The sequence below is a fragment of the Microbispora corallina genome (assembly GCF_016863035.1).
In the GTDB taxonomy this organism is placed as follows: Bacteria; Actinomycetota; Actinomycetes; order Streptosporangiales; family Streptosporangiaceae; genus Microbispora; species Microbispora corallina.
The window spans coordinates 1-115343 of sequence record NZ_BOOC01000035.1 but is presented as its reverse complement, the minus strand read 5'-3'; the positions used below and the strand labels follow the sequence as shown (position 1 = coordinate 115343).

General features: G+C 69.9%; 103 protein-coding genes and 1 pseudogene (1 of these 104 running past the window's edge). 62 read left to right on the top strand and 42 right to left on the bottom strand.

All coding sequences use genetic code 11. The features are described from left to right. The 4 genes from Mco01_RS30520 to Mco01_RS30505 form a co-directional block, all read right to left on the bottom strand. A protein-coding gene (locus Mco01_RS30520) for a ThuA domain-containing protein (protein WP_204060318.1) crosses the window boundary here: on the bottom strand, positions 1-1917 show its start. 2016 nt of this gene lie to the left of the window's left edge; the window shows 1917 of its 3933 coding nt (coding positions 1-1917); its start codon is at positions 1915-1917; its stop codon lies off the left edge, out of view. Positions 1918-2127: 210 nt separating this feature from the next. Beyond that, positions 2128-2403, bottom strand: coding sequence for an acetate and sugar kinases/Hsc70/actin family protein (locus Mco01_RS30515; RefSeq protein WP_204060317.1), 276 nt, complete (start codon positions 2401-2403; stop codon positions 2128-2130). Between the two features lie 208 nt (positions 2404-2611). Then, positions 2612-3181, bottom strand: coding sequence for a DJ-1/PfpI family protein (locus Mco01_RS30510; RefSeq protein ID WP_041952814.1), 570 nt, complete (start codon positions 3179-3181; stop codon positions 2612-2614). A gap of 87 nt (positions 3182-3268) precedes the next feature. Continuing rightward, entirely contained in the window at positions 3269-4009 is a 741-nt protein-coding gene (locus tag Mco01_RS30505; protein WP_204060316.1) for a GntR family transcriptional regulator, read from the bottom strand. A gap of 441 nt (positions 4010-4450) precedes the next feature. Here Mco01_RS30505 and Mco01_RS30500 point away from each other — a divergent pair, with 441 nt between their 5' ends. From Mco01_RS30500 to Mco01_RS30465, 8 genes are all read left to right on the top strand, one after another. Then, a complete protein-coding gene (locus Mco01_RS30500) occupies positions 4451-5821 on the top strand; it encodes an extracellular solute-binding protein (RefSeq protein ID WP_204060315.1) in 1371 nt (456 codons plus the stop codon). An 80-nt stretch (positions 5822-5901) separates the two neighbouring features. After that, a complete protein-coding gene (locus Mco01_RS30495; protein ID WP_204060314.1) occupies positions 5902-6768 on the top strand; it encodes a carbohydrate ABC transporter permease in 867 nt (288 codons plus the stop codon). Then, on the top strand, positions 6768-7679 hold the full coding sequence (locus tag Mco01_RS30490; RefSeq protein WP_204060313.1) for a carbohydrate ABC transporter permease: 912 nt from the start codon (positions 6768-6770) through the stop codon (positions 7677-7679). The genes Mco01_RS30495 and Mco01_RS30490 overlap by 1 nt, the downstream gene beginning before the upstream one ends. Further along, entirely contained in the window at positions 7679-8746 is a 1068-nt protein-coding gene (locus tag Mco01_RS30485) for an ABC transporter ATP-binding protein (RefSeq protein WP_204060312.1), read from the top strand. Before Mco01_RS30490 ends, Mco01_RS30485 begins: the two co-directional genes overlap by 1 nt. Continuing rightward, positions 8746-9822: an ABC transporter ATP-binding protein gene (locus Mco01_RS30480; protein WP_204060311.1), complete on the top strand. Its 1077-nt coding sequence runs from the start codon at positions 8746-8748 to the stop codon at positions 9820-9822. Before Mco01_RS30485 ends, Mco01_RS30480 begins: the two co-directional genes overlap by 1 nt. A 278-nt stretch (positions 9823-10100) precedes the next feature. Continuing rightward, entirely contained in the window at positions 10101-11549 is a 1449-nt protein-coding gene (locus Mco01_RS30475; protein WP_204060330.1) for an NAD-dependent succinate-semialdehyde dehydrogenase, read from the top strand. Then, a complete protein-coding gene (locus tag Mco01_RS30470; protein ID WP_204060310.1) occupies positions 11546-11857 on the top strand; it encodes a hypothetical protein in 312 nt (103 codons plus the stop codon). Before Mco01_RS30475 ends, Mco01_RS30470 begins: the two co-directional genes overlap by 4 nt. A gap of 1 nt (position 11858) precedes the next feature. Continuing rightward, positions 11859-13094: an iron-containing alcohol dehydrogenase gene (locus tag Mco01_RS30465; RefSeq protein WP_204060309.1), complete on the top strand. Its 1236-nt coding sequence runs from the start codon at positions 11859-11861 to the stop codon at positions 13092-13094. A 133-nt stretch (positions 13095-13227) separates the two neighbouring features. Here Mco01_RS30465 and Mco01_RS30460 read toward each other — a convergent pair whose 3' ends face one another. The 7 genes from Mco01_RS30460 to Mco01_RS30430 all read right to left on the bottom strand — a co-directional run bounded on the left by Mco01_RS30460 (position 13228) and on the right by Mco01_RS30430 (position 23007). Then, positions 13228-15333, bottom strand: a complete 2106-nt coding sequence (locus Mco01_RS30460) for a CBM35 domain-containing protein (RefSeq protein WP_204060308.1) — start codon at positions 15331-15333, stop codon at positions 13228-13230. 1011 nt (positions 15334-16344) lie between these two features. Next, positions 16345-18162, bottom strand: coding sequence for an ABC transporter permease (locus Mco01_RS30455; RefSeq protein WP_204060307.1), 1818 nt, complete (start codon positions 18160-18162; stop codon positions 16345-16347). 5 nt (positions 18163-18167) lie between these two features. Beyond that, positions 18168-18896: an ABC transporter ATP-binding protein gene (locus Mco01_RS30450; protein WP_204060306.1), complete on the bottom strand. Its 729-nt coding sequence runs from the start codon at positions 18894-18896 to the stop codon at positions 18168-18170. Between the two features lie 426 nt (positions 18897-19322). Next, positions 19323-19904 (bottom strand): BlaI/MecI/CopY family transcriptional regulator, encoded by a 582-nt coding sequence (locus Mco01_RS30445; protein ID WP_204060305.1) that lies wholly within the window; start codon positions 19902-19904, stop codon positions 19323-19325. Between the two features lie 185 nt (positions 19905-20089). Then, positions 20090-21328: a COG4705 family protein gene (locus tag Mco01_RS30440; protein ID WP_204060304.1), complete on the bottom strand. Its 1239-nt coding sequence runs from the start codon at positions 21326-21328 to the stop codon at positions 20090-20092. Positions 21329-21668: 340 nt separating this feature from the next. Beyond that, the gene (locus tag Mco01_RS30435; protein ID WP_204060303.1) at positions 21669-22607 is read right to left on the bottom strand and encodes a M56 family metallopeptidase; all 939 of its coding nucleotides are present in this window, start codon (positions 22605-22607) and stop codon (positions 21669-21671) included. 10 nt (positions 22608-22617) lie between these two features. Beyond that, positions 22618-23007 carry a BlaI/MecI/CopY family transcriptional regulator gene (locus Mco01_RS30430; protein ID WP_204060302.1) on the bottom strand — a complete coding sequence of 130 codons (390 nt, stop codon included), beginning with the start codon at positions 23005-23007 and terminating at the stop codon, positions 22618-22620. A 127-nt stretch (positions 23008-23134) separates the two neighbouring features. Between Mco01_RS30430 and Mco01_RS30425 the strand changes: the two genes are divergently transcribed. From Mco01_RS30425 to Mco01_RS30400, 6 genes are all read left to right on the top strand, one after another. After that, positions 23135-23821 carry a DedA family protein gene (locus Mco01_RS30425; protein ID WP_239104011.1) on the top strand — a complete coding sequence of 229 codons (687 nt, stop codon included), beginning with the start codon at positions 23135-23137 and terminating at the stop codon, positions 23819-23821. Continuing rightward, positions 23818-24654, top strand: a complete 837-nt coding sequence (locus Mco01_RS30420; RefSeq protein ID WP_204060301.1) for an undecaprenyl-diphosphate phosphatase — start codon at positions 23818-23820, stop codon at positions 24652-24654. Before Mco01_RS30425 ends, Mco01_RS30420 begins: the two co-directional genes overlap by 4 nt. Further along, the gene (locus Mco01_RS30415) at positions 24651-26126 is read left to right on the top strand and encodes a glycosyltransferase family 39 protein (RefSeq protein ID WP_204060300.1); all 1476 of its coding nucleotides are present in this window, start codon (positions 24651-24653) and stop codon (positions 26124-26126) included. Before Mco01_RS30420 ends, Mco01_RS30415 begins: the two co-directional genes overlap by 4 nt. A gap of 242 nt (positions 26127-26368) precedes the next feature. Next, positions 26369-26812, top strand: coding sequence for a hypothetical protein (locus Mco01_RS30410; protein ID WP_204060299.1), 444 nt, complete (start codon positions 26369-26371; stop codon positions 26810-26812). A gap of 3 nt (positions 26813-26815) precedes the next feature. Then, the gene (locus Mco01_RS30405) at positions 26816-28000 is read left to right on the top strand and encodes a glycosyltransferase family 4 protein (protein ID WP_204060298.1); all 1185 of its coding nucleotides are present in this window, start codon (positions 26816-26818) and stop codon (positions 27998-28000) included. Beyond that, positions 28000-28323 (top strand): class I SAM-dependent methyltransferase, encoded by a 324-nt coding sequence (locus Mco01_RS30400; protein WP_204060297.1) that lies wholly within the window; start codon positions 28000-28002, stop codon positions 28321-28323. Before Mco01_RS30405 ends, Mco01_RS30400 begins: the two co-directional genes overlap by 1 nt. Before the next feature lie 28 nt (positions 28324-28351). On the opposite strand, the gene Mco01_RS30395 is transcribed toward Mco01_RS30400, so the two are convergent. The 6 genes from Mco01_RS30395 to Mco01_RS40300 all read right to left on the bottom strand — a co-directional run bounded on the left by Mco01_RS30395 (position 28352) and on the right by Mco01_RS40300 (position 34645). Then, positions 28352-29731 (bottom strand): cupredoxin domain-containing protein, encoded by a 1380-nt coding sequence (locus Mco01_RS30395; RefSeq protein ID WP_204060296.1) that lies wholly within the window; start codon positions 29729-29731, stop codon positions 28352-28354. 42 nt (positions 29732-29773) lie between these two features. Next, positions 29774-30682, bottom strand: a complete 909-nt coding sequence (locus tag Mco01_RS30390) for a DUF8832 domain-containing protein (RefSeq protein ID WP_204060295.1) — start codon at positions 30680-30682, stop codon at positions 29774-29776. Next, the gene (locus Mco01_RS30385; protein WP_204060294.1) at positions 30679-30888 is read right to left on the bottom strand and encodes a heavy-metal-associated domain-containing protein; all 210 of its coding nucleotides are present in this window, start codon (positions 30886-30888) and stop codon (positions 30679-30681) included. The genes Mco01_RS30390 and Mco01_RS30385 overlap by 4 nt, the downstream gene beginning before the upstream one ends. A gap of 1627 nt (positions 30889-32515) precedes the next feature. Further along, positions 32516-33445 carry a M56 family metallopeptidase gene (locus tag Mco01_RS30380; protein ID WP_204060293.1) on the bottom strand — a complete coding sequence of 310 codons (930 nt, stop codon included), beginning with the start codon at positions 33443-33445 and terminating at the stop codon, positions 32516-32518. An 89-nt stretch (positions 33446-33534) separates the two neighbouring features. Next, positions 33535-34164, bottom strand: coding sequence for a DUF305 domain-containing protein (locus tag Mco01_RS30375; protein ID WP_204060292.1), 630 nt, complete (start codon positions 34162-34164; stop codon positions 33535-33537). A 76-nt stretch (positions 34165-34240) separates the two neighbouring features. Beyond that, entirely contained in the window at positions 34241-34645 is a 405-nt protein-coding gene (locus Mco01_RS40300) for a DUF6153 family protein (protein ID WP_372444998.1), read from the bottom strand. A 154-nt stretch (positions 34646-34799) separates the two neighbouring features. Here Mco01_RS40300 and Mco01_RS30370 point away from each other — a divergent pair, with 154 nt between their 5' ends. Beyond that, a complete protein-coding gene (locus Mco01_RS30370; protein WP_036320985.1) occupies positions 34800-35159 on the top strand; it encodes a BlaI/MecI/CopY family transcriptional regulator in 360 nt (119 codons plus the stop codon). A gap of 578 nt (positions 35160-35737) precedes the next feature. On the opposite strand, the gene Mco01_RS30365 is transcribed toward Mco01_RS30370, so the two are convergent. Then, positions 35738-36346 carry a TetR/AcrR family transcriptional regulator gene (locus tag Mco01_RS30365; RefSeq protein WP_204060291.1) on the bottom strand — a complete coding sequence of 203 codons (609 nt, stop codon included), beginning with the start codon at positions 36344-36346 and terminating at the stop codon, positions 35738-35740. A 390-nt stretch (positions 36347-36736) separates the two neighbouring features. On the opposite strand from Mco01_RS30365, the gene Mco01_RS30360 reads away from it, so the two are divergent. Together Mco01_RS30360 and Mco01_RS40530 are read left to right on the top strand one after the other, a co-directional pair. Continuing rightward, the gene (locus Mco01_RS30360; RefSeq protein WP_204060290.1) at positions 36737-37369 is read left to right on the top strand and encodes a DUF2218 domain-containing protein; all 633 of its coding nucleotides are present in this window, start codon (positions 36737-36739) and stop codon (positions 37367-37369) included. 9 nt (positions 37370-37378) lie between these two features. Next, positions 37379-37504, top strand: coding sequence for a four-helix bundle copper-binding protein (locus Mco01_RS40530; protein WP_486348085.1), 126 nt, complete (start codon positions 37379-37381; stop codon positions 37502-37504). A gap of 278 nt (positions 37505-37782) precedes the next feature. Here the strand turns inward: Mco01_RS40530 and Mco01_RS30355 are convergent, their stop codons facing one another. The 4 genes from Mco01_RS30355 to Mco01_RS30340 form a co-directional block, all read right to left on the bottom strand. Beyond that, positions 37783-40554, bottom strand: coding sequence for a helix-turn-helix transcriptional regulator (locus Mco01_RS30355; protein ID WP_204060289.1), 2772 nt, complete (start codon positions 40552-40554; stop codon positions 37783-37785). 138 nt (positions 40555-40692) lie between these two features. Beyond that, positions 40693-41436, bottom strand: coding sequence for an alpha/beta hydrolase (locus Mco01_RS30350; protein ID WP_239104010.1), 744 nt, complete (start codon positions 41434-41436; stop codon positions 40693-40695). Positions 41437-42167: 731 nt separating this feature from the next. Beyond that, entirely contained in the window at positions 42168-43379 is a 1212-nt protein-coding gene (locus Mco01_RS30345; protein WP_204060287.1) for an amidohydrolase family protein, read from the bottom strand. Between the two features lie 176 nt (positions 43380-43555). Next, on the bottom strand, positions 43556-44167 hold the full coding sequence (locus Mco01_RS30340; RefSeq protein ID WP_204060286.1) for a hypothetical protein: 612 nt from the start codon (positions 44165-44167) through the stop codon (positions 43556-43558). Between the two features lie 370 nt (positions 44168-44537). On the opposite strand from Mco01_RS30340, the gene Mco01_RS30335 reads away from it, so the two are divergent. The 7 genes from Mco01_RS30335 (at position 44538) to Mco01_RS30305 (ending at position 52408) form a co-directional block, all read left to right on the top strand. Then, entirely contained in the window at positions 44538-45206 is a 669-nt protein-coding gene (locus Mco01_RS30335) for a ThuA domain-containing protein (protein ID WP_204060285.1), read from the top strand. Next, complete coding sequence (locus tag Mco01_RS30330; RefSeq protein ID WP_204060284.1) at positions 45191-46093, top strand: nucleoside hydrolase; 903 nt, start codon at positions 45191-45193, stop codon at positions 46091-46093. The genes Mco01_RS30335 and Mco01_RS30330 overlap by 16 nt, the downstream gene beginning before the upstream one ends. Positions 46094-46453: 360 nt before the next feature. Next, positions 46454-47527, top strand: a complete 1074-nt coding sequence (locus tag Mco01_RS30325; protein ID WP_204060283.1) for a Gfo/Idh/MocA family protein — start codon at positions 46454-46456, stop codon at positions 47525-47527. Positions 47528-47671: 144 nt separating this feature from the next. After that, on the top strand, positions 47672-48430 hold the full coding sequence (locus tag Mco01_RS30320) for a phytanoyl-CoA dioxygenase family protein (protein WP_204060282.1): 759 nt from the start codon (positions 47672-47674) through the stop codon (positions 48428-48430). Positions 48431-48440: 10 nt separating this feature from the next. Next, entirely contained in the window at positions 48441-49358 is a 918-nt protein-coding gene (locus Mco01_RS30315; protein ID WP_204060281.1) for a sugar phosphate isomerase/epimerase family protein, read from the top strand. Positions 49359-49463: 105 nt separating this feature from the next. Then, positions 49464-51458 carry a type 1 glutamine amidotransferase family protein gene (locus Mco01_RS30310; RefSeq protein ID WP_204060280.1) on the top strand — a complete coding sequence of 665 codons (1995 nt, stop codon included), beginning with the start codon at positions 49464-49466 and terminating at the stop codon, positions 51456-51458. Beyond that, the gene (locus tag Mco01_RS30305; protein WP_204060279.1) at positions 51455-52408 is read left to right on the top strand and encodes a zinc-binding dehydrogenase; all 954 of its coding nucleotides are present in this window, start codon (positions 51455-51457) and stop codon (positions 52406-52408) included. Before Mco01_RS30310 ends, Mco01_RS30305 begins: the two co-directional genes overlap by 4 nt. 76 nt (positions 52409-52484) lie before the next feature. Here the strand turns inward: Mco01_RS30305 and Mco01_RS30300 are convergent, their stop codons facing one another. After that, the gene (locus tag Mco01_RS30300; RefSeq protein ID WP_204060278.1) at positions 52485-53468 is read right to left on the bottom strand and encodes a LacI family DNA-binding transcriptional regulator; all 984 of its coding nucleotides are present in this window, start codon (positions 53466-53468) and stop codon (positions 52485-52487) included. A gap of 94 nt (positions 53469-53562) precedes the next feature. On the opposite strand from Mco01_RS30300, the gene Mco01_RS30295 reads away from it, so the two are divergent. The 7 genes from Mco01_RS30295 to Mco01_RS30265 all read left to right on the top strand — a co-directional run bounded on the left by Mco01_RS30295 (position 53563) and on the right by Mco01_RS30265 (position 61226). After that, positions 53563-54426 (top strand): AraC family transcriptional regulator, encoded by an 864-nt coding sequence (locus Mco01_RS30295; protein WP_204060277.1) that lies wholly within the window; start codon positions 53563-53565, stop codon positions 54424-54426. 123 nt (positions 54427-54549) lie between these two features. Continuing rightward, the gene (locus tag Mco01_RS30290) at positions 54550-55872 is read left to right on the top strand and encodes an ABC transporter substrate-binding protein (protein WP_204060276.1); all 1323 of its coding nucleotides are present in this window, start codon (positions 54550-54552) and stop codon (positions 55870-55872) included. A gap of 76 nt (positions 55873-55948) precedes the next feature. After that, complete coding sequence (locus Mco01_RS30285; protein WP_204060275.1) at positions 55949-56941, top strand: carbohydrate ABC transporter permease; 993 nt, start codon at positions 55949-55951, stop codon at positions 56939-56941. Continuing rightward, positions 56938-57930 (top strand): carbohydrate ABC transporter permease, encoded by a 993-nt coding sequence (locus Mco01_RS30280; protein ID WP_204060274.1) that lies wholly within the window; start codon positions 56938-56940, stop codon positions 57928-57930. The genes Mco01_RS30285 and Mco01_RS30280 overlap by 4 nt, the downstream gene beginning before the upstream one ends. A gap of 2 nt (positions 57931-57932) precedes the next feature. Further along, the gene (locus Mco01_RS30275; RefSeq protein ID WP_204060273.1) at positions 57933-59144 is read left to right on the top strand and encodes a cupin domain-containing protein; all 1212 of its coding nucleotides are present in this window, start codon (positions 57933-57935) and stop codon (positions 59142-59144) included. Then, positions 59134-60138 carry a Gfo/Idh/MocA family protein gene (locus tag Mco01_RS30270; RefSeq protein ID WP_204060272.1) on the top strand — a complete coding sequence of 335 codons (1005 nt, stop codon included), beginning with the start codon at positions 59134-59136 and terminating at the stop codon, positions 60136-60138. The genes Mco01_RS30275 and Mco01_RS30270 overlap by 11 nt, the downstream gene beginning before the upstream one ends. Further along, positions 60138-61226 carry a Gfo/Idh/MocA family protein gene (locus Mco01_RS30265; protein ID WP_204060271.1) on the top strand — a complete coding sequence of 363 codons (1089 nt, stop codon included), beginning with the start codon at positions 60138-60140 and terminating at the stop codon, positions 61224-61226. Before Mco01_RS30270 ends, Mco01_RS30265 begins: the two co-directional genes overlap by 1 nt. A 57-nt stretch (positions 61227-61283) precedes the next feature. On the opposite strand, the gene Mco01_RS30260 is transcribed toward Mco01_RS30265, so the two are convergent. Beyond that, positions 61284-61634 (bottom strand): Rieske (2Fe-2S) protein, encoded by a 351-nt coding sequence (locus Mco01_RS30260; RefSeq protein WP_204060270.1) that lies wholly within the window; start codon positions 61632-61634, stop codon positions 61284-61286. A 102-nt stretch (positions 61635-61736) separates the two neighbouring features. Here Mco01_RS30260 and Mco01_RS30255 point away from each other — a divergent pair, with 102 nt between their 5' ends. Continuing rightward, positions 61737-62885 carry an amidohydrolase family protein gene (locus Mco01_RS30255; protein WP_204060269.1) on the top strand — a complete coding sequence of 383 codons (1149 nt, stop codon included), beginning with the start codon at positions 61737-61739 and terminating at the stop codon, positions 62883-62885. A gap of 67 nt (positions 62886-62952) precedes the next feature. Here Mco01_RS30255 and Mco01_RS30250 read toward each other — a convergent pair whose 3' ends face one another. Together Mco01_RS30250 and Mco01_RS30245 are read right to left on the bottom strand one after the other, a co-directional pair. Beyond that, complete coding sequence (locus Mco01_RS30250; RefSeq protein ID WP_204060268.1) at positions 62953-64053, bottom strand: endo-1,4-beta-xylanase; 1101 nt, start codon at positions 64051-64053, stop codon at positions 62953-62955. Positions 64054-64630: 577 nt separating this feature from the next. Further along, complete coding sequence (locus Mco01_RS30245) at positions 64631-65620, bottom strand: sensor histidine kinase (RefSeq protein WP_204060267.1); 990 nt, start codon at positions 65618-65620, stop codon at positions 64631-64633. Between the two features lie 635 nt (positions 65621-66255). Here Mco01_RS30245 and Mco01_RS30240 point away from each other — a divergent pair. The 5 genes from Mco01_RS30240 (at position 66256) to Mco01_RS30220 (ending at position 71599) form a co-directional block, all read left to right on the top strand. Beyond that, positions 66256-67512 (top strand): sensor histidine kinase, encoded by a 1257-nt coding sequence (locus Mco01_RS30240; RefSeq protein ID WP_204060266.1) that lies wholly within the window; start codon positions 66256-66258, stop codon positions 67510-67512. Between the two features lie 113 nt (positions 67513-67625). Continuing rightward, the gene (gene sigJ / locus Mco01_RS30235; protein WP_204060265.1) at positions 67626-68516 is read left to right on the top strand and encodes an RNA polymerase sigma factor SigJ; all 891 of its coding nucleotides are present in this window, start codon (positions 67626-67628) and stop codon (positions 68514-68516) included. Positions 68517-68642: 126 nt separating this feature from the next. Beyond that, positions 68643-69560, top strand: coding sequence for an NADP-dependent oxidoreductase (locus Mco01_RS30230; protein ID WP_204060264.1), 918 nt, complete (start codon positions 68643-68645; stop codon positions 69558-69560). Between the two features lie 143 nt (positions 69561-69703). Then, positions 69704-70261 carry a TetR/AcrR family transcriptional regulator gene (locus Mco01_RS30225; protein WP_204060263.1) on the top strand — a complete coding sequence of 186 codons (558 nt, stop codon included), beginning with the start codon at positions 69704-69706 and terminating at the stop codon, positions 70259-70261. Positions 70262-70672: 411 nt separating this feature from the next. Next, positions 70673-71599, top strand: coding sequence for a hypothetical protein (locus Mco01_RS30220; RefSeq protein WP_204060262.1), 927 nt, complete (start codon positions 70673-70675; stop codon positions 71597-71599). Between the two features lie 76 nt (positions 71600-71675). On the opposite strand, the gene Mco01_RS30215 is transcribed toward Mco01_RS30220, so the two are convergent. The 3 genes from Mco01_RS30215 to Mco01_RS30205 all read right to left on the bottom strand — a co-directional run bounded on the left by Mco01_RS30215 (position 71676) and on the right by Mco01_RS30205 (position 74191). Next, positions 71676-72077, bottom strand: a complete 402-nt coding sequence (locus Mco01_RS30215) for an SRPBCC family protein (protein WP_204060261.1) — start codon at positions 72075-72077, stop codon at positions 71676-71678. Between the two features lie 75 nt (positions 72078-72152). Then, on the bottom strand, positions 72153-73349 hold the full coding sequence (locus Mco01_RS30210) for a YbfB/YjiJ family MFS transporter (protein ID WP_239104009.1): 1197 nt from the start codon (positions 73347-73349) through the stop codon (positions 72153-72155). Beyond that, positions 73346-74191, bottom strand: coding sequence for an alpha/beta hydrolase family protein (locus tag Mco01_RS30205; protein WP_204060260.1), 846 nt, complete (start codon positions 74189-74191; stop codon positions 73346-73348). The genes Mco01_RS30210 and Mco01_RS30205 overlap by 4 nt, the downstream gene beginning before the upstream one ends. Before the next feature lie 78 nt (positions 74192-74269). Here Mco01_RS30205 and Mco01_RS30200 point away from each other — a divergent pair, with 78 nt between their 5' ends. From Mco01_RS30200 to Mco01_RS30155, 10 genes are all read left to right on the top strand, one after another. Next, positions 74270-74863: a TetR/AcrR family transcriptional regulator gene (locus Mco01_RS30200; protein ID WP_204060259.1), complete on the top strand. Its 594-nt coding sequence runs from the start codon at positions 74270-74272 to the stop codon at positions 74861-74863. A 195-nt stretch (positions 74864-75058) separates the two neighbouring features. Further along, complete coding sequence (locus tag Mco01_RS30195) at positions 75059-76132, top strand: DNA polymerase III subunit beta family protein (RefSeq protein ID WP_204060258.1); 1074 nt, start codon at positions 75059-75061, stop codon at positions 76130-76132. Then, the gene (locus Mco01_RS30190; protein ID WP_204060257.1) at positions 76116-76616 is read left to right on the top strand and encodes a hypothetical protein; all 501 of its coding nucleotides are present in this window, start codon (positions 76116-76118) and stop codon (positions 76614-76616) included. Before Mco01_RS30195 ends, Mco01_RS30190 begins: the two co-directional genes overlap by 17 nt. A gap of 671 nt (positions 76617-77287) precedes the next feature. Further along, positions 77288-78664, top strand: a complete 1377-nt coding sequence (locus Mco01_RS30185) for a lectin (RefSeq protein ID WP_239104008.1) — start codon at positions 77288-77290, stop codon at positions 78662-78664. A gap of 259 nt (positions 78665-78923) precedes the next feature. Further along, a complete protein-coding gene (locus tag Mco01_RS30180; protein ID WP_204060256.1) occupies positions 78924-79784 on the top strand; it encodes a TIGR03619 family F420-dependent LLM class oxidoreductase in 861 nt (286 codons plus the stop codon). A 71-nt stretch (positions 79785-79855) separates the two neighbouring features. Further along, the gene (locus Mco01_RS30175; protein WP_204060255.1) at positions 79856-80374 is read left to right on the top strand and encodes a PadR family transcriptional regulator; all 519 of its coding nucleotides are present in this window, start codon (positions 79856-79858) and stop codon (positions 80372-80374) included. Further along, positions 80371-81060, top strand: coding sequence for an ABC transporter ATP-binding protein (locus Mco01_RS30170; protein ID WP_204060254.1), 690 nt, complete (start codon positions 80371-80373; stop codon positions 81058-81060). Before Mco01_RS30175 ends, Mco01_RS30170 begins: the two co-directional genes overlap by 4 nt. Further along, a complete protein-coding gene (locus Mco01_RS30165) occupies positions 81060-83564 on the top strand; it encodes an FtsX-like permease family protein (protein ID WP_204060253.1) in 2505 nt (834 codons plus the stop codon). Before Mco01_RS30170 ends, Mco01_RS30165 begins: the two co-directional genes overlap by 1 nt. Before the next feature lie 346 nt (positions 83565-83910). Then, positions 83911-84978 (top strand): glycoside hydrolase family 18 protein, encoded by a 1068-nt coding sequence (locus tag Mco01_RS30160; protein WP_204060252.1) that lies wholly within the window; start codon positions 83911-83913, stop codon positions 84976-84978. Between the two features lie 117 nt (positions 84979-85095). Continuing rightward, positions 85096-85593, top strand: coding sequence for a DinB family protein (locus Mco01_RS30155; protein ID WP_193204411.1), 498 nt, complete (start codon positions 85096-85098; stop codon positions 85591-85593). A gap of 42 nt (positions 85594-85635) precedes the next feature. Here the strand turns inward: Mco01_RS30155 and Mco01_RS30150 are convergent. The 7 genes and pseudogenes from Mco01_RS30150 to Mco01_RS30115 all read right to left on the bottom strand — a co-directional run. Next, a pseudogene (locus Mco01_RS30150) lies at positions 85636-86457 on the bottom strand (transposase); the annotation flags it as partial. 499 nt (positions 86458-86956) lie between these two features. After that, the gene (locus Mco01_RS30140; RefSeq protein WP_204060251.1) at positions 86957-87568 is read right to left on the bottom strand and encodes a CGNR zinc finger domain-containing protein; all 612 of its coding nucleotides are present in this window, start codon (positions 87566-87568) and stop codon (positions 86957-86959) included. Between the two features lie 180 nt (positions 87569-87748). After that, a complete protein-coding gene (locus Mco01_RS30135) occupies positions 87749-88738 on the bottom strand; it encodes a quinone oxidoreductase family protein (protein ID WP_204060250.1) in 990 nt (329 codons plus the stop codon). Positions 88739-89709: 971 nt separating this feature from the next. Next, on the bottom strand, positions 89710-90156 hold the full coding sequence (locus Mco01_RS30130; RefSeq protein WP_204060249.1) for a hypothetical protein: 447 nt from the start codon (positions 90154-90156) through the stop codon (positions 89710-89712). Positions 90157-90321: 165 nt separating this feature from the next. Next, a complete protein-coding gene (locus tag Mco01_RS30125) occupies positions 90322-90822 on the bottom strand; it encodes a hypothetical protein (RefSeq protein WP_204060248.1) in 501 nt (166 codons plus the stop codon). Positions 90823-91000: 178 nt separating this feature from the next. Further along, the gene (locus Mco01_RS30120) at positions 91001-91429 is read right to left on the bottom strand and encodes a hypothetical protein (RefSeq protein ID WP_204060247.1); all 429 of its coding nucleotides are present in this window, start codon (positions 91427-91429) and stop codon (positions 91001-91003) included. Positions 91430-91433: 4 nt separating this feature from the next. Then, positions 91434-91691, bottom strand: coding sequence for a hypothetical protein (locus Mco01_RS30115; protein WP_204060246.1), 258 nt, complete (start codon positions 91689-91691; stop codon positions 91434-91436). Here Mco01_RS30115 and Mco01_RS30110 point away from each other — a divergent pair. Both Mco01_RS30110 and Mco01_RS30105 read left to right on the top strand, forming a co-directional pair. Beyond that, entirely contained in the window at positions 91690-92442 is a 753-nt protein-coding gene (locus tag Mco01_RS30110; RefSeq protein ID WP_204060245.1) for a GNAT family N-acetyltransferase, read from the top strand. The two genes, Mco01_RS30115 and Mco01_RS30110, sit on opposite strands and share 2 nt — an antisense overlap. A 57-nt stretch (positions 92443-92499) precedes the next feature. Next, positions 92500-93228, top strand: coding sequence for a hypothetical protein (locus tag Mco01_RS30105; RefSeq protein WP_204060244.1), 729 nt, complete (start codon positions 92500-92502; stop codon positions 93226-93228). Between the two features lie 139 nt (positions 93229-93367). Here the strand turns inward: Mco01_RS30105 and Mco01_RS30100 are convergent, their stop codons facing one another. Beyond that, positions 93368-96787 (bottom strand): LGFP repeat-containing protein, encoded by a 3420-nt coding sequence (locus tag Mco01_RS30100; protein ID WP_204060243.1) that lies wholly within the window; start codon positions 96785-96787, stop codon positions 93368-93370. Positions 96788-96920: 133 nt separating this feature from the next. Between Mco01_RS30100 and Mco01_RS30095 the strand changes: the two genes are divergently transcribed. Further along, complete coding sequence (locus tag Mco01_RS30095) at positions 96921-98510, top strand: carboxylesterase/lipase family protein (protein ID WP_204060242.1); 1590 nt, start codon at positions 96921-96923, stop codon at positions 98508-98510. Between the two features lie 61 nt (positions 98511-98571). Further along, entirely contained in the window at positions 98572-99399 is an 828-nt protein-coding gene (locus tag Mco01_RS30090) for an LLM class F420-dependent oxidoreductase (RefSeq protein WP_204060241.1), read from the top strand. A gap of 46 nt (positions 99400-99445) precedes the next feature. Here Mco01_RS30090 and Mco01_RS30085 read toward each other — a convergent pair whose 3' ends face one another. Continuing rightward, a complete protein-coding gene (locus Mco01_RS30085) occupies positions 99446-99898 on the bottom strand; it encodes a DUF6884 domain-containing protein (RefSeq protein ID WP_204060240.1) in 453 nt (150 codons plus the stop codon). 614 nt (positions 99899-100512) lie between these two features. Between Mco01_RS30085 and dxs the strand changes: the two genes are divergently transcribed. Further along, complete coding sequence (gene dxs / locus Mco01_RS30080; RefSeq protein ID WP_204060239.1) at positions 100513-102345, top strand: 1-deoxy-D-xylulose-5-phosphate synthase; 1833 nt, start codon at positions 100513-100515, stop codon at positions 102343-102345. A 51-nt stretch (positions 102346-102396) separates the two neighbouring features. On the opposite strand, the gene Mco01_RS30075 is transcribed toward dxs, so the two are convergent. Beyond that, on the bottom strand, positions 102397-103431 hold the full coding sequence (locus tag Mco01_RS30075; RefSeq protein ID WP_204060238.1) for a GlxA family transcriptional regulator: 1035 nt from the start codon (positions 103429-103431) through the stop codon (positions 102397-102399). 81 nt (positions 103432-103512) lie between these two features. Between Mco01_RS30075 and Mco01_RS30070 the strand changes: the two genes are divergently transcribed. The 3 genes from Mco01_RS30070 to Mco01_RS30060 all read left to right on the top strand — a co-directional run bounded on the left by Mco01_RS30070 (position 103513) and on the right by Mco01_RS30060 (position 105467). Continuing rightward, entirely contained in the window at positions 103513-103962 is a 450-nt protein-coding gene (locus Mco01_RS30070; protein ID WP_204060237.1) for a winged helix-turn-helix transcriptional regulator, read from the top strand. Positions 103963-104026: 64 nt separating this feature from the next. Further along, complete coding sequence (locus Mco01_RS30065; protein ID WP_204060236.1) at positions 104027-104620, top strand: TetR/AcrR family transcriptional regulator; 594 nt, start codon at positions 104027-104029, stop codon at positions 104618-104620. Positions 104621-104645: 25 nt separating this feature from the next. Beyond that, positions 104646-105467, top strand: coding sequence for a class I SAM-dependent methyltransferase (locus tag Mco01_RS30060; RefSeq protein WP_204060235.1), 822 nt, complete (start codon positions 104646-104648; stop codon positions 105465-105467). Here the strand turns inward: Mco01_RS30060 and Mco01_RS30055 are convergent. Then, complete coding sequence (locus Mco01_RS30055; RefSeq protein WP_204060234.1) at positions 105455-105928, bottom strand: ester cyclase; 474 nt, start codon at positions 105926-105928, stop codon at positions 105455-105457. The two genes, Mco01_RS30060 and Mco01_RS30055, sit on opposite strands and share 13 nt — an antisense overlap. Positions 105929-106142: 214 nt before the next feature. Continuing rightward, a complete protein-coding gene (locus Mco01_RS30050) occupies positions 106143-106778 on the bottom strand; it encodes a LysE family translocator (protein WP_204060233.1) in 636 nt (211 codons plus the stop codon). Between the two features lie 98 nt (positions 106779-106876). On the opposite strand from Mco01_RS30050, the gene Mco01_RS30045 reads away from it, so the two are divergent. The 3 genes from Mco01_RS30045 (at position 106877) to Mco01_RS30035 (ending at position 109181) form a co-directional block, all read left to right on the top strand. Beyond that, positions 106877-107314, top strand: coding sequence for a hypothetical protein (locus Mco01_RS30045; protein WP_239104007.1), 438 nt, complete (start codon positions 106877-106879; stop codon positions 107312-107314). A gap of 98 nt (positions 107315-107412) precedes the next feature. Beyond that, positions 107413-108576, top strand: coding sequence for a histidine kinase (locus Mco01_RS30040; protein ID WP_204060325.1), 1164 nt, complete (start codon positions 107413-107415; stop codon positions 108574-108576). Then, on the top strand, positions 108573-109181 hold the full coding sequence (locus Mco01_RS30035; RefSeq protein WP_036329593.1) for a response regulator transcription factor: 609 nt from the start codon (positions 108573-108575) through the stop codon (positions 109179-109181). Before Mco01_RS30040 ends, Mco01_RS30035 begins: the two co-directional genes overlap by 4 nt. A gap of 113 nt (positions 109182-109294) precedes the next feature. On the opposite strand, the gene Mco01_RS30030 is transcribed toward Mco01_RS30035, so the two are convergent. Beyond that, positions 109295-110311 carry a LacI family DNA-binding transcriptional regulator gene (locus Mco01_RS30030; protein WP_204060232.1) on the bottom strand — a complete coding sequence of 339 codons (1017 nt, stop codon included), beginning with the start codon at positions 110309-110311 and terminating at the stop codon, positions 109295-109297. Positions 110312-110533: 222 nt separating this feature from the next. Between Mco01_RS30030 and Mco01_RS30025 the strand changes: the two genes are divergently transcribed. From Mco01_RS30025 to Mco01_RS30010, 4 genes are all read left to right on the top strand, one after another. Then, a complete protein-coding gene (locus tag Mco01_RS30025) occupies positions 110534-112525 on the top strand; it encodes a glycoside hydrolase family 127 protein (protein WP_204060231.1) in 1992 nt (663 codons plus the stop codon). Positions 112526-112661: 136 nt separating this feature from the next. Next, the gene (locus tag Mco01_RS30020; protein WP_204060230.1) at positions 112662-112799 is read left to right on the top strand and encodes a hypothetical protein; all 138 of its coding nucleotides are present in this window, start codon (positions 112662-112664) and stop codon (positions 112797-112799) included. A 134-nt stretch (positions 112800-112933) separates the two neighbouring features. Next, positions 112934-114214 (top strand): sugar ABC transporter substrate-binding protein, encoded by a 1281-nt coding sequence (locus Mco01_RS30015; RefSeq protein ID WP_204060229.1) that lies wholly within the window; start codon positions 112934-112936, stop codon positions 114212-114214. Positions 114215-114298: 84 nt separating this feature from the next. Then, positions 114299-115279: a carbohydrate ABC transporter permease gene (locus tag Mco01_RS30010; RefSeq protein WP_204060228.1), complete on the top strand. Its 981-nt coding sequence runs from the start codon at positions 114299-114301 to the stop codon at positions 115277-115279. The last annotated feature ends 64 nt before the right edge of the window (positions 115280-115343 follow it).

Sequence of the window (115343 nt, the reverse complement as noted above, 5' to 3'; positions counted from 1 at the left end):
GATGTCGCCGTCCTTGACCTTGATCCGCAGGATCTTGCCGCGCAGGTCGTTGGTGTTCAGCGCGCTGCGGCGCGAGTCACCGGTGAGCCGCTGATACCAGCCGCCCGGCTGCGCCGTGTTGGTGGCGATCGCCGGCGTGGCGGTGCCGGTCAGGCCGGCGCCGTCGGCGGTGATCTGCGGCTGATCGGACTGCTGCTTGCCGCGGCGGAAGAACACGTTGACGTTCGACGTGTTGACCGGGCCGCCGCTGGTCTGGATCTCATCCGCCTCGATGTTCGAGAGCGCCTCGAGCGCCGCGTCGATCGCATTGCGATCCGCGTTCCACGCGATCGGCTCCGTCGTCTGGCCCTCGAAGGTCAGCGTGAACGTGCCGCCCGTCGCGTTGGTGACGCGCACGGTCTGCTGCTCGTCGGTCTTCTGCGAGTTGTACGGCCCGTAGCCGCCGCCGTTGATGCCGCCCGCGGGCGTGTCATCGCCGGTGACCATCCAGAGGTTGCCGTGCTTGTCGAAGTCGATGTCGCCCGCGACGTGGCAGCACTCCTGGCGGTTGACCGGCACGCGCAGGATCTGCTGCTCGGAGCCCATGTCGAGGTGCGCCGGCGTGCTGTCGGTGGCGTCGACGAACTTGAAGCGGCTGAGCTGGAAATAGCCCACGTACGGATCCCACGCGGTCTTGGACGGCGCCACGTCCGGCGGGGTGGTGTTCGGCGTGATCTGGGTGACGACCGATCCGTCGCTCAGCTTGACGTCGGTGACCTCCTTCGCCGAGTAGTAGAGGTAGACCCACTTGTCGGTCGCGAAGTTGGCGTCGACCGCCGGGCCGTAGAGCCCGTCCTCGCCCGCGGAGTAGATCTGCTGCGTCATCGGCAGGCTCGGATCGGCGAAGTTGGCGACGACCGTGGTGACGCCCGTGGTCGGGTCGTGCATGCGCAGCGAGCCGAGGCGGTCCGTCTGCAGAACGCGGCCGTCCGGCAGCTGGTCGAAGCCGATCGGCTCCTGCAGGTTCGGCGGCGAGCCGATCTTCGTCTGCTGGTAGTTGGCCAGCACGGTCGCGCCGCAATCGCTGTAGACCGGGTCGGCCTGGCCCGCGGCCCAGCCGATCGCGCCCTTGAGGTGCTTGGTGAGGCCGGCGTCGAAGCTCGCGGCCGTGTTGCCCAGGCCGGTGTAGAACGAGCGGCCGCCCTGGTAGTCCTTACACCACGAGACCGGGTGATCGGCGCCCATCGTGCCCCCGGCGATCCCGTCGAGGTCGGCGCCCTGCGGCTGCGGCCCGAACGGGTCCTCGACGACGGTGTCGAGGACGTGTGACACACCGCGGACGTTCTTCGGGAAGTTGTACCAGTTGTCGGTCCGCGACCAGAACTGCGGCAGATCCTTGGTCGCGTCGTGGACGCGGTCGGCGACCTTCACGTCACCCGATTGCACGTCGGTCCTGCTGGACGCACGCGTCCCCAGGATGTCAGTCAGGAACGACCAGGACTCGTCGGTCTCGACCGCCGAGCCGACGCCGACGAAGCCGCCGCCGTCGCGGAAGTAGCTCTCGAAGTTCGCGCGTTGCGCGTCCGTGAGCGGGCTCGCGTGACCCGTGTCCAAGAACACGACCGCGCGGTACTGCGCCAGCTTCTTCTTCGTGAAATGGTCGCCCACGTCAGCGGGCTCGGGCGCCACGACCGTGAAATCACCGGTTCTGGCCGCATCCCGGATCGCGGCCAGGCCGGCCGACGACACCGCGTCCTGGGTGCTGCGCACCACGAGCACCTTGAAGCCGGTGTCTGGTGGTGCGGCCTTGGCGGCAGACGCGGACGGCTGCGGCAGCGCCGGTGCAGCGACGAAAGCGGGCTCAGCCGCCGTGGGGGCCTGGGCGCTCACCGGCGTCGCGGAGAGCGTGATGAAAGGGGCGATGAGGGCTAAGGCCATCGTGGTCGCGGTGCGACGTCTCGGGCGTCGTCCGTTTTCTGGCAGGGCTGTGTCGAGCAGCCTGGCCCACGTTCGATGACGTGGTGACATGGGAAACCCTTTCCTGACCGGGGGGACGTCAGGCAAGGCGCGCGCCGCCGCGCTTGTTGCCGCTTGTTTGCGGACATTGCGGTTGCTGGAGAGGTGCCGTCTCCAGGCCTGTGGGGGCCGTCAGCAGGCTGTCGGCCGGGGTGGTGAATCCATGATCGTGGTCGGGTCGTCGATGATCCGGTTGACCACCATGCTCGCGGCGCCGCGGGAAGCGGCGCCGAAGCCGAGCGTGGAGGCGACGAATCGGCACTGGGCGGCGGGGGCGGCCACCACGAGCCGCTGCAGCTGATCCTGCGCGTGGGGCAGCCACTCGGCCAGTGAGGCGAAGTAGCTCCCGATGACGATCACTCGCGGGTTGAACAGGTTGGCCACGATCGAGCCGACGAGCCCGGCCATTGGCCGGCCTGCGCCACCGCCTGCATCATGCGCCGGTCGCCAGTCAGTGCCTGTGCCGTCGTCGCCCAGGCGCCGGCTCCGGTCGTACCGGATCCCGGAGCCGTGCAGCATCAGCACCGCGGGCCGGTGCCGCTTTCCAGGATGTGGACGGGGGAGCCGTCGACTGTGGCGGTCCGAAGTTCCGTCACAGTCGACACCTCACGTGTGCTCATGCCGATGCGGAGTTGATGGACTTCGAGAAGACCTCCATCATCACCCTGCCGAACTGCGGCATGTCGGGCCAGCCCCGGCAGGAGACGAGGTTGCCGTCCACGACGTCGGGAGCGTCGATGACCGTCGCGCCCGCGTTCTCCATGTCACCGGTGATGGGGGGGAAGCAGGCCGTCTTCCGGCCTTTCAGCAGCCCGTACACGGCCGGTACCTGCGCGCCGTGGCAGACCAGCGCGATCGGGAGGTTGCGCGCGAAGAAGTGCTCGGTGATGCGCCTGACGTCGGCGTCGACCCGGATCCACTCGGGGGCACGTCCCCCAGGGATGATGAGGGCGTCATAGCGTTCGACGTCGACCTCGGCCCAGGGTACGTCGACCGGCAGCTTTCGGCCGTTCTTCTCCACGTAGGCGTCGGAGTTGGGGTCGAACTCGTGGATGACCAGCTGAACGTCACGCATCGTCCGTGAGGAGACGTCGACGTCCCAGCCGCCCTCCTGCACGCGATAGTAGGGATACATGGTGTCGAGCTCCTCGGCGGCGTCGCCGGTGAGGAGCAGCGCTCTGGGCACCTGCTTCTCCTCGCATCTGAGGCGGGTGAGGTGGATCCGATCCGATCCGATCCGGTTGCGTTAGCATTCCTCGGCCCAGCCCGCCCGTCAAGCCTTTACCGCCATCCCGTCCGCGCCCTTGATGTCGAACAATCGCCGGAACCGCTCGCCGGACAGCAGGATGTGCCGACGCATGGCGTAGGCGGCGGCGTCGGGGTCGCGCGCGGCGATCGCGGCCAGAACTTCTTCGTGCTCGGCCATGGCCAAGTGCGTGACCTGGGCGTCGTGGAGAAGCCGGAACAGGTGCACGTGCGTGTGCAGGCGAGCGAGCGCTTCGCGGATGACCTGGTTCTCCGCGCTCAGGGCGACCAGATCGTGAAAAGCGGCGTCGCGTAGCCCGAAGGCGCCATAGGCCATGAGCCCGTTGCCCCCCTCCAGCTCCGCCATCTCCTCCAGCAACCGTCGCAGGCCGGCCACCTGCTTCAAGGATGCGCGTTCGGCGGATCTGCGCGCCGCTGCCGGCTCGAGGAGCAGGCGGAGCTCAAGCATGTCCTCGAATCGCTGACGGGTTATTTGGGGGGGAATGCGATAGCCGGCATGGGGCACACGCACGACCAGGCCCTCAGCCTCCATGCGGTTCAGAGCGTCCCGGATCGGCGTCTGCGAGACCCCCAGCTCTCGGGCCAGGACGTCGATCGTGACGCGGGAGCCAGGCTCGATCCGTAGCGACATCAGCTGTCCGAGCAGTGTGTCGTACACCTCGTCGGCAAGCCGGCCGCGAGATCTTCCCGGCGGCGTTCCGCCCGTCATGGCCCCACGGCCCCGCGCGATCATCGCTTCGTCGTCCATCGTGACGCGAGGTCCTTTCTGACGTTTTCGGGAACCTGTTGATTTCGGTCGCAACGCTGCGAGATGTTGACGCCCTCATTCGGATCGTATAGGAAAGGTGGCGGATGCCGGCCATCCTCCACCCATTGCGGAACCCCCCGCCATCGCTCCGCTTCGGTCAGTTGGAGCTCCTATGAGCATGCTCGACGTCCTACTCAATTCGCCACCGGGCCGATAAGGACCGAAGGACTTCTCGACTGCTTGAAGCCCCATTACGTCGCGGCGTACTCGTGACGCCGGTCTGCGGGTCAGCCCCTGCGACAGCCGGCAACACGCCTGAACAACCCCCCAGCACTGCTCGGCGAAGCACGCAGCAAGGCTCCAGAGGTCCCCACCCAGAAAGCAGGCGAGAAGATGCGGTATCCGAAGCGAATAGGACGACTGTCCGTTCCCCGTCGAAAGGTGCAGCTGGCGACGGCGGCCATGTTGGTGGCCACGTCCATGGCGGCTTGCGGCCAGGGCGACGGCGCGAGCGCCCCCAAGGCGCCGGCGACCATCCCGGAGCTCACCAAGGACCCGCTGACCCTCAGCTTCATCTGGTTCGACTGGCCCCCCGCCCACGCGCTGGAGGCCTTCGCGAACGCGGAGTACACCAAAGAGCGGCCGAACGTGACCATCAAGGTCAAGACCGTGCCGAACGCGAACTGGCACGACGCGATGTTCACCCAGTTCGCAGCGCACAAGACCGACTTCGACATCCCGATCCTGGACTCGCAGCACATCGGCGAGGCCGTGACGAACGGCAACATCCTCGACATCACCGACTTCGTCAAGAAGAACATCGACGTCAAGGCCTACAACCCGTACCTCCTGGCGGCCTACGGCCAGTTCCCCCAGGCGGAGACCGGGAAGCGCGACGAAAACGCCAGCCTGTACGGACTGCCGCTGCTCGGCGACACCTGGACGATGATCTACCGCAAGGACCTGATCGGCGACAAGCCACCGCAGACCTGGGACGAGATGATCTCAGTCGCCGCGAAGTGCCAGGCGGACCACCCTGGCGTCAGCGGGCTGGCTTTCCACCAGGCCAACGGCTCCGACGCCGCGGCCGTAACCTACAACACGGTCAACGGCGTCTACGGCGGCAACCTCTGGAACTCCAAGACGCGCAAGATCGAGGGCGTCCTCAACGACGCCGCGGGCCAGGAGGCGATGGACGTCCTGGTCAACAAGATGAAGCCGCTGACCGCCAAGGGCTCGGGCAACTGGTTCATCGACGAGGTGAACGCGGCGGTCGCCCAGGGCAAGGCATGCATCGCGTTCAACTGGATCGCCGCGAGCGGCGGCCTGCTTGACCCGAAGCAGTCGACGCTCGGCACCACGCGGGAGCAGATTCTCGACAAGCTGGGTTTTGCCCCCCTGCCGAGCCAGAAGACGAACCTGGTGCCTCTCGGTGGCATGGGGATGCACGTGTCGGCCTACTCGCCCAAGGCGAACCAGGCGGAGGCCCTGAACTTCATGAAGTGGTTCGAGCAGGCTGACATCCAGAAGAAGTGGGCCGCGGCTGGTGGCGTGCCATCGCGTACGGACGCCCTGGAGTCGCCCGAGTTCCTCAATGCCCAGCCGTTCAACCAGGTGTACACCGACTCGGTTCCGCGGATGCGGGACATGTGGAACGTGCCCGAGTACGCGCGCCTCGTCGACATCGAGAACACCAACGTGAACGCGGCTCTCAACGGCGCGAAGAAGCCGAAGGACGCGCTCGACGACATCGCCAAGGAGCAGCAGGCCGTGCTCGACTCCAGCAGCCACAAGGGCGGCGGCGGACTGTGAGTGACCCCGTCCCTCTGACGATCGACCACCCCGGGCAGGTGGCGTCCGCGACGCCGCCTGCACCGGGTCGGTCCCGCCACTTGAGCGACCGCTGGCTCGCCGTGGCCTTCATCTCCCCCGCGTTGCTGCTGTTGCTCGCGATGTCGGTGTTCCCGTTGCTGTGGGCGCTGTACCTGTCTTTCACCGACTACTCGGCCACCCGCGGGGGGCCCGCCAATTTCATCTGGTTCGGGAACTACACCGCCATCCTGACTTCGGCGCAGGTCCACCTGAGGGCCCTGACGACGTTGATCTACGTGGTCGGCGCGGTCACCCTGCAGACCGTGCTCGGTTTCGCCATCGCCTACCTGATCTCACGGCGCGTGCACGGACGAGGACTGCTGACCACTCTGTTCCTGGTTCCGATGATGCTGTCGCCGGTCGTGGTCGGGCTGTTCTGGCGATTCATGCTCGACGCGCAGTTCGGCGTGATCAACAGCATGCTCGGCTCGCTCGGCCTGGGACAGGTGGAGTGGCTCACCCGGCAGCGAACGGCGTTGATTTCCCTGATCGTGGTCGACACCTGGCAATGGACGCCGTTCATCATGCTCATCGCACTCGCGGGCCTCACCGCGGTCCCCAAGTACTTGTACGAGGCCGCCTCGATCGACCGGGCGTCCGAGTGGTTCCGGTTCCGCACCATCACTCTTCCGCTGGTGTGGCCGCTGCTCCTCATTGCTGTGTTGTTCAGGGCCATCGAGGCCTTCCGGCTGTTCGACCTCGTCTACATCCTCACCAGCGGAGGTCCGGGGGTCTCCACCGAGACGTTGTCGTTCCACGTCTACAAGGTCGCGTTCCTGGGCTTCAACACCGGAACCGCCTCGGCGTACGGGATCCTCATGGTCCTCGTCGTCATCGTCCTCACGCAGCTCTACCTGCGCTACTTGAACAAGCTCAAGGAGGACTGATGGCCGTCTCCGTCGACGAGGCCGTGGCCACAGGTCCTGCCCGGGATCACACGCCCTCCGCGCGCCGCCTTGGCGGCCGGGGCCGCTCCGTGCTGGAGGTCGCGCTGCTGACCGTGCTGGCCGTCGTGATGCTCTTTCCGGTGCTCTGGATGATCGAGACGTCCATCAAGGAGAACCGGGACGTCTACGCCATCCCGGCCAAGTTCTTCGGCTTCAAGGTCACTATGGACCACTTCAAGGACGTGTTCGTCACCTCCGGCGGCGGTCGCTCGGCCTTGTCCGTCTCGTTCCTCAACTCCGTCCTGGTCGCCGGGGTCTCCACGGTGCTGGCCACCGTGCTGGGGGTCCCGGCGGCCTGGGCCTACTCACGCTTCGGCGTGAAGGCCAAGAAGGACCAACTGTTCTTCATCCTGTCCACGCGCTTCATGCCGCCCGTGGTGGTCGTGATCCCGATCTTCCTCATGTACCGCCAGGTCGGACTCATCGACAGCAAGCTCGGCCTGATCCTCATCTACGCCGCGTTCAACGTCCCGTTCACGATCTGGATGATGAAGGGGTTCGTCGACGAGGTGCCCGCGGAGTACGAGGATGCCGCCATGCTCGACGGCTACACCCGCTTGCAGGCGTTCCGGCGATTCACCCTTCCCCTGCTCCTGCCCGGCATCGCCGCGACGGCGGTCTTCGCACTCATCTTCTCCTGGAACGAGTTCGTGTTCGCCATCTTCCTCACCTCCAGCGACAACGTGCGGACGGCCCCACCCGCCATCGCCGGCCTCATCGGTGGCACCACTGTGGACTGGGGTCTCGTGGCCGCCGCCTCCCTGGTGTTCGCCCTACCGGTGCTCGTCTTCGCCTACCTGGTGCGCAAGCACCTCGTCGCCGGTGTGACGCTCGGGGCGGTGCGACGCTGATGGCGGGCATCGAGGTGACCGCCCTGCACAAGCGCTACCCGGACGGGACGGTCGCAGTTGATCACGTGGACCTGTCCATCGGCGACGGCGAGCTGTTCGTCATGCTCGGCCCTTCGGGCTGCGGCAAGACGACCACGCTGCGGGCCATAGCCGGCCTGGAGAGGCAGACGACGGGCGACATCCGCATCGGCGACACGCTGGTCAACGACCTGCCGCCCGCCGAGCGCGACATCGCCATGGTGTTCCAGTTCTACGCTCTCTACCCGCATCTGAGAACCCGCGACAACCTGGCGTTCCCGCTGCGGGCCGAGGGACTGCCCAAGTCGGAGGTGCACGAGCGGGTCGACGAGGCCGCCCGGCTGATGCGGCTTGGTCCGCTCCTGGACCGGCGACCGCACCGGCTGTCCGGCGGGGAGCAGCAGCGCGTCGCGCTTGCTCGCGCCCTGGTGCGACGACCGCGCGCCTTCCTCATGGACGAACCCCTCACCAATCTGGACGCGGAGCTGAGGGCGGACATGCGCACGGAGATCAAGCACCTGCAGGGGGAGCTGGGGACGACGATGGTCTACGTCACCCACGACCAAGTCGAGGCGATGTCGCTCGGTCACAGAATCGCCATCCTCAACAAGGGCCGCGTCGAGCAGATCGGCACGCCGCTGGAGGTCTACGACCGTCCGGCGAGTCTTTTCTGCGCCGCGTTCATCGGCTCCCCGCCGATGAACCTGATCGAGGTGGAGGTGGCCGACGGGAAGCTGCGCAGTCAGGGCGGACTGGTCCTCACGCCACCGCCAGGCCTGCCGCGCGACCGTCGCCTGGTCGCAGGCGTCCGGCCGGAGGCGCTGGAAGTCACAGAACCAGGGGCGGATCGTTCGGCCCCGGCCCGCGTGGTCTCGGCGGAGTGGCTGGGCGACGAAATCATCTACGTGGTTGACCACGGCGACCAGCGCGACGTACGGGTTCGGATGCCACCGACTGTCCGTTTCGCTGCTGACGCACCGGTCGGGCTGCGGCACACCGGCGGGCCCCCGCCGGTCTACGACGTGAGCACGGAAGAGCTGGTGGCCTGATGGGAACCGTGGCAGTGCACGGGCTGCGCAAGTCCTTCGGCAAAGTCCAAGCCCTGGACGGGGTGACGCTGGACGTGCCGGACGGCTCGTTCTTCGTCGTGCTCGGGCCCTCCGGGGCAGGCAAGACGACGACCCTGCGAGCGATCGCCGGCCTTGAGAAGCTTGACGCCGGGTCGGTGCACCTGGACGGGAGGGACGCGACCGGTGACGCCCCGGCCGCACGCGACCTGGCCATGGTGTTCCAGAGCTACGCCCTCTACCCGCGACTCACCGCGTACGAGAACATCGCTTCGCCGCTGCGGGCACGCCGCTGTTCTTCGAGCGAGATCGCCGCTGCCGTCGAGCAGATGTCGAGCCTGCTGCACATCGAACGTCTGCTGCAGCGTCGTCCCGCGCAGATGTCGGGCGGTGAGATGCAGCGTGTCGCCCTGGCCCGGGCCTTGGTCCGCCGCCCGCGCGCGTTCCTCATGGACGAGCCGCTGACGAACCTCGACCTCAAGCTCCGCGTCGAGATGCGCACCGAGCTCACCCGCATCCACCGGAGCCTCGGGGGAACCTTCGTCTACGTGACCAACGACCAGGTCGAGGCCCTGTCCATGGCCGACCAGGTCGCGGTCCTCAAGGAGGGGAAGGTGCAACAGGTCGGAACGCCGACCGAGGTGTACGAGCGTCCAGCCAACCAGTGGGTCGCAGGCTTCGTCGGGAGCCCGTCGATCAGCCTGCTCGCCTGCCACGCCGAGGGAGATCGTCTGGTCGGGGCGGAAGGCTGGACGCTGCCGCGGCCCCGCTGGACCACGGCTGAGGACGGTCGTCCGCTGCTGCTGGGCCTGCGCGCGGAGGACCTGTCCGTCGAGCAGCGTGGGGACGCGTCGTTGTCGGGTGAGCTCTACGGCCTTGAGCCGCTCGGTGACCGAACGGTGGTCGACGTCCGAGTGGGGACGGAGATCCTCAAGGTCAAGGCACGGCCCACTGTCACCGGTACGCCGGGCGAGCGGCTGCTTGTCACGGTCGACCTGGACCGTGCGCACCTGTTCGATGCGGGCACCGGGCTGGCGCTGTCCGAGGCCGGGAGGTAACCAGGGCGGCGACGTCACCATGCGCCCGCACGTGGCGATCGAGCCTCGGCGCCACGGGTGAGCACAGCCTGACGACGCTGAAGCAGCCATGACCCGAGAAGGCGATCGGTGGCGCGGGGCGTCGCCCTGCGCCAGGGCCACGGCCACGTTCGACCCGCTCGGCGACCTCGACCCAGACGAGGTCGTGTGAACCGTTCGTCAACGCGCGTGACGCGATCGCCGAGGTCACGCCGGACATCACCAAGAACATCACAGGAGGCGACGCTTTGAGTGACCCGATGAACGTCCTGGCCCCCGAGCACCGGCGGCTCCGGATCGGCGACGCCTGGCGCGACGCCGCCGGCGGAGCCACCTTTGCCGTCGAGGACCCGGCCACCGGCACGACCATCGCCGAGGTGGCGGACGCCGGCGTCGTTGACGGGCTCGCCGCTCTGGACGCGGCGAGCAAGGCGATGGCGGAGTGGGCGGCGACCCCGCCGCGGAAACGGTCAGAGTTGTTGACCGCGACGTACCGGGCACTGACCGAGCGATCCGAGGAGGTCGCCCGGCTGATAACGCTCGAGATGGGCAAGCCGCTCGCCGAGGCCCGGGGAGAGGTGGCCTACGGCGCCGAGTTCTTCCGTTGGTTCGCCGAGGAGGCGGTGCGCGTCGAGGGACGCTACAACACCGCTCCCGCTGGTGGATATCGTATCCTCACCGTGCCGAAGCCGGTCGGACCGTGCGTCTTCGTGACGCCCTGGAACTTTCCGTTGGCCATGGGCGCCCGCAAGATCGCTCCTGCGCTGGCGGCGGGCTGCACGACGATCACCAAGCCGGCGGCCCAGACGCCACTCACCATGCTGCTCCTGGCCCGCATCATGGAGGAGGTCGGCGTTCCCCCGGGCGTCGTCAACGTCGTGACGACCAAGCGTGCCGGCGAGGTGGTCTCAGCGCTGCTGGCCGACCGCCGGACCCGCAAGCTTTCGTTCACCGGGTCGACCGAGGTCGGGCGCGTGCTGCTACGACAGGCGGCGGACAACGTGCTGCGCACCTCCATGGAACTGGGCGGCAACGCGGCCTTGATCGTGTGTGCCGACGCGGACCTGGACGTCGCGCTCGACGGTGCCATGGTGGCCAAGATGCGCAACATCGGGGAGTCCTGCATCGCGGCCAACCGAATCTACGTCGAGGAGCCGGTGCTCGAGGAGTTCACGACGCGCTTCGCCAAGCGGATGGGTGCGCTCTCGGTGGGTCATGGTCTCGACGACGGCGTGGACGTCGGGGCGTTGATCGACGAGGCCTCGGTCACCAAGATCGACGAGCTCGTCACCGACGCGGTCGATCGCGGCGCCCGTGTCCTGGTGGGCGGCGAGCGTCCGGATGGGCCGGGCCACTTCTACCCGCCCACGGTCCTCGTCGACGTGCCCGAAGACGCGCCGATCCTGGAGGAGGAGATCTTCGGCCCGGTGGCGCCGATCATCTCGTTCACGTCCGACGACGAGGTGATGGCGAAGGCCAACGACACCGAGCACGGCCTGGTCGGATACGTCTTCACCCGTGACCTCCAGCGGGCGCTCCGGTTCACCGAGGGGCTGGAGACGGGGATGGTCGGCATCAACCGTGGTCTGATCTCGGACCCCTCTGCTCCGTTCGGAGGCGTGAAGCAGTCGGGGATCGGCAAGGAGGGGTCGCACGAGGGCATCCTTGAGTACCTCGACGTCACCTACGCGGCGATCGACCTCCCGTGACCGGCCTGCTGTTCCGGGTGCCCGCCGAGGGTCACCGCGCCCTGTGCACACATGACCTGACCGGCCTCCACCCGTGGGGCGGGACCCTCGGCGACGATGTCCGCGGGACCCTCGACCCGACTGACCCGCCCACCAGGGGCGACGTCTTCATCGCGATGGACCCGAGGGCGCCCGGGCACGACCGAGTCGGGGAGCCCGGCGCGCGCCTGCGCCACCCGGCAGCCAACCTCGCCGATGCCGTCCCGGTCTCGCAGGTGACCTGGACGTCCGCCCCGCACATCACCGCCGACGTTCCAGAGAGGCACTGACATGCTTGAGACCGTCCGCGGACCACGCCAGCTGATAGTGGGCGAAGGGGTCGCGCAGAACATCCCACGAGTGGTGGCCGAGTGTGGCTCGCGAGTCCTCATCGTGACCGACCGGGTTGTTCTGGGGCAGCCGTGCGTGGCCGAGATCGTGGCCGCCGTGCGGGAGAAGGTCGCAGTCGTCGGGGTGTTCGCCGACGCGACCCCGGACGTGCCACTCGCCGATGTCGCCCTGGCCGTCTCGGTCGCCGCAGAGGTGGACGCCGACGTCATCCTCGCCATCGGGGGTGGCACGGTGATCGACCTCGCCAAAATCGTCGGCGTCATCCGGCGCCACGGTGGGACGCCGCGCGACTTCTACGGCGAGTCGAAGGTGCCGGGGCCGACGATTCCTCTCGTCGCGGTCCCGACGACGTCAGGCACCGGCTCCGAGCTCACGCCCGTCTCGGTGTTGACCGACCCGGACCGCGAGCTGAAGGTGGGGGTCTCCAGCGTCCACATCGTGCCCGACTTCGCCATCGTCGACCCCGAACTCACCTACACCTGCCCTGCGACCGTCACCGCCCACTCCGGCATCGACGCGTTTTGTCACGCGGTGGAGAGCTACACCGCGCGACCCCGGGCCCACGGACCGCGCGACCCGGTGGAGCAGGTCTTCCTCGGCCGCAACCCGATCACCGATCACTACGCGCTCCTGGCCGCGGAGCGGATCGCCCGCAGCCTGCCCCATGTCGTCAGGGACGGAGGAGACAAGGACGCGCGCGCGGACATGTCCTATGGGTCCATGCTGGCCGGGCTCGCATTCTCCCACGCAGGCACCGCGGCTCCGCACGCCCTCCAGTACCCCATCGGCGCAGCCACCCACACGCCGCACGGCCTGGGCGTCGGGCTGCTGCTGCCCTACGCGCTGGACGCGGCCAGGGATGCCATCGGCGACCGGTTGGCCATCCTCGCCAGGGTGTGCGGGCTCGACGTGACCGACGCCTCGGATGCCGAGGCCGCAGATACGTTCCTCACCTGGCTCGACGGGCTCCTTGCCGACATCGGCATCCCTAGCACCTTGGCGGACATCGGCGTGGCACGCGCCGACCTCCCGCGCTTCGCGGAGATGGCCGGTGGCGTCACCCGCTTGATCCAGAACCATCCAGGCCCGACCGACACCGCCAGCCTGACCGCGATCCTCGACGCGGCCTGGATCGGGGCCCGGACCCGACACGTCCTGACTCCGGAGCAGAGATAGTGACGGGCCTTTCACCATGACGACGAGTTCCCTGCCCCACCGGAGCGTCGAAGCAGCAGCCCCATCCGCGACCGATGTAACCGGATGCCGGATGGGGCTGCCTGAACGTACGACCGAGAACGCAGTCCTTGCGCTACTTGGCGGCTACCATGTGGTCGAGGTTGAACCACCCGGCGTCACCAGAACCGTAGCTGACGCTGATCGTGTTGATACCCGCCACCAACTGCACCGGAATGGTCGCGTCGGCCCAGGTGTTCCAGCTCCCGGTGAGCGGAAGTGAGATTTGGTGAGGATCTCCGCCGTTTACCGACACCGATGCGCTCCGGGTGCCGGCCGGACCGTCAGGGCCGGCCGCGTAGCGGAGGTCCAGCGAGTACGTGCCCGCATCCTGGGCGACGATTCGCTGAGTCACGCTCGGTCCCCGTGTGGTGAAGCACGCGACGAAGCCCGATCCCGTATACCCGGGATGGTCCGTGGCCAGGCACGCTCCGCCGGACAGAGCTCCATCCTCAGCCTCGCAGACGTCCCCGACCTCACAGTGCAGCAACGCGTCGACAGAGTTCTTCACGGAGATGTCCTGCCCTTCCGACTTCGCCGTACCGACCGCCGTGAATCGGTAGCTGCCTCGGGGCAGATCGGCGGAGGTCGTCATCGTGTACCGCACGACAGTGCTCTGACCGGAGGCCAACTTGGGCACGCCTGGGCACGCCGGCGCGTCACTGTCCGCGCAGGTGATGGTGAATCCGGGGGCCGGCTCGCCGTCCGAGGTGTAGGCGGCGAGACTCGTCCGGACGTCGCGATCCGTCTGCCCGCCGCCGTTGGTGAACGTCACCGGGACCGTGTAGGTGCTCCCGGGCTGCACGGTGGTCGGGGCGTCGAGAGAGATCGCCTGTGGCTCGGTCCAGGACAGATAGACGCCGTAGGCGTCGTGCTTCGACTCGAAGTCGAACGGCACTGTGATGGCGTCGTTCTCGACCTTGACGTCCTGGCTGAAGGCGACCTGGCGCGTGTACAGGGGTGCCTGGTCAGGGATCCTGTAGACAGTGGCGTGCACGAGGCCGTCGCGGACCAGCCACGGCGTCGAGGACAGTCCCTTGAACGTTACGGCCATCGGCCCGACGTATCCGCCCTGAATGTCACCGAGCAGCGCCACAGCGCGCTTCTTCGCGGGGTCCTCGGACGCGGAAATCGCGGTCGACCCGACTTGTTCGGAGGTGGAGACCAGCGTCCCGGTCAGGTCGGCATAGGTTCGCATCGCCCACCAGTTTCCGTTGGGTGCCCATCCGCTCGGGGTCTTGGTGAGCAGCCCGGTCAGGTTGGGGATGATGCAGCAACTCCAGTTTCCGCGCATGGCGTTGGCATAGTTCGACTGAGCAAGTCGGGCGTTGTACCAGGCGGTGTCTCCGGCGGTCTGCCGATCCGCGGGCTGGTACTCGTTAGCCGAGAGGGGCCGTTGGGCGATCCCGTTGGCGTCGAGTGCGTCCGCCAGGGACTGGCCGACGGTGACCGGGTCGTCCACGGTCCCCTCATCGTGGTTGGTGATCTCGTCCGGGACGGTGTTCGCGGCCTTGACATGGGCCAGGAAGGCCTGCCATTCCTCGGGTCGCCGCTCGGGGGTGTAGGCGAACGAAGGACCGGCGATCGTCGCAGCCGGGGCGAGGCGCCGGATCTCGCGGTAGGCGCTGTCCCACATCTGGAAGTACTGTTCCGTGTTGACGCCCGGTCTCCAGAAGATGCTGAGGTCGGGCTCGTTCCAGATCTCGTAGGTGAACTTCTGGCCGGCGGCCTGGAGCTTGGCCACAGTAGCGTCGATGAACGTGATCCAGTTGCTGCAGTCGCCGTCGGTGCACGGCCACAGCGTGTTCGCCGGCGCGCCGCCGGTCGAACCGAACACATCACTGAGCAGGACCTGGTACTCGACCTTGTGACGGGGCGGGCGCTGCAGACGCTTCGCCTCGGCGATGACCGCGTCGATGTTGGCTTGGGTGCCTGGTCCGAAGGTGTACTTGTCCTTGATCCAGCCGCCCGCATACCAGCCGCCGCTGCGGTAGGCGTTGATCGTCAGCGGGTCGAGGTATTCGTCGGACGGTTGTAACCCGTCCTGGGTGACGCCATAGAGAATGCCAAGACCCACCCCTGCGGACCGCTTCGTCTTCGCGGACAGATCGACGGTCAGCGCTTTCACGCTGGCAGAGCTGACGTTCGAGTCCGCCGCGGCGGAATGCTGGCCGCTCACCACCAGGGCAGCGGTAGCGCACAGTGCCCCGAGGACAGCGATCAGCTTTCTGCCGTTAAGGCCTCGGCCCTGGCCGTGTGCCGCAGCTGTACCGCCGGGACGCCTAATTGTGGCTAAGCGTTTTGGATGAGCTGACATTCTTCCTTCTTTCGTGGCGGGCCGACCACATCGCGGCCACGGGGTCGCGGTCAGCGCGAGTGCGGAGGCGAGGACGGCGTGCGGCGCGATCCTGCGTGCCCGCCGAGACAAGGGTGTGACCATGCGCCTTTCCCTTGGGCGTGCGGTGAGGTCGAATCGATTCGGCGAATCGGTTCGACAAGACCATAAGCGCGTGCGACGGGATGGTCAAGAGTGGGAAATGTCCGTGATACGTCCTCGCCATGCAGCCGTCATGCGACGCCGTGGACCCCGAAGCCGCGCAGGGCGGGGACGTCGGTGGTGGTGAGCGGTGGGCCCAGGTTTTCGGCCAAGTGTTGCGCGGCGACGCCGACGATAGAGCATGGCACGGCACTGGATTCCCTGACGAGGATGTGTCGCGGGGCGCACGCCTGGGCCGGCATTTCGGCAACCTGAAGGTGCTTCTCATTGACTCGTGCGACGAAGCAGGCCTATCTTCGGCGGAACCGTTCGCCGAACCGGTTCGACCTCGATCGGAAAACAGCCGCGTAACGCCTGTCAGTGGAGGTCAGGCCAGTGAGATCAGCGGCAGGGAGCCGGCGCGTGCCGGTGTGAGTCTGGCGGTTTTGGCGACCGCGGGCGGTCCGGCAGTGGGAGTTCGTCGAGCGCGAGTCGGGCCGCAGGTCCGCGCTGCTGAACGCCGCCGAACGGCTGTGGGAGTCGGCGATCGCCGCCAAGACCTGCCTGACCGGCGGGCAGGGCTCACGCCGCCGTGACGAGGCATCGTCCATGGGGGAGCATTTTCCAAGGCCCCAGCGACGTCCTCGTCGGGCACACTCGCGCGCGATCGTGCTGAAGATCGATTGGGTCGACCACGCTCACGAGCGCGACGCCTGCTCATGCCCGCTCCGTTCGGAGGATCTCGGTCACCGACTGGCGGGCGCCCAACCGCGTTGTGGCGGCGGTGAGGAGAGCGACCGCGATCGACGTGCCCAGCAGGACGGCGACCAGTTGCCAGGCCGGTGGGATCGTGAGCATCCGCTGTTGCGCCGCGGCTCGATACAGGTAGAGGCCTGCCGGGATGCCGATGATCGCGCCCGGTAGTGCGGGGAGCAACTGCGCGGTCGACATTCCTGCGCTGACCTGCCAGGACGTCGCGCCGAAGGCGCGGGAAAGCGCCGTCATCCGCCTCGCATCGGTGATCGTCGCTCGGGCGATGAACAGGGTGTTGACGGCGGCCACCACGATGAGCATGACGGTGACGATCGCGGTGAGCTGGCCGAGCCGATCGGCGCGCGGGCCGGGCGCGGCAGCGAGGTCCTGGCCGGCGGTGGGGAAAATCGCGACGATACCGGTGACCGCGACCGCGATGCTCAGCGCGTTGAGCGCGCCCCGGGCGGGCCGGCGGGCGATCAGCCGCATGCCGAGCAGCAGCGGGACGGGCAGCCGCGCGGAGATCGCGAGCAGCAGTGCCCGGCGTCGTGGCGGGCGGGCGTGGTCGGCGAGCGCGCGCACCGTACTGACCCGAGCGGCCCGCATGGCCGGAACGAGCGTCGCGGCGACCGCGACAGCGACAGCGATCGCCGCCGGCAGGGCGATTGTGGCCGGTGTGAGCTCCGGCGCCCCGGGTGCGCCGACCAGCCCGGCGCCGGCTGAGGCGATCAACGGCGCGATGAGCCGTCCGGCGACGATCCCGAGCGCGGCGGCGACCAGCGCCATGGCGAGGTGTTCGGCGAGGAGCACGGCCGCGACCACTTCGGGTGTGCCGCCGACGGCCTTGAGCAGCCCGACACGCCTGGTCTGGTCCACCATGCGCCGACCGGCGAGCACGGCCATCCCTGCGATCGCCAGCATCGCGAGGAGGAAGCCGCTGACCTGCATCGCGATTTGCTCGCTCTGGACAAGGCCGGTGTCGGCGTTCTGTATGTCCTGCCACGAGATGAGGAACGTCCCCGGCCACCTTTCGGCGAAGGTGCCCGGCCCGGTTCGCCGCGCGACGAATGCGGGCGCCGCGGACGGGTCAGCCAGCGTGAGGTTCAGGTAGAAGGACAAGGAGCCGGTATCGCCGGCCAGTGCCGTCGCCTCCGGGCTGGTGAGCCATACGAGACCGATGTCCGGAGCGCCGCCAGAAGGCGGACCTGGGAATGGCACATCGCAGGCGATGTGGCAGATGTTGCTGGGGTAGGACGGCAGGCCGGCGGTGACCGCGGTTCCTGCGACCCGGTACGGCCGGCCCGCCAGGGTGACGTCGTCGCCCACGTGGACGCCGAGGTCGTCGGCGAACCCGCGTTCGATCACCACCTCACCGCGGCGTACCCAGCGACCCTCTGTCACCAGTGGCTGGTCGACAGCGGCCGGAGCGGGGTCGCGGCCTTCCACGGCGACGCCCTTCGAACGGCCGTGCGCCTCCATCGTCGTGTACGTCAGGGGGTACGGCCCCGTGTGGCCGATGACACCGGAAGTGTTCACGAGTTCGTCGACGGCGCCGGGGGCGAACGTCTGCTTGCCTGGAAGCATGAAGCCGGCGACGACGTCGGGCCCGGCCGTCGCCTGCCGGGTCTGCCGGTAGGGGCTGTCGGTCATACCGTTGAGAGCGAGCCCGACTGACAGGGCGGTGACGGCGACACCGATCACGAGGACGACCATGACCGCGTCGAACGGACGTCGGCGTAGGTCACGGGCTGCGAGCCGGCCGATGACAACGAAACGGCCCATGTCCGTCAGCCGTCCAGCCCGGCGAGGGCACCACGATTGCCGTGGGTGCCGCCGGTGAGGATGGTCTGGTCCACGAACGCGCCGTCACGCATCGTGATGAGCCGGTCGGCGGTGGCCGCGATACGCGCGTCGTGGGTGACGATCACCAGGGTCTGCCCGGCCTGATGGAGGTCGTCGAACAGCCCCAGCACATCGAGGGTCGCAGCGCTGTCGAGGTTGCCGGTGGGTTCGTCGGCGAGGATCACGCGTGGCTTGTTGCTGAGCGCCCGGGCGATCGCCACCCGTTGGCGCTGGCCGCCTGAGAGCGCGGACGGGAGGAACTCGCGCCGGTCGGCCAGGCCGACGCGGTCGAGCAGTTCTATGGCCTGTGCCCGGGCCGCACGGGCCGGCCTTCCGGCGAGCAGAGCTGGGACCTCCACATTCTCCACCGCAGTCAGCTCGTCCATCAGGTGGAAGCCCTGGAAGACGAAGCCGACGGCGTCGCTTCGCAGCCGCGCCAGGGCGCGTTCGCCCATCCGGTCGATGCGCTGACCCGCGAGATGGATCTCACCGCCGGTGGCCTGGTCGAGGCCGCCGAGGATGTGCAGCAGGGTGGACTTGCCGCAGCCGCTCGGGCCCATGATTGCGACCGTCTCACCGGCCACGACGTCGAGGTCGACGTCGTCTACGGCCCGTACGAGCCCGGCGGCCCTCCCGAAGTCCTTATGTAGGCCACGGGCACGCAGTACGGGCATATCGTCGACCATGAATGGGCCTTTCGTCTCGTCCAGTCGCGTTCGCATGCGTCGAGCCACCGGAGGTCGGCCGGTCCGCCTTGGTGAGTGGTCGGCGACCCGTCGCCGGCCTACGGGAATCAGCGCGTACTCCCAGCCGGCCAGGCCCGACTTCTTCCGATCTCGCCAGCAGGGCCAGCACCGCTTCCTGCATCAGGTCCCCCAGGCAGCTAACGGTTATCTAATAACTAACGGTTAGCCCGGACGACGTCAAGATCTACCGCCTCCGACCCCGCAACGTCCGCGATGAAGACCGCGACGATCGCCATGTACGCCTACGACTCCCGAACTGTTCGCGAGGCCCGTTGGAGCGCGGGGTCACCAGCATCGTTTTGGGCCAAGCAGGAGATCAGTCACCTGTGGTGATCACACCGACGACGCCACCGCTCACTCGCCGGCCTGCAGCGGGCGACCGTCCGGTGAGTCGGCGTCCTCCTCGGTCTGGGTGCCTGCACGTCGACGGGAAGGGTTGTGGCCGGGCGTCCCCGTGCCGGCCGCATGCGCGGCGGTCGCGTTCTCGCCGTCCTGGGGATCGGACGTGCCGTGACGGCCGGCTTCGAGGTCACGCAGCAGTTGGGTGAGTATCTGCTCCTCCTCGGGACCGAGGTCGGCGACGAAATGGGCCAACACCCCGGCAGGGTCGCCACCCTGCACCAGTAGCCGGCGCATTTTCGCGGCCACGGCCATCGACTGCGCCGCCGTCGCATCGGAGGCCAGACAGTAGGCGTAGGCGCGTCCGGATGGCTCCCGCTCCGCCAGCCCCCTCTTGTACAGCCGCGCGAGGGTGGTCATGACGGTCGTATAGGCCAACTCGCCGCCCATCTCGGCCAGAACCTCGCCGGGGGTCAGCGGCCGATCGGCCGCACCGAGGCAGGCGAGAATCTCCTGCTCCAGGGCGCCGGGGGACCGCCTACTCGGCCCCCGGCGCTGAGGTGCTCCCCCCGGCTGCCGCTGTTGCGAATCGGCCATCCATGACTCCCGGGCGTCTACTACAGTCCCTAATCGTAGGATGCCTCACTATCGAGGCCGCCGTCGAGGCAGGAGCGGCTTCCGATGGTGCGCACGACGACGCCGGTGACGTCCGGTTTCGTTGCCGCCGCCCGGCAATGGGGCCGGCGACGTCGGGTTGAGTGCGGAGAGGGGTGGTGAGGGGTTCAGCTCTGCTGGCGGTTCAACGTCTTCTCAAGGATTTGCAGCGCCGTGACGCAGTGTGCCTGGGTCGGGTGGTCGGCGCGCAGCGCGGTCAGCGCCCCGTCGATCGCGTCGTCCAGGGCGTGCCAATCGCGTGGGGAACGGGGCTTCAGGCCTGCCTCCGCCGCGTCCCAGGCCACCTCGAGGTCCTTGATCCGCGTCTTCGCGCCCGCGAGGTCGCCCTTGGCGGTCAGTGCGTTGACGTCGTCGATGATGACCGTGAAGGAGGACAGGTCCCCGAGCGTGGCCGACACCACATGCCGTGCCTTGGTGGCTCCTGCTGTCGTCGGGTCCTGCGCTGCCGCGCCGGAGGAGCCGGCGGATCCGCTCGCCGCCACCGGAGACTGGTCGGGGGTGCCGGCCGACAGCCAGCTGCCGATCCCGACGACGGCGACGATGCCGACGGCGGCCCACATGAGGTCCGACGGCCGACCCAGACTCGCCCGGCCCGATTTGCCCCCGGTATCGGAGTGCGCGCCTGCGCGGCGGGCCCTGGTCGTGGCCACCTGCTCGCGGCCGACGAGCACAACGATGACGGCGAAGAACAGCACACTGGTCCGGGTGGCGCCCAGACCGAAACCACCGAGCGAGTGGTCCTGCGTGAGCAGGTCGCCGACCGCGGCTCCGAGCGGACGAGTAAGGATGTAGGCGGCCCAGAACGCCCCCACCTGCCAGGCCTCGATCCGCCACAGCACCAGTGTGACGAGGAAGGCGCCGCCGAAGATCAGCGCGCCGTTCTGGAACCCGAGACTCAACGCCTCGGTGGCCAGGTCGCCGGCAGCGGTGCCGAGCGCGAAGGTGGTCAAAATTGCGCCCCAGTAGAACGCCTCCCGCCGGGGCGTGTTGATCGCGGTGATCGACAGGGTCATCTCCTGCCGGTACCAGACGGTGAAGACCACGGCGAGGAGCACCGCGAACAGCGCCGTACTGACGTACAGGCTGACCCCGAGCGTGTCGGTGAGGAAGTCGGTGATCTGCGTCCCCGAGATACTCACCAGTACCACGGACAGCCAATAGATCCACGGGGTGTAGCGGCGGGTGGACGCCTGCAGTGCCAGGGCCCCGGCCAGGACGGCGAACACCAGGCCGTCGGTCACCGCCGGGCCGAGCCCGGCGTTGACGGTCAAGTAGTCCGCGAACGTCTCCCCGACCGTCGTCGAAAGGATCTTGATGACCCAGAAGGTCGCGGTGACCAGGGGCACTTGTTCGCCATCTGCTGCAGGCGAGGGGCAGTAGCGGTGGACACCATGCGCACGCTCCAGGAAAGGACAAGGGGACGTCGTCACCCATCGAGGTCGGCAAGCGCCTCTCCACAAGGAGGACCCGCCGGACCAGATACTACTCCCGGGAATAGTAGAAAGTGCTCGAAGCCCGGAACGGACCGCCACGCGTCCGTGAGCCACACGGCCCGACTTACGCCAGGGCGCAGTCCCGCGCTCCCGGCTTTCCACCAGGATTTCCGCCAACCAGACCTGGCGAACTGCTAAGTGGACGCCGAGCTACGACCCCGACCCGACCACGTCGCGTCAAACAGTCGCGGGCTTAGATACCGGCGAGTTCCAGGAACACATGGAGGTCGAGGGTCGCGTCCGCGATGGCACCGGTGGCCATGACGAGGACCGCACCGGCGGCGATGACGAGTGCGGGGTGGTGGCGCAGTGGTGGCGCGAGGAGGGCGGCGACCCGGCGGGGGATGGGCCCCGCTCCGGTGAGGGAGGTGCGGCGGCCGAGAATGCCGAGAGCGGCGCCCGGGAGATGCCTGCGGTTGAGGGTGTAGTGCGTGGCCAGCGCCGCCTTGCCCACGGTGCGCGCCACCCGGGCGCGGTCGCCGACGGCGGCGGCGGCGCGTTCGTCGGCCCAGCGTTCGGTGGTGTAGCCGACGGCGGCGGCGAGCGGGCGCAAGAGGGGGTTGGCGGCGGCGCCCAGCCCTGCGAGGGCGGCGAACAGGTAGTGGTGCGCCTCCAGGTGGGCTCGTTCATGCGCGAGCAGAATCTCGTGTTCGCCGTCGTCCAGGAGGTCGAGCATGCCGGTGGAGACGACGACGCGGCCGGGCAGCCCGGGCAGCGCGAACGCCTCGGGTGTCTCGTCGTCGACGACGACCAGTCCGTCCTGGGCGGGCATGCAGGCCGCCTGCGCGGCGGCCGCGGCCAGTGAGCGGGCGCGGATCCACAGCATGCGGGCGGCGGCGAGGACGGCGCCGCCGAGCAGCAGGCCGGCGACCAGGGCGACCGGCACCTGAGTGGGGTCGTCGCGTTGGGCGGCACCGGCAGACCAGTGGCCGAGGTCGGCGAGCAGCGGGAGGCGGATCAGCCCGGTGACGGCCAGCAGACCCAGCGAGATGGTGCTCGCCGCGCCCAGCATCAGTGCCGAGACGGTGAGCAGCCAGGTGGCCAGGCGGGGTTCGCAGCGCTCGGAGAGGATCCGCGCACCGAACGGGGCGAACAGGGACAGCAGCAGCGGGAGATAGACGGCGATGCGCATCGGGACGCCTTTACCGGCCGTGCCCGGACTCGGGCCCGAGCAGCCGGCGCAGCAGTTCCGCGTCGGACGCCGACAGGCCGTCGGCGAAGCGGGCGAGAACGGCCTGACGGTCGGGCCGTTCCTCCAGGACGGTGCGCATGCGGCGGGCGGCGTACCCGTCTTCGTCGGTCACGGGGCTGTAGGCGTAGGCGCGTCCGCGGGGTTGACGGGTGAGCAACTGCTTGGCGTACAGCCTGGTGAGAATCGTCACCACCGTGCTGTAGGTCAACTCGCTGCTCATGCGTTCGGCGACCTCGCCGGGAGTCAACGGGGCGCCGGCGCGCAGCAGCACGTCGAGGATCTCGGACTCCCGCTCGCCGTTGGCGCGCCTGGGTACCCGCCCCTGTGAAGTGGCGTCCATGGGTTGTCGTTTCCCCTGCTCATCTTCTACAGTCGTGTAAAACTTCTACGGCCGTGTAAAAGCTGCCGTCCTCTGAGTGTGCCAGGTGTTGAGGCCGGAGGACAGGGCGCGGTGAAAGGACTCCCGGTTGTCGCAGCCGCTCAATCCACTGGATGCCACCTCTCTGCTGACCTCGCTCGGCGCCGCGGGTGTGTTCGTGGTGCTGTTCGCCGAGACCGGCCTGTTGATCGGGTTCTTCCTGCCCGGAGACTCGCTGCTGTTCACCGCGGGCCTGCTGTGCACCACCACGACGGCCGGCGTACGTCTGTCACTGCCCCTCGTGCTGGCCGCGGCCGTGGCCGGGGCGATCCTCGGCGCCCAGACCGGCTACCTGATCGGCCGCCGGGCGGGTCGCGCGCTGCTCACGCGAACCCGCAACGCCCACCTTCGCCGCGGCGCGGCCCGGGCCGAGGCGCTGCTCGTCCGCTACGGGCACGGCAAGGCCATCGTCTTGGCCCGGTTCATCCCGCTCGTGCGAACCGTGCTCAATCCACTCGCAGGAGTGGTCCAGGTACCGGCGCGCACCTTCACTGTTTGGCAGGTCATCGGCGGCCTGGCGTGGACGGTCGGCCTCGTGCTCGCCGGTTACGCCCTGGGGGCCACTGTCCCGGACGTCGACCGCTATCTGCTGCCCATCATCGGCGCGATCGTCGCGGTGTCCCTGCTGCCCCTGGCCGCCGAGGCGCTACGTGCCCGTCGCCGCGCCAGGATCGCCGCGGCGGCGACCCGCGACAGCGCCCCCGTGACCTCGTCCACACAGGAGGACCTCAAGTGAGCGGTATCAGCCTGATCCAGGCCGTGGTGCTCGGCGTCGTCGAAGGGGTGACGGAGTTCCTCCCGGTCTCCTCCACCGGTCACCTGAAGATCGCCGAGGGCCTGATGGGCATCCGGGTGAGCGACGCCGCGGTGGTCGGCTTCACCGCGGTGATCCAGGTCGGGGCGATCGCCGCGGCGCTGGTGTACTTCTCCGGCGACATCGTGCGGATCGTCTCCGCCTGGTTGCGCGGCCTAATCCGGCCGGAGGAGCGGCGCGGCCACGACTACGCCTTCGCCTGGTGGGTGGTGTTCGCCACGATCCCGATCGTGGTCGTGGGCCTGGCCGCCAAGCCGCTCATCCAGGGCCCCCTCGCCTCGCTGTGGGTGGTGGCCGCCTCGCTGCTGGCCGGCAGCGCCGTCATGTGGGCCGCCGACCGGATGGGCCGCCACAAGCGCGGCGAGGACGACACCACGTTCACCGACGCCATGCTGGTGGGCACCTCCCAGATTCTCGCCCTGCTGTTCCCCGGCTTCTCCCGCTCGGGGGCGACCATGTCCACCGCCCTGCTGCTCGACCTGGACCGGGTCGCGGCCACCCGGCTGTCGTTCCTCCTCGGCATCCCCGCCCTGACGGGGGCCGGCCTGTACGAGCTCAAGGACGCCGCCGGCGCCGGGACCGGCCTCGCGCCGCTGGTGGCCGGGACGGCGGTGTCCTTCATCGTCGCCTACGCCTCGATCGCCTGGCTGCTGCGGTACGTCGCCCGCCACTCCTTCACCGCCTTCGTGGTCTACCGGATCGCCGCCGGTGTGCTCCTGCTCGCCCTGCTCGGCGCCGGAGCGATCACCGCATGACCACGCAGGCCCCGGCCCGCTGGGGAGCCCGGTCGTGGGCCCGGTTGTCCGGGCGCCTGCCGTGGCTTGCTGTCGTGGCCGCCGGCTACGCGGCGGCACAGCTGACCCTCGCCGCCCCGCACCTCGGGCTCGGCTGGGACGAGACGGTGTACCTGTCCCAGGTCGACCCGCGTAACCCGGCCGCCTACTTCAGCGCACCTCGCTCCCGGGGCGTGAGCCTGCTCGCCGCCCCCGTCCTGGCCGTCATCGGCTCCACCGCGGCGCTCAGAGTCGTCCTGGCGCTACTGTCGGCCGCGGCGCTGTACGGGGCCTACCGAATTTGGCGGCCGCTGCTCGGGCCCGGCCCGACCGCGCTGGCCGCCCTGCTGTTCGCCGGCCTGTGGACCACTGTGCTGTACGGGCCGCAGGCCATGCCCAACCTGTGGGTGGCGTTGTCGGCGGTGGCCGCGGCCGGGTGGTTCCTGCGGGCCCAGCAGTCCGATGCCTCCCGGGCCATGCTCGCGGGCCTGGGTGTCGCGGTCGCCGCGGCCACGCTGTTCCGCTTCTCCGACGGCATCTGGCTCGCGTCGGCGCTATTGGCTGCCTGCCTCGCGGTGCGCGCCTGGCGGCGACCGGCCCCCGCTTTCGCCGTGGCCGGTGGGCTGGCCGCGGGCGGCGCCGAGTGGATCGCCGAAGCATACGCCCGGTGGGGCGGCCTCGCCGCCCGCCTGCACGCCTCCAGCGCCACCGAGGGCGGCATGGGTCGTCACTGGGCCGGTGGCGACGCCTGGCGCAGCCTGAACGGGCCCCTGCTGTGCCGCCCCTGCACCGTCCCCTTGAGCCACCCCGCGCTCACCCTGTGGTGGCTTTCCCTGCCGCTGCTCGCGTTCGCAGCATGCGCGGTGGCCGTGAGGGCAGGACGCCCGGCGCCGACCCTGCTGCCCGTCGCCTGCGCCGGAGCAATGAGCGTTCCCTATCTCGTCCTCATCGACTACTCCGCGCCGCGCTTCTTCCTGCCCGTCTACGCGCTGCTCGCCCTGCCCGTCGCCACCCTTGCCGCCCGGATCGTGCGCGCCGTCCATCCGGCGCCTGCCCGCACGACCGTCGCGGGGGCACTCGCCGTCGTGCTCGTCCTGCATCTGGCGACACAGTACGGAATCCTCCGGAACAACGCCGCCGCCGCCCGGGTCACCGCCGGCCGCTACCAAGCGGTCGCCGACGCCCTGCGCCGCCTCGGCCTGCACCCACCCTGTCTGGTCACCGGCAGCCACGCCCAGCCGATCGGCTACTACGCCGGCTGCGCCTCCGCCGACGTCAGCGGAAACAACCGCGACACCACCAGGGCCGACCTGCTGCGCCGCGCCGCCACCGAACCCACCGCCGCCCTCGCCAAGACGCGCTCCGGCCCCCCGGACTACGCCCGCACCTGGACCTCCCGCCGGATCCGGGGCACCGGCTACACCGCCTACCTCCGGTCGTTCGCACCCCGCTGACGGTGATGCCTCCACGGGTTGACGGGCCGCGACATGAGCGGACCCGGGCGACGGTCCGTCCGGACAGCTGCCGGGTTCTCTTCCCTGCCCTGCCGGGCGAGCGCTGTCATCGCCGTCTGCCGCCGGTGCTTCATCGCAGGTCAGGTCGCTGGTCTCTCCCGATTCGAGCTACTATCGGACTAGTAGTTACTATCGGGATAGTAATTGAGCTTTGCGAACTGTGCACTGCAAGGAGGTCCGGAATGGAGCTCGGACACGCGGAAGTCGAGCAGGTGTGGCCCCGGGGTGGCCGGGTGCGTCTGACCGGTTTCATCGCCGGGGCCGAGGCCGGCTCGGCACCGGAGACAGCCACCTTGACCCTGACGGATCGCGACCATCCCACCGTCGTACTGACGTGTCCGGCGACATTGCGCGGCGGACGGTTCGAGACGTCCTTCGGCATCGACCTGCTCGCGTCGGCCTCCCCACTCGAAGGTGACGACGGCCGCCAGGTCTGGGACCTGCATCTGAAAGTGCCAGGCAGATCGGAACCGCTACGGCTGGGGCGCCACCTTGACGACATCCCCAACAAGAAGAAGGTCATCACCTTCCCCGCCCAGACGGACGACACCCCGATGGGCCCGATCAGCGTCAAGCCGTACTACACCGTTCAGTCGAACCTGTCGCTGATCTGCCGGCGTGGCTGACAGATGAAGATCCGCTACCTGCTCTTCAACGCCTACAGCGTCGGCGGCACCATTCGTACCGTGATCAATCAGGCGAACGCCCTGGCCGGTGAGCACGATGTCGAGTTGGTCAGCGTCTTCCAGACGCGGGATCAGCCGAGGTTCGATCTTGATCCGCGAGTGCGCCTGCTCACCCTGGCCGGCCTGCGTGGATCCGGTTGGCGGCATCCCATCCGGGCGTGGCTCGGTGGCCGGGCCAGCCGCCTCGTCCCGCCGTCAGAGGTCCGCTACGCGAGTTTCAACCGACTGAGCGACCGCGGATTGGTCCGCTACCTGCGGTCCCTGGACGGCGGAGTGCTGGTCACCACTCGCCCCGCCCTCAATCTGCTCGCCGCACGCTTCGCCTCGCCCAGCGTCATCCGGGTCGCTCAGGAACACATGTACGTGCGCTCCCACAAACCCGACTTGATCGACCAGATCGCCCGCTGGTACCCCCGTCTCGACGCCGTGGTGACCCTCACCGACGCCGACGCCGCCGAGTACGCCGCGATCCTCGACGGCGCACGTACCCGCCTGGCCACCATCCCCAACGCTCTGACACCGGCCGTACGCACGCCCGCCGCACCGAACAGCAAAATCATCGTCGCGGCCGGACGCCTCACCCGCCAGAAAGGATTCGACCTGCTGGTCGAGGCGTTCGCCGCGGTCGCCGACAAACACCCCGACTGGCAGCTGCGCATCTACGGCGACGGCAAGGAACGCGCCAAACTGCAGCGCCTCATCCACCGCCTTCACCTGTACAACCACGTCTTCCTCATGGGCGGCACCACCACGCTGGAGCAGGAACTCGCCAAAGGCGCGATGTTCGTCCTCAGCTCCCGATCAGAGGGCTTCGGCATGGTCCTCATCGAGGCCATGGCCCACGCGTTGCCCGTCGTCAGCTTCGACTGCCCCAACGGTCCGGCCGAGATCATCACGGGTGGCCGGGACGGACTGCTGGTCCCTCCCCAGGACGTCACCGGACTCACCGTCGCCATCGAGTCGCTCATCGCCGACCCGTCACTGCGGAACCGGCTCGGAACGGCGGCCAAGGAGTCGGTCGCCAGGTACTACGTCGATCGCATCCGCGGGCGATGGGAACAGTTGTTCACCGAGCTGCAGGAGATGAAAGCACCCTCCAGGAGGTCGTCGGCGCCTGTCGGCCCGTGATGGCTTGCCGCGCAGTTCCTCCGGCCCGTACACGCGGCGCGTGGGAACTGCTCGGCCTTCTCGACGTCCGGCAGGGCGACCACGTCTGCGAGGTCGGGTGCGGGCCCGGCGCGCTCCTACGGGCGCTGGATCAGCAGAACCGGGCGCCGACGATCTGCGGCCTCGACCCGTCCGCCGACATGCTCGCCATGGCGTCACGGCACAACGCGGCGGCCGTCGCGAGCGGTCGTGTGCTGCTGGCGCTCGGCACCGCCGACCGCACCGGCCAGGACGACGGGAACTTCGACCGCGTCGTCTCCGTCAACAACGTGGCCATGTGCTGATCGCGGCCAGGCCCATGCCTTCCGATCCTCATTCTCCCCGCAGGCCTCGTGACTTCCCATCCTGCGACGGGGAAGCCGCCGGTGCGTCTTTGAAGATGATGACTCCCGTGTGCTCACCCATGGCACAGGTGAACGGGAGGCGTCCTGGAGGGCGTACGCCGAGGTCGACCACCGTTCGGCCAGTCGCAGGGAGCACCCGTTCGAGGCTGAGGGTGGGAATGACGAAGTCCTGTGTGCAGTTCGTCGTCTCCTTCGTCACAAGTACGAGGCGGGTGCGCTGATTGGCCCGAGCGACGATGCGGTTGGGGGAGTACTCGTCGTTCAACACCCTGACCTCTATGACCTGAGTCCCCATAGCGCTCTTGGTGAGGGTGCCGGCGGCTGTCGGCCTCGTCGCGAACGTGATCCTTCCAGTGCGCATTCCCACGGCACAGGTGTAGGTCAGGCTTCCGGGAGGTTGTGGGCCGAGCTCGATCGTGGTCTGTCCGGTTACGGGAAGGACCTTTTCGATGTTGAGGCTGGGGATGACGAAATCGCGGGCACAGCTCGTGGTCTTGTTCGTCCGGAGGACGACTTTGGTGCGGCGCCCCGCATGCGCCGTCACGGTGGTGGGGGAGTAGGAGTCGTTGCCCACTCCTATCTCAATGGTCTGCGGCCGATCGTCTCTTGCCGCAGACAAGGGGACTGCCGGTGGTGCCGCCGCGTCGGCCTGGCTCGTTGCGGCGGGGCTCCAACCGGCCAGCGTGAGGCCGGAGACGGTGGTGAAGGCGGCGACGGCCAGGAGGACGGCACCGGTGGCCGTCCGCAGGCGGCCCTGCAGGATCTGTGTGGACTTGCGAAACAGATATCCCAGAAGGGTGAACAGCGGGACGGTGCCGAGCACGAACCCCGCCATGACCGCGGCACCCTCTTGGGGAGCGGCGGACGTGACGGCCAGGAGCTCCATGCTGAGGGTCACGCCGCACGGAAGAAGGATGGTCGCCAGCCCCAGCAGCAGCGGGGTAAGCATCCAGGTCGTTGCGGCGCTTCTCTGCACCAGCCGGGTCCAGGCTACCGGGCTCCTCGGCGCCAGCCGTCGCGCGATGCGCAGGCCGAACAGTTCGAGGGCGAAGAACACCATCAGGGCCGCCGCGACCAGCATGATCACAGCTCGGACGCGTGAGCTGAACTGGATGGCGGAACCGAAGGCGCCGAGGGCGGCGCCGAGGAGGGCGTGGGAGACCAGCTTGCCGATGAGGAAGACGGCAACAGGCGCCAGCGAGGGCGGAGGAGCCGCAGTCTGCGGATCGACGGCCGTTCGGCGGGTGACCGCGGCGGCGAGCAGACCGCCCTGAACCGCCGCGCAGCTGGCGCCACCGGCGAGCAGCCCGGTCCCGACGCCAGTGACGAACAGGAATGCTGAGGACATGCGAATGCTCCCTGATGAATCCGACAGTGCCGGGTGGCCGGGCTACTGAGCGACCATCGTGAATGCGGCGGTCGTGACAGAGCCCTGGTACTTGAAGTCGAGGAACAGGCGGTACGTGCCGGGACCGGGTGTTCCAAGACGGAAGCCGACGTCGGGACCCGAGGTGGTCGTGACCGGCTGCGCGATCTGGACGGCGAGGTCGCCTTCGCGTAGTGCCACGAGGTTGGCGTAGCCATCCTGGTATGGCTGAAGGTCGGTGACCGGCAGGCCGTCGCGGCTGAAGGTGAAGGAGATGTCGTCGTCCTGGCCTGGGTGCAGCCAGCCGTTGACGCTGATGTCCAGGTCGTCGTGATCATCATCGCCGTCCCCGACCTGAGCGGCGCGGGTCGGCGCCGCCGGCGACTGCGGAGTGAAGTCACCGCCTGAAGCAAGATCGACGCCGAGCGTGAGGATCCTGCCCAGTGTCGCCGGCATGAACTGGACGAAAGCCCGGTAGGAGCCGGCGCTCGGCAGTCGCAGCGGGACCGACCAGGTGCCATCCGGGGACATGGTCGGATGCAGGTGCCGGTAGTTGGACAGATCGCGGCTGACGGCCACCAAGTGCATCGCTGCACCGTTCAGGCGTCGGAACTGGGTGACCGCGCGACCGTCTGGCCCGTGAATGGCGAACGCCAGCGTGTCCTGATCGTGCAGCAAGGTGTTCTGCGGGCTGAGGGTGTAGCCGGAGTCGGAGACCAGGAGTCCGGCGGGTGTGGGGGAGGAGCGGGAGGCGGCTGGGGTGGTGGACATGGACCCTGAGGACATGGAGCGCATGTCACTGCGCTCTCTATCGGGTGTCCCCGAGGTTCCGGCGGTTCCGAACAGGCCCGTGTGGCGGCCGGCGATCAGAGCCGCGACGAAGACGACCATCAGGGCGAGGACGAACAGCACTACCCGGACGCGCCCGCTCATGCCGGATCCATCGTGTAGCCCGCTGATTCGATCGCCGTTCGCAGGGCGTTGTCGGTAACGCTTCCTTCGCTGGTCACCGTCACCTCACCGGTTGTGAGATCGACCCGAACCCTGCGGACCCCTTGGAGGTCTCCCAGCGCGGCGGAGACGCTGCTCGCGCACGAGCCGCAGCTCATGCCGATCACCCTGACCACAGTCGTTCTCATTGTCGGCTCCCCCGCATGCGGCTACTAATTTGACTAGTAGGACGCTTCCTGACAGTCCTGCAGCGAGAGAATACCCATAAGGGGTACCAGGCGTTCTTACCTTTGAGTGATTGAGATGTTGCGCATGGTAGTGGATGTGATCGAGACGTAACGCCGCTCGCGGGAGTGTCCGACGGAGACCCCCACCGCATCATCCAGCAGCAAGGCGCTGTCACTGACGCCCCTCGCCGCCTTCACCCCGGCTGTGACGTCACTTGGATCTCATCACCCGCGCGACCGCGACCAGATGCGCAGACTGCTCACCGGCCATAACGACGGATGCTGAGTGGAAGGCATCGGTACTAACCTCGGCAGTAGTGTCGGCCTGCTCACTGCACGGTGCGGAGAGCATCCGCTCTCGAGGCGAAGGTGTCCCTCTTCTGGGGTGCGATGATCGCCGACACCGTGCTGCTCGTCCGCTACCTCGCTGGGACACCCCACGCCCGGTCGGCCCCGGCCTGCCGTACGCGCAGGAGCTTCTGGCGCAGCGCTACGCGCGCGGCGAAATCGACACCGACGACGAACAGACCCGCCTCGACGTACTACGGCGCTCCGGAGGGTGAATCACCACGCACGTCTCCCTTACGTCTCGTCGGCTACGAGCTCTCAGCCGTCATCGATCAGGAATCAGGGCTCCGGCGAGCCGCGGTTCGCCGGAGCCCTTCCTCAGACCTCTAGAACGGTCCCGCTCCTGCTGCCCGCAGGAAGATCCGTCCCAAGGTTGCCCGACTTCGCGTTCCAGCCCCTCATCGGCAGCTTGAGCAGTGACCGCTCTTGCAGTGGCAGTTCTTGCAGCGGCAGTGCTGGCAGTGACAGCCCTTGCTGCGGTGCCCGAAGCTGCTGTGGCGGTGGGTGGTCGTCGTGGCGCTGGCGCTGGAGGTACAGGTCAAGGCTTCCAGGCACAGCGCTCCACCCGCCAGGGTAGTGCTGAGTGCCAGGCCGGCGATGATACTGCGGAAAGTGGGCATAGCGTTTCCTCCTTGAGGATAATTGCCCCTAATCAGATACATCTCCTCGAATGTAAGGAAATGGCGTTTGATGGCACTCCAGCAGCCATCTCCTGCAATGCCTTAATTGCCTGCTTCCAAAATCCGTAAACGGACATCTAGGTGATTTAGCCGCTTATTGAACCTACTAGCAGCGATAATAGATAGAGCCTGGGTCGTTCATCCCGATACGACCTGTAGGTCCGATAACTCCCGGATCTCGTATCCTGCCCACTGACGGTTCGCAAGACCGTCTACCACTCGACCGTCTCTGGTCTGGAGGTCCGAAGAGGTATCTCACGAGGCAGCGGAGGGCCGTCTCGTGGCGCAAGGAGTCGCTACTATCACCGGTAAGAGGCGTGTGTTGCAATGCGGGGAAACGAGGCGTCCCCGGCACGAGGAGCATCGCGGCCGCCCAGGAATGGAGGAATGGGGCGCCGGGGAGCGCAAGTGATGCGGTCCTGTCTGCTGGGCTGCTGCCGGCACTCGTGTCCACCGCCGTGACCGCCCTGCGATTCACCGCCGCGGGTAGTGCATCCGTGGGCCGGCACCGAAGGCGGGGACGACACCACAGCGTGTGAAGAGTGGTCGTGGTCAGGGGGTCAGCACACCAGCGGCAGCAGGAGGCCCAGGGTGGCCAGCACAACGGGGACGCCGACGGCCGTGACGACTGCGATCCAGGACAGCGGCCGGGCATGTGACAGCCCGGGGAAGAGCTGGGGATAGGTCAATCTGGCGACCCGCAGTCTCGCGATCTGGGCGGTGGCGGGGTTGACGGCCAGAGCCCCTGTCGCACAGGAGGTGATGGCCAGTTTCTGCAGGGCTCCGATCAGCGGAGCCTTGCCGTGGCGTCGTACCGCGCTGTCGTCGGCGGCCAGTTCCAGCAGGCCGGGCAGGATGGTGTGGGCGAGCCGCAGCGTTCGCAGCCAGGGAAGGGCGGCATGCAGGGCGTCGGCCAGCATGAGGAGAAGGTGATGCCTCTGCCGCAGATGAGCGCGTTCATGAGCAAGCACCGCCTCCACCTCGGCCGCCTCCAACCGGTCGAGCGCGCCCGTGGTCACCACGATGGGCCGCTCGCGCGCCGGTAGACAGTAGATCAACGGCGTTGGATGGTCCAGCACACGGACATCCGGCGTTCCGGCGAGATCACGCGCGACCACGTCGAGCATCTCGCGGTGCGCGCGCCGCTCCCGGAGGGTGTGGACGACTCTGGGGACGGCCAGCCGGAGAGCGATTGCTCCCGCCGTGAGCAGGAGCGCGGATGTCAGCGCCGCCGCGAGAGTGATCGCATGCTTGTCGTTCAGGCAATCGGCGAGCCAGTCGACGAGGCGGTGGCCGGGGGTCGACGGCCAGACGAGCCCCAGAAGGCCCAACCCTGCCAGGGCCAGGGCGGTGCCGGCGGTGGCGGCGGCCCACAGGGCGGCGGCGGTGCCCGGCAGACGAGCGGGCCACCGCGCTCGCAGGAGTAGCGGTCCGGCGAGCTGCCCGAGCAGGAGCACGCAGCAAGCCAAGGCGATGCTCGCGGCGATCATTTCGACGTCCTCCACCCTCTCAGGCCCCCGGTGAATATTCCCAGGAAGGGGTGGGTGGCGACACGAACACCACCCACCCTTCCGGCGGCTTACTGCAAGAGCCGCGTCATGGTGCGGATCTCCGCCGACTGGCTGGAGAGGATGGACGCGGCCATCTGCGTGGCCGGCTCGTAGACGCCGGCGCCTTGCTCTTCCTTGGCCATGGTGATGGCGCCCTGGTGATGCTCGATCATCATCTTCAGGAACGCCCTGTCGAAGGCGGTGCCGGAGAGGCCTTCGAGCTTCTTCATGTCCGTGCCGGACATCATGCCGGGCATTTCCATCCCCGGCATGTCGTGGTCCATCGGCATGGCGCTTTCACCGGGAGCCTGCGCCCCCCAGCTCTCCAGCCAGCCGGTCATGGTCTGGATCTCGGGATCCTGGGCCGCCCTGATCTTCTGGGCCAGTTCCTTGACCTGGCTGCTGGCGGCGCGGTCCTCGGCCAGTTTCGCCATCTCCACCGCCTGACGGTGATGCGGGATCATCATCTGCGCGAACCAGACGTCCCTGTCGTTGTGGTCGGCCGCCGGACTGGTGATGGGAGGCTGCGACCCGGTCGGCATCGCCGGCACGGACGACATGGAGGACGCGTCGTGGGCGGTGGTGTCGGCGGAGCCGCACGCGCCGCTCAGGAGACCGGCCCCGGCGAGCAGCGCCGAGGAGACGATGAGACGCTTCATTGGTGAACACCTTCTGTGCTTGATTCGGGACATTCAGCGATCGCTTCGACGGTCGCGCGTACCGCCGAGCGCGCTTCTACACCCGGATCACACAGAGTTGAGTGAGGGTCGGCCCTCGGGGGCGGGCGGTGGGCCCGCGCGGGAGGAACGGCCTCAAGAACGGCCGTATCGGCAGCGCGATGAAACGGCTCACGGCCGCCATGACGAGGAGAAGTAGTAGGAGAAGCAGTCCGGCAAGCAGGAACGCCAGACAGACCTGGCCGCCCCCGTGCCCGTCGTGGGGAGAGCGCTTACCGTCGCCGTGGCGCGTGTCGGCCGGCATCGGCATGCCGAAGCCGTTCGCATGCCCGGAATGCAGGGCCAGGACGCTTGGAGTCGGGACAGGGCCAGGTGAGGGCTGTAGGCCGTGCATGGCGAGCAGCCCGCCCAGGACGGCGGCCAGCAGGAAGGGGGAACCCCAACGAGCCGGCCTGCGCGCCACAGCGCCCGTAGTCACAGTCGACACACTATCGCCTGTCCCATCTCCTGGGCTCACAGTGCGGTGCGGTGTCCGTACCGATCGTGGTGATCATCCCTTTTCCCCTGGCTCTGATCTACTATCCTGTGTAGGGAGGAAGGTCGAGGGCGGAGGGGACGTGCGCGAGTTCGGCAGGCTCGAGGCGGCGATCATGGACTGCGTGTGGGATCTCGGCCGCCCGGTGTCCGTGCGCGACGTCCTGACCGAACTCCAGAAGAGCCGCGACATCGCCTACACCACGGTGATGACGGTGATGGACACCTTGCACACGAAGGGCTGGCTGCGTCGCTGGATGGAAGGCCGTGCGTACAGCTACGAGGCCGTCGCCTCACGGGAGGCGTACACGGCGCGTCTGATGCGGGGAGCGCTCGCCACAAGCAACAACCAGGCTGCGGCGTTCGTCCACTTCCTTGCTGAACTGACGCCTTCGGAGGCGGAGGCGCTCCGTCAGGCCCTGAAGATCGTGCCGCAGGGGTGAGTTCCGCCCGTTGAGGTACGCACGTGCCGCGACGTTCGCATGTCCAACGACATCACCAACGTCCCTGCCGACGACCTCGATCCGCTCATCCGGATCCTCGACGTTGCCGACGCCGTCCCCGGCGCGGCAGACCTCCGTGCCCGATCACACGAGCTGCGGGGCATCGCCCTCGGCGTTTCGGTGGTCGACGTGGGGTGCGGCACCGGCCGTGCTGGTGCGGAGATGAACGAGCGGGGCGCGCACGCTCTCGGCGTCGACGCCCGCGAGTCTTCACCGACGCCACCATGCTTCCGATGCTGTCGGGCATCGCCAATGCCGTATGCGCGACAGGGGCGATCGACCGAGAGCAGGCCGACATATGGATCGCCGAGCAAACGGCCCGGGCTGGAGCGGGGCGGCTCTTCCCGGCCATACCGATGTTCCTTGGCAGCCGCACGGCGAGCCTGACGAGAACGCCTCCCGGTGAGCGGCGCGGAGCATGGTCCATTCGAGCGCCACAGGATCCGTGTGGTGTGGGCGGCTGTAAGGGAGGCACGGGTGTCCCGAGCTTGTCAGGTCTGGTCGGCGCCCTCCCCGCGTCAGTCGTGAGCCGCCCCTCCACGATCGAGGGGAGCAGGGGCGTTCAGTCCGGCCAGAGTGACGGCGACCAGGCGGTGGACGGCGTCCGGGCTGCCAAGGGTGCCGGCCGCGGTGAGGGCGTGCAGGCAGTAGCCGGCCAGTTCGTCCGCCGGCACATCGTGGCGGAGGTCGCCGTCCTCGGCAGCCTCGGCGATCAGCTTTCGCACGAACTCCCGTAGTCGTTGCTGCGCGCGGTCGACGTGTTCGCCTCGATGCAGCAACGTGGCGAGCTCGCCGCCGTGGTGGCGCGCTGAGTGGTGCTGGATCTGCGCGAAGGTCTGGAGGGCCGCCTGCAGGCGTACGAAAGCCGGCTCGGCTGGATCAGCGGCCGCGGTGAGCCGGTCGAGATGTGCGGTGATCTGGCGTTCGTGCCATGCGGTGAGGACGGCTTGGGCGTCGGGGAAGTACTTGTACAGCGTCGCACGCCCGACGCCCGCCTTTTCGGCGATCTGCGACATCGTCAGCGAGACCAGCCCCTGCTCGGCCACCAGCGCCGCCATGGCATCCAAGGCGGCATCCCGGACAGCGGCACGGTGCGCGTCGATGGTCTCGGTCCACAGCTTCGGCACGTCCCGAGCATACATCCTGTCGCGTTCGATTCACTCTGCTACTGTCGTAGACAATGTGTATCGATAAATTGCGATGCTCCACGAGGCGCCATGCGGGGCATCCGGCTAGAAGGACGGGGATCCACATGCTGCTGGTCCACGTCATCGACAACGAACGGGACCGCATCGCCTACTTCCACGCACGGCAAGCGGTGGTCGCGCGTGACGACGCCACAGCCTGCTTCTCCGAGGGCCAGCACATCTCATCGATCGACGCGACCACCCTCGACAGGCTTCCGGCGAGGACGGTGTCCCGGTCTGGCTCATCGCCCTCATCCGGACCTGATCCTCGCCCGCTCGGCGCCCCAGCAGTCCAACAGCTGAGACCAGCCCTTCCCAGACAGGAACACCATGCGGATCCTGCAAGCTCACATCCGGACCGAGCGGGCCAGCCGCTACCTCGTCCAGTTCTGCAAGCACGCCGCCGCCATGGGCGGCGGCGGTCACACCTCCCGAATGCACCTGCACGGGCCGATGGTCCGCAGCGAGGTGCGGGTGGCGGCCGAGTGGTCCGAAACGAGCGGAACCGTCACCTTCACTCCCTGGGGGCAGTGCACGCTGGTCGCGGATCCCGGCACCGTCATGCTGCGCATCGAGGCGGCCGACGAGGACGGTCTGGTTCAGATTCGCGACGTCGTCACGCGCGACTTCGAGCGGTTCAGCCGCCGCGACCCGATGACGGTCACCTGGGAGCGGCCGGAAACGTCTGAGGCCGACCCCTTTCGACCCGCCGGCGCACTGACCCCGACTCAGCAGCGTGGCTTCCCGCGATCGAAGCTCCAGAGCGTCCTCCTCGCCCTGGCCGTCGTCGTGGTCATCGCTCTGCACGTCGGCGTGGCCGGCACAGTCGTGGCAGAGTCGCTATGGACCGGCGCTGCCGTCACCATCGTCCTCGCGCTCGTTGTGATGAAGATCGCGCTGGTCGCGTGGGCCCGCATCGGACTTCGGCGCCGCAGGAGCATCAAGAGGGCCGACCACTCATAAACATCGAACATCACCCCGACGAACCTCGAAGCCTGCGTTCAGGTCTGTAAGGCCTGCGGCGATGAGTGCGAGCGCCACGGCAAGCACAACCACTGCCCACTGTGCCAAGGCCTGTCGCTCCTGCGAGCGGGATGAGGACCACCGGCGCATGGACGATCAGCGGGTGAACGGGTAGTCCAAGGATCTTGTCGAACATCGTGGCCTCCTGCTGGTTGGGTCCGCCGTCCTCGCACAGCGCTTAAGGGCGTGATCACGGTCGGCTCCTGGGCATGTCGCCACACCGACTACTACTGGTTGTAGTTCCTGTTTCGCCAAAACGAGCGGTTGCTGAGAAGATACCCAAGGGGGTATCTGGACGGTTTACCCTTTGCAGCGCGTGGTCGCCACCGACTCGGCCGGCCGTGGCAGAAGGGTCAGCGCTTCCGCGGCTGTCCGCCGGGCAGGCCGCCGTTGTCCAGGAGGGTGAGCGCGTCCCTGAGGCCGGCTCGTGAGGTGATGCCCAGCTTGGGAAAGATGCGGTAGAGGTGGGCGCCGACGGTCCGCGCGGAGAGGAACAGCTCCTCCCCGATCTCCTTGTTGGTCATGCCTGTGGCGGCCATCTGGGCGATGAGGTGTTCCCGTCCGGTCAACCCCTCGTGCTCCAGCCGGGGACCGGTTGGCCGGCCGGCTGCCCTGAGCTCCTGACCGGCGTTCTCCGCCCACTTCCTGGCACCGAGGCGCTCGAATGTCTCGCAGGCCCGGGCGAGGTGTTCCCGTGCGGCGCGCGGCGACCGGGCTCTCCTGAGGTGCCGGCCGAACAGGAGCTCGATGCGGGCCTGCTCGAAGGGCCACCGGTCCGCCCCCGGTGTCGCCAGAGCCTGTTCGAACAGGCTCGTCGCGGTGTCCCCGGCGGAGGCGAGCGCCTCGGCGGCCGTGACCAGCATGCGGAGCCGGCCGGAGATCGTTTCCAGCCGTGCGGCACGGGCCGCCGCCACGTGGGCCCGGGCCTCCGCGTGCCGGTTGGTCCGGACCGCGGCTTCGACGACGTCGAGCACCGTCCAGACAGCCACCGAACGGCACGGCGGGATGGTGCCGGCGGGGCTGATCGACGTCGCCTCCCGGTACGCGGCCTCGTAGTCCTGGCGGCCCAGCGCCAGCAGCGTTCCGGTGTAGTGGCAGAGGTGACTCACCACGGTCGCGCCCCTGGGGACGGCCCAGTGGATCAGCTCGTCGGTGATGCGCCGCGCCGTCTCCTCGTCACCTCGTACGGCGGCGAGGGTGGCGACCCAGTGATCCGTGGCCCAGCTCGAGAGCCGCAGCCCGTGTTCGTTGCTGAAGGAGAGTGCCTCGGCTAGGTATCGTTCGCTGTCCTGCCAGTGGCCCATGAAGTAGGAGTCGAGCGCCAGCAGCACCAGCGCCTGCGTCATGACGTTCATGTCGTCCGCCGCGCGTCCTCGCTCCAGCGCACGGTGCAGGGCGGTGCGGCAGCCGGGCAGCCGGTCCACCCATGAGGCGGCGAGCGCGGTCAGGACGATCTCGTCGGGGTCCTCGACCCGGTCGAGCCTCGCGACGAGCCGGTCGAGCTGCCGGTAGGCCGCGTCACCGGCGTTCGCGGGATCCGAGTGGGTGTGCCGCATCAGGACGACGATGTCGATCTCCGGGCTTTTCAGGCGCGACGCCAGTGCGTCGAAGACCGGCCAGAGCTCCTCGCGGCCGCCGAAGAAGCAGACGTACAGCAGGGTGAGCAGGGCCGCCCTGATCTGGAAGATCGACTGCGACTCCTCCTTCACCGCGTTCAGGGCACCTGCCAGGACACGGTGCGCGGCGTCGACGTCGCCGTCCGCGTTGAGGATGACGAACGACGTGGCGACCGCCATGTCCAGGGAGCCGGTATGGGCGGCGTCGAGTTGACGGACCTGGCGCAGCGCGTCGCCGGCCGACGCGATGCCACCGGCGAGGCGGGCACCGACGTACGCCGCGATGGCCAGGCGCCGGGCGCGCTCCGAGCCGGCCGGGCTGAACGTCGAGGCTTTCGTGAGGGCGGTGACCGCGCCGACGATGTCGCCCCGGCCGACCAGCCGGTAGCCCGCCTCCTCCAGCGCGGACGCCGCTCGCTCGTCGGGCCCGGAGCTGCCGTGCGCGAGATGCCAGGCCCGGCGGTCCGGGTCGTCGTGGAGCGCCTCGGCCAGCCGGCGGTGGACGTGGCGGCGCTCGGCGGCCGTGGAGGCGTTGACCACGGCCGCCCGCGTCAGCGGATGCGAGAACACGACCGGCGTGCCGTGGTCGGTGACGCCGATCAGCCCGGCGCGTTCCGCGGTCGCCAGCGTCTCCAGGAGTTGCCCGTCCGACGCGGCCTCCAGGACGCGCAGACTGCCCGTCGCCTCCAGGGCGGCGAGGAGCAACGACCGTCGCGTGGCAGCCGGCAGGCTCCGGATCCGGGAAAAGAACGCCTCCTGGAGTCGCCGGTTCAGCGGCACGCCGGACAGGTCGGCCGCCGCGGCCTCGTGGCCGTGGTCGGTGAGCGTCAACGGCAGTTCGACGAGGGCCAGCGGATTTCCCGCCGCGGCGGCCAGCACCCTCCGGCGCATCGTGGGCGTCAACTCGGGGTGGTGAGCCGTCAGGATCTCCGCCGCCGATCGGCCGTCGAGCGGCGGCAGCACGCATTCGGCCAGCCGCGCCCGTTCGAAGAAGCCCTCGGCCTCCGGCCGCATCGAGCCGAGGAAGCCGACGCGCGTTCCGGTGAGGCGCCGGGCCAGCAGCATGAGCACCGCGGCGCTCGACCGGTCCAGCCACTGCAGGTCGTCGACCATGACGAGAACCGGCGAGTCGTGCGCCGCGGCGTGCAGCAGGTCGCGCAGTGCTTCGGCAACCGACAACCGATCCAGGGCTACCGAGGTCTCCGGATCGAACAGGGCCCCGAGGAGGGTGGCCTCCCTACGGTCGAGAGCCGGGATCGAGTCGATGACCGGCCGCACGATCTGCCGCAAAGCTGCGAAGCCGATGTCGGCTTCGAACTCGACCGCGGCGGCTGACAGGACACGGCCGCCCTCCTGCCGCCACAGCCCGGCCGCACGCTGAAGCAGGGTGGTCTTCCCGAGGCCCGGTTCGCCGACGACGACCAGCGAATGCCCGGATTCACGGGCCCGTCGGCGAAACCCGTCGATCACGGCGAGCGCGGCATCTCTGCCGACGATGTCTGTCGTCATCCCCGTCATGCTTCGTCACGTCGGTTACGGCCACTCCGACCAGCGTGAAGTCTATCTCCCACCGGTGGAGCACCCCCGGCGCGCCGGTGGGCGGGGCGGGCGGCCCCCCTCGTACAGCGCCGTGCCCACATCGGCCTCTTACGCGGCGGCGAGCTCGTCCCTGACGAGCCGTGCGAGTTCCGCCGGCTGGGACAGGAAGGGGGAGTGGGACGTGGCCATCCGTACGACCCGGCCGGCCCGCTTGGCGAAGAGCTCCTGCGCGAAGGGCGGGAGGGCGTTGTCGGCCTCGCAGACGACGTAGGTGCTGGGAATGGAGCTCCACGCGGCCTGGGTCTGCACCTGGGACGTCGAGACGGACGACTGGAACCCCAGCCGGGCCGCGGCCTGTCGGCCGATCTCGGGCTCTACGTCCCCGTAGAACACCTCCACCGGGTTGTTCGCCTCCATGTACTCCCCGGCGCCGGCGTCGGGGTGGATCTTCCACCACTCCGCCGGAACTCCGCCCACACTGGACAACAGCGACTCGCCGGCGTCGAGCTGGAACGCGGCGAGGTAGACGATGCGTTGCACGTTGCCGGCGCCGACGAGGCCCTGGCTGGCCGGGATCCCGCCGTACGAGTGGGCCAGGACGACGACGGGACCGTCGATCGCATCGACGGTCTCCCGGATGAGCGCCGCATCCCGGTACATGTCACCCAGGTCTGCCGGATTGTCACCGCTGCTGCTCAACGCGACGGAGTGAACGTCGACACCGCGCAGTTCGTCGATCAGAAGGGTCAGGTGCTCCGGCTTGTGCCAGGCACCCGGAACAAGGACGAGCGAGGGCAGGGACAACGAAACCTCCGAAAGAATCAGGGAAATGTGGACGCGGATCGGATTCATCGATCCGGAGTGGCCGATCAATGTGCCGTGCCCGGCAGGCGGCGGAAAGGCGCTCTCGACGCACCACCGGCAGAACGGGCGGCCCGCGCAAACGCGGGCGTGACCTAGGGCCGCTACCTGATCGAGGTGTGGCCCCGCGGCCGGGCCGACGGCCCACGGGCGGGTTTCACCGGCTCAGGCCTCGCCGGGCACGGCCTTCAGGGCCGTACCCGAGGCGATCACCTGGTCGAAGACGGTGTGGAGCGCCGCCGGGCAGAGATCTCCCGGGCCCGGTTGGCGATGATGGCGCCCACCCCGGTGGGACGGGTACTGCCGAGGATGACGGCGACCTTGAGCATGCTGACGATTCCAGTTCGCGATGAAGGTGGGACAGGAGGCGTGGCTTCACCGACGTCGGATGGCGGGACCTCCGGCCGTGGGTGTCGTGTTCGCCCCTTGCGTAAGTCTGGACGTCCCCGGTCCTCCATGGCGTCAGTCATATGACTACAACCGGCGCACCGCGATCGACACGGGGACGCGACCGGCTGCGGGACCGGGCAGGTCTGACCAGTCGGTCTCACGGTCTCCGTCGCCGCAGAACTCCTCGCCGCACGTCCCCTGCGGCATCGGCGCCGTCCGCTTGGACTTCTGGCTCCTAGGTACTCCATAGGGCTCGACGGCAGAGGGGATGGACAGGCGGTTGGGCGCGAGCTTCCGAATCAGACGACCTCGCTCGCCGCGCTGCTGGAGCCTCAGCGGACGCGGTGACCGAGCCGGAACACCGCCCGCACGTCGAGCAGCGCGGCCGGGTCGGCCAGGGGGTCGCCGGCCACCGCGAGGATGTCGGCGTCCATGCCGGGCGCGAGGCGTCCCTTGCGGTGGTCGACGCGGCACAGCCGGGCAGGGAGCGAGGTGACCGCCCGCAGGGCGTCCGCCGGGGGCCAGCCGAGCATCCGGACCAGCATGCCGACCGCGTGCGGCAGCACGTCGTGCGGCTTCGGCGGGCCGATTCCGGCGTCGGTGCCGCAGACGATGGTGACCCCGGCCTTCCTGATCTGCCCGAACAGGTCGGTCAACGCGGCCATCCTGGCGGCGATCCGCGGCGGTACCGCACCTCCGGGGATCACCCCGAGCGTCGCCGAGACGACCACTCCAGAGCGGGCTATCCTCTCGATGATCTCCGGTATCGCCTCGACGCCGTCCTCGGTGAAGAACGAGCAGTGCTCGACGGAGTCGACGCCGGCCTCCACCGCGTCCGCGACCGCCTGTCCGCCGTGCGCGTGCGCGGTTATCGGCAGGCCCAGCCGGTGGGCCTCGGCCACGGCTGCGCGCAACTCGTCGAGTCCGTACTGGGAGAGATGGGAGTGGGTGCCGGGAGTGAGCTCGCCGCCACTCGCCATGATCTTGATGACGTCCACTCCCCGCTCGGCGTGAGCGCGGACGGCCTCGCGCACACCCTCGACGCCGTCGGCCTCGCCGCCGAGGTACCAGCAGTGGCCGCGGGTGACGGTGATCGGCGGCCCGGCCGTGAGCAGGTGCGGGCCCGCCGCGGGGTCGTGGGCGAACTCCTCGCGTAACCGCAGCCCGAGATAGCCGCGGTCGCCCAGGTCGCGCACGGTGGTGACGCCGGCGGCCAGCGCGGTCCGGGCCGCGGCCCGCATACCTTCGAGGACCTGGGCGTCGTCGCGGGCGGCCAGCGCGCCGACCGGGTCGGCGCTCCCGTCGAACGCGAGATGCACGTGGGCGTCGACCAGCCCGGGCAGCAGCGTCGCGTCGCCCAGGTCGACCAGCTCGGCGCCGGAGGGGACGGCGCCGTCGTGCCGCACGGACACGATGCGGCCGTCTTCGACGACCACCGTGGGGTCGCCGTCGACCACGGTCTCGTCGCCGTCGAACAGGCGAGCGGCCCGGATGGCCTGTATCGATCGCTTGGCCGAAGCCACATCGGGGGAAGCCAGGTTCATGCCACGACTGTGCGCGCCGGAGCCCGACCGCGCATGAGTACGGGCCTACTCAATCGCGAGGCTCGCCGCCCACCACTTTCACACAGCGCAGAAGGCCGGTCCGCCTACTCGTTGGGTCGGCTTTCCGCTCCGCCTGGGCGACTGCCGTTCCGGCATTCCATGGATCGGTCGCGCCATCAATCCATCCAGTGGAACCAGACATCAAAGATCGAATAGCGCGGCCCGTCACCGAGGTTCGTATCGATCTTCAGGTGTGGCAAGGCCGGTCGGCTGAGGAGGCGAGGGCCGACGAGAGTGATGCCGTGTCGATCCAGGACCCGGGAGATCTGTTCGCAGCCTTCCTCCCCTCTGGGGATCACCATTTCGGTGACGGCATCGAGCGTTGGCAGGGAGTGGTACCCGCGACCGGCGGGGTGATGGGAGCGCTCGCCAGGAGACAGGATGCATGCGATCGGGGCGAGGCGGCACAACGCCACTGACAATCCTTCAACCGTCGTATAGCCGTCTGAAGCGACGCGACGGGCGGATCCATCTCGCCGTGTCAGGAAGACGTCGACGAATGACGCGTAGCCGGAGCCGTAGTGTCCGAACTCCGCGTGCTCAACGACCAGTTCGGGAACTCGATTCAGATCGGCGACCACGCGGCGCAGATGGCCCTCCGCGGCCTCCGCCCCACCAGCCCAGGCGCCCTGGCGGCATGCCAACTCGTCCCCGGAGGCGCGGATCTGCGTGTCCCGATCGAGAAGGAGGGCCTCGACGTCCGCAGGCACATTCTCGTCCTCGCCCATGCCGACAGTCTGCCGGACGACGTGAGCTGATCGATGTGAACGGAATATTCGGGATGTCGCCCGTGACCGCGCCGTCCGATTCTGGTCCCTGCCCGCTGAGGGAGGCGGTTCGCGAGGCCGAGGCGACGAGCGTGCGGTCCGATGCCTTTCTCGCGTTGGAGCTTGTTCGGCTGATCCTCGGCGCTGGGGCAGGAATCGCCCAGGTGTGACATGCGTCACGCCGCCGTCCGTCGGTGTGTTCTTCGTACTGGTGCCGGATGCCTGGTTCTGTGAGTTCCAGCAGGACAGCGAGGTCGCCAGGCAGATCCCTGGCGGTTTGCAAATCGATTGGCTAAAGTTCCGAAGCGGGACCCTTACACCGAGGAGAAGCATGGACAGTGGGCGTACCCGCAGAGCCCTGGTCGTCCGGGGCGGCTGGGAGGGGCACAGCCCGGTCGAGGCGACGGAGAGGTTCATCCCGTTCCTCAAGGAGCATGGCTACGCCGTCGAGGTGCAGGAGAGCCCCGAGGTGTACGCCGACGCCGAGAAACTCGCCGCGACCGACCTCGTCGTGCAGTGCTACACCCAGGGCCTCGCCACCGACGAACAGGTGCTCGGGCTGTCCGCCGCGGTCGCCAACGGCACCGGTCTCGCCGGCTGGCACGGTGGCATCTGCGACTCCTACCGCGGCTCGCCCGACTATCTCCATCTCACGGGCGGGCAGTGGGCCGCGCACCCCGGTGGCTTCGTCGAGCACGAGGTGGCCGTCGTGCCGGAGAGGCGCGGGCACCAGATCGTCGAGGGCCTGGACCGATGGGAGCTGAACACCGAGCAGTACTGGGTGCTCACCGACGAGTTGAACGACGTGCTCGCCACGACCACGTTCGGCGTGGGTGACGAGACTCCCTGGCGCGAGGAGGTGACCTGCCCCGCCGTCTGGACCCGCCAATGGGGGAAGGGCAGGGTCTTCGTCTCGACGATCGGCCACAAGCTGGAAGACCTCGACCACCCCGATGTGCGGACGCTGACCGAGCGAGGTCTGCTGTGGGCGAGTCGCTGAACCGGGAGCCGATTCGGATCATCCTCGACACGGACCTGGCCATGGGGGCACCGGGGTCGGACATCGACGACGGGTTCGCGCTCGCGCTGGCCCTGGCCGACCCCGGCCTCCGGGTGGAGATGGTCACAACCGTCGGCGGCAACAGCGACGTCGTGACCTCGACCCGGCTGACTCGTCAGCTGCTCGAGGTGCTCGACCGCGACGACGTGCCCGTGGTTCAGGGTGCCCCGGTCGATGCCGTCGCGGCCGAGGAGATCGCGCGCCGGGTGCTCGCCGAGCCAGGGCAGTTGACCGTCGTCGCGATCGGACCGCTGACCAACGTCGCAGGCGCGCTCTCGGCCGCGCCGGACGTCGCCGGCGCGGTCCGCGAGATCGTCGTCATGGGCGGGGTGTTCCTCGAGCAGACGAACGTGGCGGCGATGCCCGGGGAGTACAACTTCTGGTGCGACCCGGAGGCGGCCCAGGCGGTCTGCGAGAGCGGCGCGCGCCTGCGGTTCGTCGGACTCGACGTGACCCGCCGGGTGCGGCTGAGCCGCGAGGACGCCCGAGCGCTGGCGTCGGGAGGGGAGTTCGGCCGGATCGCCGCACGCCACACCGAGGCCTGGATCGACTTCCAGGAGCGGGTCAAGCCGCGAGAGGCGATCGAGCAGGGCAGTTGCGCGCTGCACGACCCGCTCGCCGTCGCGGTGGTCACCCGTCCGGATCTCGTGACCTGGAACGAGGCGTACGTCGCCGTCGAAACGGCCGGCCGCGTCACGCGCGGGGTCGCGGTGGCCGACCTCCTGATGTGGGAGGACCCGCCCGAGCCCAACTGCCGGATCGCGACAGCGGTGGACGCACCGGCCTTCCGGGAGTTGTTCCTCGAGCGGATGGAGTCTCTGCCGTGAGCCGCCCGGTCGACGTCGTGGGATCGGTCGGCCACGTCCACCGGGCCGGCACGCCGCGAGGGCGTGGCGAGACCCCGGCGGGCGGTGAGGCGCCGGTTCGGGGGCACGCGGGGCGGTCGACACGGCCGGTGTCAGGGACGCCTTCACCGCCCCCCTTATCGTTGCCTGCCAAACCGATTTGCGTGACCTGCTCGATGGCGGTCTGACCGTCGTCCGTCGTGGGCACGGGCCCCGGACACCCGGGCGATTCGTGCGCTCCCTGGCGGCGATCGAGCCGCTTGCGGCGTCGTCCGACGGCACGTTCTTCTCCGGCGGCTGACCGGTCGCCCTTCGGATCACCCACTACCGAAAGGTACAGAGTTGAGCAAGCTGCGCGTCGGCGTCATCGGACTGGGCGAGGTCGCCCAGGTCATCCACCTGCCCATCATCGAGTCGTTGCCCGACCGCTACGAGCTCGCGGCGATCTGCGACATCTCGCCGGGTCTGCTGGAGCGTCTGGGCGATCGCCATCGGGTCGAGCGCCGCTACTCCGACTTCCGCGAGATGCTCGCCGCCGGCGGCCTGGACTGTGTGCTGGTGCTGAACAGCGACGAGTACCACGCGGAATGCACGGTGGCGGCGCTCGAGGCGGGGCTCGACGTGCTCGTCGAGAAGCCGATGTGCCTCAGCCCCCGCGAGGCTCAGGAGATCATCGCTGCGCGTGACCGGTCGGGGAAGACCGTGATGGTCGCCTACATGCGGCGTTTCGCACCGGCCTTCACCGAGGCGGTCGAGAAGCTGCCCCAGCTCGGCCCGATCCGCTACGCGCGTGTCCACGACGTGATCGGCGAGAACCGGCTGATCGTCGACCAGACGTCGTACGTCGACCGGCCCGACGACGTCCCCCAGGAGGCGATCGACGAGAAGTGGGCGCGCCGGTCGGCGTTGGTGAAGGAGGCGCTGGGCGACGTTCCCCAGGAGCTGGAGTGGACCTACGGATTGCTCTGCGGCCTCGGCAGCCACGATCTGTCCGCCATGCGGGAGCTGCTCGGCCGCCCGAAGGAGGTGTCGGCGGCGAAGATGTGGCGCAGCGGCGGCTACGTCGTCGCTCTCCTCGACTACGGCGACTTCGTCGTCACCTATGAGACGGGGGTGGACGATCAGCTGCGCTACGACACCTACATCGAGGTGTACGGCGCGAGCGGCACGATGAAGGTGCAGTACGACACGCCTTACGTCCGGCACTTCCCGACGACGTTGCATCTGGAGCTCACCGACGGCGACTCCTACGAGCGCTCCGTGCGGCGACCGCACCTCAAGGACCCCTACACCTACGAGCTCGAGTACTTCCACGAGGCGGTTACCACGGGTGCGGCGCCCAAGACGACCCCGGAGGACTACCTGCAGGACATGGAGCTCTTCGTCGACATCATCCGAGCCCTGGACAAGGGCTGATCGCGTCCTGGCCGATGTCAGGCGGCGCGGCCTCCGGAAGATAGGTCGAGCCCGCCCGAAGATAGGCGTCGCGGCCCCCGGTCACGTCGCCGTAGCGTCGTCCTCGCCCAGTCCCCCCTCCTACCTGGAAAGGTGCCACACGCGATGACCGAGACCCTGACCGACGCCGATGTGGCGTTCTTCCGCGAGAACGGCTATCTGCTGCCCGGCCGCCAGTTGCTTTCGGAGGATCGCCTCTCGCGACTGGAGCAGATCTTCAACGAGCACCTCAGAGACAAGGGCGACAAGCTCTCCGACGAGCTCGACACGCCGCACTACCGCGACGAGCGCCTGTTGGACTACCTGCTCTCCGACGAGGTTCTCGACTGGATCGAGCCGCTGGTCGGCCCCAACATCGCCCTCTGGTCGAGCCACTTCATCTCGAAGGACCCCTTCACGGGCCGGGCGACGCCGTGGCACGAGGACAGTGCGTTCTGGGAGGGGCGCTTCGACGACTACGACAACATCGTCACGATCTGGCTCGCTCTCGAGGACGGCTCGTTCAAGGAGAACGGCTGCATGAGGGTCATTCCCGGCTCCCACCTGAACGGCGGGTTCTCCGACAGCTACCAGCCGACGGACATGACCGAGCAGACGTTCCACGCCGAGCTCGCCGGTGTGGACGAGACGAAGGCCGTCTACTTCGAGTTGGAGCGCGGCGAGTTCTCCATGCACGACGGCCGGATCATCCACGGCGCCCGGGCCAACACCAGTGCCAGACGTCGCACCGGCTACACCATGCGGTACTTCCCGAGCTCCGTGAAGATGCAGGACGTCCCGCAGAACGAGGGCTGGAAGATCTGGCTGGCCAGAGGGGTCGACCTCGCCGGCAACGACTACGCGAACGCGCCCGCCCGCGCGTGAGGCCCGGCTCATGAGACTGGGACTTCTGACCGCCTGCCTGCCCGGCGAATCGCTCGAGGACATCGCCCGGTGGGCCGGCAGCAACGGATACGCCGCCCTCGAGGTCGCGGCCTGGCCCGACCGGCCCGGCCGCGACTGGGAGGCCAGCCACCTCGACGTCGAGGCGTTCGGGCAGGCCGACGCCGACCGGGTCACGTCGATCCTCGACCGGCACGGCCTGACCCTGTCGGCGGTCGCGTACTACGAGAACAACCTGCACCAGGACCGGGAGGTTCGCGAGGCGACGCACGCGCACCTGCGCCGATGCGTCGACGCCGCCCAGCTGCTCGGCGTGCGCCTGGTCGGCACCTTCGTCGGCCGCGACGTGACGCTGACGACGACCGAGAACCTCAGGCTGGCCGAGCAGGTGCTACCGCCCCTGGTCGAGTACGCCGCGGCCCGCGACGTACGCCTTGTGATCGAGAACTGCCCGATGGAGGGCTGGCATCCCGACGGCTACCCGGCCAACCTCGCGTATTCCCCTGAGCTGTGGGGCTGGATGGCCGACCTCGGGCTGTGGCTCAACTACGACCCCTCGCATTTGGTCTGGCTCGGCATCGACCCGGTGGCGGCGCTCGAGGCGCACGCCGACCGGATCCTGCACGTTCAGGCCAAGGACGTCGAGGTGGATGCCGCCGCCCGCAACAGGTACGGGGTGTTCGGGCAGGTGCTCGACAGGCAGCCCTGGGTGAGCGGGTGGTGGCGCTACCGCATCCCCGGCCTCGGCGAGGTCGACTGGCGGCGTCTGATCGACGCGCTCCACCAGCACGGGTACGAGGGCGTCGTCTCCGTCGAGCACGAGGACCCGGTCTGGAGCGGCGACCCCGACCGCGTCCGCCAGGGCTTGACCATCGCACACCGCACCCTCGCCCCGCACGTCCACATCTGATCGACCGCCCAGGAGGGCCCGTCCATGCACCGCGGTGTCTACTTCGATGCCTGGTTTCCCCGTCAGCACTGTTACCACCCGAGTCTCCCGCCCCGCCGTCTCAGAATGGTCGACGATCTCGTCGACTACCGCGCCACCGTGCTGGTGTGGGCGTCCATGGGCGGCGGCTCGCTGGCCCTGCCGTACCTCGAGCAGGAGGCGTTCGGCCCGGTCGACGCCCGCTCGCGCTTCTACGGCTTCGTCAACGACAGCGAGTTCATCGCCGCCTGCCACGAGAGGGGCATCAAGGTGCTGGGCATCGTCTTCGAGGCCCAGGGCTGGGAGTTCCCGGTCGAACTCACCGAGCAGGAGGACGCAGTCCTCGCCGTCAACGAGCTGCGCGGCGTGGGGAAGCGCGACTGGATGGGGCTGCGCGAGTTCTCGTCCAACCGCTACCCGAAGCTCTGGAAGCCGGTCGAGCACTACTTCCCCGGCGGACTGGTGAACTCCGACGGCGACCCGGTCACCGACCTGATCGAGGAGTGCGTGGCCCGCGACATCGACGGACGGCCCTGCCACGCGCACTGGGTGGAGTGCCCGGATCGCGAGCACCAGTGCTTCTACATGGACCGCAACAACCCGGTCTGGCGCGAGTACCTCAAGGCGGTGATCAGGATCCAGGTCGACGCCGGTGTCGACGGCATCCAGCTGGACGAGGCCGAGCTGCCGATGGGCGCGTTCCAGTACGGCGCCTGCTTCTGCAAGGACTGCATGAAGGGTTTCCGCGCCTACCTCCAGGAGCTGAAGCCCTCCGCCGTGGACGTCGCGCTCGACGGGGTCGACCTGGAGACCTTCCACTACGGCGACTGGTTGCTCGCGCAGGGCTACGACTTCAGGTCGGACCGCGAGTCGACGCCGCTGTTCGGCGACTACTACGCCTTCCAGTGCCTCTCGATCAAGAAGTACTTCGCCGAGCTCGCCGACTACGCCCGCGACTACGCCCGGTCGCGCGGCCGCGAGATCATCGTCTCCGGCAACTTCTTCAACCTCGAGCCGATGTACCTCGCCCTCGCCGACGACGTCGACCTGGTCATCACGGAGATGCGGAACACGACGTACCGCCAGCCGGAGTGGTACCGGTACGTCGCGGCGTTCGCCGGCGACAAGGACGTCGTCGTGGTCGAGAACCCGTACGGCGGTGTCGTCCCGGAGCTGATCGACCTGCTCGGGAAGGGCAAGGGGTACGACCTGTTCCGGCTCTCGTCGTTCGAGGCGGCGGCGATGGGCTCGAACATGTCGGTGCCCTACGGCTCCTGGATGGGCAGCGTCATCGAGGACGCGTTCTACGCGCCGCACGAGCTGGCCAGTGGGATCCAGGCGTTCCTGGCCGGCCATGAGCACCTGTTCGCGCGCCGGACGGTCAACGAGGTCGCGGTCGTCTTCGGCGTCGAGAGCACACGCGAGCTGATCGGCAAGGCGGACGCCGGTGACAACAGCACCAACGCGCGCGACGAGTCGGTGGTGGTGCCGTACCGCGTCGTGACGAAGACCTTGTCGGACGCCGCGGTGCCGTACGACGTGGTGATCTGGCCGGACGGCGTCACCGCACCGGACCGGTCGAGCGCCGAGGCGCTGCTGCGGTACTCGACCGTGATCCTGCCGGACGTCTTCGCGCTGACCGAGGGCCAGGCCGCCGCCATCGAGGGGTACCTCGCGGCCGGCGGGACGGTCGTCGTCACCGACCGGGTGGCGCGCTCCCTCCCGCGGCACCCGAACGTCCGCACCGCGCGCCACGCCGTGCTCGACGAGTTGCTCCCGCACGGGCGGCAGGTCGAGACCACGGTGTCCGCCGCCGCCAACATCCAGCACCTGCCCGACGGCTCCTACGCGCTCCACCTGGTCAACTACGACTACGACCCCGCTGCCGACGCGGTGCGCGCGCTCACCGATGTCCCGCTCCGGGTGCGGCTGCCCGAAGCCCGCGAGCACGCGACCGTGGTGGCGAGCGACGGGACGCGAACGCCGCTGAAGCCCGTCCGCGAGGACGGTGCGCACGTCGTACGTCTCGACTCGCTCGGCGTCTACGCGATCGTGGTCTTCCACGACGGGGAACTGCCGTGAGGATCGCGGCGCTCCGCGGGCGCGAGACCTTCGAGGTGGAGGAGGCCCCGATCCCGTCGATCAGGCCGGACGAGGTGCTGGTCCGCGTCGGGGTCTCGGGCGTGTGCGCGTCGGATCTCGAGCCGTGGCTGATCGGTCCGCCGGCGGGGGAGGTCCGGTACCCGGGCCACGAGGTCAGCGGCGTGGTCGCCGAGGTCGGCGCCGAGGTGACGGCACCGGCGGTCGGCGACCGGGTCGGCGTCTGGGTCACCGAACGCGGCTTCGCGGAGTACGTCGCCGTGCCCGCGGCGTACTGCTTCCCGGCGGGCGACGGCCCGCTCGACGAGGCGCTCGCGGAGCCGATCGCCTGCTCCCTCAACGCCGTCGAGGCCGCCGGCGCCCGCCTGGGCGACGACGTGGTCGTCATCGGGGCCGGGTTCATGGGAAACCTGGTGCAGAGGCTCGCCGCTCTGCGCGGCCCGCGGCACCTGATCGTGGCGGACACGCGCGCCGACGCCCTGGAGCGCGCCACGCGGCTCGGCGCGACGCGGACCGTCGACGTGACGAAGGAGTCGCTGCCCGACGTCGTACGGTCCCTTACCGATGGGCGCGGCGCCGACGTCACCTTCGAGTGCACCGGCACCCAGGGCGCGCTCACGATGTGCGGTGACACCACTCGGATGAGCGGCACGATCGCGCTCGTCGGCTTCCACCAGGGCGCCGACCGCACCATTCCGCTGGCCTACTGGAACTGGATGGCCTTCACGATCGTCAACGCCCACTTCCGCGACCTCGCGGTGATCATGCGCGGCATGTCGGCCGGCATGCGCCTCCTCTCCGGCGGCGTGCTGTCGATGGACGGCCTCGTCAGCCACCGCTTCCCGCTCGAGGAGATCAACACTGCCTTCGCCACCCTGCGCGAGAAGCCTGACGGGTTCGTAAAGGCGGTGGTGACGTTCCCGGACGTGTGACCGTGGCCGGTCGCCGGTCGGAGACTGCAGGGGAACCCCACGCCGCGCAGCAGGGCCTGGGGTCCCCGGCGGTCTCTCAGGCGGTGCCGCGCTCGATCAGCGGGCAGGGCAGCACGACGGTCCGTCCGGCACCGGTGTAGCGGCCCGACATCCGGCTCATCAGCAGGTCGCCCGCTGTGCCGCCGGCCTCGTACGCCGGGTTGCGGACCGTGGTCAGGTGCGGTGTCACGATGGTGGCGGCGTCGACGTCGTCGAAGCCCACGATGGCCACGTCCTGCGGGACGGACAGTCCCAGCTCGTGGGCCACGTCGAGCGCTCCGATCGCCATCAGGTCGTTCGCGCAGAAGACGGCGTCGGGCCGGACCTTGAGCGCCATGAGCGTCTTCATGGCCTCGTAGCCCCCCTTGCGGGTCCAGTTGCCGCGCACCATCAGTTCGGCGGGGACCTTCCGCTTCGCGGCCTGCATGGCCGAGCGGAAGCCCGCCGTGCGCGACACGCCGTAGTGAGGCGGGCCCTGGATCATCGCGATCCGCTGGTAGCCGCGCGAGGCCAGGAAGGACCCGGCAGCGCGAGAGCCGGTCTCATCGTCAGGGATGACCGCGTCGCAGAGGGGATGGTCGAGCTGGGCGCCGATGCAGATGATGGGAGTCTGCTGGTCGACCTCCCCGAACATGACCTGCGACGCGGTCTCGCCGGACGCGAAGACGATGCCGTCCACTCCGCGGTCCATGGCGTCCTGGAAGAACTTGCGCTCCCGGTCGTGCTGGCCGTCGGTGTTGCAGACGTACGTCCCGTGCCCCGCGGCGTCGACGGCGTCCGCCAGGCCTCGGGTGAGCACGGCGTAGAACGGGTTCGTGATGTCGGGGACGACGACCGCGATCATGTGCGATCGCCGGGTCCGCAGGTTGCGGGCCACGATGTTCGGCCGGTACCCGAGCTCGCGGATGGCGTCCATCACGGTGCCCCGGGTGGCCGCGCCGACCGCGCGCTTGCCGGACAACACGTGGGAGACGGTCGTGGGGCTCACCCCGGCGTGGCTGGCGACCTGCGCGATTGTCACACGAGAGTGTTGGCTGGACGCAGCCTCGCTCCTCGACATGGCGGGTATTCTACTGGAACCCTGAGGCAAAACGATTTGATGGAGCGGGTCGTCCATGACCGACCTGGTTGAGCGGTTCAGCACCGAGTCGCTGCTCCTTCCCGACGTCGGCGCGCGGGTGCTGCGCCCACGGCTCCACACCGTCGACGTGCACTGGCACGACTACTACGAGCTGTGCCTGGTGGTCTCGGGCGAGGCTGAGCACGTGGTGAACGGCGTCGCGCGGCCGATCGGCCGGGGGAGTGCCTTCCTGCTGTCGCCCGCGGACTTCCACGCCATCCAGCCGGTCGGTCACGAGCCGCTCTGCTGCTACAACACGGTCATCGACCCGGGGCTCATGGAGCGGCAGCTCGCCGGCCTGGGGCCGTCTTCGGCCGGTGACCTCCCGTGGCACGCCGACGACTTCCTCACGGCGGAGGTCGACCTGCTCCGGCTCCAGGCCGAGGTCGAGGAGCCACGGCTGGGCGGCGCGCGGATGATCGAGGCGCTCGTGGGGTGCCTTGTGGTCGAGCTGGCGCAGCGCCAACCGGCCGAGGCGGCGGCCGCCGACCACCGTCCAGGCATGGCCGACGAACTGCGGGCCGCGGTCCGCTACGTCGACCGGCACTTTCGCGAGCCGATCTCGCTCGCCGACGCAGCCCGGCGGGCGCACCTGTCGCCGAACTACTTCAGCGAACGGTTCCGGGAGTACACCGGCTCGTCCTTCCAGGTCTACCTGCAGGAGCGCCGTCTGCGGTTCGCTCGTTCCCTGCTCGCGTCGACCTCGTTGTCCGTGACCGAGGTGTGTCACGCCGCCGGGTTCAACACGCTCTCGCACTTCGGCCGTGCCTACCGGCGCCGGTACGGCAGCGCTCCATCGGGCCGCTGGAGGCGGACGGGCGGCGGCGCTTCCGGGGGTCTCGGGGCCGTCACAATGTGACGCACGCCACCCGAATCCATTGACAAAACGCCCGACTCTTGGCGAGACTGCCCGCCACGACGCCAATCGATTTGCATCAAGGAAAAAGCTCGCATCTTCCTGAGCGAGCAGTAGGGAGCGGGTGTGGTGAGGTTCCATGGGTCCTGGACGGCTCCGGCGATCATTGCGTTGGCGCTCGCGACATCTCTGAGCCTCTCGTCGTGCGGAAGCGACGAGAAGAAGCCGAACACCGACGTCGGCAAGGGCGCAGGTCCGGTGAAGGACCCGGCCTCGCCGCAGACCGTGACGTTCTTCTCCTGGGTCGGCAACGAACCGACGATGAAGAAGCTGGCTGCCGAGTTCCACAAGCAGCACCCGAACATCACGATCAAATTCGAGAACGCCCCCGCGGAACAGGCGCAGCAGGTGCTCAGCACCCGCATCGCCGGCAACACCGCCCCCGACGTCGCCTACATCAACGCCAGCGACACCAGCGACTACGCCGCCAGAGGGGCGCTCGTCGACCTCGGCGGCTACATGGGCCGCAGCACGGTCGTGAAGCCGGACAGCTATGTCGACGGCTTCAAGACGTTCGTCACCTGGAACGGCACGATGTGGGGACTGCCGTTCGACGGCGAGACGACCGGTTTGTTCTACCGGACCGACCGCTTCGAAGAGGCCGGGATCGCCGGCCCGCCGAAGACCTGGGACGAGTTCAAGGCCGATGCCGAGAAGCTCACCGACGCGGCGAAGGGCAAGTACGGCTTCGAGATGTTCGCCTCGGAGGCGGCCTACTACTTCTACCCCTGGCTCTACCAGGCCGGCGGCGACGCGCTGACCGAGGACGGCAAGGACATCGCCTTCAACAGCGCGGCGGGCAAGACGGCGGCCGCCTTCTACGTGGACCTCGCCAAGTACTCCCCGCGGGACTACCTCAACTCCAACTCCTACGACGGCCGGGTGGCGTTCGCGAAGGGCGACGTGGCGATGTACGTGGCGGGCGCCTGGTTCGCCGGCACACTCGCGGACGAGTACCCCAAGATCACCGGCAAGTGGGCCGCGGCGCCGCTCCCCAACGGGGCGGCCGGGTGCAAGACCACCATCGCCGGAGACTCGCTGGTGATGTTCAGTCAGACGAAGGTCTCCGACGCCGCGTGGCTGTGGATGGAGTTCCTGTCACAGCCCGGCAACCTGGCCAATTGGACGTACAAGACCGAGGGTACGCTGCTGCCTCCCACGAAGGCGTTGCTCGCGAGCGACGACCTCGCCAAGGAGAAGCCGGTCCTGAAGCCCTTCGCCGACCTGATGTCGTGCGGCGTCGCGAGCACGGTCGCGAACCCCAAGTATCCGCGGATCGAGACCATCCTCAACGAGGAGCTCAGCAAGGCCATCTACGGCGACCAGACCCCCGCGGAGGCGCTGGACAACGCCGCCCAGCAGGGCAGGGCGATTCTCGGCCGCCACTGACGAGCGTCGACGGCACCGGACGACGCCTCACCGGGCCGGCCCGGCCCGGCGGCGCACGGAGGAGAGGGGGAATGGGATGGCGCAGCCGCTGGTGCGGACCGAGACGGACGCAGCGCCTGTGAAGACCGGAGGGCGATGGTCCCGGCCGCGCCTCGGACGAGGGACACCGCACGCGAACCGGCGCAGCCTTCCGGCCAGGGTCTGGAAGGAACGGTCGGCGTACGTCTTCCTGCTGCCCGGCATGCTGATCTTCTCGGTCTTCACGCTGGCCGCGGTGGCCTTCGCCGTCTACCTGACCTTCCACCGGTGGAGCATCATCGAGCCGGACAAGCCGTTCGTCGGCCTGGACAACTACCGCGACATGATGCACGACGAGCGGTTCACCGAGTCGGTGCTGAACACCGTCTACTTCAGCGGCGCCTCGGTTCCGCTCTCGATGGCGACCGGACTGCTGCTGGCCCTGCTGGTCAACCTGCCGCTGCGTCTGCGCGGCCTGTTCCGGACCGCGTTCTACCTGCCGGTCGTCACCCCGTTCGTGGTCTCCGCCATCCTCTGGAAGTGGCTCTACAACGGTGACTACGGGCTGTTCAACTACTACCTGCTGCACGCGCACATCATCGACACCCCCTTGCTGTGGCTGTCGGACAAGAACCTGGCGATGCCGGCGGTCATCCTGATGAGCGTGTGGGCGGGCACCGGATTTTCGATGGTGGTCTACCTCGCCGGGCTGCAGGCGATCCCCCAGGAGCTCTACGAGGCGGCCCGCATCGACGGCGCCGGCGCGTGGCACCGCCTGCGGTACGTCACGATCCCCATGCTCCGGCCCAGCACCCTGTTCCTGCTCGTCATGGGGATCATCAGCTCGCTGCAGGTCTTCACCCAGATCTTCGTGATGACCAACGGCGGGCCGGTCAACAGGACGACGACGATGGTCTACTACATGTATCTCTGGGCGTTCAAGTACTTCGACATGGGCTATGCCAGCACCCTGGCGTTCGCGCTCTTCCTCATGCTGCTCGTGTTCACGGCGCTCCAGCTGCGCCTCGCCCGGCAGGCGTCCGGCGCATGAGCGGGCTCGACGAGGGGGTCGCCCTGCGTGAGGCGGTGCCGGAGGCGCTGGAGCCCACCCCGCCGGCCCGGAAGCCGCAGAACGGGAACAACCAGTTCGGGTTGCGGCAGAAGGTGGTGACCTATGTGGTGCTCGCCCCGCTCGCGATCCTGTTCCTGGCCCCGTTCGCGTGGCTGATCAGCGCCTCGTTCCAGCCGATGGGGGAGATCTTCTCCTCGGTGCCGCACTGGATCCCGAAGGACCCGACTCTTGAGGGGTACAAGGGCTTTCTGAACGTCGGCCACCTCACCACGTTCCAGCAGGGCCAGGGGCACGGTGACTGGCGGTGGTTCGCGAACAGCGCCTTCGTCGCGGTCTCGATCACCGTGCTGCAGACGTTCTTCAACTCCCTGTGCGCCTACTGCTTCGCCAAGCGCCGGTTCCCCGGACGCAACGCGATCTTCTTGCTCTTCCTGGCGACGATGATGGTTCCCGGGCAGGTCACGCTCATCCCGGACTACCTGATCGTCCAGCACATCCCGTTCTTCGGCGGCAACGACTGGCTGGGGAACGGCGGGCACGGCTGGCTCGACTCCTACTGGGGGCTGATCATGCCGGGGATCGTGTCGGCGTTCGGCATCTTCCTTCTCCGTCAGTACATGCTCTCGATTCCGGACCAACTGCTGGAGGCCGCCCGCATCGACGGCGCGGGGGAGTTCCGGATCTTCCGGTCCGTCGTGCTGCCGCTGTGCCTGCCGGCGCTCGCGGCCAACGCGATCTTCACCTTCCAGGGGGCATGGGAGGACTTCTTCTGGCCCCTGATCATCATGTCCAGCCCCGACAAGATCACCGCACCCGTGGGCCTCGCCCTGTTCGTGGTGCAGAACCGCACGTCCTGGACGTTGCTGTTCGCCGGGTCGGTGATCGCGACCTTGCCGATGATCATCGTGTTCATCGTCTTCCAGCGGAAGTTCGTGCAGGGCATCGCCCTCACCGGCATCAAGGGATGATCGTGACGGCGACGAATCCGGGCGTGGCCCGGGACGTGCTCACCCGGCTGCTCGAAGCCGGGAACGGCGTGCTCCGGTGTGAGCCGGCTTGGGTCGCGCGCGACTTCCTGCCGCCGGGCCGGCGGCTGGGCCTGCCCGAGAACGCGTACGACGTCGGGGATCGCGGCGCCATCTGCGAGCGATGGCTCGCCTCGACGACCAAGGCGGACAACCGCGTCGGTCCCCGGGACGAGGGGCTCAGCCACGTCGTGGGGGAGCACGGCGAGCGGCTTCTGCTGCGCGACGCGGTGGCCGCCGCCCCGGCGGCGATCATGGGCGCGGCGTACGCCGCCTCGCACCCCGCGGGGCTGGGCCGGCTGGCGAAGATCTTCGACTACGCCTACCGGCTGCCCTACCACATCCATCCGCCCCAGGAGTTCGCGTCGCTGGTCGGGCGCAACGCGAAGGACGAGTCCTACCATTTCCTGCCGGGTGCCGATCCGGGCGCGCACCCGGAGACGTTCTTCGGCGTGCACCCCTGGATCGCGGAGGAGTCCGCGCACGAGGTGCTGTTGCCCTACCTCGTCGACTGGGACAGCGACCTGATCCTTCGGCACGCCCGCGCGGAGCTTCAGGTCGCCGGCGAGGGGTTCCATGTGCCGTCCGGCGTGCTGCACGCCCCCGGCACGGCCCTCACCCTCGAGCTGCAGGAGGACTCCGACGTCCTGTCGATGTTCCAGGCGTTGAACGCCGGCCGGATCATCTCCAAGGACCTGCTGTTCAAGGACGTCCGGCCGCGGGACCGCGAGGAGCACGGCGAGCGGTTCCCGCTCGGCTTCGTGGACTGGGAGACCAACGGCGACCCCTGGTTCTACGAGAACCGCCACCTGAGCCCGCAGCCTGTAGCCGGCGCGAACGGCGACGGCCAGGAGACCTGGGTCTTCTACAACACCGGCAAGTACGCCGGGAAGCGTCTCGTCGTCCCGCCGGGCGGCGTCCACCGGCTGCGCGAGCCCGGCGTCTACAGTGCGTTCGCCTGGACCGGGGAGGGCAGGTTCGCCGGGCACGAGGTGCGCGGGGGCGAGCCCGGCCGGGACGAGCTGGTGGTCACCCACGACGCGGCGACCCGCGAGCACGAGGTCGCCAACACCGGAAGCGAGGACCTCGTGGTGTTCCTGTTCTTCGGGCCCGACCTCCACACGGAGGCGCCGTCCATCGCGGGCCATGCGCGCTGACGGCGAGCTGACGGTCGGCCTGCTCGGGGCCGGCATGATCGCCGGCGTCCACGCGCACGCCTACCGCGGCTCCCCGGGCGTCCGGCTGGTCGCCGTCGCCGACCCGGTGCCGGGCAAGGCCGAGCGGATCGCCGGCCGGTACGGCGCGACAGTCGTGCCGGATCTCGGCGCGCTGCTCGACCTCGGCGTCGACGTCGTCGACATCTGCACGCCGCCGACCGCCCATGCCGGCGCCGCGATCGAGGCTCTTCAGGCGGGCAGGCACGTGCTGTGCGAGAAGCCGATCACGCGCACCATGGACGAGGCGCGTCGCGTCCTCGCGGCCGCCGAGGTCGCACCCGGACTGCTCTCGGTCGGGCAGGTGGCCCGTTACGGCCCGGACCACCGGCTCGCACGCGACCTCGCGGCGTCGGGCGAAGTAGGGCTCGTACGCATGCTCAGTCACTCGACGACGACCTCGCTACCGGGGTGGAGCGAGGCGGGATGGCTCGCCGACGCCGCGACGTCCGGCGGGCCGCTGCTCGACCAGGGCGTGCACGGTTTCGACTACGCCCGATGGGTGATCGGCAGTCCCGCGGTACGCGTGCACTGCATGGCGTCCGGCAGCGGTGCGGGCCCGCTGACCTACACCCTGGCGACCGTCCGCTACGAGAACGACGCCATCGCCCACATCGAGTGCAGCTGGGCCCACCCGGCCTCGCGCGGCTTCAGGCTCAGGGCGGAGATCATCGGCACCGAGGGCCGGCTGTCGTGGGACTACGACCACATGATGGGCGGCGTGCTGCACGCCCGCGAGGGCGACGCGGAGTGGTGGGACGTGCTCGGCGACCGCGAGTTCACCCTTGAGCTGAGCGCGTTCTTCGACGCCTGCCGCGACGGCGGACCCCCGCCGGTGCCCGCCGCCGAGGCGGCCGAGTCGCTGCGCACGGCACTCGCCGCCATCGAGTCGGCCCGCACCGGCCGGACGATCGACCTGACCACGTGGGAGGCGTGATGAGCCGGAAGCCGGTCGGCGTCGCGATCCTGGGCGCCGCGCACACGGGCCACGCGTGGGCCTACTCGCGGGCGCTGTCCGAGTCGCCGAACGCCCACGTCGTGGGCCTGTACGACCCCGAGCCCGAGCACAGCCGCTGGATCCGCCAGGACTTCGGCGTACCGCTCATCGACGACACCGAGGCGCTGCTGACCTCGCCCGAGGTGGACGCCGTGCTGGTGTGCAGCGCGAACGACGAGCACCGCGCCCACGTCGAACTCGCCGCCGTCCACGGCAGGCATGTCCTGTGCGAGAAACCGATCGCCACGACAGCCGAGGACGCCGAGGCGATGGTCGCCGCCTGCGCGGCCGCGGGTGTGCAACTGCACCTGGCGTTCGTGTCCCGCTTCCTGCCGCTGGTCGGGCGGGCGCGCACCGCGGTGCGTGACGGCCGGTTGGGCGATCTGATCGGCCTGGTGGGCGCCAACCGCGGCCGCCCGCCGTTGCCCCCGGCGTACCCCCGCTGGATCACCGACCCGGTGGCCGCCGGCGGAGGCGCGCTGATCGACCACTCCGTCCACGTCACCGACGTGATGCGCCACGTCAGCGGGCTGGAGGTGGCCGAGGTGTCGGCCGAGGCCGGGGCACTGCTCTGGAACCTCGACGTCGACGACGTCGCGGTGGTCTCGCTGCGCTGGGAGAACGGGGCGGTCGGCAGCATCGACCCGAGCTGGTCGGTGCCGGCGCACCACCCGTGGGACTGCGACTTCTCCCTCCGCCTCGTCGGCACCGAGGGCTCGCTGGAGATCACCGACGGGGCCGAGGCGCTGAACGTCGTCAGCACGCGCGAGGGCGGTCCGCGGGGCCTGCGCCGGGCGTCGTTCGCGGAGGACGCCGATCGGGCGATGATCGAGGCGTTCCTCGCGTCGGTGCGCGCAGGCGTGGTCGAGGACCCGTGCGCGACGGGGCAGGACGGCGTGCGCGCCCTGGAGGTCGCGCTGGCGGCCTACCGGTCCTCGGATCTGGGGCAGGTCGTCGAGTTCCGGCAGCCCGCCGGACGTGTCGATGGGTGCGGCGACATGAGGGAGGGGCAGAATGCGCAGTCGTAGGGCGGCCCGCAGTCGTGGGCGTGGTGGTTCACTGTCCCGCGAGCGGGCGCCGGGTGCCTACACGTGCAGCACGACCTCGCCGTCCTGCTGGGTGACCCGGTAGGTCTTGAGCCCGACGCGCTTCGGCTCCAGGAGCGACCGGCCGCTCTCGATGTCGAACTCCCAGCCGTGCCAGGGGCAGCGGATCACGCGGCCGGCCTTGCCGTAGACGTATTCGTGCGGGTCGGCGGCGACGAGGGTACCGCTCAGCGAGCCCGTGCACATCGACGCACCCATGTGCGGGCACCTGTCGCTGATCGCGAAGAACTCCTCGCCGACGCTGACGACGCCGACCCGCCGCCCGTTCACGTCGACGGTCCGGCACCCGTCCCGGCGCACGTCCTCGACGCTGCCGACCCTCACTTCCATGCGCCCACCGCTGATCCTCTATCACTATGCCAATCGATTTGCTAAGTATGACTATGACGGCTTCACGCTGTCTCTGCAACAACCGTCCGGACAGGAGCTCCCATGGCCGACCTGCGCGACCAGTCCCTCGCCGAGGCGTCCGCGCCGAGCCGCTACCGGCTCGTCGACTGCGACGTCCACCCGGTCACCAAGAGCGGCCTCGGGGAGCTCCGGCCGTTCCTGTCCCAGGCCGAGCAGCGCCGCCTGGGCCTCGACGAGCGCCGCAACCTCACCACGACCGGGCATCGCGAGGCGGTGTCGATCCCGCGGAACATGCTGTACGTCAACCAGGCCGGGGTGCTCCGCGACGACGCCCGCGCTCCGGACGGGTCCGCGCCGGGCGCCGACCCCGTCTTCACGGCGAAACAGCTGCTCGACGGCAACGGCATCGACCGTGCGGTGCTCATCGGCGGCGAGGTGCTCGGACTGGGGGCCATGCCCGACCCGGACGCCGCGGCGATGATCGCCTCGGCGTACAACCGGTGGCTCGCCACAACCTGGCTGGATGCCGACGACCGGTACCGCGGTTACATCGTGGTCGGTGCGCAGGACCCGCTGCTGGCGGCCCGGGAGATCCGGCGCGCGGCCGAGGATGAGCGCTTCGTCGGTGTGCTGCTTCCGCTCACCAACATGCTGATGGGGCTCCGGCACTATTACCCGATCTACGATGCCGCGAACGAGGTCGGCATTCCGGTCGCCGTCCACCCCAACTCCGGCGAGGGCATCTTCCACACCTCGCCGCCGATGGCAGGCGGGACGCCGACCTACTACGTCGAGTGGCACAGCGGCCTGAGCCAGGTGTTCCAGGCGAACGTGATCAGCCTCGTCTGCCACGGGGTCTTCGAGCGCTTCCCGAACCTCAAGGTGATCCTCACCGAGGGCGGGCTGGGCTGGATCCCCGACGTGATGTGGCGGCTCGACAAGAACATCAGGGGCCTGCGCGACGAGGTGCCGTGGGTCAAGCGGCTACCCAGCGAGTACGTCGTGGACCACGTCCGGTTCACCACGCAGCCTCTTCCGGAGCCGAAGCGCCGCCACCACCTGCACGTGCTCTGCGAGATCGCCCGCGCGGACCGCACCCTGATGTTCAGCTCCGATTACCCGCACTGGGACTTCGACGACCCGCGGCACGCCCTGGCGTCGCTCCCGCCGGCGATCAGGCAGCGGGTGAGCAGCGACAACGCCGTAGAGACCTACGGCGACCGGCTGTGACGAGGGGGATCCTGTTCTGACCGGCGCATCCGCGCCGGTCAGAACAATGGACCCCTGCCGATCCTGATCAGAGGGGCGGGCGTGCCGGGGCGTTCTGGAAGGCCCGCAGGATCGCGGTGTACGCCGGCTTCGGCTGGAGGTTCTCGTCGAACGGCAGCGGCCGGCGCGCGGCTCCGTCCTGGCGCGGGAAGTCCTCCTGCAACCAGGTGTAGCGGTCGCTCAGCCCGAAGTTGAGCACGACCTTCACCGCGGGCTCCTGGAGGGCCACGGACAGATAGCGCGAGTACACGTCCGCCACGGCCGCGTCGCGGCTCGGGATGTCGGCCTTCAGGCCGTCGTCCTGGACGTCCATCTCGGTGATGAAGATGGACAGCCCCCGCGCCGCGACGTTCGACAGGAATGTCCGATAGGCCGCCGTATCGAACTTCCGGGCGAACCCGTCGGCATTCAGGTGTGCCTGGATCCCCAGCGCGTGCACCGGGACGTTCTTGCTCTTCAGATAGTCGATGGCCTTGAGCATCGACGTCCGGCGGGCGGCCGCGTCCGACCCGGTCTCGAATCCGAATTCGTTGATGAGAAGCAGAGCGTTCGGGTCGTACTGGTGGGCGAGCGTGAACGCCTGCTCCACGTAGGTGGGCCCGATCGTCTGATACCAGGGCTCGACGGTCCAGAACCCGTTGGCGTCCTTCCGGCGCCCGTCGGTCACCTCATTGGCGACCACCCAGGCCTTCACCCGTCCGGCATAGTGTGCGACCTCCTGCTGGATCGTCCCGAAGAGAAGGTCGCGTGCGTCCTGCGGGCTGAGGTTGTACAAGGCATCCGGGTCCCACCCGTCACCCAGTCCCTCGTCCCAGACCAGGTGAGCCGCGAGCACCGGCTGAGCGTTGCCGGCGGCGAACGACACGATCTGGTCGCCGTAACTGAAGTCGAGAGGCGAGTCCTGCGTCGGCTTGAGCCGATACCACAGCAGGTCGTCCTCGGTGAGCAGCATCCCGCTCTCGCGCGCGTACAGCGCCGCGTAGGCGGGGTCCGGCTGCACCTGCCACGTCGCGGCAGAGGAGCCGTACCGGATCCCCTTGGCCAGCGCCGCCTGATACAGGCCGCCTGTCGGTGCCGCCCACGCCGCACCCGCGTTCACGACCTGCGACGCTCCGCCGCCCAGCAGCACCGCGGCGCCCAGGCCGCCGAGGAACGACCGCCGACGGAGACCTCCCTGACCTGCCATCGCATCCTCCTTCACCGAGTTGTTCGAAGAACCGCGCTATGCAAATCGATTTTCATACAGATACACCCGTCCGCCGCCCCTGGGAAGGCCTAAAGGTCGTGGACGCCGGCGTGGGTCAGGAGCCGCTGCGCGCTGTCGGGAGTTCCACCCAGTTGGATAGCCGGCTGGGTAGTTGTCCTGTGACATGGCCGGCTATCCAGGCGGTGGCGATGACGTCCCCGGCCGACCACGCGCCGCTGAGCTACGCGCCGGCGCTGATCGCGTTCGCGCATCGGGGGTGGATGCAGCGGCTGCCGGCGCGCCACGGGCTGCACCTCGGACAGGAGCGGGTGGTGTTCGAGCTGGCGGAGACACCGGGCATAACCCAGTCGGCGCCGGCCGCCCGCTTGGCGGGCATTGCTTCATCGGCCCGTGCACGGTGTCGGTCGGCCCGGACTCCAGCGCATCGACAGAGGCGTCGAGCGTGCGGACGGCGCGCTCACCGCGACCTCGCGGGAGCGGCGCGGGGCGAGCCCCGACGTCAGAGCCGGGCGGATCCCGCGTGGCCGCTCGAAGAGAGCGGCATCCGCAGGACGAAGCACGCTCCGCCGTACACGGACTCCTCGACGTGGAGGCTGCCGTGGTGCGCCGAGGCGATGCTGCGAGCGACGGCCAGGCCGAGGCCGGCGCCTCCCCGGTCGCGGCTGCGGGCGGCGTCCAACCGCGCGAAGCGGTGGAAGATCCGCTCGCGGTCGGCCGGGGCAATGCCCTCTCCGTCGTCGGCGACCGTCAACTCGGCGCCGTCCCCCGCGCGACGCAGGCCGATCCGTATCGTGCGGGCGGCGTGCCGCCGGGCGTTGTCGAGCAGATTGCCGAGCATCCGGAGGATCTGCTCCGGATCACCCTCGACGATCACCCCGGGATCGAGCCGGAGACAGAGGTCGTGCCCGTCCACCTGCCGGGCGGCCTCCGACCGGACCAGCGCCGTGAGGTTCACCCGTTCCGCTGTCCGAGGGGCGGTCCCCAGGCGGGTCAGAAGGAGCAGGTCGGTGACGATGCCCTGCACCCGGTCGAGGTCACGCAACGTGTGACCGAGAAGGTCGTCCAGATCGGTCTCGTCCGGATGCAACTGCGCCTCCTCCAACCGCGTGCGCAGTGCGGCGATGGGGGTGCACAGTTCGTGCGAGGCGTCCGAGGCGAACTGCCGCTGCCGTTCCCGGGCGCGTTCGGCGCGATCGTCGGCCTCGCGCAGCCGTTCCAACGTCCTGTTGACGGCCCGGGCGAGCCGGGCGACCTCCCCGCCCCCGCCTGTCTCGAAGACCCGGGTTCTCGCGTCCCCGAGGTTGATCGCGTCCAGTTCGAGGCGGATGGACGCCACCGCCCGCAGCGACCTGTCCCCCGCTCGCGGCCCGTTGAAGACCGCCAGGACCCCGATCGGGAGGACGTCGGCGACCCGCCCGGCGCGGACCCGCCGCAGGCGGCCGGCGAGTGCCCGTACATGCCCGTTGCCGCCACGAAAGATCACTGTCATGCCCCCGCTCCTGCTCGCCACCGGTCGTACTGTCGGGGAGTCGAGTTCGCGGCCCGCGGGTGCGGGTCGTCGAGCGGGGTGTCGCCTGGCGTGGTGTCCGCCTCCTCCACGCGGGCGTGGTCGCGACCGCGCCGGGCGGCCGTCGGGTGACCCCGGCGGAGGATTGGACGATTCAGTCCATTTTGTGATGATGTGTCGGAGTTGTCAAGGCCACTCCTCCGGCGGGCCTGCCGCGCCCCCACGGGGTTGTGGGCATGGCCGTTCGAGGCCGGGGAAGGATGCTCCGACGCTCGCCGCGCGCGGTGCGGCCACTCGCGAGCGCGTCGTCGCGACCGTCGCGGTCTCACGTTTCACCAGGCTGTGGCGGACGGCGACGCCCTGCCGGACGGCTACCTGCTCAGCGGGACCATGCGGGACGAACGGCCCTTCGTGGTCGCCCTCGACGTGGTGCTGGACCGCGTGAATGCCAACATCAGGGCTCCGGTCGCCCGTTTTGACATAATCGGACATTTACCGCAAAGTGGACGAAATCGTCCACTTGCCCTCGGTGGGGGTCCACCGGGTGCGGCAGGAGAATGGTGAGTCCGATGCCGTCTCTGCACTCGATGCAGGCATATTACGCGACAGTGGCGACGATGGTGTTGGTCCTGCTCACGGTCCTCGGTGGGGCGAGCCTTGACGTGGCGATCCGATACAGGATCGAGGACCAGGTGTTCTTCGACGCCGAGCAGGTCGCCGCCCAGTGGAGCGCGCAGGTACGCGGCGGCGCGCTGCCGCACCCCGCCTCCGTCTCCGGAACCGTCGACCTGGTCCAGTTGGTGGACGCGCGGGGCAGTGTCGTGGACGCCAGCCCGGGCGCGACGGGGCGGCCGCGGCTGAGCACGTTCCGGCCCTCAGCTGACAACCGGCTCCAGCGACGCGTGGAGTGCGCCGCGGGCGAGCGGTGCGTCCTGCTCATGGCCAACCGGGTGTCGCCGGCCCCCGACGCCCCGGTCGTCTACGCCGGAACGGTCGAGCCGCCCCTTCTGGCGACGCACCGGCTCGAATACCTCATCGCGGGGCCCGCACTCCTCACCGTCCTGCTGGGCGGGCGCCTGATGTGGTGGATCATCGGCAGGGCGCTCCGCCCGGCGGAGCAGCAGTACCGGCTCGCCTCCGTCACCTCCCACGAACTCAGGACACCGATCGCCGGCCTGAAGGTGCAACTGGAGGAAGCCCTGCTCCACCCCGAACACATCGACCCCCGGGACACCATCCGGGGGGCGCTGTCGGCCACCGGACGGCTCGAGGCGATCGTCCAGGACCTGCTGACGATGGCCGGGCTGCGCGGCGGTCAGCCGGCGCCGCACGAGCCCGTCGACCTCGCGGCGCTGGTCACCGAAGAGGTGGACGCTCACTCCGGCGGTACGCCGATGGCGCTCGACACGGCCGGGGACGTGTGGGTGCACGGTTCGCGGATCCAGCTGATCCGGCTGGTGGGCAACCTGTTGGACAACGCGCGGCGCCACGCGGCGACCGGCGTCACGGTCTGCGTCGGATCCGCCGACGGTCAGGCGGTCCTCGCGGTCACCGACGACGGCGACGGGATCGCGCCTGCCGACCGTGAGCGGGTCTTCGAGCGGTTCACCCGCCTGGACGAGGGACGGCGCCGAGACTCCGGAGGCACCGGACTGGGGCTGGCGATCTCCCGCGACATCGCCCGCGCCCACCGGGGAACGCTGCGGATCGAGGACTCCCCCCGCGGAGCGCGGTTCGTCCTCCGGCTGCCACTCCTCGACCGGAACGCGATCGGCGAGCGGAACCTCCCCCAGCCGGGCGCGGTGCTCCCCTGGAGACGCTGCCGGAAAAGCCTTGGAACAAATCCGTTCGAGGCTTGGGTGAAGGGCCGGTGAGGGACCGCCGGCGGCCGGGGCCCTTCCGCGCCGACCCGGCGCGGCTTTTCCCGCGGCGTGCCGTGCACGGATGACAGCGCCGGATCCGCAAGCTGGGGGAGGTCGCGATCTGTATGGGCAAGGAGAACGCGCCTGGACGGTCTGAGCACGAGGACGCGCTCGGAGCCGAATGGGAAAGGCACCGGCCCGCGGTCTTCGGCGTGGCCTACCGGCTGCTGGGCGGTGTGGCCGATGCCGAGGACGTGACCCAGGACGTGTGGCTGCGGGCGGCCGGAACAGATCTGCGGGGCATCGACGATCTGCGGTCCTGGCTGGTGACGGTGGCCGCACGGCGGTCGTACGACATTCTCAAGAGTGCTCGTTTCCGCCGGGAGACGTATGTCGGGCCGTGGCTGCCGGAACCGCTGCTGACGGGGCCGGACGCATCCGAGCCGGTCCTGGTCGACGAGTCCGTCGGCTCGGCGATGCTCCTGATCATGGAGGAGTTGAGCCCGCTGGAGCGGGTGGCCTTCGTCCTGCACGATGTCTTCGGTCTCGAGTTCGTCCGGATCGCCGAGGTGCTGGATGTCTCCGTGCCGGGCGCCCGGCAGTTGGCCTCGCGGGCGCGGCGGCGGGTGGCCGGCGCGAAGCGGTCGTCGCCGCAGGCGTCGAGGGCGGAGCGTGAACGTGTGCTGGCGGCCTTTCGCGCCGCCTACGAGGCCGGGGATCTGGCCGGCCTGGTCAGGCTGCTGCACCCCGACGCCGTCTACGTCACCGATGGCGGCGGCAAGGTCGCCGCGATGCGCAAGCCCGTCTGCGGCGGTGGACGCGTCGCCGAGGTGATGGTGCGGGTGGGCCGCCGGTGGAGTCCCGACCGCATCGACCTCGTCGAGGTCGGCGGCGAGCTCGCCCTGGTGTGCCACCGGGAGGGCCGCGTCTACTCCGTGGACACACTGCAGATCACATACGGTCTGATCACCGCGTACCGCAGGGTCATCAACCCGGACAAGCTTTCTCACATCTGAGCTGTCACAACCCGAGGGGCCACCTCGTCTCCCTGGTGAGAGCCCGAACGAGACAGCGCGCTCGATCGCCGGGCCGTGAGCGACACGCGCCCATCGAAGAGACAACTGACCGAGGAGACGATTCCCATGAAAGCGATCGTGGTGACGGACCAGGCTGCGGGAACGGCCGGGATGACGCTGGTGGAGCGGCCCGAGCCGCCGGCAGCCATAAACGACGTCGTCGTCGAGGTTCACGCGTCGGGATTCGTCCCGACTGAGATGGCGTGGCCCTCGACGTGGACCGATCGCCGCGACCGTGACCGGACACCGTCGATCCCTGGGCACGAGCTGGCCGGACTGGTCACCTCGCTCGGCTATGGCACGACGGGGCTGTCGGTGGGACAACGGGTGTTCGGCCTCACGGACTGGCATCGCGACGGCACCCTGGCGGAGTTCGTGGCCGTCGAGGCACGCAACCTCGCGCCGCTCCCGGGCGACGTCGACTTCACGGTGGGCGCGAGCCTGCCGATTTCGGGGCTGACCGCGTGGCAGGGGCTGTTCGACCACGGCCGCCTTCAGGCGGGGCAGAGCGTGCTCGTTCACGGCGCGGCCGGCGCAGTCGGGTCGACGGTGACGCAGCTCGCCCGTGAGTTCGGTGCGTACGTCATCGGCACCGGACGCGCTGCCGACCGTCAGAAGGCGCTCGACTTCGGCGCGCGCGAGTTCGTCGACCTCGACAACGAGGCGCTGGAAGACGTCGGCGGAGTCGATCTCGTCTTCGACGTCATCGGCGGCGACATCCAGAGGCGGTCCGCGGGTCTGGTTAAGGCCGGAGGAACGCTGGTGTCCGTCGTCGGGCCGCCCGAGGTGCGGCCCGCGGACGGCCTGGCGATCGACTTCGTCGTCGAGGCCGATCGGGCCCAACTGGGTGAGATCGTCCGGCGGGTGCGTGACGGACGGCTGCGGACGAACATCGGCACCATCGCAACCCTCGACGACGCCGTCGCCGCCTTGAATCCGGCCGAGCGGATCAGCGGGAAGACGATCATCCGTGTTCGTCCGTGAGGACTCGGGGCGAGGGGTAACCCCATGACATCCGGCGACCTGGAGGTGTGGGCAGGTATACATTTGGCATCATGCCTGGTAGAGGGTCGGGAAGCGATCCTTCGCGACATACCGCGCGCGGCGCGGCCACTCGCGAACGCATCGTGGCGACCACCGCGGACCTGATGCACCGGCAAGGGGTCGCGGCGACGACTCTCGATCAGGTGGTGGACATCTGCGGCGTCAGCAAGTCGCAGCTGTATCACTACTTTCCCGACAAAGAGGTGCTGGTCGCCGAAGTGATCGCGGCGCAGGCGAACCGCGTGCTCTCCGCGCACAAGCAGCTGCTCGAGCAGGTGAGCTCGATGCCGGCGCTCGAGAAGTGGCGTGACGCGCTGGTGGCGAACCTGGGCGAGGCCGGCTACCGATGTCCGGTCGGCTCACTGGCCAACGAGCTCGCCGGCCGCTCCGATTCTGCTCGCCGTACGCTGTCGGGCGCCTTCGGCACGTGGACGGGCGAGTTGGCGAGCGCCTTCGTTCGCCTGCAGGAGAGCGGTGAACTGCACTCCGAGGCCGCGGCGGAGGACCTCGCCCTCGAGGTGGTCGCGGCGCTGCAGGGCGGATATCTGCTCGCCGAGACGATGCAGGACGAACAGCCCTTCGTGCTCGCCCTCGACATGGCGCTGGGCTGGGTCAAGGCTCACGCGTGGGAGGATCGCTAGAAACGATCAGCGAGCTGTATGTGGACCTCAGGGCACGGACCGAAGCCCGCCGAGGATGAACGATTCATCTGCCGCGAGTCGAAGGCGAGCGAGGCCGAGGCGGGGTGATCAGGCCGCTACCGCAGGCGATTACGCACCGTGGGGGCCGAGCGAACCGCTGGGGGTGTGTCCCTCTCATCTGGCGCCGTTGCCTTGTGTTCGGGGCGATGGGACGTTGTGCGCATGCGGCGTGCTGTGTCAAGGCGGTTGGGTGTGGCCGGTGTCCTGGCCGCACTCACGTTCGTAGCGGGTACGGGGTGGACGGGCGGCCTCCCCAGCGCCGGGGCCGCGACCGGGCTTTCCGCCAGTCCGGCGCCGTCCCCCACCGCCAGTCCGACGCCGTACCCCACGGGCGGTCCGGAACTGGTCTACGTGGCGAACGCCCACGGTCCGGTGACGGCCTATCCGACCGGGAGCACGGGTGCCGTGTCGCCGGCGCGGCAACTGGCCGACCCGGGCGACCCGAACACCTACTGGGGGCCGTGGGGGATCGCCTTCGACATCGCCGGGAACGCCTACGCGCAGAGCTTCCTGTCGGACGCGACCACCTTCGTCTACCCACCGGGCGCCACGACGCCGGGCCGGATGTTCCGCGTCGCCGGGCCGGACTCCCGGGCGGTGGCGGTGGACACCGCGGGGTACGCGTACGTGGCGACCGGTCAGGCCGAGGCGGCGATCTCGGTGGCCGCGCCGGGTGCGAGGGGTACGGCCGCGAACCTCTACACGGTTCCCGCGGTACGCCAGATCCCGCTGGACGAGTCGGGGTTCTATCCGTGGCCGAGCGTCCTGACCACGGACACGTCCGGACATGTGATCGCCGCGGTGGCGCGGTCGACCGGCAACGCGGTGGAGTTCTTCAACGGCGGCCCGTCCGGCGGCGCCGCACCCGTACGGGTCATCGCCGGGCCGCACACCGGCCTGGGCAGCTGCTCCAGCACCTGCGACCAGCTCGCGGTCGCCTACTCCGCCTTCACCGGCCGGCTCTACGTCGCCGTCAGCCAGGGCCAGCAGACCCACGTCAACGTGTACGCCGGCACCGCGAGCGGGGACGCCGCCCCCGTGCGCGTGATCTCCGGTTCGGCGACCGGCCTGGCCGGGAAGGTGGTCACCGGCATCGCCGGCAGCCAGGTCGACGGCACCATCTTCGTGCTCACCAAGGCGGCCGCGTTCAGCAGCCCCGGCAGCATCCTGGCCTTCGACCGGCTGGCCGACGGCAACACGCCGCCGCGGCGTACCTTCACCGACGCCGGCACCGGACTGGTCGACGGACTCGGCATCGCGGTGTCATTCGTCCGCTGACCCCGACCCGGTCCTGCCCGGCGTGAGATCGGGCCGGCGGGGGAGCGCCGGGCCGTCCGCGGGGTGCGCAAGGCACCTAGTCGGTGGCTTCGAGTATGTGCTTCAACCGGGTGAGGTCGGCCTGCACGAGACCCGCGTCGCGGGAGAAGTCCTCGTCGCTCATGTCCGGGAGGCGGCGCAGGCTGAACACCACTTCGCAGCCGTCGCCATCGGCGATGACCCGCATCGGGTTGTAGATCACTTCGCCCGAGGGCAGGGTGACGTCGTGGTCGAGGACGCCGTACTCGTTGCGCTCCGCGAAGGCCAGGCCGACCCGCCCCGACGGGGTGTCCACGAACCACCGTCCGTCGACGTTCTCCACGGAACCGCCGAGCCCGGGAGCCCACTCCGGGAGATTCCTCGGGTCCGACGCGTACTGGTAGACGTCGGCCGCGTTCCGGTCGATCCGCTCGCTGATGTGCCTGGAGTCCGAAACCATGCCCGCCATGATGCCGGTCTCGCCATCCCGTCGCCGCGCAGGGGCACACCCCTGAAGCCGCGCCCAAACCGGCCCCTACCGCGGAGGCTTCGGCCGCCCGGTCGCCGCGACGACTGCGGCTGAGGCGCACAGCGCGGCGGTCCAGACGAGCGTGGCGCCGGCCGAGGTGTGGTCGGCGATGGCTCCAGCCGCCCACGGGCCGACGGCTTGGCCGGCGGCGAATACCGTGGTGAAAGCGGAGAGGGTGGGTGCCCAGTCCTCGGGGCGGGTGGCGCCGCGGATGGTCGCGGTGACGGCGGCCGGAACGGTCATGAAGGTGCCGCCGTAGGCCAGGACCGAGATGGCGAGGACAGCGTATGACGTGCTGACGAGGGCGAGGGCGCTCGCGCCGCCGAGCAGGGCCAGCAGGGTGGTGAGGACGCGGGCCGGCGGCCATGCGCCGATGAGAGGGTTCCAAAGGCGCGGTGCGGCCATGGCGCCGATCCCCAGGAGGGTCCACAGTGTGCTGATCAGCCACACGGGCGCGTGGTCCTGGGCCAGGGTGGCTGACAGGAAGGTGACGTAGGCGATGTATCCGCCGGCGAAGAGCAGGTAGGCGAGGGCGGTGCGCCACAGGCGCCCCATCCGGGGTCGACCGGTGGCCGACCGCAGTTCGGGTTCGTCGACTCGTGCGGCGGTCCAGCTGGCGGCGGTGGCCAGGAAGGCGAAGGCGGCCAGGCCGATCCAGGCCGACGGCCAGTCGTGCGGGGCGCGCGTCATCAGGGGTGGTAGCGATGCTCCGCAGACGGCGATGCCCAGCCCGGCGCCGGAGAAGTAGATCGTGATCGGGGCGGGGGAGCGCGCGGCGGCGGCGTTGCGCGAAGCGATCACGCCTCCCGCGACGAAGACCAGGGCGCCGGCGACGCCCGCCGCCGTGCGTGCGGTGAGCAGTGCCAGATACGCGCCGCTCACCGCGGTGGCGGCCAGGGCCAGGGCGGTGAGCATCATGCCCAGGTGGAAGGTCGCGGTGGGCCCCCACCGCCGCCCCAGGACGCCGGCAAGCAGGGCTCCCAGAAGGTATCCGAGGCTGTTGGCGGTCGTCAGCGCACCGGCTTGGGCAAGGCTCCAGTGCAGATCGGTCCGCATGGCCGGCAGGAGCAGGCCGTAGGCGAAGCGGGAGATGCCCAGAGCCGACGCGGTTCCCAGGGCGAGTCGTGCGGCGGCCCAGCGACGGGCAGGTGCCTGCCGCAGCAGAGGTCCCGTGGCCTCCGCAGGGGTGGGGATCAAGCTCACCTCGTGGTGTCTTTCAGGTGCCGGTCGAGGAAGGCGATCACCGTACGGGCGAGGGCGACGCGATGGTCGGACAGGGCGTGGTCGGTGTGGAAGACGTGGTGCTCGAGGCCCGGAACGGGGTGGGCGAGGTAGGCGTCCACCAGCGGCGCGTGATGGACGCCGGCGGGGGTGACGGTGTCGCGGCCGGTGCCGATCAGCAGCACGGGGCGGGTGGCCAGCCGTGGCGCGAGGCGGGCCAGGCTCCACGCGTCTCCTGCCGCCTCCATCTCCGTGACCAGCGCCTGCGCGTCGGTGCCGCGCAGGGCGAGCAGTTCGCCCGCCCAGTCTTCGAGGTAGGCGGCCCGCACGGCCGGGTCGCCCTGGCAGGCGGCGGCGGCGGTTCCGAAGTCGAACCCGGCCACCGAACCGACCGCGGCCACGCCGGGATCGGCGGCCGCGGTCATCAGCGCGGCGAAGCCGCCCGCGCTGTGCCCGATGACGGCCAGCCGGCCCGGGTCGAGGGCGTGGGCGCTCGCGGTCTCGGACTCCCGCAGGCGGGCGACCACGCGAGCGGAGTCCTCCAGCACATGCGCCCACGACCAGGAGCCGTCCATCCCCCAGGAGCCGCGGTAATGGAACACCAGCGACGCGTAGCCCGCTCGGCGCAGCGCCTGCGCGAGGTCGAAGTTCCGTTCGTTTCCGGGGAAGCCGTGCAGCAGGACCACGACCGGGTGCGGGCCGGGGCCCGGCGGCAGGTGCAGGACGCCCAGCAGCGTCGCACCCGCGCTCTGAAAGGTCACGGGCACGGTGCGCGCGGCAGGTCCCCGCGTATGGACGGGATCGGTGACGAGCGGGTCGGGCACAGCTGACTCCTCAAGATGGAACCGACTGGTTCGATCAGGAGGTTAGCAGCACATCGAACCGACTGGTACCATCTACGCATGCCGGTTCCCACAGGCAGCAGCCTGGACCCTGACCGCACCCGGGCGGCGATCCTTCGCACCGCGGAAGGCGTCCTGTACGCGCGCGGGCTTGACGGCGTGGGCATCGCGGAGCTGTGCGCCACCGCGGGCATTTCCAAGGAGACGCTCTACCGCCACTTCGGGTCGAAGGACGAACTCGTCCGCTGCGTCCTGGAAGCCCGCAGCGACCGCGTCACGCACTGGCTGGCCCGAGCGGCCGCGGACGCCGGTGACGACCCGGCGGCCCAACTCGCCGCGGTCTTCGACGCCCTCGGCCGCTGGTTCGACGAACCCGGCTTCCGCGGCTGCGCGATCGTCAACGCCGCCACCCAGCACCACACCGCCCCGGCCAGCACCATCGCCGCCCGCCATCTCGGCCGCTACCTGGACCTTCTCACCTCGATCGCCACCCGGGCCGGAGCCGCGGATCCCGCCGCCCTGGGACGGCGCCTCCTCCTGCTCCTGGAAGGCGCGACCGTGGTCGCCGACCACCTCGAAGGCCCCGGCGCCGCCGCCGACGCCCGCGAGGCGGCCCTCGCCCTCCTGAACAGCGCGGTCAAAAGACGCGCCTGAGGCGGGTGGCACAGGTATCCGCGGCCCTTCACCGAGCAGTCGCCGACGTCATGAGCCGGCCGCTACATCCCCGGGGAACAACCCGAGGCCACCGGTAGCCGTGTCCGTCAACAGAGTCGCGGTCAAGCAGCGTGCGTTTGACCTTCGTGTTGCTTGAAGCATCAGGATGGAGGCGTGGGGGGACAAGAAGATCGGATGACAATCGGGGTGTTCGCGCGGGCGGCGAACGTCACGACGAGTGCTCTGCGCTTCTACGACGACTGCGGCCTCGTACGGCCCGCGTCGGTCGATTCGGCGACCGGCTACCGGTACTACTCCGTGCACCAGCTCGATGAGGTCGTCCTGATCCGCCGGCTGCGTGCAGCGGGACTGCCGTTGGGTGAGGTACGGCGGGTCCTGGCCGGCCCGTTGGACGCGGCCGAGGAACTGCTGGCCGACCATCTGGCCGCGATGGAGCGGGCTGTCGAGGTCGCCCGTGCCAACGTCACCACCGCTCTGGACCTGATCCGTGTTCACCGCGGCGACGCTGTGTCGTTGCCGGGCCGGCTCCTTGCCGAGGCGATCGGGCAGGTCGCCCCGGCCGTTGAGGCCACCGGCGACATCCCCGTGCTCGGCGGAGTCCTGATCGAGGCGGCCGGCGGAGAAGTCGTCCTGGTGGCGACCGACCGATACCGCCTGGCGATCAGGTCGCTGCGCGCCGAACAGCAGCTTCGCGTGCCGGGCGCGGCGGTCGTCGCGGCGACCCACCTGAACGAAGCACGGCCGTGGATCGATGAGCAGGCTCGGGTGCGTCTGCGGTTCACCGGCACGCATGTCCGCCTCGACGGCCCAGGTGGCGAACGGATCCTGCCCGCGGTCGAGGAGACGTTTCCCGCCTACCGGGCCGTCCTCGACGACCTACCCGGTCCTGTGACGCGAGTGGTCGCCCCACGTGGCCCGCTGCTGCGGGCGCTGGGCCACGATCCGGAAGCGCGCCTGGACCTTGTCGTGGACGGTGCCCTGCGCATCAGGTCGTCCGCTCGTCACGACAGATCGGTGGCGATCCCGGCCGACATCACGGGTGAGCCGCTGGCGGTCAGCTTCACGTTCACCACGCTGCATCCGGCGCTGACGGCCGGCATCGGTCCAGACGTGATGCTGCAGATCAGTCGGCCTGACCTGCCCGTCGTCGTCCGCTCGGCCGACGACAGCGATCTCACCACCCTCGTCATGCCGGTCAAGGCGGCCTCCGGGCCGGACATCAAGGAGAATCGTGAGCCAGCCCGCTGATGCGAAGCCGGACGAGACCATGGCCCGCATCGTCGCCGCCGTGGAGCTCGGCCGATCAGGGCAGAGGGGCGAGGCCCGCGACGCCCTGACCGCCCTCTGGGACCGGATCGGCGCCGACGGCGACGCCTTTCACCGCTGCGTCCTCGCCCACTACCTCGCGGACCTTCAGGACAGCGCCGAAGCGGAACTCGTCTGGGACGAGCGCGCCCTGGCGGCCGTTGCCGACCTCACCGACGACCGTGCGCAGCGGTACCACTCCTCGCTACAGGTTCAGGGCTTCCTGCCCTCACTGCACCTCAACCTGGCCGACGTCCACCGCCGGCTGAGCAACACCGACCTGGCCCGCGAACACCTGGCGAACGCCCGTGACCTCGTCCAGTGCCTACCCGAAGACCAGTACGGCGCCATGGTCCGCGCCGGCATTCGAAACGTCACCGGCGCCCTCGACGCCGGATCGACGCACCGCCTCGATTCTCACCCGTAGGAGCCGAGTCGCCGGGCCACCCTCGGCCCGGTCCCCGAGGGCCCGATGCCAGGGCGGACGCTGGGAATGAGTTCTACTCTTCACGCGATCGTGCCGTCGGCGGTTGCCCTTGGCTAAGCGTTCGACCGCCGCGCCTCGCCTGAAAGAATACGACTTACTTTCATTCGGCGACCCGTCCCGCGACCCCCTCAGCACGCGCCAGAGATGCATACTCAGCGGGTCCAGCAGGGCGGATGTCCGACGGAACGCGAGGTCAACAGGGGCAGGCGGAGAGCCAAGGGCCGACCACGCCACCATGTTTCACTCCTGTGACAGGAGATAAGCATGCTTAATATCTTGACAGGGTGTCAGTAACCGGATCGTAATTAGTATCCACGCCTTCGGGACACCCCTCTTGAGGCATTCTCGCTGGTTCGACAACGGTCGTGGGGTACCGGCTCCGCGCCCCGCGTCGACGTCCGGTCCGCCGCACCACCCCTTTGCGGCGCCGCCGGCGGGTAACGCGCGTTTCCTGGAGAAGCACATGACTGCACGATTTCTGCGCAGGTCACCACCCGCCGCCTCCGGCACCCGGTCCGCGTCGCGGCCGTGACTCCCACCCCGGGAGGCTCCTCGGCCTCATGGCCGAACTCCCCATCCCCCATCACGGACAGCAAAGGAAGCTGCGTAACGTGAGGCACAAATCCTTCTTCACCGCGGTCGCCGTAGCGGCGCTCGTCGCCCTGGGAACGGCGGGTACCGCGCTCGGCGCGACCACGTCGGCCACGCGCAGCACCGCTGCGGCCGCGGCGACCGGCGGATGCGGCAAGGCTCCCGCGCTGGCGAGCGGTTCGCACACGATCACGAGCGGCGGCCAGAGCCGCAGCTACATCCTGCGGGTCCCCGCCAACTACGACAACAACCACCCCTACCGGTTGATCTTCGGGTTCCACTGGAACGGCGGCACCGCCAACGACGTCGACTCGGGCGGAACCGACGGCTACAACTGGTCGTACTACGGCCTGAGGCGCCTGGCCGACAACGCCGGCAACAGCACGATCTTCGTCGCGCCCCAGGGCATCGGCAACGGCTGGGCTAACTCCGGCGGCCGGGACGTGACCTTCGTCGACGACATGCTTCAGCAGATCGAGGCGGCCCTGTGCGTCGACACGGCGCAGATCTTCTCCTCGGGGTTCAGCTACGGCGGTGCGATGTCGTACGCGCTGGCCTGTGCCCGTCCGACCGTCTTCCGCGCGGTCGCGGTCTACTCCGGCGCGAACCTCAGCGGGTGCAGCGGCGGCACGCAGCCCGTCGCCTACATGGGGCTCCACGGCCTCAGGGACAACGTGCTGCCCATCTCCTCCGGACGGGCGCTGCGTGACACGTTCGTCAGGAACAACGGCTGCACCCCGCAGAACCCGCCGGAGCCCGCGCAGGGCAGCCTGACCCACATCGTCACCTACTACTCCGGGTGCCGAGCCGGATATCCGGTCGTCTGGGCCGCCTTCGACGGAGCCGGTCACGACCCCGGCCCGCGGGACGGGTGCACCTGTGACGGCTGGCAGACCTGGACCTCGGGAGAGGTGTGGAAGTTCTTCACCCAGCTCCAGAGCAACCCCTCCCCGTCACCCTCCGCCTCGCCGACCACCTCCCCGACCACCTCGCCCACGGGCAATCCGCCGGCGACGTCGGCGCTCCGGGGCGTGGGGTCGGGCCGGTGCCTGGACGTGCCCAACGCCTCCCAGAGCAACGGCACCCAACTGGCCATCTGGGACTGCAACGGGCAGACCAACCAGCAGTGGACCTCCACCACCGCCGGTGAGCTGCGCGTCTACGGCGGCAAGTGCCTGGACGTGAACGGCGCGGGAACCGCCGACGGCACCTCGGTGATCATCTGGGACTGCAACGGGCAGAACAACCAGAAGTGGCGCCTCAACTCCGACGGGTCCATCACCGCCGTCGGCGCGAACAAGTGCCTCGACGTCTCCGGCGCCGGCACCGCCAACGGCACCAAGGTCCAGATCTGGACCTGCAACGGCGCCGCCAACCAGAAGTGGACCCGCGTCTGAGTCCGCTGTCCGCGCCATCGTGGTGCGGGAGGTCGTTTCCGACGCGATGACGTGATCGAGGGGCGTCCGGCGAGAGAGTGTGCTCGCCGGACGCCCTGTCACGGGGCCGGCGACGAGAAGCGGCCGAGGAGCAGGGCGAGCCCCAGGTTCAGAAGCGGGTCGTTCCGCCGGTCCGGGCCACCGGCCGAGTCGCTCTTGCCCTGACGTCGGCGACAGGGTTCTAGCGTGATCGCGACGACACGGGCCCGAGGGAATGACGATGGAATTCGCGATCAGTTACTCCACCGCCGACGGGGTCGACCCCGGCAGGCTGGTGGCCTATGCCCGCCACGCCGAGGACTGCGGCTTCGAGGGGCTGTACCTGCCGGAACACCTCGTGTTGTATCCCGGCGCCGCGGTCGGGCCCTACGAGCTCCCGCCGGCGCTGCCGTACCCCGATCCGCTCGACTGCCTGGGCTTCGTCGCGGCGGCCACGCGGCGCCTCCTGCTCGGCACGGCCGTGCTGCTGCTGCCCTACCACCACCCGGTGGTCCTGGCCAAGCGGCTGGCGACCATCGACGTGCTGTCGCAGGGGCGGATGCGGCTCCTCACCGTGGGGCTGGGCACCCTGCCGGGCGAGGCCGCGGCGACGGGGGTCGACTTCGCCTCGCGGGGACGCCGCGCCGACGAGGCCATCGACGTGCTGCGCCTGCTCTGGGAGGGCGACGAGAAGGGTGTCAGCTTCGGCGGCGAGTTCTTCGCCTTCGACCGGGTGTGCAGCTACCCCAAGCCCCACGGCGTCACGCACCTGCCGATCCACGTCGGCGGGTCGAGCCGGGCGGCCGCACGCCGTGCCGGACGGCGCGGCGACGGCTACTTCCCCGGCGGCGCGCTCACCCCGCGGGAACGCGCGGTCCAGTGGGACCTGGCGCGCACCGCGGCCGCCGAGGCCGGCCGCGACCCCGCCGGGCTGGAGTACACACGGTGGGGATCGATCGACATGTCCCCCGAAAGCGTGGAGGCGTACGCGGCGCAGGGCGTGACCCGCGTCGTGGTCAGCCCCACCTCGGCCGAACCGGAACGGCAACGGGAGGAGATGTCCGCCTTCGCCCGGCGTTTCGCCCTCCCCGGCATCGGCTGACGTCCGTCACCCTCCGCGAGTACGGCGGATCCTCTTGAGAGACGCATACTGAGTATGCATACTTAGTATCCATGTCGATCAGACACGGTCTGCTCGCTTTGCTCAGCCGGGGGCCTCGGCACGGCTACCAGTTGCGGGTGGAGTTCGAGGCGTCAACAGGGGCGACCTGGCCGCTCAACATCGGCCAGGTCTATACGACGCTGTCCCGCATGGAGCGCGACGGCCTGGTCACGCCGGGGGAGTCCGACGACCAGGGCCGGGTCGTCTACACGATCACCGCGGCCGGCCTGGCGGAGCTGGCGCGATGGTTCGGCACCCCCGTCGTCCAGTCGGAGCGGCCACGGGACGAGCTGGTCATCAAGCTGGCCATGGCCGTCGCCGCCAGGGAGGTGGACGTCGCCGAGGTCATCCGCAGGCAGCGTACGGCGACCATGTCCGCCCTCCAGCAGCTGACCAGGGTCAAGCGAGCCGCCGCGGACGGCACGGACGGCGTGGCCCAGCGGCTCGTGCTCGATTCCATGATCTTCCAGGCCGAGGCCGAGCAACGGTGGCTGGACCACTGCGAAGCCGTTCTCAAGGAGGAGAGATGACGGTCGTACGGCTGGCCGAGGTGGCCAGAGTCCACGGGGAAGGAGCGACGGCCGTGCACGCTTTGAAGGGCGTGAGCCTCGAGGTCGATGCGGGGGAGCTGGTCGCGGTCATGGGGCCGTCCGGTTCGGGCAAGTCGACCCTGCTCAACCTCGCCGGCGGGCTCGACCGGCCCACGTCGGGGACGGTGCACATCGGCGAGCAGGACCTGGCCGCCGTGCGGGACCTGGCGGCGCTGCGGCGGCGCGGCGTCGGCTACGTCTTCCAGGACCTCAACCTCATCACGTCGCTGACGGCGGCGGAGAACGTCATGCTGCCGCGCGAGCTCGACGGCGTACGGGCACGTCTCGCCCGGGAGGAGGCCATGGCGGTGCTGGCGGAGGTCGACGTCGACGACCTGGCCGACCGCTTCCCGGACGAGCTGTCCGGCGGCCAGCGCCAGCGGGTCGCGATCGCCCGCGCCCTGGTGGGCGAGCGGCGCCTGCTGCTGGCCGACGAACCGACCGGCGCGCTCGACACGCGCACCGGCGACGAGATCATGCGATTACTGCGCGCCCGCTGTGACGCGGGAGCGGCGGTCCTGCTCGTCACCCATGAGCCGCGCTACGCCGCCTGGGCCGATCGGGTGGTGTTCCTCCGTGACGGGATGATCGCGGATTCCGCGAGCGCGCCCCTGGCGAGCGCGTGATGAGCGCCGTCCGCGCCGCGCTGCGCATCGCCCGGCGAACCGCATGGCGTTCCCGGGGACGGAGCGCGCTCATCATGGTCATGATCGGCCTGCCCGTGTTGGTGATCACGGCGGTGCTCACCCTCACCGAGACCATGCAGGTCAGTCCGCGGGAAGGACTGGTGGCGGAGCTCGGCGCGGCCGACGTCCGCCTCACGCAGGTACCCGAGGGCACGTCGGACCTCCGCCAGACGCCGAACGGGGCGAGCTTCAGCACGGGCGTCCATGGAGCGGCCGTGCCCCGGCTCGGCGCCGCCGAGGTGACGGCGCTGCTCGGGCCGGGCACCCGGGTGATCCCGTTCGACGCCGGCGTGCTCCGGCTGGGCACCGAGCGGGTCGACGCGCTGCGGACCGACCTGCGCGACCCGCTCACCAGGGGAATGCTGACGCTGAGTGAAGGCAGGCTTCCCGCCGCGGCCCGCGAGGTCGCGGTGACACCCGCGCTCGGCGTGCGGCCGGGCGATCACCTGCAACCGTCCGGCGGGCCGCCGCTGACGGTGGTGGGCGTGGTCGAGCATCCGTTCCGGCCGTCGCTCCGAGAGGTCGTGGGCCCGGATCTCGCGGTTGCGCCCGTGGATGAGCTCTGGTCTCCTCATGGGTACGGCACCGGATGGCTGGCCGACACTCCCAGGCCTGTGAGCTGGGCCGACGTGCCCGCGCTGAACAGAGCCGGCCTGTTCGTGACCTCCCGCGGCATGCTCACGGGCCCGGCTGGCGACCCGGTCCGCGCCCCGGGCCTCGACGTCCAGAGCACCGTCGGGATCGGCGCCATGGTGATCATGGTGATGCTGGAGACCGTGCTGCTGGCCGGGCCCGCCTTCGCGGTCGGGCTGCGGAGACGGCGCAGGGAACTGGCCGAGATCGCGGCGCAGGGCGGCTCGGCCTGGCACCTGCGCCTGATCGTGCTGGCCGACGGACTGGTCCTCGGCGGTGCGGCCGCCCTCGTGGCGACGGCGCTGGGCATCGGAGCCGGAACGCTCGGCGCGTCCGTCGTGGCGCGCTGGGGAGGGCAGGTCGGCCCGCCGGACGTGCCGTGGCCGCCGGTTCTGGTCGTCGCCGCGCTGGGCCTGCTCACCGGGCTCGTGGCGGCGCTGGTGCCCGCCGTACAGGCGGCCCGGCAGAACACCGCGACAGTGCTGGCCGGACGCGCGCCCGCGGCGGACGACCGGCCGGGACTGCCCCTGGCGGGAGCCGTGCTGGTGCTGGCCGGGCTGGGGGCGACCGTGGTGGCGCGCCGCCAGCCGAGCTCGATGTGGGTGCTCGCCTCCGCGGTGCCGGTCCTGCTCGGGCTGGTGATGGTGACCCCGTGGCTGGTCGGCCGCACGGGACGGCCGGCCGCGCGGTTGCGGCTCCCGCTCCGGGTGTCCGTCCGCGACGCGGTCCGCCACCGATCCCGGACGGCCAGCGCCGTCGCGGCCGTCATGGCGGTCACGGCCACGGTCGTGGCGGTGGGCATCGGCACCTACAGCGAATACATGGACCGGCGCGACGCCTACACCTCGGCGCGCCCGACCGGCACGCTGGCGATCTGGGCCGGCGACATCGGCGACACCGCGTGGAACGGGCTTCGCGCAGAAGTGGCCCGCCAACTGCCGGGTGTGCCACTGGCCGCCGGCTACCAGGCGAGGAACGCCGAGGGCCGCCGATACGCGCTGCGGTACACCGTGCGGTGGAACGGCATCCGGACGCGCCGCACCGCGGCCATCGGCGACCAGGATCTGCTGGGGCTCCTGCAAGGGCGCCACGACCCGCGGGCGGCGGCGGCGCTGGCGAGCGGCAAGGCCGTGGTGTTCGACCCGGCCGCGGTGCGGAACGGCAGGCTGACGCTCCGGGCGAGCTCCACCGGAGGCCCTCCGCGCACGCTCGACGTGCCCGCGGTGGTGGCCGCACCCGCCGACGAGTACCAGGGCGGCGCCCTGCTGCCGCGCGCCCTGGTCGAGCAGGCGGGTTTCTCGACGGCGGAGCGCCAGCTGTACGCCATGTACCGGCTGCCGGAGAGCTCGACGCTGGTCCGCGATCTCGCGAAGGTGACTCCCCGGGTGACCGTCGCCTTCGAGGAGGGCTATCGCAACGTGCCCGACCCCGGCCTGTGGGGCTGGCTCGTGGGCGCTCTCGTCCTGGTCGTCGGCGGCACGCTGGCCGCGACCCGCCTGGCGTCCGCCGACATGCGTCCCGAGCGGGCGACGATGTCGGCCATCGGCGCCCCGCCCGGGACGCTGCGGCTGGTCGTGGCCGGCCAGGCCCTGTACATCTCCGGGCTCGGCGCGCTGATGGGGCTGGTCGCCGGAACGGTGACGGGTCTCGCGCTGACCCGGCCGATGACGACGCACGGCGCCGGGGATCCCGCCACGATCGCCATACCGTGGTCGTTCGTGATCGCCGTGGTGGTGGGGCTGCCCGTCCTGGCGTCGGCGGCGGCCTTGATCACCCGGACCCGGCTGCCCCTCGCCCGCCGGCTCCCCTGACGGGAATCTCCTCGCGACGCCCCGCCGGAGCATCAGCGATGGTGCGAGTGGTCGTGGTCGTGGCCCGGGGGGCGCCGGGCCAGGACCTCGGTCCGTGCGGCGACCTCGTCCGCGGACACGGTGCACAGACCGGGGAGGACGTCCTCCAGGGCGGCCAGCCAGAGCCCGCTACGACAAGACCCTGACCCCCGTCGGTCTCCGGCGACGCAGTTCAGACCCCTGAGCCGAGTAAGCCGGTCGCTCGCCGCTTTCGCCCGGGTCTTCCGTGAGCGGTCGATTGGGCCGGTGACAACCGACGTGCCATCAGTTAACGTTCTTTACAATTCTCCTTCAGCGGAGGTTGGGCATGCGTCGGCTGGTCCTGCTTGTCTTCCTGCTCATCCCGTTCCTCGCGGCACCAGCGCGCGCCGCGGCGGCGCCGATCCAGGTCTACGGCTCGTGGCACTGCGGGGACGACGCCTGTATCTGGGGCACCGTTCGCGACATCGGCGAGTTCGACAGCAAGAACCACTGGCTGGTCGATCGGGGCGACGGCCGCCCGTCGGTCAACCTCGTGGTGCTCAGCTTCGTCCATCCCGTGAAGCTCCTGCACAGGACAACGGACGCGCAGACCCTCGACGGCGTGCCCCGCGGCATGACCGCGGACATCGTGAGCTACTTCAAGAGCCGCGGCATCAGGGTCATGCTGTCCATCGGCGGCATCACCTACACCGACGCGTGGGACTCCGCGCTGGCCGAGAACGCCGCCCAGTTCGGCCGCAACGCCGCCGAGGTCGCCCAACGACTCGGCGTCGGCATCGAGATCGACTACGAGGAGAACACCGGCCCCAACCTCGTGGGTCTGCAGGCGTTCATCGACGCCTACCGCGCCGTCCTGCCGTACGATCCGAGCGGGGCGAACCCCGCCGCCCGGCTGACCATCGACCTGGCCGCGGGGGACCGCTGGCTGATCGACATCGGCCGCAAGGCCACGGCCGACTGGCTCCGCGCCGACCGGCCGGTCCTCGACTACGCCAACGCGATGGTGCCCGCACGCCAGCCCAGCACCTCGGGCGCGATCGACAACTGGCAGGAGCACATCGACGGGAAGCCGCAGTACTCACCGGCCTTCCCGCCGCTGGCTCCCGCGAAGTTCACCGGCGGCCTCTACATCGCCGAGGGCAGCAAGGTACGCCCGGAGTGCGCGAACTTCAGCACCTCCCTGCAGAACTCCACCGGCACCTTCGTGCAGACGGCCGCTCCCAAGGGCGCCGGGACCAGTTCCGGCCTGCTCGGCTACATGTTCTGGGCGGCCGAGCGTCCCTCCACGCGCGGCGTGACCACCGCCCCTCCCAACAGTTGTGAGGGCGGCGTGGGCGGCGGGGCCACCGCCTACGCGATACCGATCCCCATGCCGGCACTCCGGCAGAGCTAGTGCGTTGGCCACATACGTTCACCGGGTCTGATGACACGCCGTTCCAGGTCCATGGCGGGTGTGCCGGGTGGCCCCACCAGTTAGCCCGAGTAACGGGGCGACTGTTACGTTCCGGGCATGAAAAGAGTCCCGTTCACCGGTGGTGAGAAGGAAAGCCTCCAGGCCAGCATGGACCGGCATCGCGACGCGGTGCTGTGGAAGGTCGAGGGCCTGGACGACGAGGCGCTGCGACGCCCCATGACCCCGTCTGGGACGAACCTTCTGGGCCTGGTCAAGCATCTGGCGGCCGTCGAGTACTGGTGGTTCGCCGACACGTTCGGGCAGGAGCACGAGGAGCTCCCGTTCGACGACGATGACGAGGACGCCGACCTGCGCGTCGACCCCGGCGAGACCACGGCCGACGTCCTCGCCTTCTACGCCCGCGCCCGCGCGTCCTCGGACGAGGTCATCGAGAAGTTCGGCCTCGAGGACCTCGGCACCAACGAGCGCGGCGAGAGGATGACGCTGCGCTGGGTGCTCATTCACATGATCGAGGAGACCGCCCGGCACGTCGGCCACATGGACATCGTGCGCGAGCTCATCGACGGCGCGAGCGGCGACCACCGGCGCGCCTAGAAGTGCTGTCACCGGAAACGATCACCAGATTGGGTGGGGATTTCAGGCGGCTGGTGCAAGGGGGCGGCCGCCCCAGCGGAGACCCTTCTCGCTTCGGACGCGGGCGCGTTCGCGGCGTGGGGCGGTCAGCACGTCGGGGTGACGGGCGTGGGCGTTACGCCAGCGCAGGCAGGCGTGCAGGGCCCGGGTCTGGACGGTGTGGTTGCGGTGGCTGGAGTTGGCCAGAGTGAACTGGCGCAACGGTCCGAAGTGCGTCTCGATCGGGTTGGCCCAGGAGGCGTAGGTCGGCGTGAACAGCAGCCTGACCTTGTTCTTCTCGGCCCAGGCGCGGATGCGCCAGTTCTTATGCGCCGACAGATTGTCCAGGATGACGTAGATCGGGGCACCATCCGGCCGGGCGGCACGGATGGATTTCAGCGCGGCCCAGGTGGGGGCGATGCCCTTGCGTGCGCGGTTGACGCCCCACAGCAGGTCGTCGCCGACGGAGTAGCAGCCATGGAAGTAGGTGACGCCCTGGGTGCGGCGGTAGGTGGCCGGCAGCCGGTCCGGCTTACCCGCAGGTGCCCAGCCGGATCCGGCGGTGGGCCGGATGCCCAAGGGTCCGAACTCGTCGAAGGCGAAGGTGCGTTCTGGCCGGTGGGTCAGGGCGTACTCGATTTCGTGTAACGCCTCGCGGCCGATGGTGATGGCCCGGTCGGGCAGGCGAAGCAGGTAGTCGAGCAGTTTGCGGATGGACCAGCGGGTGAAGGGCTGGCCGAGCTTGGCAGGTCGGGTGGTGGCCGTCGCCGTGATGAAGTCTTCGTCGTCAGCACTCAGCAGGCGGGGACGGCCTCCCGCCCACTGAGGGTCCAGGCAGCCCAGCCCGATTATCTGTACAAGCAGCGCAACACGGCGGAACGCTGATCAATCGGATCAAGGAGTGGCGTGGCCTGGCCTTCCGCTTCGACAAGACCCCCGAGAGCTATCTCGCCGGCCTCCATTTACGTGGGGCCATCTTGTGGATACGAAGCCTCCGGCCTGCCTGAAGATCCGAACTCCGTACATGCCCTTTGCCACGGCAGCGCCCTGACGGCGGTGATCCGCGGCGCCGCCCGAAGCGCACGAGCGGGGGCGGCGGTTGGACGCGGGGCGGTTGCGGCCGGCTCGGCTCTCCGTGCCCGGCCAGAGCACCGGAACCCCGCAAACCCGGATGCGGACGACCACCAGGGGTGAGGACCGGGGGCCAGCACCTCACTACGGCGCAGGCGAAACCATCAGACGCGACCTCGCCGTGTCCGCACACCAAGATCGGAAAAGGGGGAGAACAAGCTCGGCCGGCAGGCGCCCCGTTGCTCGGCGGCCGATGGCAGGGGCGGCGCGAGGGTCACTCGCCGGAGGCGGCCTGTTCTCGCTTGCGGGCGCGGTAGGCGCGCAGGTTTGCGGCGTTGCCGCAGAACCGTACGTCGTGCCAGACGCCGCTGTTGTTGCGTGAACGGTCGTAGAACGCACACTGGCAGCGCTCGTTGCGGCATATCTTCAGTCGCCGCCGCTGGTCGGTCTGCTGGGCCTGGAGGCATTCGATCAGCACGAGCGATGCGACCCTCCGCCATCCGGTACCCGAAGGTTCTGCGACGACCGTGCCACGCTCGTCGACCTGCATCGAGACGGACAGTGTGGGAAGGGCGGCCAGTACCTGCGCGGACACGGCCTCGGCGCCGTCGCTCTGATCGGAGAGAAGCCTGCGGAGAGCCCATCTCAGATCCCGCAGCGCCTCGCAGTCACGATCGGTGAGGTCCACAGCAGGAGCGGGCCGACCGGAAGCCGCGCTCCACTGGGCGAGCGCCTCGCTCAACCACGTCTGCGCGGCGCTGGGGTCGTCGAGCCAGTCAGCATGGCGCGGCCTGCCGGCGGGCGAGGTGTTGAGCAGGTCCTGGACGAACGCGAGACCGCCGGGAGCAGTTTCCAAGGCATAGCGCTCCGTGGCCGGCCACGTCATCGCGTTGTCCTTTCTCCGGGGACACGACATCCCCAGGCGTCACGTAGCACCGACATGGTGTGTCCGCGGATCCTAACGGACATGTCCGCACTGCCGACGGGCCCGTCAGGTCCTCCCTTGGCGCTGTGGCATACGCGCCGTGTCCCCTGTTGCGGCGTCACCCTGTTGCGGCGCGCTGGGTCACAGAGCGAGCAGGATGCGGCCGAAGGGGCCGCCCTCAGCCAGGAGGCGCTGTGCCTCGGAAGCCTTCTCCAGCGGGAGGACCTGCGCCACCTTCGGGTGGAGCTCACCCTGCGAGACCAGGTCGAGCAGGGCCGCGTTGGCGGCGTTGACCTGCTCGGGGGTGAACAAGGCGAACCTGAATCCGTGGATGTGGGCGTTCTTCCATATCAGGTCGGTCACGTTGATCTCGGCACGCACTCCAGCCGCGTAACCGATGCTGACGAGGGTGCCGCCCACGGCCAACGAGCCGAGTGCCTCCCCGGTGACCGAACCCCCGACGCCGTCCAGCACGACGTCCACGCCCTTACCGTCGGTCAGCCGCGCCACCCCTTCACGCAGCGACTCGTGCGTGAGGTCGATGACCTCATACCCTGCGGACCGGCCCAGCTCCGCCTTCTCGGTGGTGGTGGCCGTGGTGATGGCCTGCGACGCGCCCAGGACACGGGCGACCTCCACGCCGCCCTGACCGACCGCACCGCCGACGCCCGGCGCCAGTACGCTCCGGCCGCCGCGGAAGCCCGCCAACTCTTTCAGCGCCAGGTAAGCGGTCAGGTAACCGGCGCCGGTGGTCAGCGCGGCGGCGGTCTCGTCGTCGACGCCGTCCGGGATCGGCACCAGATGGGCCGCGTCAACCGCGATGTAGTCGGCCCACGAACCGTCGGTGCTCACCCCGTACCGTCCTCCGCTCAGCACGACACGGTCACCTGCGGCCAACCCCGAGGCGCCGGGCTCCTCGACCCGCCCCACACCGAAACCACCCGGCCGGATCGGCAGTGGCTTGTGCAGGGCGGGTGCGAGTTTTCCCGAACGCACCGTCTCGTCCAGTGGGTTGACCCCGGCCACCGACATCCTGACGAGCACCTGCCCCTCGGTGGGCACCGGCAGGCGCCTCTCCCGCAACTCCAGTACGTCATAGCTGCCGAACCGGTCGTATTCAATCGCGCGCATGGCTCGTTCCTCACCTCGGCCCCGCCGATCGGTCGGACGACCGATGGCTCATGGCATGAAAGAAGCTTAACCAGATTGGTTATGTCCGTCCAGTGGCTGGGTCGGGCTCTCGCCCTCAAGTCGACTTCGCCATACGTCCCAGGTGGCCGACCGAAGTGGTCCGCAGGGCTTCGAGCCCGACCGGCCGAATCAACATATGTGACAACTTCACGGCTATGTCTTGCTGAGAGTCGACCGCGAGCTGGGAAGCCGCCGTGTCCGGGGCGGGACGCGCCGGCGCCGCTCGGCCGAGTGGACCGAGGCCGGCGTGCGGCCCGGCCTTCACGAAACCCTTCGTCGGGGCCGGTTGAACGCGATGATGTGGCGGTTCCGCACGGGCATTCCATGGCGGGAGGCGCGCACCCGCTGCCGACGGACCCGAAGACGAGGACGGGACTCGAAGTGCACGCCGGCGGCTGCGGCTGCGACGCCAGGCACGGCTGAAGGCGGCTGGACTGGGCCGCTCGCATGGCGGGCTGACCAGCAAGCAGACAAGGCGTACTCCTCCCGCGCCAACCGCACCTAACTGCGCCAACGCCACATCCGAGCGGTGATCCCCGAGAAGGCGGACATGGCCCCACTCAAGGCCTGCCTGAAGATCCGAACTCCGTACATGCCCTAGACGCGGTCAGGTGGCCATCGGGCTGCTCCCGATCTCGATCGTTGGTCCGGTCCGTCAACTGGCGGAAGAAGTCCTGATCGGCGAAGGCGTGGCCGGATCGGGGGACAGGTACGCGCGGGCAGGGCCTGCTTGGCGCCGTCGCGGTCCTGCCAGCGCGCCGCCGGCACCACGACCGCACCGGCAGGCCGCCTGTGCCGGTGATGACGAACCGTTACTCCACGGGGCGCGCGATAGGCGGCGCACCCCGATGGCGCAGTTCTCCATGGATCAGGACGCAGTTCAAGGAGCGTCGATGCGGCTCGGGCACGACTTAGGAGCAGTAGGAGCGGTGCCAGGTGAGAAACTTCGTCCGCGAAATGACGGATCCTGGGATTCCAAACTTCACCTGGTCGCGATTGAGATTCATCGCCTGGGGGACGGTGAACTCTGTCTGACCGAAGCTGCCGTTTTTTCCATCGCCGGGCCAGGCGGATATGACGTACGTGTTGCCGCCTTCCAGTGCCTTCGGGTCACCCGAGTCCACCTTCCATCCTGGCCGATCTCTGACAATGGGGAGTTCCGCCATCTCTCCGCTGATGGCCGTGCTTGAGAACGTGACCATGGAACGCCATCCCTTGCTTTCGTACCGTCCGATGTCTACGTGTATCACATCGGGGCGGTCACACCACCAAATCACCCCCGTTGCCGTTTTCCCGTCTCCAGAGACCCCAATCTCGCCGCTGAATCCGTTGACGCAGCCTGCAAGTGTGCCAAGCATCACAAGAAGGCTGACACTTACGATGATTCGCGTGGAGAATGTCTTCAGTATGTGTAAATGCGGCGAACGCTCACCACTCACTGTACACCTGTAGTATTTCCACCTGGTAGACATAGGCCGTCGCGTGCCCGATCGGGGCCTTGCGACTGTCCATCTCTTGACCGCTCATTCATCGGTGTGCTCTATCTCTAGAACGACCATATTGTTCGAGTTCGACTTTGCAAACGCATCCTTTACCAGCTCGTCTTCATCTGGATCTATCCCGCCATGTGAATCGAAGTACCCGACACTTTTGATCATCAGTCCTACGTGGCCCCACTTGTGCGATTCCATATAAATCGATTGGGGATGTTTATCGATGGAGAGTAGCCAGCCGTGTTTTTGTAATAATTTGTATGCTCCGGTAGTGGCATCAGCGTGTCCCTGATCCCCGATGTCGATAGCCAGTACCTTTGAGATGCTGGTGACCCCGTCCCAGGTGCTTTCGGTCTCACTTTCCGCCAGCACCTTTCCGATGGTACGTACCTCGCTGATCGCGCCCTCGTCGACCCGTATCGTGGTGGGAAAGAGTTCCGAGCAGGCGGATGCTGCGAGAAGTACGACAATCAAACCACTTGTTGTCCAGCGTGAAAGGGCGTGCTCTTTCCCTCCGGCGTGACGGGACATGTGCGCCTCTCCAGGACAGGTGGTAGCAGTTCGCATCTACGCATCTCCGATATTCGTAAGCGGCATCGCGAATCCAGCCGTTCACCTAGGTCCATCGTTGCCGGAGGTCGCCGTCGATATGCGTCGCTCTTCGCCGGGGCTGTTCGAAATCCGGCGCCTAATGGCGATCGAGGTGGAGTCAATCCCCGGCGATCACTTCAACCTGCTTTCCGGGAGCGCCCTGCGTTTCTCCGATAATCGCAATGAGTACCTGATTTTGGACTCGCTTTCTCAGTGCGACTTCACCCCCATAGGCTTTCGCCTCCTGCTTCGAGAGAGGCTCCCAGTGGTCCGCCTTCATCTGGGTCGACACCTCAGCCGCCGAAGTGATCTGTCCCCTTATTGGGATGAGGACGGCCGGATCGTCCCAGGAATCACAACCAGACATTTCATCTCTATGCGGTGCTTCATCTGTGCCGAACGAATTCCTTGTCGCCTCTCTGACTATGGCGAAGTATTTCTTGGCCGAAGTTTCGCAGTTGATCGAACAGCCGCCACAGATGAGGGTCGTTGTCGCGCCGACCAGGAAAGCCAGGGCGATGGGAGAAAATTTCCTAGCCACAGGCACAGATTCACCTGCTGGTGTCCGCCAGGGTCTTTGCGGACACGACGCCGCCGAACGCGCCCCGGCTGTAGGTCTCCTGCTTCACGCCTGCGGCATCGGTGACGGCGACCACATCGTTACTGGTGCCGGCGTGTTCATAGCTCGTGGTGGTGCCGCCCTCGGTGCGGCTGGTCAGGACCGGCTTCAGTCGGGCGCCGGTGTCATCGGTGCGTGCGACTGCCGGTACTCTCCCCGGGGCACGGAAGATGTGATGGGGGACGGCCATGAACACAACCGCTGATCGGATGGCGGCGGCGTACTTCGACGCCATCGAGCTCCTCTGCGGGGTGACACCGAAGGGCTGGTACGCCGAGCGGGGCAGCGCCCGCGCGGCGGTGACCCACGCCGGCGTCGCGACGCTGAACGTGGCCTACGACACGACGCGCGAACCGGACCTCGGGGCGCTCGACGCGATGGCGACCGAGGTCGGCAGGCAGGCCGTGCCCTGGTCGATCATGGTTCGTGGCGAGGCGGGCGACGAGGTCGCCGACCTCGCGGCCCGGCACGGACTGGCCGGCCGCTCGGATCTGCCGTTGCTGGCCTGCTCCGCGGACATCGCGTTCCGGGCCGGCGCGGCACAGCGGCAGCTGGTGCGCCGGATCGGCGCCGCCGAGAACGACCTCTACACCGACACGCTCACCCGGGCCTTTGAGGCTCCCGAGGGCGCCTTCGGCTCGCTCATGGGCGGCGGCGTGCTCGACGCCGACGGCATCACGGGCTATCTGGCCGAGGAGTCCGGACGGCCCGCCGGGACCGGGCTCGGTGTGCGGACGTCCGGCGTGGTGGGAGTGTTCAACATCGCCGTCGTCCCGTCCGCGCGGGGCCGTGGCCTTGGCCGGGCGATCACCGAGACCGTGGTGCTGGACGGCGTCGCGGCGGGCGCGGACGCGGCCTACCTGCACTCCAGCGCGATAGGCCGATCGCTCTACGAGTCGATGGGCTTCCGTCTCGTGGAGAACTGGACCGTGTTCGCGTGACGGACGAGACCTCCGGGTCGACCACGGGACGGGACACCTCGACGATGAAAGGCGACCATGAGCTTCAGTGAGCGCGTGCGCTCGGCGTTCCGGCGCGGTGAGACCGACGCCGTGGTGCGGATGAGCGAGGCCGAGATCGAGCGGGCCCAGGCCGCCGGCGACCTGGCGGGGGAGGTGGAGGCCAGGTACAGCCTGGCCCGGGTCGCCATCCGCGGCGGTGACCTGCGGGGCGGACAGGCCCGGGCCCTGGAGGCTCTCGAGGTCGCGCTGCGCTCCGGCGACCGCGGCCTCGAGGAACGGCCTCGCCACGTGCTGGCCGGCGTGGCCCGCATGTCGGGTGACCTGCTCCGCGCCCGGGATCTGTACCGGGAGAGCATCGCCCTCAACGAGGAGCTCGGCCGGCCCGAGATGGTCAACTCCGAATACCACAACCTCGCGTTCTGCGAGCTGGGCCTGGGCAACCTCGACGTGGCGAGGGAGCTGTTCGCCGAGAACCGCGAGCGGGTGTTCGGCAACGGCTGGGCGGATTTCGTGCCGTACGTCTGCGTGGCGGGCGCCGCACTCGCCTCGGCCGAGGGCGACCACGCCCGCGCGGCGCGGATGATCGGTGTCACGGATGCCGCGTTCGCGGCGATCGGCCAGGTGCCCGACCCCGACGACGCGGCCGACCTCGCCAAGATGCGCGCCGCCGCGCTCGGCTCGCTCGGCCCGTCCGCCTTCGATGAGGAGTACGCGCGAGGACGGCTCCTCCAGCCGCGTGAGGCCTTCGGCGACGAGCGACGCTGACGCGACGGGCGCCGAGGGCTCCCGCGCCGCCGGTGCCGCCCGCCGAGCGCGCCCGTCGAGCGCCGCACTCCTCGCGTCCGTCCGCCGGACCGCGTCCGTCCGCCGGACCCGCCCGGGGCCCGGCGGCCGGTCACGTCCCTTATACGGGCGGGCAGATCGGGCTCGGGTCCTGCGCCGGGGGCTCGGTCCTGACCGGTTGCAGGGCGTCGCGGAAGTCCAGGCTGAGCGGGCCGGCGCAGCCCGGGCGGCGGATCCTGATCAGCCCGTCGTGCCCGGTTGAGCTGAGGAAGGGGCCGTCGGCCAGAGGCAAGGACGTCAGGTCGTCCGGCTGCTTCGTGCCGTCGATCTCCAGAAGGTCGGACAGGTACTTGCCGCCGGGCCTGTGCAGCTGGAAGCGGTACGTGTGCCCGTCGGGGGCCTGGAAGGTGTACGGCGTGCTGATGTCCAGGTATCGGGGGAGATCGGCGTTGAGCTCCTTGGTCTTCGTGGCGAAGGTGCTGAACGGCATGGCCGTGTGCTCCACGGCGTAGAAGAATCCGCCGTTCTGGTACGGCGGCAGGACGCCGTTCGGCTGGTCGATGTGGATGGCGACGTAGAAGCCCAGCCCCTGGCAGCTTTCCAGGTCCAGCAGGAGCCACTGGCCGTCCGACTCGGGGCCGACGCAGCGCAGCCAGCGCTGCGGGACCACGCCCTGGACGCCGCAGGCGAAGCCGCCGGAGACGCAGGTGTTGACCACGGCCCGGTCCGGCGGGCTGCTGACGTCGCGCCGCGCCCCCTCGAACCGGATCAGGTCGGCCGCCTCCACGTCGGCCCCGGTCGGCATCAGCGTGGTCGGCTGGGCGACGCCATGGTCCTTGAAGCCCCTGATCCTGTCGGAGCGGTAGCCGCTGTTGAGGAAGACGCCGCCCGCTGTGATCATGAAGGAGGGTGAGCTGGAGTAGATCTCCACGCCGGGATCGGCGTCGTCCGCGTCGGGGTGGATCTTCGGCCGGTTTCCGTGGAAGAAGGTCTGCTGGTACGGCGTGCCCTTGTTCATGGCCAGTTCGTACGCGGCCCTCGGCGGCCGGTAGGACGAGAGCCCGGAGATCATCGCTTCCAGCCGCCAGTGCGCCGGGATCTTCCCTCCCGTGTAGTCCGACAGACCGGTGTAGGCGAGGAAGAAGGCCGATTGCGGGTCGGAGTCGCCGGAGTAGTAGCTCTTGTTCGCCGCGTCGGTGTGGTCCGCCAGGCGCCGGAAGGGCCCGCTCCGCCTGAGCATGTTGCTGGACGTGGCGAACTTCGTGGTGGTGTAGTCGAGGACGATCTGCGCGCCGGTGCGCACCGCCCTCTGCCGGGCGAAGTCGTACAGGTTGAGCAGTCCGTTGATCGAGTACCGCTGGTAGGGCCGGGCGTTGAACTCCAGGAAGTCGTGCTGGGCGATCGTGTGCATGAAGCGCAGCAGATAGGCGTCCATGCCGTTGACGTGGTTGTCCCAGACCGCGTCCTGCGTGGCGTCGAAGAACAGCTGGTTGGTCAGGTACCGGGCCGTCTCGATCAGCAGGATGTGGTTCTCCGACTCGGGTGACACGAACAGGCAAATGGACTTGCCCTCCTCCGACACCGAGTGCGGCCCGCTCATCGTCAGCAGCTCGTGCAGCAGGCGGTACCACACGTCGTAGTCGAGCAGGTCCCGCTGCTTGTACGCGATGTAGATCAGCCCCTTGAGGAACGTGTCGTAGTCGCCGACGGTCTTCTCCTCGATCGGGCAGTCGTCGGTCTCGGTGCCCACCGGTTTGGTGGGGACGTCCCGGAGGAACTCGTTGACGAGGAGACGGTTGGGCAGGTCGCCTTCGCACGCGTATCCGGGGCCGTCGAGCCTGAGCCGCTGCAGCCGGGCGACGAGCCGCCCCGCCTCGCCCTCGCCCGGCGACGGGTCGTCCAGGTCCAGCGCGTTCAGGCAGGAGTACGACCGGACCGCCGCGTCCGTCCGCGTCTTCTGGGTCGCCATGGCCGTCGCCGGGTCCTCCGCGGACGCCGCGGAGATGTCGACGTCGCCGTCGAACGGCTTCGGCCGCACGGTCACCGGGATCGTCCATTTCTGCCGGCAGGTCGAGCCGGACAGGAGGCCGCCCTTGTCGCAGCCCTCCACCATGAAGGTGATCGGCTTCCACTCGGGCAGCAGCCCCACCCGCAGCCGGCCCGACACCCGGGATCCGGTGACCGTCCGCTGCTGCGGGTCGGTGCCGTCGCCGTCCCAGCGCACCAGGAAGCGGTCGTAGTCGAACCGCGGCCGGGTCGGCCCCCATTCGACGACGGCTCCGTCGGCCTCCTGGTAGGCGGCCACGACCATGCTCTCTCCCTGTTCGGGCGACCAGGCGATCTGCCCGCCCTGGAACGTCTGCCGCTTGCCGCGCCGGCCCGGCACGTCCTCCTCCGGGCCCGTCGGGCAGCCGAGGAACCCGGCGGGCCCGCGTAGCTCCAGCCACCTGTCACGGATCAGCCCGACCGGCTGCTCTCCGCAGAGCGGCTCGGACGCCGGCTGGAAACGCAGCCGGACCGGGACGGTCCACTTCTGCCTGCAGGTGGCTCCGCTGAGGAAGCCGCCCCTGTCGCAGCCCTGGACGGTGAAGCCGTACTCGCCGAACCCCTGCAACCGCGCGGTCCACCGCCCGAGGTCGCCGTCCGCCGGCGACATGCGCCTCGCGTCCCGCTCGTCCTGCCCCAGGTTGACGCCGTCCCTGTCCCAGCGGACCTGCCAGAAGTCGTACGTGTACGGGGTCGAGGGCCCCCAGTCCACGCTGACCCGGTTGCCCAGGAGATAGGCCGCCACCGCCATGTGCTCGCCCTGCTCCGGCGACCAGACGATCTGTCCTCGTTCGAAGTTCTGGCGCTTACCCCGGTGTCCGGGGATGTCCTCCTCCGGGCCGGTGGCGCACCCGAGCGGGCCGGAACGCGAGCCCATGTCGAACCACTTGGCGCCGATGTCGCCCTGAGGCCGTATCGGGCACTCGGGAGGAACTCCGTCCTGGGACCCGCCGCCGCCCCTGTCGAGCCTGGTGCTGACCGGGATCGTCCAGCCCTGCCGGCAGGTCGAGCCCTCGTACCTGCCCTGGTCGCAGCCCTCCACGATGAAGGTGTAGGTGCCGTTCCTGTCGGGGTAGATCACGTGCGACCCGGAGTCGGACCAGCTGAACCTCGCGCTGTCCTGGCCGAGGTTCTGGCCGTCGCGGTCCCAGCGCACCAGGAACTTGTCGTAGTGGTACGGGCCGGTCGGCCCGAACTCGACGACGGCCGACTTGCCCAGCAGGTACGCGGCCACCGTCATGGCCTCGCCCTGCTCCGGCGACCAGGCCACCTCGCCGCCCTCGAACGTCTGGCGCTTGCCCCGGTGCCCCGGCACGTCCTGCTCAGGGCCGGTGGGGCAGCCCAGCGGCCCGTCCTTGCCCTCGAGCAGGACCCACCGCGTGTGGATGGGACCCACGGGGAGCAGCTCACACGTGCCGGCCGAGGCGGCGGTGGCCCGCGGCAGACCCAGGGAGGACGCGATCAACGCCAGGACGACGAGAAGCCGAGTGACCATGGTGGCAGTGTCATCCGGCCCGCCCGGCGGTCACATGAGTACCCGCGTACTCAACCAGCAGGCTAAACCGTTTGCCCGCAGCCGGCGTGCGCTGGGATGCTCGGCCGGGCAGGAACGGAGAGGAAACCGCGACGTGGCCGTCACCGGATCCAGCAAGCCGTCATCCAGCGAGCCGCCATCCCGCGAGCCGTCATCTGGCGAGCCGCCTTCCCGCAAGCCGCCGGAGTCCAATCCGGAGGTCCGCACGGCGGCCGGCGTCCTTCGCGGCGGCCGGGAGGCGGGCCTGGCGGTCTTCCGCGGCATCCCGTTCGCCGAGCCGCCGGTCGGCGCCCTCCGGTTCGCCGCGCCGCGGCCGGCGCGCGGCTGGGACGGTGTCCGCCCGGCGGTCGCGTACGGCCCGCCGCCCCCGCAGTCCGGCCTGCTCGGTGCGTCCCAGGACGCCGCCGGCGACGACTGGCTGACGCTCAACGTCTGGACGCCGGAGCCGGATCCCGAGGCGGGGCTCCCGGTGATGGTGTGGATCCCCGGCGGCGGGTACGCCATGGGCACCTCCAGCCTCCCGGAGTACGACGCCGGGCATCTGGCCCGCGGTGGAGTCGTGGTCGTGACCCTCAACTACCGTCTCGGGATCGAGGGTTTCGCGCAGATCGAGGGAGCCCCGGCCAACCGGGGCCTGCTCGACCAGGTCGCGGCCCTGCAGTGGGTGCGGGACAACGTCCGGGTGTTCGGCGGCGACCCCGGCCGGGTCACGATCTTCGGTCAGTCGGCGGGCGGCGGATCGGTCGCCGCGCTGCTCGCCATGCCGCACGCCGCCGGGCTGTTCCGCAGGGCGGTCGCGCAGAGCGTGCCGGGGACGTTCTTCTCTCCCGAGCTGGCCGCCGACATCGCCGCCGCCTGCGCCGCCGAGCTGGGCGTACGGCCCACGGTGTCAGGCCTGTCGGCGGTGTCTCCGGCCCTGCTGCCCGCGGCGGGCGACGCGATCGCCGCCACGACGGTCCGGCGGCGGGAGCGCTGGGGGCGGATCGCACACCGGCCGATCCCGTTCGCCCCGGTCGTCGACGGTGACGTCCTGCCGGTGACCCCGTGGCAGGCGCTGGCCGGCGGCGCGGCCCGGGACGTCGGGCTCCTCGTCGGGCACACTCGTGACGAGCACCGGCTGTTCAGCCTGATCGACGGCGTGCTCGGCGAGGTCACGCACGAGCAGACCGAGACCGCTCTGCACATGCTCGCCCCTGGCCCGGACGGCGCACGCCGGTACCGGGAGGCGTTCCCGGCCGCGGCCGACGAGGAGCTGTACGAGCTGGTCAACGCCGACTGGCTGTTCCGCATGCCGAGTCTCCACCTCGCCGGCGCGCAGATCGCCGGCGGCGGCCGGGCCCACCTCTACGAACTGACCTGGCCCGCCCCGGGACTGGGCGGCGCTCTCGGCTCCTGCCACGGCCTGGACGTGCCGCTCGTCTTCGGCAACCTGAGCAGCGGACAGCCCGCCGTCCTGATCGGCGACCCGCCCTCCCCGGCGGCGGAGGAGCTGTCCGCGCGGATCCGCGGGGCCTGGACGGCGTTCGCCGCTCACGGCGACCCGGGCTGGCCGCCGTACGACGCCGGCGACCGTCTCGCACAGCTCTTCGACACGCCGTCGACGGTCACCGCCTACCCCGAAGAGACCTCGCGGCTGCTGTGGCAGGACCACACCTTCCCGCCGCTCCCGCTGCTCGCGGGGTGAGACATCGTCCCGCCGGGCGGCCTCGGGCGGCGCCGCCACGGGGAGTGATTGACTTGTTCGCATGAAGGTTGGTGTCACAACGTTCATGACGGATGAGGGCATCGGACCTGCCGCGCTGGCCACGGCGTTGGAGGAGCGTGGTTTCGATTCGCTCTTCCTGCACGAGCACAGCCACATTCCCGTGGAGCGGGAGACGCGGTTTCCCGGGGGCGGCGAGCTTCCCAGGGTGTACTACCGGACCCTCGACCCGTTCGTCGCGTTGACGGCGGCCGCGACGGTGACCCGCGACCTGCTGCTGGGGACCGGGGTGGCTCTGCTGGCCCAGCGCGACGTGATCCATACCGCCAAGGAGGTCGCCAGCCTGGACCTGGTGTCCGACGGCCGGGTGATCTTCGGCGTGGGCACGGGCTGGAACCGCGAGCAGATGCGCAATCACGGCACCGATCCACGCAGGCGGGGGGCCCTGCTGAACGAACGGCTGGGCGCGATCAAGGAGATCTGGACCAGGGACAAAGCCGAGTTCCACGGCGAGTACGTCGACTTCGCCCCGATCTTCTGCTGGCCGAAGCCGGTACAGCACCCGCATCCGCCCGTCTACATCGGCGGCGACGGCCAGGCGGCGCTGGCCAGGGTGGCGGCGCACGGCGACGGCTGGATGCCGCACGCGGTGGGGCACCCGGCCCGGGTCCGGCCCCAGTTGGACCGGTTGGCCGAGGTCGCCGGGGACGTGCCGGTGATCGTGGCCTCCGTGCCACCCGATCCGGAACTCGTCGCCGCCTACGCGGAGGCGGGGGCCGGCCGCGTGGCGCTTTCGCTGCCGACCCAGCCCGAGGCCGAGACCCTGCGCACGCTGGACGCGTTCGCCGCGCTCGTCGGCGACTGCCGGTAGCCGCGGCGGGGGTGAAGACGGAGATCCGCCTGGCCGGATGCCGGTCTCAGGCCGGGTGGCCGGGCCCCTTCGACCTGGCGATGGCCGCGAGTCGGGCGAACTGTTCCCCCATGCCGCGCGTCCCGCTCAGCGGCGTACGGGCGTGCGGCCAGATCGCCCGGGCCAAGGTGACGTGTCGCGCACCTCCGAGGAGCACGACAGGGTCGAGGCGGGCGAGTCCACGCTGGTGCGCCTGGTCCAGCAGAAGCCCGGCCGTGACGGCGTCGGCTGTGCCGTGCGGGGTGTCGTACGGCTCGATGACGTCGTCCGGATCGAGCAGCCCGTAGCGGGCGGACAGGATGATCAGCCGGTCCGGCCGTAGCGCCTCGGCCGCCTTGCGGCATGCGCGATGGTAGGAGCCGATATACATGTCGGCCGCCCGAGCGGCGTGATCGAGCTTCCTGCTGCCGCACGGGATCACGACCAGTTCGGGACGGGCGAAGTCACGGTAGTCGCTCATCGTCGGGCCGGCCGTCCCAGCTCGGCGTCTTCGCGCACGTCAGGTCGTCCACGGTGGGTCATGTCGCCTCCCGGAGTCGAACTCGTCGGCCGCGGGGCCGCGGCCGAGGGGTACAACGGGGCGGCGGGCGGCGGCGATGGCGGGTGGTCCGGACCCGCGACCCTCGGATCCGGACACGCGGGCCCGCCGGACAGCGGCAGACGGCGGCGGGGCGGCGGACGGCCCCGGCGCCACCCGGCCCGGCTCGGGTGAACGGCTCGGCTGACCGGCTCGGCTCGGCTGACCGGCTCGGCTCGGCTGACCGGCGCGGCTCGGCTGACCGGCGCGGCTCGGGCGGCCGCATCGGGCGATGTCCTGATGTGCCGCAGTTGTGGCGTGTTGAGCTGGCGTTTTGGGCACCGATGCCGCCCTAGGGTCGAAGAGCCCGACGCGATCGTCCGGACGCCGTCGATCCGACCGTCGTGCCCGCGACGACGGCGGGCCGGCCGCGTCGCGCGACTGTTCGCACCAGGAACGCTTCTGCCCCACGTACGTGACGTGCGGGAGTTCCACGCGTCCCCCACGCACTCGACCAGTGCGGACCTCAAGCCTGGCACGGAGAGGAGAGACCACGCATGACCCTGCTGGACGACGTCGACGAACCGTCCGACCTGCGGCGCCTGAGCCATGCGCAGCTGGCCGCCCTCGCCGGGGAGATCCGCGCCTTCCTCGTCCGGCACGTCGCGAAGACCGGAGGGCACCTCGGACCCAACCTGGGAGTGGTCGAGCTGACCTTGGCGCTGCACCGGACCTTCGACTCCCCACGCGACGCCCTGCTCTGGGACGTCGGCCACCAGGCGTACGTCCACAAGATCGTCACCGGTCGTGCCCGCCGGTTCGCCGAGCTGCGGCGCCGTGGCGGCCTGTCCGGTTACCCCAGCCGCGCGGAGTCCCCGCACGATCACATTGAGCACTCCCACGCGTCGGCGGCGCTTTCCTACGCGGACGGCATGGCGAAGGCGCGCGAGCTGTCCGGGGATAAGGACCGGCGCGTCGTGGCCGTCGTGGGTGACGGCGCTCTGACGGGCGGCCTGGCCTGGGAGGCCCTCAACAGCATCGCGGCGGCGCCCCGACGCCCCGTAGTGATCGTCGTGAACGACAACGGACGCTCGTACGCCCCCACCGTGGGAGGCCTCGCCCGGCACCTGGCCACGCTCCGGACGCGCTCGGGCCACGAGCGGCACCCGGACGGGGGCGAGCAGGCACCGGGCAGCGCAACGGGACAGACCGTCCCGGATGCTCGTGCCCCGCGGGTGCTCTTCGAGGATCTCGGCCTCACGTATCTGGGCCCGGTCGACGGGCACGACATCCCGGCCCTGGAGGAAGCGCTGGAGCGCGCCAAGGCATCCGAGGCCCCCGTCGTCGTCCACTGCGTGACGCGGAAGGGCCTCGGCTACCGGCCGGCCGAGGAGGACGACGAGGACCACCTCCACGGTGTCGGGGTGATCGACCCGCTCACCGGCCGGCCACCGCGCCCGGGCGGGCTCAGCTGGTCGGCGGCCTTCGGGGACGAGATGGTCTCGCTCGCGGCCGAGCGCCGGGACCTCGTCGCCATCACCGCCGCCATGCCCGGATCGGTGGGGCTGACGAGGTTCGCCGCGGCGTACCCGGCACGGTGCTTCGACGTCGGGATCGCCGAGCAGCACGCGGTGGCGTCGGCCGCCGGGCTCGCGATGGCGGGCCTGCATCCGGTGGTCGCGCTCTACGGCACCTTTCTCAACCGGGCTCTCGACCAGGTGCTGATGGACCTCGCGTTGCACCGGCTGGGCGCCACCCTCGTCGTGGACCGGGCGGGGGTCACCGGAGACGACGGCCCGAGCCACAACGGGCTTTGGGATCTCGCCCTGCTCCAGCCGGTCCCGGGTCTGCGCATCGCGGCGCCACGCGATCTGCCGACGCTCCGCGAGGAGTTGCGCGAGGCGATCGCCGTGACCGGCGCGCCCACCGCCGTCCGATTCCCGCGGGGCGCCGTCGGAGCGGACATCCCCGCCCTCCGCCGCACCGGCGGCGTCGACGTGTTGCGTGAGTCGCACGACGGAGTCCTCGTGGTCGCCGTGGGAGCGATGGCCCAGGCCGCCCTGGACGCGTCGCGGCGGTGCGCCCGGCACGGCGTCGAGACGACGGTGGTGGACCCGCGGTGGGTCAAGCCGCTGCCCGCGGAGCTGATCCGGCTGGTCACCCGGCACCGCGCGGTGGTCACTGTCGAGGACGGTCTGCGCGCCGGAGGCGTCGGGACGGCGCTCATCCAGTCGCTGCACGACGCCGGAGTCCGCGCCCACGTCCAGGTGCTGGGCGTGGCGGACGGCTTCCCCGGCCAGGGCACTCGCGCGGAGATCCTGGCCGAGGCCGGTCTCGCCGCGGAGTCCGTCGCCGAGGCCGTCATCGCCGCCGCAGAGACGACGCTGTGACGCGAGCCGGCGGCAGGGAACCAGAGGCCGGTCAGGCGGCTGGGGGAGGGATCACGCCACCACGACGCCGCTGCGCCCGGCGGTCTCGGGCGCAGCGGCCCTGTCCACGCCGGCGGTGCGGAAGCCCGCTCTGACGATGCCCGGGGTGACCCCCAGATTCCGCACGAACGCCCTGCGCATCGACTCGGGGGAGCCGAAGCCGGTGCGGCGGGCGATCACGTCCATCGGATCGTCGCAGGTCTCCAGCATCGCCTGCGCCGCTTCGAGACGGACCTGTTCGACGTAGCGGGCCGGAGTCGTCCCCACCTCGTCGGAGAAGAGCCGGCTGATGTGGCGGGCGCTGACACCGGCCCTGCGCGCCATCGCGGCCAGCGTGTGGTCGGCATCGGGGCTCTCGACGACGGCGTCCAGCACCCGGCGGAGCATCCCCTGCCGGGTGTGCGGGGCACGCGCGCGGACACTGAGCTGGGACTGCCCTCCGGGCCGCTGCATGAAGACGACCATCTCCCTCGCCACCGCACGGGCCACCTCGGCCCCGTAGTGCTCCTCGACGAGCGCCAAGGAGAGATCGATGCCCGCGCTGGCCCCGGCCGACGTCATCATCCTGCCGTCCTTGACGAAGATCGAGTCCGGTTCGACCTGGACGCCGGGGAAGCGCAGCGCGAGTTGCCGCGCGTGCCGCCAGTGGGTCGCCGCGCGACGGCCGTCCAGAAGGCCGGCGGCCGCCAGCAGGAACGCGCCCGTGCACAGGGAGGCCGTGCATCGGGCGCTCCCGTCCAGCCTCCGCACGGCCTCCAGCAACGCGCCGTCCCTGATCGGCCTGTCCCACTCGGGTCCGCCGGGGACGACCAGGATGTCACCGGCCTGCCTCAGGTCGCCGACGGACAGATCGGCGCTCAGACGGGTCCCCGACGACGTCGTCACGTCCGCCCCGTCGACGGACACCGTCCGCACCCGATAACGACCGCCGAACTCGTTCGCCGACGCGAACACGTCGAGCGGCCCGGTCACGCCCAGCAGCCGGACCCCCGGATAGATGAGGAACGTCACCGTGAGCGGCCCCGTCCCGGCTGGCCTGTGGCTCATCGCCCCCTCCGGACCGTGCCCCGCGAACCCCCCGATGCTATCCGTAGTGAGTTCGCATTCCAAACCAACTAGGGTGACGGCATGAACGACGCCGGTCCTCGCGCCTGCCCCATCGCCGGGACCCTCGACCTCGTAGGCGAGCGGTGGTCGCTGCTCGTGCTGCGCGAGGTGTTCCTGGGCGTCCGCCGGTTCGCCGACATCCGCGCCAACACCGGCGCGCCCCGAGACGTCCTCACCAAACGGCTGCGGTCGCTGGAGTCGGCCGGGATCCTGGAGCGCCGCCCGTACCAGGACCGGCCCCCGCGCTTCGAGTACCACCTGACGCACGCGGGGCGGGATCTCGAGCCGGTGCTGATCGGGCTGAGGGAGTGGGGCCTACGGCATCTGGCGGACCCGCCGCCGACTCCGCGGTTCCGGCACACCTGCGGCGCCGACGTCGAGACACGCGTCGTCTGCGCCGCCTGTGGCGAACCTCTGGAGGGATCCGGCCTCGTCACGGTCCACGAGGAGGCGGGCATCGCGACCGGGTGACACCGGCGGACGGAACGACGGCGTCGGTATTTACAATACAGTACAGGTCTGTATTGTAATTCGCGTGGTGGAGACGGAGCCGGACCGGCCGCCGGGGCGTCCGCGAAGCGCGGACATCGACGCGGCGATCCTCGCGGCGGCCGTGGACCTGCTGATCGAGCGCGGAGTCGACGCCGTCACGATCGAGCAGGTCGCCCGCCGCGCCGGCGTGACCCGGGCCACCGTGTACCGGCGGTTCCCGGACAAGATCCGGCTGCTCGTCGCCGCCATCGCCGCGGGCCAGGACGCGTCGCCTCCGCCGCCGGAGCCGGTCGACGTCGAGCAGATGCTCGCCGCCTGGGCGCACCACCTGGCCCGGCCCCGGCTGCGGCAGCTCACCCGCCGCCTGATGACGTCGCTCCACGATCACCCGGCTCTGCGGGAGGCGTACTGGAACGCCGGAATCCGGCGGCGGGAGGAGGCGATCCGCGCCAGCCTGGAGGACGCACGTGATCGCGGGAGGTTCCCCCCCTCCGCCGACCTCGGCGTCATCCAGACGATCCTCACGGGCGCGGTCGCCACGCACCTCACCACGCAGCCCGACAGCAGCAGCGAGGGCGAGATCCTCGACTTCCTGCTGGCCGTGCTCCGGCAGACCGGGTACCGCGACGGCGGGTGACCGGCGTCATCACTGGGAGGACCGGATGGAGAAGATCCCCGTCACCTTCACCGGAGTGCGCGTCACCGCGCTCCTGGAGCTCTACCTGCGCTGGCTCGACAGCCGGGACCGCCACCCGATCCTCGGCGACGAGACGGCGCAGCAGGCGATCGACCGGCTCGACTTCGACTTCGGCCAGTTCAGGCCGCTCAGCGTAGGACGTTTCGCGGTCGGGGTGCGCTCCCGGACGATGGACGACTGGATCCGGGCGTTCCTCGCCCGCACGCCGGGGGCGGTCGTCCTGGACATCGGCAGCGGGTTCGACAGCCGCGTCCGGCGCGTCAACCCGGCGGACGGCCACCACTGGTACGACGTCGACTTCCCGGACATCGTCGAGATCGCCGACCGGCTGTACGGCCCCTGGCCGGGCCACACCTACGTCGGCGCGTCGGTCACCGAGCCCGGCTGGCTCGACGCGATCCCGCGGGACCGGCCCGCGATCGTGGTCGCCGACGGTCTGCTGAACTTCCTCCCCGAGCACGACGTGCGGCAGGTTCTCTCCCGGATCGTCGAGCACTTCCCGAGCGGTGAGATCGCCTTCAACATCACCTCGCCGGTGGTGCGGAAGCAGCGTGAGAGACGGCCGGTCCCTCTGTTCACGAAGTTCGGGATCGTCGAACAGTGGTTTCCCGGCGACCCGCGCGACGTCGAACGGTTCCATCCCCGGCTCCGCCTCGCGGAGGTCGGCAGCCTCGGCGACGCCACCCTGCTCAGGCGCTCCCCGCTGTACTACCGGCTGCTGACGGTCCTGATCGGCCTGGTCCCGGCGTGGCGCAACGCCGGATGGATACCGCGTTACCGCTTCTGACGCGGACTCGGCAAATAGCACGGCGCGACCGGCGCCGCCCCTTCCTCGCCCCAGGCGGGCTCGGCCCCGAGCTGGGTGTACAGCTCCAGCTGGTCGAAATAGAGGCGGTGGGCGGTGACCAGGTCGTTCTCCACGGTGAACACCCAGCACAGGCTGACGCTCACGAGCCGGCCGGACGGCTGCAGGATCCGGCCCCCCGCGACCAGGAAGGGCCCGGTGTGCGTGCCGTTGAGCATCCCCTCAACCGCCACTCGATCGCCTTTGGCGATCCGGTCCCACACGGTGATGGACAGATCAGGGATTCCGACCCAGACATGGGCGTGGTAGCACTCGATCTGGTCGCGGCCTTCGGCCTGCATCTCCGGCCCCACCATGGAGGCGTCGGGGCTGTAGCAGCGAACGCAGGCATCCAAGTCGTGTGCGTTCACCGTCTCGATCAGGCGGTCGACGACATCGAGCATCGACAATGCCCCCCTTCCGTCCTGTCGGGGGATGAGGCATAGGTTATGTCGTGCCGTCCGCTGCGCGCACCATGCCCTGACCTGGCGGAAGGCACGGTTTCGCGGAATCGGGACGCCTCTGCCGACGAGCTTATGCGCTGCCGTTCGGACGTGGAAACGGGCGGGCCTGTCCGCCGCCGTACGGACGGCTGTCCGAGCGCGCCGGCGCTCCGGCTCAGTGATCGGACAACGCCAGTCGCAGTCCGAAGCCGACGAGGACCACGCCCGTCATCCGGTCGACCAAGCGGTGGACCCGCTCGCCCGAGAGCCGGCGCCGGGCCACGGTCGTCCCGAAGATCAGTGCGGTGAACCACGCGAGACCCTCGACGTTGTGCACGAGCGCGAGCAGGAGCCCCATCAGCAGGTGCGGCGAGCCCTTCGGGATGAACTGCGGCAGCATGGCCACATAGAACACGCCCACCTTCGGGTTCAGGAGGTTGGTCGCGACACCCCTCAGCCAGGCCCGGTACGCGCCCCCGGAGGCGGCCGTGACCGCGGGACCCGGCTCGGCCGCGCCCCCGGACGGCGACCGCCGTACCAGCGTGACACCGAACCACACCAGGTAGGCCGCCCCGGCGTAGCGGAGCACGGTGTACGCGACCTGGGACGCCGTCAGAAGCGCTGTCACCCCGAGCGCCGCCCCCGCACCCCAGAGCAGCACGCCCGTGTTGACGCCGAGCGCCGTCGCGAAGGCGTGCCTGCGCCCTCTCGTCATGGCGGACCTCAGCACAAGGGCCGTGTCGAGCCCCGGAATGATCGTCAGCATGCCTGCCACGAAGGCGAAGGAAACCAGCGCTGAAACGGGAGTCATGCGGCAATCCTGCCGGAAAGAGACCTGACGAATGTCATGGAGCAACGAGGCGTGATCGCACTGCCCCGGTGCCGGTGCCCGCGATCACGATGGTGGGCATGACAGACGAACGGCACGTCCCCGTATTCGGCGCAGACCTCAACAACCCCGGCAGCCGTAAGGCGTTCACGACCATCCGGATGCTCACCGGGGGGTACCTCGCGCTCAGCGCGCTGACCCTGATGGTCATCGCCCTCCGGCACGACGACCCGGCCATGGTCAACTCCGCCGTGTGGGTCCGCGGCGTCATCGTGACGGTCAGCGCGGCGTTCACGTACGCCTTCGCGGTCCGCGCGGCGCGTGGCTCCCGCGGCGCGTACCGCAGGTTGCGCGTCATCGCCGCGGTCATGGTGGTCGCGATCGTGGTGATCATCGCGCTGCCCGGCACGTTCCCGGTGTGGATGAAGCTGGAACAGGCCGTCTGCGGGCTGCTGCTGCTCGGCGTGGTCGCGACGGCCTTCGGGCGGCACCTGCGCTCGGTGTTCGCCGGCGCGTGAGCCCCGCCACCCGCACACCCGGGAACGCCGTCTACCATGCCGAGATCGGCACCGCCGGCCGGGCATGGCGGACGGCGGAGGGAAACCAGGTGACAGACATGCCGGACCGCGATCCGCAGCGATGGGCCCAGGGCTGGCGGCGCGTCTTCCTCGCGGCCGGAATGCTGGTCTTCCCGGCCGTGGCCGCCTCCGGTGTGGCCGAATACGCGGACGGCGTCACGGCGATCGCCGGGTACGCCATCGTGGCCGTCTTCTGCGTCGCGTACGTGCTGACCGGCCTGGCCTTCGCGCGGAACCGGCCGATCACGGTGTGGACGCTGCTCGGGCTCATGACCGTGCTCTTCGCGGCCTCGTTGCCCATCGCCCGTGACTTCGCCTTCTATCTGGGCGTCGTCGTCGTCTCCCTGGCCGCGATGATACGGCGCCGACACCTGGTGCCGATCATCGCGGGCGGAGCCCTCGCGGCGCTCGTGGTGCCCTGGGCGGTGCGTCCCTGGCATCTCGGGTTCGGCTGGACCCAGGCAGTCATGATCATTTTTACCGGCCTGACGGTGGTCGGCTTCTCCGAGATCGCCACCAGTAACCGCGCCCTGCTGGAGGCCCGCGCCGAGGTCGCCCGGCTGGCCTCGGAGGCCGAACGGGCCCGCATCTCGCGCGACCTGCACGACCTGCTCGGCCACTCGCTGACCGTCATCACCGTCAAGAGCGGTCTGGCCCGCCGCCTCGCCGCGAGCGGGTCGCCCCGCGCCGTCGAGGAGATCGCCGCCGTCGAGGGTCTGGCCCGCCAGGCGCTCACGGACGTGCGAGCCGCCGTGTCGGGCTACAGCGAGGTGACCCTCGCCGGTGAGCTCGCCCGCGGCCGGGAACTGCTCCGCGCGGCGGGCGTCGTGGCCGACCTGCCCACGGCCGCCGACCTGGTGGAGCCCGCCCACCAGGAGCTGTTCGGCTGGGTGGTGCGGGAGGGCATCACCAACGTGGTGCGCCACGCGCGGGCCACCCGGTGCACGGTGACCCTCTCCCCGTTCCGCGTGGAGATCCGCGACGACGGGACCGGCGCCGCCGCGCCCAACGGCAACGGCCTGAGCGGGCTGCGCGAGCGGGTCGCCGCCGCCGGGGGGGCCGTGGAGGCCGGGCCGGCCGCCCCCCGCGGCTGGCGGTTGCGCGTCACCCTCGGCGAGGACGAACCGGCGGCGTCTTCCGTGTCTTCCGTGCCTTCCGTGCCTTCCGCGTCTTCGGCGACGACAGGAGACCACCCCGCATGACCATCCGGTTGCTGCTCGCCGACGACCAGGACCTGATCCGCGCGGCCCTGTCCGCGCTGCTCGACCTGGAGGACGACTTCGAGGTCGTGGCCTCGGTCAGCCGGGGCGACCAGGTCGTCGACGCGGCCCGCGTCCACCGTCCCGACGTGGCCCTGCTCGACATCGAGATGCCCGGCCTCGACGGGCTCGCCGCGGCCGCGGTGCTCACCGCGCAGGTACCGCACTGCCGCGTGATCATCCTGACCACCTTCGGCCGCGCCGGCTACCTCCGCCGGGCGATGACCGCGGGCGCCGTCGGCTTCGTCGTCAAGGACGCTCCGCCAGAGGCCCTGGCGGACGCCGTTCGCCGGGTCATGCGCGGCGAACGCGTCGTGGACCCGGTGCTCGCGGCGGCGACCCTCGCCGCCGGCGACTCCCCGCTGACCGGACGGGAGCGCGACGTGCTGAACGCGGCCCGCTCGGGCGCCACCGTCGCCGAGATCGCCGCCAAGCTGTACCTGTCCGAGGGCACCGTGCGGAACTACCTGTCGGCGGCGATCGCCAAGACCGGCGCGCAGAACCGGATGGGCGCGGTACGCGTCGCCGACGACCGCGGCTGGCTGTAGGAGCCAGTGGCGGCGATGCGCGGGCTGCCGGAAGGCGCGCCACATCCAGGGACCAGGCGGGCCGGCCACCTCCGCCGCTGCCGCACCGCCCGGCCACGCCTTGCCGGGGCCGGTCAGGTGAGGGGGACGGTGGTCGACTCGCGCACCACCAGCCGGCAGGGGTGGGCGTGGCGGCCGGGGGAGGGGGAGCCGTTGATGGCGGCCAGCAGCATCTCGGCCGCCGAACGGCCGAGCCCCTCAAGGTCCAGGTCGATGCTGGTGAGCGGCGGCTGGCAGGCCTCGGTCATGACGTCCCAGTTGTCGAACCCGATGAGGGCGACGTCCTGAGGGACCCGGCGGCCGGCGGCCCGCAGCGCGTCGCAGACGCCCCGGGCGATCTGGTCGCTGCCGCAGAAGACGGCGTCGAACTCGGTCCGGCCGGCCAGGAGGATGCCGACGGCCTGACGGCCCCACACCTCGCTCCATCCGCCGAACAGCGGCGGAGCGACCAGGGAGAGCCCGTCTTCGCCGAGCCGCTCGGTCGCCGCGGCCGCGCGGACCCGGGCGGAGTTGTGGTGCTCGGGCCCCGTGATGTGCGCGATCCGGGTGCGGCCGACGGCCAGGAGATGCTCCACCGCCTTGCGGGCGCCGCCCGCCTCGTCCGGGACCACCGAGCAGTCCTGCGGGTCGGCGGAGCTGATGAAGGCGTAGACCACGGGCACGGGCAGGTTCGCGCTGATGGGCGCCCGTGCCTCGGTGCGCCGGCCGGTCACGATCATGCCGTCGACCCGGCGGCTGAGGAGGGTCCTGACGTAGTACTGCTCGCGGATGGGATCGTCGCGCCCGTCGCAGAGGAAGACCGACATCTCCCCGGCGCCCAGCGCGTCCTCCGCGCCCATCAGCACGGGGATGCTGAACCGCCCTATCGTGTCGGTGGTGATCATGCCGACGGTGTAGGTGCGGCCAGAGTGCAGGCTCCGGGCGCCCGCGTTGGCCTCGAAACCGAGCTGCCGGGCCGCCTCCCGCACCCGTACCCGGGTCTCCTCCCGCAGTGATCCGCGCCCGTTGAGCGCCTTGGAGGCCGTGCCCACCGACACCCCGGCCAGCGCCGCGACGTCGGAGATCGTGGCATGACGCTCCAGCTTTCCCACGTTTCCTCCACTTTCCTAGAGACGGTTGCCTTGCGGGCCCACTCTACAGGCCGTGTGTACGGCCGGGAATCGCCGTAACAACGCGGACACAAGCTATTGACCGGCCCGGAATCGCTTGGATACCGTGACGGCAATCGTTTTCCTAGTTTCCTACCGCGGGTGACGACGCTTCCTCGAATCACCCGAGCGGTCCGCCGTTCACCGTTCCACGAAAGATGAGGCATGACCGAGCAGAAGTTGTCAGACACGTCTGCGGCTCCCGGCGTCCGGCCGATCGGGACGCCGGCCCCGTCCGGCCCGCACGGCTCCGCCGGTCCGGTCGCTCCGGGCCCCGGCGCCGTCGCCGCGCTGCGGCCGCTGGGCGTGGGCCAGGCCCGTCTCGACGCGGACGGCCTGCTGGGGCGGTGGCGGCGGCGTAACGCCGAGGACACGTTGCCGCACTGCGTGGACAACCTGCACCGCGCCGGGAACATCGGCAACCTCCGGGCCGCCGCGGGCGAGTCGGACGAGGCGTTCGCCGGCATGTGGTTCGCCGACTCCGACGTCCACAAGACCTTGGAGGCCGCGGCCTGGGAGCTGAGCGTCTCATCCGGCGACGGGGCGCTGCGGTCGTTCGTGGAGGACACGGCGGCGCTGCTCGCCCGCGCCCAGCAGGCGGACGGCTATCTCAACTCCTACTTCACCGTGGCCGCGCCGGACGAGCGGTGGCGCAGGCCCGACTGGAGCCACGAGCTGTACTGCGCGGGTCACCTGATCCAGGCGGCGGTCGCCGCGGCACGCACCGGGGTGGGCCCGGAGCTCGTGGCCGTCGCGCGGCGGTTCGCCGACCTGCTGGTGGAGCGGTTCGGCCCGGACGGGGTGGAGGAGGTGTGCGGGCATCCGGAGATCGAGACCGCGCTCGCCGAGCTGTACCGGCTGACCGGTCATCGTCCGTACCTGGACCTGGCGCGCCGGTTCCTCGACCTGCGGGGACGGGGGCTGCTCGGGCCCGGGCGGTTCGGGCCCGCCTACTACCAGGACCACATGCCCGTACGGGAGGCCCGTGAGGTCACCGGCCACGCCGTACGCCAGCTCTACCTGCTGGCCGGCATGGTCGACGTGGCGGTGGAGACGGGCGAGCCCCAGCTGCTGGAGGCGGCCGAGCGACTGTGGGAGGACGCCGTCCACCGGCGCACCTACGTGACCGGCGCGCACGGCTCGCGCCACCGGGACGAGGCGTACGGCGACCCCTACGAACTGCCGCCCGACCGGGCCTACGCCGAGACCTGCGCGGCGATCGCGAGCGTCCACCTGAACTGGAGGCTGCTGCTGGCGACCGGCAGGGCCCGCTACGCCGACGAGATGGAGCGCGCGCTGTACAACGGCGTCGCCGCCGCCGTCTCGTCCGACGGCAGGCACTTCTTCTACTCCAACCCGCTGCAGGTGCGCACCGGCCACACCGGTTCGGGGGAGGAGGCGGCGGGGCGGCGGCTGCCCTGGTACTCCTGCGCCTGCTGCCCGCCCAACATCGCCCGGCTGATGGCCTCGCTGCACGGCTACCTGGCCACCGCCCACGACGACGGCCTGCAGATCCACCTGTACGCCTCGGGCAGCGTCAGCGCCGAGGTCGCGGGCGCCGCCGTACGGGTGGACGTGCGCACCGAATACCCCTGGCAGGGCCGGGTCGAGCTGACCGTCGCCTCCGGACCGGGCGTCCCCTGGACGCTCGCGCTGCGGGTGCCGGCCTGGTGCGACGCCTACACGGTCCGCATCGACGGCGGACCGGTCATGGCCCCCGCCCGGGACGGCTACATCCGGCTCACCCGGGTCTGGGCACCGGGCACGACGGTGGTTCTCGACCTGGAGATGCCGGTCCGGCAGGTGAGCGCCCACCCGCGGGTGGACGCGGTGCGGGGCTGCGTCGCCCTGGCCCGGGGGCCGCTCGTGTACTGCCTGGAGCAGGCCGACCTGCCGCCGGGCACGGTGCTGGAGGACGTGCGGCTGGACCCCGCCGCCGAGGTGACCGCGGCCGGCCGGGAGGACCTGCCGGGCAGCCCGGTCGTCCTCACCGCGCGGGGGTCGCTCGCCGACGCCGGCGACTCGCTGTACACCGCCGGGATCAGGCGGGAGCGCGGCGGCGCCCCGCTCACGTTCACGGCGGTGCCGTACTTCCTGTGGGGCAACCGGAGCGAGGGCCCGATGCGGGTCTGGATCCCGGTCGCCGCCACAGGATGACCAAGGCGGGCCGGCCCTGCCCGGTCCGGCCCGCCCGCATGGGGACCGTCCACGGCGTCAGCCGGCTCGGGGAGGAACGGTCCCGCTCCACCTCCTGCTCTCCCCCCACCTGAGCACAGAAAGAGCGAGGTCGTTCATGCGCAGACCCCGATCCCCGTCCAGACGCGCGGCAGGGCTGACGGCGCTGCTGGGCGCGGCCCTCGGCGTCCCCGTGACGCCCGCCGAGGCGGCCGGCGCCACCCTCCCGGTGAATGCGGCCGGTTCACCGCCGTGACCGCGCCCACGACCATCTCCACCAGCACGTCCAGCTGACCTGATGCGCCCGCGAGTCCGCACCCTGGATGTGCGGGCCGCGGCGGTGATCGCGATGATATCGGCCGGACGCCGGCCGTCGAAAGGAAGAACGATATGGAAAGCCTCGACAGGGGCCGGCGCGTCGCCGGCCTGGGCCTGGTGGTCCTCGTCGTCGCGGGCGGCCTCACCGCGTGCTCAGGGGACTCCGGCGGCGACGGCGCCGGCGCCTCGGCGGGCGCGAGCCAGGCCGCCGGCGGCGGGACCTACACGATCTGGGACCCCTACCCGCAGTTCGACGACTCCTCCGACTGGGTGAAGCTGCTCACCCAGTGCGGGACCCAGGCGGGGGTGACCGTCAAGCGGACCGGCTACGACACCACCGACCTGACCAACAAGGCGCTGCTGGCGGCCCAGCAGGGCAACTCCCCGGACGTGCTGATCGTGGACAACCCCGTCGTCTCGACCCTCGCCGACGCGGGGGTGCTGACCTCGACGGACGAAACGAAGATCGACACCTCGGCCGTCTCGCCCAACCTGCTGGCGGCCGGCCAGCTCGGCGGCAAGACGTACGGCATCCCGATCGGGGCCAACACGCTGGCCCTCTACTACAACAGCGACGTGCTGAAGAAGGCCGGGGTGGACGCCGCCTCGGTGAAGGACTGGGCGTCGCTGACCGCGGCGCTGGAGAAGGTGAAGGCGGCGGGCAAGAAGGGCATCACGTTCTCCGCGATCGGCACCGAGGAGGGCAGCTTCCAGTTCCTCCCGTGGTTCTGGGGCTCCGGCGCGCAGCTCACCAAGCTGGACTCGCCGGAGGGCGTGGCGGCCCTGTCGCTGTGGACCGACTGGCTGAAGAAGGGGTACGCCCCCAACTCGGTGATCAACAACACCCAGACCACGAGCTGGCAGGAGTTCGCCACCGGTGACTTCGCCTTCGCCGAGAACGGCACCTGGCAGCTGGCCAACGCCAAGAAGACCGGCTTCCCGTACGGCATCATCCCGATCCCCGCGAAGGACGGCGGGACCGCGCCGGCCCCGACCGGCGGCGAGTTCGTCAGCATGCCGGTCCAGAAGGACACGGCCCGCTACGCCACCACCCAGAAGCTGGTGACGTGCCTGACCAGCACGGACAACTCGCTCACCACCACGACCACGCTGTCGTACATCGCCCCGACCGAGCAGGTGCAGGCCAAGCAGGTCGAGCAGAACCCGGAACTGAAGGTGTGGGTGGAGGCGGTCAAGGCGGCCAAGGGCCGTACCAGCGACAACCTCGGCACCAAGTACCCGAAGATCTCCGAGCCCATGTGGAAGGCGATGCAGGCCGCGCTGAGCGGCTCGCAGCCGCCGCAGGAGGCGCTGACGGCCGCCCAGAGCGCGGCGGCGAGCGCCACCCAGTAGGCACGCGCGGTGCGCGCGGTGCGCGCGGGCCGGGCCTCCGCCCGCGCGCACGTCGCCGTCCCGCGGACGTCAGATGAGGAAAGCATGAAACACGCAACACAGACGCCGGCTCCGGCCGCGGCCCGCGACAGGCGGGAGCCGGCACCGGGCCGGGGGGCCGGGAGCACCCGCCGCAGGCCCGCGCGGCGGTCGGGGCAGTGGGCGGCGTGGGCGTTCCTCGTGCCGGTGGTGGTCTACCTGCTCGTGTTCTACGCCTATCCGCTGTATCGCAACGTCGACCTGAGCCTGCGCAACTACACGGTCCGGTCGTTCGTGCAGGGTGACGCCCCGTTCACGGGGCTCGCCAACTACGCGAAGGTCGTCCGCGACGCCACGTTCGGTCCGGCGCTGTGGCACACGGTGGTGTTCACCGTGGTCTCGCTGGCCTTCCAGTTCACCATCGGGCTCGCCCTGGCGGTGTTCTTCGTCAGGAACTTCCGTCTGTCGGCGACCCTGCGCGCGCTGTTCCTGGTGCCGTGGCTGCTGCCGCTGATCGTGTCGTCCTCGACGTGGTCGTGGATGCTCGACAGCGAGTCGGGCGTGGTCAACGCGACGCTGAAGGCGATGGGGCTCGGCCCGGTGAACTGGCTGACGTCCCCGGACTGGTCGCTGTGGTCGGTGACGATCGCCAACATCTGGATCGGCATCCCCTTCAACCTCGTCGTGCTGTACAGCGGCCTGCAGGCGATCCCGTCGCACATCTACGAGGCGGCGGCCCTGGACGGCGCGGGCGGCTGGCAGCGGTTCCGCAGGGTGACGTTCCCGCTGCTGCGGCCGGTCTCGGCGATCACGCTGCTGCTCGGGCTGGTCTACACACTGAAGGTGTTCGACATCATCTGGATCATGACGAAGGGCGGCCCCAGCGACGCGTCGACGACGCTGGCCACCTGGTCGTACCGGCTGGGATTCGGCAACCTGCTGCCCTCCTTCGGCCCCGGCGCGGCGGTCGGCAACCTGCTGATCGTCATCGCGCTGGTCTTCGGCCTCGTCTACATCCGCGCGCAGCGACGGCAGGTGGGGGCATGACGACGACCCGGCGCGGCTGGTGGCGTACGTGCCTGGGTGTGGTCTTCACCGCGCTCATGCTCTT

Coding starts and splice junctions, on each gene's coding strand:
- Mco01_RS30515 (WP_204060317.1), bottom strand. CDS start 2,403: ATGGCCGGGCTCGTCGGCTCGATCGTGGCCAACCTGTTCAACCCGCGA.
- Mco01_RS30505 (WP_204060316.1), bottom strand. CDS start 4,009: ATGGACGACGAAGCGATGATCGCGCGGGGCCGTGGGGCCATGACGGGC.
- Mco01_RS30490 (WP_204060313.1), top strand. CDS start 6,768: ATGGCCGTCTCCGTCGACGAGGCCGTGGCCACAGGTCCTGCCCGGGAT.
- Mco01_RS30485 (WP_204060312.1), top strand. CDS start 7,679: ATGGCGGGCATCGAGGTGACCGCCCTGCACAAGCGCTACCCGGACGGG.
- Mco01_RS30480 (WP_204060311.1), top strand. CDS start 8,746: ATGGGAACCGTGGCAGTGCACGGGCTGCGCAAGTCCTTCGGCAAAGTC.
- Mco01_RS30475 (WP_204060330.1), top strand. CDS start 10,101: ATGAACGTCCTGGCCCCCGAGCACCGGCGGCTCCGGATCGGCGACGCC.
- Mco01_RS30465 (WP_204060309.1), top strand. CDS start 11,859: ATGCTTGAGACCGTCCGCGGACCACGCCAGCTGATAGTGGGCGAAGGG.
- Mco01_RS30455 (WP_204060307.1), bottom strand. CDS start 18,162: ATGGGCCGTTTCGTTGTCATCGGCCGGCTCGCAGCCCGTGACCTACGC.
- Mco01_RS30450 (WP_204060306.1), bottom strand. CDS start 18,896: ATGCCCGTACTGCGTGCCCGTGGCCTACATAAGGACTTCGGGAGGGCC.
- Mco01_RS30445 (WP_204060305.1), bottom strand. CDS start 19,904: ATGGCCGATTCGCAACAGCGGCAGCCGGGGGGAGCACCTCAGCGCCGG.
- Mco01_RS30435 (WP_204060303.1), bottom strand. CDS start 22,607: ATGCGCATCGCCGTCTATCTCCCGCTGCTGCTGTCCCTGTTCGCCCCG.
- Mco01_RS30430 (WP_204060302.1), bottom strand. CDS start 23,007: ATGGACGCCACTTCACAGGGGCGGGTACCCAGGCGCGCCAACGGCGAG.
- Mco01_RS30415 (WP_204060300.1), top strand. CDS start 24,651: ATGACCACGCAGGCCCCGGCCCGCTGGGGAGCCCGGTCGTGGGCCCGG.
- Mco01_RS30410 (WP_204060299.1), top strand. CDS start 26,369: ATGGAGCTCGGACACGCGGAAGTCGAGCAGGTGTGGCCCCGGGGTGGC.
- Mco01_RS30405 (WP_204060298.1), top strand. CDS start 26,816: ATGAAGATCCGCTACCTGCTCTTCAACGCCTACAGCGTCGGCGGCACC.
- Mco01_RS30400 (WP_204060297.1), top strand. CDS start 28,000: ATGGCTTGCCGCGCAGTTCCTCCGGCCCGTACACGCGGCGCGTGGGAA.
- Mco01_RS30395 (WP_204060296.1), bottom strand. CDS start 29,731: ATGTCCTCAGCATTCCTGTTCGTCACTGGCGTCGGGACCGGGCTGCTC.
- Mco01_RS30390 (WP_204060295.1), bottom strand. CDS start 30,682: ATGAGCGGGCGCGTCCGGGTAGTGCTGTTCGTCCTCGCCCTGATGGTC.
- Mco01_RS30385 (WP_204060294.1), bottom strand. CDS start 30,888: ATGAGAACGACTGTGGTCAGGGTGATCGGCATGAGCTGCGGCTCGTGC.
- Mco01_RS30380 (WP_204060293.1), bottom strand. CDS start 33,445: ATGATCGCCGCGAGCATCGCCTTGGCTTGCTGCGTGCTCCTGCTCGGG.
- Mco01_RS30375 (WP_204060292.1), bottom strand. CDS start 34,164: ATGAAGCGTCTCATCGTCTCCTCGGCGCTGCTCGCCGGGGCCGGTCTC.
- Mco01_RS30360 (WP_204060290.1), top strand. CDS start 36,737: ATGCGGATCCTGCAAGCTCACATCCGGACCGAGCGGGCCAGCCGCTAC.
- Mco01_RS30355 (WP_204060289.1), bottom strand. CDS start 40,554: ATGACGACAGACATCGTCGGCAGAGATGCCGCGCTCGCCGTGATCGAC.
- Mco01_RS30350 (WP_239104010.1), bottom strand. CDS start 41,436: ATGAATCCGATCCGCGTCCACATTTCCCTGATTCTTTCGGAGGTTTCG.
- Mco01_RS30345 (WP_204060287.1), bottom strand. CDS start 43,379: ATGAACCTGGCTTCCCCCGATGTGGCTTCGGCCAAGCGATCGATACAG.
- Mco01_RS30340 (WP_204060286.1), bottom strand. CDS start 44,167: ATGGGCGAGGACGAGAATGTGCCTGCGGACGTCGAGGCCCTCCTTCTC.
- Mco01_RS30335 (WP_204060285.1), top strand. CDS start 44,538: ATGGACAGTGGGCGTACCCGCAGAGCCCTGGTCGTCCGGGGCGGCTGG.
- Mco01_RS30320 (WP_204060282.1), top strand. CDS start 47,672: ATGACCGAGACCCTGACCGACGCCGATGTGGCGTTCTTCCGCGAGAAC.
- Mco01_RS30315 (WP_204060281.1), top strand. CDS start 48,441: ATGAGACTGGGACTTCTGACCGCCTGCCTGCCCGGCGAATCGCTCGAG.
- Mco01_RS30310 (WP_204060280.1), top strand. CDS start 49,464: ATGGTCGACGATCTCGTCGACTACCGCGCCACCGTGCTGGTGTGGGCG.
- Mco01_RS30295 (WP_204060277.1), top strand. CDS start 53,563: ATGACCGACCTGGTTGAGCGGTTCAGCACCGAGTCGCTGCTCCTTCCC.
- Mco01_RS30285 (WP_204060275.1), top strand. CDS start 55,949: ATGGCGCAGCCGCTGGTGCGGACCGAGACGGACGCAGCGCCTGTGAAG.
- Mco01_RS30280 (WP_204060274.1), top strand. CDS start 56,938: ATGAGCGGGCTCGACGAGGGGGTCGCCCTGCGTGAGGCGGTGCCGGAG.
- Mco01_RS30270 (WP_204060272.1), top strand. CDS start 59,134: ATGCGCGCTGACGGCGAGCTGACGGTCGGCCTGCTCGGGGCCGGCATG.
- Mco01_RS30265 (WP_204060271.1), top strand. CDS start 60,138: ATGAGCCGGAAGCCGGTCGGCGTCGCGATCCTGGGCGCCGCGCACACG.
- Mco01_RS30260 (WP_204060270.1), bottom strand. CDS start 61,634: ATGGAAGTGAGGGTCGGCAGCGTCGAGGACGTGCGCCGGGACGGGTGC.
- Mco01_RS30255 (WP_204060269.1), top strand. CDS start 61,737: ATGGCCGACCTGCGCGACCAGTCCCTCGCCGAGGCGTCCGCGCCGAGC.
- Mco01_RS30245 (WP_204060267.1), bottom strand. CDS start 65,620: ATGACAGTGATCTTTCGTGGCGGCAACGGGCATGTACGGGCACTCGCC.
- Mco01_RS30240 (WP_204060266.1), top strand. CDS start 66,256: ATGGTGTTGGTCCTGCTCACGGTCCTCGGTGGGGCGAGCCTTGACGTG.
- sigJ (WP_204060265.1), top strand. CDS start 67,626: ATGGGCAAGGAGAACGCGCCTGGACGGTCTGAGCACGAGGACGCGCTC.
- Mco01_RS30230 (WP_204060264.1), top strand. CDS start 68,643: ATGAAAGCGATCGTGGTGACGGACCAGGCTGCGGGAACGGCCGGGATG.
- Mco01_RS30215 (WP_204060261.1), bottom strand. CDS start 72,077: ATGGTTTCGGACTCCAGGCACATCAGCGAGCGGATCGACCGGAACGCG.
- Mco01_RS30200 (WP_204060259.1), top strand. CDS start 74,270: ATGCCGGTTCCCACAGGCAGCAGCCTGGACCCTGACCGCACCCGGGCG.
- Mco01_RS30195 (WP_204060258.1), top strand. CDS start 75,059: ATGACAATCGGGGTGTTCGCGCGGGCGGCGAACGTCACGACGAGTGCT.
- Mco01_RS30180 (WP_204060256.1), top strand. CDS start 78,924: ATGGAATTCGCGATCAGTTACTCCACCGCCGACGGGGTCGACCCCGGC.
- Mco01_RS30175 (WP_204060255.1), top strand. CDS start 79,856: ATGTCGATCAGACACGGTCTGCTCGCTTTGCTCAGCCGGGGGCCTCGG.
- Mco01_RS30170 (WP_204060254.1), top strand. CDS start 80,371: ATGACGGTCGTACGGCTGGCCGAGGTGGCCAGAGTCCACGGGGAAGGA.
- Mco01_RS30165 (WP_204060253.1), top strand. CDS start 81,060: ATGAGCGCCGTCCGCGCCGCGCTGCGCATCGCCCGGCGAACCGCATGG.
- Mco01_RS30160 (WP_204060252.1), top strand. CDS start 83,911: ATGCGTCGGCTGGTCCTGCTTGTCTTCCTGCTCATCCCGTTCCTCGCG.
- Mco01_RS30155 (WP_193204411.1), top strand. CDS start 85,096: ATGAAAAGAGTCCCGTTCACCGGTGGTGAGAAGGAAAGCCTCCAGGCC.
- Mco01_RS30140 (WP_204060251.1), bottom strand. CDS start 87,568: ATGACGTGGCCGGCCACGGAGCGCTATGCCTTGGAAACTGCTCCCGGC.
- Mco01_RS30135 (WP_204060250.1), bottom strand. CDS start 88,738: ATGCGCGCGATTGAATACGACCGGTTCGGCAGCTATGACGTACTGGAG.
- Mco01_RS30130 (WP_204060249.1), bottom strand. CDS start 90,156: ATGCTTGGCACACTTGCAGGCTGCGTCAACGGATTCAGCGGCGAGATT.
- Mco01_RS30125 (WP_204060248.1), bottom strand. CDS start 90,822: ATGTCCCGTCACGCCGGAGGGAAAGAGCACGCCCTTTCACGCTGGACA.
- Mco01_RS30110 (WP_204060245.1), top strand. CDS start 91,690: ATGAACACAACCGCTGATCGGATGGCGGCGGCGTACTTCGACGCCATC.
- Mco01_RS30115 (WP_204060246.1), bottom strand. CDS start 91,691: ATGGCCGTCCCCCATCACATCTTCCGTGCCCCGGGGAGAGTACCGGCA.
- Mco01_RS30105 (WP_204060244.1), top strand. CDS start 92,500: ATGAGCTTCAGTGAGCGCGTGCGCTCGGCGTTCCGGCGCGGTGAGACC.
- Mco01_RS30100 (WP_204060243.1), bottom strand. CDS start 96,787: ATGGTCACTCGGCTTCTCGTCGTCCTGGCGTTGATCGCGTCCTCCCTG.
- Mco01_RS30090 (WP_204060241.1), top strand. CDS start 98,572: ATGAAGGTTGGTGTCACAACGTTCATGACGGATGAGGGCATCGGACCT.
- Mco01_RS30085 (WP_204060240.1), bottom strand. CDS start 99,898: ATGAGCGACTACCGTGACTTCGCCCGTCCCGAACTGGTCGTGATCCCG.
- dxs (WP_204060239.1), top strand. CDS start 100,513: ATGACCCTGCTGGACGACGTCGACGAACCGTCCGACCTGCGGCGCCTG.
- Mco01_RS30075 (WP_204060238.1), bottom strand. CDS start 103,431: ATGAGCCACAGGCCAGCCGGGACGGGGCCGCTCACGGTGACGTTCCTC.
- Mco01_RS30070 (WP_204060237.1), top strand. CDS start 103,513: ATGAACGACGCCGGTCCTCGCGCCTGCCCCATCGCCGGGACCCTCGAC.
- Mco01_RS30060 (WP_204060235.1), top strand. CDS start 104,646: ATGGAGAAGATCCCCGTCACCTTCACCGGAGTGCGCGTCACCGCGCTC.
- Mco01_RS30055 (WP_204060234.1), bottom strand. CDS start 105,928: ATGCTCGATGTCGTCGACCGCCTGATCGAGACGGTGAACGCACACGAC.
- Mco01_RS30050 (WP_204060233.1), bottom strand. CDS start 106,778: ATGACTCCCGTTTCAGCGCTGGTTTCCTTCGCCTTCGTGGCAGGCATG.
- Mco01_RS30045 (WP_239104007.1), top strand. CDS start 106,877: ATGACAGACGAACGGCACGTCCCCGTATTCGGCGCAGACCTCAACAAC.
- Mco01_RS30040 (WP_204060325.1), top strand. CDS start 107,413: ATGCCGGACCGCGATCCGCAGCGATGGGCCCAGGGCTGGCGGCGCGTC.
- Mco01_RS30035 (WP_036329593.1), top strand. CDS start 108,573: ATGACCATCCGGTTGCTGCTCGCCGACGACCAGGACCTGATCCGCGCG.
- Mco01_RS30025 (WP_204060231.1), top strand. CDS start 110,534: ATGACCGAGCAGAAGTTGTCAGACACGTCTGCGGCTCCCGGCGTCCGG.
- Mco01_RS30020 (WP_204060230.1), top strand. CDS start 112,662: ATGCGCAGACCCCGATCCCCGTCCAGACGCGCGGCAGGGCTGACGGCG.
- Mco01_RS30015 (WP_204060229.1), top strand. CDS start 112,934: ATGGAAAGCCTCGACAGGGGCCGGCGCGTCGCCGGCCTGGGCCTGGTG.
- Mco01_RS30010 (WP_204060228.1), top strand. CDS start 114,299: ATGAAACACGCAACACAGACGCCGGCTCCGGCCGCGGCCCGCGACAGG.